Origin of the sequence: Bacillus sp. AY18-3 (genome assembly GCF_008042305.1) — a bacterium.
GTDB lineage: Bacteria > Bacillota > Bacilli > Bacillales > Bacillaceae_G > Bacillus_A > Bacillus_A wiedmannii.
In genome coordinates this window covers 172,770-288,112 of sequence record NZ_QKQR01000030.1, presented here as the reverse complement: position 1 = coordinate 288,112, position 115,343 = coordinate 172,770, and the positions used below count along the sequence as shown (strand labels likewise).

Genomic DNA, 115,343 nt, shown 5'->3' with positions numbered 1-115,343 from the left:
TTGTTTTAACGTTTGAAATACTGTATCTTCAATTGCTTTATGAAATGCTAAAGGCAGCGATCCAAGTTCAACGCCTAACTTATATATTATGCCAGAATTCAGCTCACCACGTTCGATTTTAAAGCCAATTGTTGCGTAAAATGGATTCGTTTTTTCACCCATTACTTCAACGCTATTACCTACGCCAATTGGCTTCTCAATACATACAACCCGCGTATTTGAGAAAGTCACCTGCAAATTATATTTCTCAAAAAGTGTTGTTTCAATTACTTCTTTTTGTACTTCCCCGAAAAGGCGAATATATAGTTCATTATGAATATCATCTTTCCACACTTTAATGAGCGGATCTTCTTCACATAGATCCATAAGTGCAGCGTATAGATCATGAATTCGTTCTTTTGGTACTGCTTCAATAGCAGCTTCCATTTGTGGTTCGGCAAAGTGAATGTCTTTTATATAATTCGTCCGTTCACCGATAATATCACCAATTTTAATATCATTCAGTCCCCACACTTTGCAAAATTCTCCGCTAGGAACGATAGAAGATTGAACAACATTCCCGTTATGAAATAGGCATATTTTCTTAATCTTTTCTTTATGCCCCAGAACGTCCCCGCGCTGTATATCAACATATTTTCTTACGTGTAAACGACCAGAAAAAACTCTTACATAAGCAATCTTTTCTCCAGAAGGTTCACGTTCAATTTTAAACACAACACCGGATAATGTTTCGTTTTCTGCCGACTTATTAGCTGGAAATAAGGTTGAAATATTTTCGAGCAGTTCAGTTACACCTATACCTGTCATGGCTGAACCGAAAAAGATTGGGTACACATTTGCTTGCTGTATTTGTTTTTCGAGTTCTTCTCTTAATAATACGCCCGGTACGATTTCATCATTTACATATGACGCAAGTAACGATTCATTATATGGTGCTAACAGTTCCATACAATCGTCATATGATTTGTATGCAATAATCCGGGCTTCTTTCGTTCCTTCGTTTTGGACAGAGTAGAAAGGGAATGCTTCATTTGAAAGAATCTCTTTTATTTGTTTCATAACTTTTTCAGTATTTGCGCCATTACGATCAATTTTATTTACGAATAATATTGTTGGTATGTTTAGTTTCTGCAATGTCCGCATTAAAATTTTTGTTTGTACTTGCACACCTTCAACGGCAGAAATAACTAAAATTGCACCGTCTAAAACGCGGAATGATCGCTCCACTTCAGCGATAAAATCAGCGTGTCCAGGTGTGTCAATGACATTTACTTTTACATCATCAATAAAGAAAGATACGACAGATGCTTTAATCGTAATTCCGCGTTGTCTCTCTAATTCCATTGAGTCAGTTTGCGTATTACCACTATCTACTCGGCCAATTTCTTTAATCACATTCGTTTCATAAAGAATACGCTCAGTCAAACTCGTCTTGCCAGCGTCTACGTGCGCGACAATCCCTATATTTATTGTTGTCATTTGTGAATATCCTCATTTCATTTTCCATTTTTAATTCCTCATTTCTATTTGTGTATTGCCGCATTACAATCACTCTCCAGTCATTTGAATTATTACTATTATAATGTAATTTACATTTTTTGTAATGATACAAAGCGCCTTAATTTGGAAAAATATAAATGAAAACAAAATGCTTGCATTTTAAATCGATATAGATTATATTAATTGACATATCAACTATTGATGTATCAAATATTTTTAAATTGGATATAAAGGAGGGGTAATTTGACAAGTTCATGCTCAAAAGAAGCAATTATTTTATATAAATTACACTTTCTAAATAAAGACGTAAGTTCGAAATTTGAAGGGTGTACGGGTATGAGTCAATCTAGACTAGAACTTATACTTCAGTTATATGAAGTAGGTGAAATTAGCCAAAAAGCACTTCAGCAAGAAGTGAATATTGATAATGCAGCGATTACGAGGCATTTAAAACAGTTGGAAGCAAACGGAATGATTACAAGGCGTAAAAATCCAGATGATAACAGAATTACGTTAGTTTCTCTAACTGAAGAGGGACGAAATAAAATTCAAGTGTATCAGGAGGAAAAAGAACGTTTTGCAGCATCTGCATTTAAAGGATTAAGTGAGGAAGAACGCGATAATCTTTTAAATATGTTAAATCACATTCAAGAAAACATAAAAGAACTATAAAAAGGGAGAATACAACTATGACTAAATCAGTAAAAACAAATGATTTTAACGAAATTTTAACAGGACGTCGTTCAATTCGTAAATACGACACGTCAGTGAAAATTAGCAAAGAAGAAATGACAGAAATTCTTACAGAAGCAACACTTGCACCATCATCTGTGAACATGCAACCATGGAGATTTTTAGTGATTGAAAGTGACGAAGCAAAAGCAACACTTGCACCACTTGCGAAATTTAATCAATCTCAAGTAGAAACGTCTTCAGCGATGATAGCTGTATTTGGTGATTTAAACAACTTTGATAACGCAGAAGAAATTTACGGTACAGCAGTAGAGCGCGGTTTAATGCCAGCAGAAGTAAAAGAAGATCAAATGAAGAAACTTTCAGGTTACTTCTCAATGGTTACACCAGAAGTAATGAAAGATACTGTACTTATTGACGGTGGTCTTGTAGCAATGCAATTTATGCTAGCAGCTCGTGCTCACGGTTATGACACTTGCCCAATTGGCGGATTTGAAAAAGACCAAATCGCAGAAGCTTTCGGATTAGATAAAGAACGTCACGTACCAGTTATGTTAATTTCAATCGGAAAAGCTGCTGATAGTGGTTACCAATCAGTACGTCTTCCAGTTGAAAAAGTTGCTGAGTGGAAGTAATTTTATAAATACAGAAATAAGTGAGATATGAGAGGGGAAACACCATGATTATTATTCACGCAATATTTCAAGTAGATCCAGCAAAACAACAATCATTTTTAGAAGGAATTCGTCCGCTGATTCATAGTTCAAGAGAAGAAAGTGGAAATATATCTTATGACTTATATAAAGATACAGAAAATGAAAATGTATATACGATGGTAGAAGTATGGAAAGATGAAGAGGCAGTTGCGAGTCATAATACGAGTGAACACTTTACATCTTTCGTTAGTAAAGCAGCACAGTTTTTAACTGCGCCACTTAATATAAAAGCTTATAATGGAGAGTTAGTGAAATAATAAGGTAGAAAAAGATGACTTTAGCGTATAGCTAAGGTCATCTTTTTTATTTTGATAGGAACATATTTACTTATATAGTAATGTGTTATAATTTGGAAATAAATAATTCTTAATTTTCAGAATAAATAAGGTTAGGAGATAAATATATGAATACATTAAAGAAAATTATTAACAATATTTCGAAGGTTATTATAGGAAAAGATGAATCGATTGAACTTGCAGCTATAGCTCTCATAGCAAGAGGCCATATTTTATTAGAGGATGTACCTGGGACGGGAAAAACAACATTAGCGAAAAGTTTGGCTAAAAGTGTAGACGCTAAATTTCAAAGAATTCAATTCACAGCGGATACTTTGCCTGGAGATGTTATTGGTCTCGAATATTTTGATGTGAAGGAATCGGAATTTAAAACGAGGTTAGGTCCTATTTTTGCAAATATAGTAGTAGTGGATGAAATAAATCGAGCTGTACCGAGAACGCAATCTTCGTTATTGGAAGTGATGGAAGAACGTACTGTTACGATTGCGAAACAGACACATTCATTACCAGAACCTTTTTTAGTAATTGCAACGCAAAATCCCCTTGAATCGGCCGGTACATTTCCTTTACCTGATGCTCAACTAGACCGTTTTTTACTAACTATACGTCAAGGCTATCCTACGAGAGAAGCAGAAAAGGAGATGATGAATCGTTTTCAAATGAATGATCCGTTAGAAACTTTACATTCAATTATTTCAACTGAAGAAATTATTACAGTGCAAAAACGTGCAAGAGAAGTGTTAGTAGGAAATGATGTGCAAGATTATCTTCTTGAAATCATTGAGGCAACGCGAAAGCATGAGCTAATTGAAATTGGTGTAAGCCCGCGGGGGACGTTGGCATTTATGAGAGCAATTCAAGCACGGGCAATATTAAATGAAAGAGATTATTGTACGCCAGATGATATTAAGACACTCGCAGCATCCATATGCGCTCATCGTTTAACGTTAACGATTGAAGGGGAGATGAAAACGACGAAAGCACAAATCATGAAAGAAATTCTTCATATGATTAGTGTGCCCGTGGAGAATGTACGATGAATCAACAACTTGTGTATACACCTTTAGCGGAGCCTTTCGTAATAGGAGTTATGTCAGTTGTAGCCGTTATTTTATGTGTATTTTCAAGTAATCTACTTATATTATCTCTCGTATTTTTGTATGTAATTTTAATAAGTGCGATGCATGTGTACATACGTAAAGTGTCTCGTGTTGAATGGGAATACAGTCAAGGGAATTCAAACATTTTTATAGGTGAAGCGAATATGTGCAAAATGAAAATTTCAAACAAGTCGTTATTCCCTATTTTCAATATCGTATTTCGATTTAAATGTGAAAATACGTTAACTTGGAATCATGATGAAATAAACAAAAATACGAATACAGGTTCAAATTATTATATGAATTTACATTTAAAAGGAAGAGAGTCAGTTTCATTTGATTTGCAAGCTGTAGCTGTAAAAAGAGGAATTGCGAAATGGGAAGAAGTTGAAATTGTCATTACGGATCCCTTTGGATTCATAACGAACCATATAACATATAAACAAGTTGAAACGCCGTCTTATTTAGTTTTACCAGCTGTTCCGAAAATGCAAGTTCCTGAATTACAAGAATGGTCACGAGGATTTCGAAAAGCGATGTCATCACCCTTATATGATGAAACGAAAGTAATGGGAGTGAAGTCGTATGAAAATGAAGATTTTCGTTCCATCCACTGGAGTGCGACAGCGAAAACAGGGACGATAACTGCGAAAAAGTACGAGCGAACACAATCAGATAAATATGCGATTTATCTCAACTTGCAAAATAAAAGCGGTATTTCTTTGCGAAAGGATACAGAGGAACTAATCGAATTAACAGCAGGCATATGTAAACAACTGCTCATGCAAAACTGTTCATTTGAAGTATGGATCAATAGCGTAAAAGATAATGGGTTATTGCATATAAAGAACGGTCATAACCGGAAACATTTGCAAAATGTATTAAAAGTACTTGCCGCAATATCGGACCAAGATACGCCTGTATCTTCTACTTATTTTTACACAGCAGGCTTTCGTCGTAAAGAATTGGATGCAGTTCCTTTAATTCTTGGTACTTCCCCAAGGAAATACAGCAGAACGAATAAATGGGTTGTAATTAAAGAATAAGAAGGGGTTTATGTCATGGCTAATAAAGAGCGACATATGAAAGTGAAGATTTGGAGTGTTAGAGTTTTCATGATACTTTTCTTTACGGTTAGTGCGATAACGTTATCACAAGGTGTTGTGCATGTACAAGACATAGTAAAAGGGCTTTTTTCTAGCAAGACGAAGACAATATCGGAAAGAAATTATGATTTTACTAGTTTAGACGAACAGTTTGATGAACCTGAAAGAATTATAGATGAAGAAACAGGAGTTGTAGATACAAGAACAAAAATAGATAGGGAAATTCCACTTTTTGTACGAAAAAATTCATGGACTGATGTGTTTTCTGTTCTTTCAAATTCATGGATTAGTGTCGTTTTTTATGTAATTATTGCAGTGGTCATTCTATATGCTTTTTATAAATTAATGAGGAAAAAGGTAACGAAATCAGAAATAGAACAGGATAAACAATCGATAACAAAGGAAAATACGGATAGAACCGAAAAGAACAAGAAAGTGATGCGTCAGTTTGAACAGTCGTTACCTAAAGATACGATAAGGAAAACGTTAGTTGAATGGGAAAGAACTTTACCATTTCACGAACAGAGAAGATCCTATGAAACGATGCAACAATGGTTAAAGAGAATTTGTAGAACGAGAGATATTATTCCGATATATGAGTCTGTTCGTTATGGTGAAAAGACGTATACGGAGTTAGATATAGAGAAGACTGTACGATGGATAGAGCGAGACGGGAAAGGGTGACGTTAATATAAGTAAATGGAATTAACTATAAATTAATTTTATTTACTTATATTTAATTATATGATAATGTATACTTACTTTTTTATATCGCTAACAATGGAAAAAGGTTGCCTTAGTAGAGTATTGCTCGTTGAATTTTTTGTGAGGTTATCTTCATTACATCAATATAGGATGAAAAAGAGATAAATAAATTACGGGTAGTATGTAAATAAAAATTATAATTTATTTTTAAATTTTTGTAAGGGTGTGAAAATAGAATGAAACCGGTATTGAAAAACATACTCCTTTCCTTTATTTTTTCTGCAGCAGGGATGTGTTGGTTTCTGTTTATGTTAGTTAGAGGAGGCGGAGACTGGTTATTGTATTGGGTAGGTGTATTAATGGCCTTTTTATCTTTATACACATTAATAGATTTATATTGTAAGTATACATACGATAAAACATTAAGTAAATTGTTTATCAAAGCAACAGTTACTACCTTTAGTTTTGCCGTATTAGGAATCACCTTTGGTATTGTACACGAGCTATTACAGCCATGGAGTCTCAGTTTAATGGTTTGGTATTGGTTGTTAGTGTTACTTTTATATGTAACGACCATAATATTATTAGTTTTTGTAGTATTTGTTAATCGTAAAAATCATAATATCCTTGGAAGATATAGAATACTTATACTGCTTAATCTATTTCTTACGTTAGCACCAGTGCTGTGGCCATTACTATTTACTATTATCGGAAATGGCATGAACGCTAGTGCAGGATGGTAAAAGTGAATGAACTAAAAAGTTGATATAGGGTTTTAAGTATGTAAGAGAACGTGTTTTCATACATTGAAAACACGTTCTTTTTTATTTTCATACATTGCTTTTTCCATTGGGTCATTAAATTTTGAACGTAAGTATTTCGTAAGGAATGGATAAGAAAAAAGAGAGGTTTATCATATAGGATGAAAGTATAGCTTGAATCAATACGATATGAATAGAGGAGAGAAAGCCTTATGAAAAAAAGTTATTCAATTAAGTTAGCGAGTTTGGCAGTTTTATTAGCGGGTACTACTTTATTCACACCAGGTTTTACTGTGAAAGCAGAATCTACTCAAAATATTTCTAATTCGTCAGAAGCACATGATCAAAAGAATCTGAATGGTTGGAAACGAGTCATGCAGGAAACAATCCAAATTGGAGCGCCAGGGGTATTAGCTAAGACGTATAATAACGGAAAAATTAGTAGTTATAATGCTGGCCTCGCGGATTTAAGTACAAAGAAATCGATGAAATCGGACTATCGCTTTCGGATTGGTAGTGTGACGAAAACTTTTACTGCTACGACTGTTCTTCAATTAGTAGGAGAAAATCGCGTGCAACTTGACGATTCTATTGAAAAGTGGCTACCTGGCCTCATTCAAGGAAATGGATATGATGGCAATCAAATTACGATACGTCAACTTTTGAACCATACGAGTGGTATAGCTGAATATTTAAAGTCAAAAGAAGCTGACATTATGAATTCGAAAAAAACGTATACACCAGAAGAAATAGTGAAAATAGGACTTGCTCTACCTCCAGATTTTTCGCCAGGTAAAGGTTGGTCGTATTCAAACACAGGATACGTAATACTAGGAATGCTTATTGAAAAAATAACTGGTAATAGTTATGCGGAAGAAATTGAAAAACGAATTATTGAACCTTTGGACTTGGCAAATACGTTTTTACCAGGTAATTCACCAGTCATCCCAGGAAAGAATCATGCTCGAGGGTATATGAAAATTGACGAAACAAGTGAATTGAAAGACATGACGTATTATAATCCGAGTTTAGCTAATTCAGCGGGAGATATGATTTCAGATGCAGACGATTTAAATAAGTTCTTTTCATCTTTGCTCGGTGGTAAGTTATTGAAAGAACGCGAGCTAAAAGAGATGCTTACTACAGTTCCAATAGAAGGAAAAGATCTTGGTGATGGATATGGCCTTGGGATATATGAGACGAAACTTCCAAACGGTGTTTCAGTTTGGGGTCACGGAGGAGCAATTCCTGGGTATATGACTTTTGCTGGTGGAGTAATTGGAGGCAAGCATACATTTGCTGTCAATGTTAACTCTTTAGGTCCGGTTGATATTCTTACACAGTTTAATAAAATGATGCAAATTGAATTTAAGAAATAATAGATGAAAAGAGTTCTACTATAGAGGTATATAAGGACTTGTATGCGATTTAATTATTATTAAAATATAGTCTTAAAAAACCCCGAATCATGAGCAATTTACTTCCCATGATTCGGGGTTTTTACGTGCTGTTACAAGAAAAGTAATGATGTATTTAAATTTTTTTATTTTACTATAAATCTATTATATTTATTTGATATTTCTTATTTATAGTGACTTTTACATTTTTAAAATATTGGAACATACAAAGGTAAGTAGTTCTAGATTTTGGAGTTAATAATAAGTAAATTCTGATTTTTGTTGAAAAATATTCGAATGTATTTCCTTAATTTACATAATAATGTACTTTTATCGTATGAATTAATATCTTAAAGCGTATTAATGTTGACGTATTTCCGAAGGATAAAACAAAACATTTTTGGAAGATGAAAAATAGAACACATATACAAGTCCTTTTTCAAAAGAAACAATATGTATGAATTAATAACAAATAGAATTAAGTATACAAAAATAGATAATTATGATTTGTGTCTAAATGATTGACTATTATGAAATTAATGATTAATATAGGTTTTATATTTTAATTCCATTTTTATTACAAAAATGTATTTTATTGCAATTTAAATTGTGTTTTAAAATATAATTGAATATATTGTGAAAAAGAATAGGGAGCGGGAACAGCAATAGAAAAGGCTATATTTTCAAATTGTGTAATGAAATCAAAGGGAGGATAAATATGTATAAACAAGTAGTAGAACTGCTAGAAGAAGCGGCTATATCGTATAAACAATATACACATGAACCAATATTAGATTATGAAACAGATAGAAAAATTAGAGAAAGGTTTAAATTAGAAGGTGTACCCAGTAAAAGTTTATTTTTAAAAGATAAATCAAATAACTATTACATATTTGTAACTGTTGAAGGAGAAAAATTAGATTCAAAACTTATGAAAGAGTTGGTTGGAAAAAGGATTTCTATTTGTTCAGCCGAGGAGTTAATAGAAAAAACTTCTTGTGTTCCAGGATGCGTATCTCCATTTGGCTATTCAGATGAAATCACACTTATTATAGATCGAAAAATTTATAACTATAATAAATTTTTATTATCTCCCGGTATACCTGAGATAACAATTGAAATACCTACAAAAAGTATAAATGAAATTTTAAATATTGTTGAGAATAATATTTTACTATATGAGAAAAAATCATAAATATATTAGGGGGGATTTTAATAATGCCAACTACAAAAATGTATTTATACGATCAAAAGAGAATAATTGAAGAACAAAATAAAGGGATTTTAGATGAGTGGAAAACTGTATCTTTCAATAATTTTCACGATAGCATTTTAGATCAATCTAAACCATTTCCGTGTTATTTTGCAGTGGATTCTGAGAAACATGGTTGGTCTAGATATATATTTTCTGAATCGGCTTATGATGAAAATGAATTGTTCAAACTAAGAGATGGAATTTATGAATATATTAAAACATATCAACAAATTGCAAAGAGAACTACTTTAGTAATATTTTTTAAACCATCTAATAAACAATTACTGGCTGAAGAATACAAAAAACAATTTTGGAATGTATTACAATTTTTAATGAGAAATGATCCGGAGCCATGGAATGCAGAAATACCAATAGATCCTTATAACGCTAAATGGGAATTTTGTTTTGGTGGTGAACCTATATTTGTCGTTTGTAGGGCTCCAATATATTCTGAGAGAAAAAGTAGATATACTGGAACCGGCCTTGAAATTACGTTACAACCTCGAGGTACTCTGGATGATATTACAGGTGATACAAAACAAGGGAAACAAGTGCGGAAAGTGATTAGAAAACGTTTGTTAGCATATGATGATATTCCAATGCATCCAGATATAGGGGATTACGGAATAAAAGAAACCTTTGAATGGAAACAATATATGTTACCAGAAACAAATGAAGAAAGTGTAATGAGATGTCCTATTACGGGGTTGAAGAAAAATGATTAGCATGATATTCAGTTATATATTATTAGGGATTTCATTGTCTGCACCAGTCGGTCCGATTAATGTTGCTCAAATAAATAAAGGAATAAAAAATGGTTTTTTGAGTGCATGGTTAGTAGGAGTCGGGGCAATGTCAGCAGATGTTGTAATGATGTTTTTAATTTACTTTGGTATTTCGACTTATTTAACAACTCCAGTTGCTCAACTTTGCATTTGGATTTTTGGTTTTGTAACGATGATTTATTTGGGCTATGAAAGTATGAAAGAAGCTACTAAACAAGTTCAATATATTTCATCAGGTGAAAAAGAACATCCTTTAAAATCTTTTCTATCGGGGTTTGCTATCGCAATTTCTAATCCATTAAATATTATTTTTTGGATAGGGATATATGGATCAGTTCTAACTAGTGCTATGAATACTATTGGAAAAGAACAAGCTTTATGGTATAGTGCAGCCATTTTTGCTGGGATTATGCTTTGGGATATATTTATGGCTACATCTATTCATTTTGGTAGAAGATTTATTAATCATACAGTAATGAAATGGATTTCTATAGTAGCAGGCATTGTTTTAATTCTGTTTGGAATATATTTTGGCTACGAGGCAGTAAAAGGAATTGCTCAACTATTATGAACTTTTTGACTATTAGAGAGAATAGTGATTTATTAGAAATTTATTTATCGCGAATCTTTTGGTTTTTGAATTTGTTAATCGATGGGTATAGGTTAATTCCATATAGTAAAAGACTTATAGAATCATTCTATAAGTCTTTTTATTGCGGTATAGAAAAATATATAGGTATATTCTCTTCTCACAAAGAGAAATAAAATTCTTAACAAGAGCGATAAAATAAATATATAAGCAGTAAAGCAAATTTCAATCAAAGTAGCTTGTTTGCATTTGAAAAATCTAGAATATTTTTAATTGCTATGAATGACTTTCACACTTTTTGCAGGCACCCCTGCAACGACGGTGTTTGCAGGTACATTTTTTGTAACAACTGAACCTGCAGCAACAATTGAATTGTTCCCAATTGTAACACCAGGAAGTATTGTTGCGCTAGAACCAATCCATACATTTTCACCAATTATAACAGGGGAAGCGTATGTCGTATTTCTTGTTTCTAAAGTTAGCCCGTGATTAAGTGTGGCAATTGTAACATTCATACCGATCATACAATTGTCTCCTATATGAATTCCGCCTCTATCTTGAAAAGAACATCCAGTGTTAAAAAATACGTTTTTTCCAATTGTAATATTTTTACCGAAGTCTGTATGAAACGGTGGAAAACACATAAAAGATGGATCAATGTTGTTACCTGTTAATTCACTAAATATTGCTACAATCTCTTCTTTAGAATGATAAGATGTATTTAATTTCATTGTTATCTTCTGGGCTTCATAGCTACATTGAACTAGTAGATCATGTAGTTCTTTATCCTCGCCTGAAATAGGCTTGCCGGCCTTACAAAAATTTATAAAATCTTTCATATTCATTGTTATACTCCCCTCTAAAACGCTAATCTTTTCAATACAATCATAAAATGATACGATTCTAATATCAAATACCTATATTAAATACATTAATATGCTTATTAGCTATATGTAAAAGGAGACTATCGTGGAAATTCGAGTGTTACGCTATTTTATTGCTGTAGCAAATGAAGAAAGTATTTCAGCAGCTGCAAAACAATTACATTTGTCACAGCCAACATTATCAAGGCAACTGAAAGATTTAGAAATGGAATTAGGAACAAATTTATTTATAAGAGGAAATAGGAAAATATCATTAACAGAAGAGGGGAAATACTTATTTAAAAAGGCGAAGGAGATTGTTGATTTAGCAGATAAAACGGAAGCGAACTTAAAAGATTCAAAAGAAATGATAAGCGGGGAAGTTTACATTGGTGCCGGTGAAACTGAAGCGATGCATCTTATTGCGAAAACATTAAAAGTATTAATAAAAGACTATCCAAATATTCGATTTCATTTGTACAGCGGAAATGCTGATGACATTAAGAGTAAATTAGATAGTGGATTATTAGATTTTGGTGTCGTTATAGAGCCAACTGATAAACAAAAATATGAATATGCACAATTGCCAGCTAAAGACACTTGGGGTGTATTAATGTGTAAAGATAGTCCTTTATCGGATAAACAAGTTATTAGCCCAGTGGATTTAATAGATAAACCATTATTCATTTCACGACAATCTACTGTTAGTAATGAATTAACAGGATGGTTTGGACAAAGTATAGATAATTTAAACATCGTCGCAACCTATAATTTGCTTTATAATGCAGCACTTATGGTTGAAGAAGGTATTGGATATGCATTATGTATAGATAAGATAATTAACACTTCAGGAAATAGTAAACTTTGCTTTAAACCATTACAACCTAAATTAGAAGCGAACTTAAATATTATTTGGAAAAAGAATCAAGTTTTTTCAAATGCAGCCCATGCCTTTATAAATCAGCTCCGAAATAGTATGAACTAATCATAATTTGAAATGCAAAGTAAAAAACGTGCCATCGTATTAAGGTGACACGTTTTTTACTTTACGAAATAGTCGTTATTCTTTCGAAGATTTCAGTAAAACAACTGCACAGAAATGTTTATGTTCAAAAGGAGAAGTAGTGAACAATAAAAACGATGTTTATTCTGAAAATTTTTATTTTTATGATTATTAAATATAATAGGGGTACGTATTTAGTGGACTTGTATGAAAAATAGTTTATTTAATTAATTATTTTTCATCTTAACTAATATAGCATTGGAGTTGAATACAGTGGAACAAAAGGATTTCAGGTGGAGTAACAAGCAATTAAGAGAACATGTTGAAATAATAGATGGCAAAAGAAGTCCGCACATTTTATTTAAGAATGCAACTTATTTAAATTCCTATATGCGCGAGTGGATGCAAGCAAATATTTGGATCTATGATGATCGCATTATTTATGTAGGAGAAAAACTGCCAGCGCAACTACATAAATGTGAAGTCATTGATTGTGATGGAAAGTATATAGTTCCAAGTTACATAGAACCGCATGCACATCCATATCAATTATATAATCCAGAAACGTTAGCAAATTATGCGATGCAGTTTGGGACGACGACTTTTATTAATGATAATTTAACTTTATTTTTCACATTACAACGTGAAGAAGCATTTCGTTTATTAGATGAATTTGAAAAGATTCCAGCAAGTATGTATTGGTGGTGTCGTTTCGATGGACAAACAGAATTGCAAAACGGGGAATCTTTATTTAATCGTGTAGAAATAATAGAGTGGCTTAAGCATAAAGCAGTTCTTCAAGGTGGCGAGCTAACAGCGTGGCCAAAGTTATTACATGGCGATGATGAAATGTTACATTGGGTGCAGGAAACGAAACGATTACATAAAAAAGTAGAAGGGCATTTTCCAGGAGCATCTGAAACGACTTTAGCGAAGTTAAAACTGTTAGGTACAGATTGTGATCATGAAGCGATGACAGGGCAGGAAGCTTTCACTCGTCTTATGCAAGGTTACACGGTTTCCCTAAGAAATTCTTCAATCCACCCAGATTTAGAAGTGTTACTGAAAGAATTGTTGGAACTAGGAGTAAAACAGTTTGATAGATTCATTCTTACTACAGACGGCTCACATCCTTCGTTTTATGAAAATGGAATGACAAACGTTATGATATCTACCGCGATAAAACAAGGGGTGCCAATAATAGATGCTTATCATATGGCAAGCTATAATATCGCTCGTTATTATAATATGGAACATGTACATGGTTCAATTGCGACAGGTAGAATTGCTAATATTAATATTTTAGAAAGTAAAGAAAAACCGGTTCCAATAAGCGTAATTGCAAAAGGGAAATGGGTGAAGCGTGACGGAATAAACAAAAATGAATCATTACAAATAGACTGGAGTAAATTCAAAGTAACTCCATTATTATTAAACTGGTCCATAGAAAAAGAGGATATGATTTTTTCTCATAAAATGGGTATACATTTATTGAATAACGTTATAACTAAACCATACACGAGTGAAATTGATTTAAACTGTGATGAACTTTCTCTAGATCATGATGAGTGTTTTCTTATGATGATTGCTCGTGACGGTACGTGGCGAGTGAATACAGTTGTGAAAGGTTTTGCGAAAGAACTAGGTGGTCTTGCTAGCTCTTATTCTGGTACCGGCGACATCATTCTTATTGGGAAGAATAAAGAAGATATGCTTACAGCTTTTCATAGAGTAAAAGAGCTTGGCGGGGGAATGGTAATAGCTGAAAAGAATGAAGTATTACACGAAATCGCATTACCATTGCTCGGGATTATGTCTAATTTAAAAATGAGTGAATTAATACAGGAAGAGAAACAGTTGGTGAAATTATTGCAAGAGCGTGGCTACAGGTATGACGATCCGGCATTTACCATTTTATTCTTTTCTGCGACGCACTTGCCTTTTATACGGGTAACGCCTATAGGACTATATGATGTGAAAAATAGTAAGGTAATGGCTTCACCGGTAAATTTAATAAAGCAATGTTAATATGAAAGGCTCTATAAAAGTCCAATTTATAGGGCCTTTCACATTGTTAGCATAAGAATATTGTAAGACTCAAATGATATAGTATATAAATCATTTGAGGTGATATGTAAATATGAAAAAAATATTTTACATTTTAAGCGTATTTATTTTGTGTGTATCGATACAACACGTTGTACATTCCCAATCAGATGCACCAAGGTTATCTTCTGATTGTCTTGAAAAAAGGAAAATTCGAGATGAGAAGTATGTGAAAAACATTATGAGGGACATTAAATCTACGTTTGATTTAAATATTGATGCACACAGTTTTTTGGAAGTAAGTAAAAGAGATCTGGAGGCTGCCCATTTGATGTATGGTGGAAAGGAAAATGATTCTTATTATAATTCGCTAACTAAAATTTATGATAGTGGTGGATTTAGCGAGCAGCCCAGCTTATTTGTGAGGGCGCAAGAAGCATTTTTACTTTATAAAGAAAAAGATAATATTAATGTAATGAAACGCCTTAAACTAGACGTTGAAAAAGGGGAATGGCTCGTTATAAAAACGAAAAAGAAGAAAGGGAAAAAAGTGAAATTCAAACCGTTACAATGTGAAAAAGATTATCTAAAAAAGAGAAATGAATAACAAAATACTTATTAATACTATTTTTATTCAACGATATTTTGCTGTTGATTTGAAATAGAAAAAGGTAAACGAACATATTAGCTTTATGGAATATGTTTGTTTACCTTTTTTGAGAGATTTAAAAATTGGGGATGTTGTTAGTTGAAAATTATTTACTGGTTAATGAACTTATAACATTCAATGAATTTGTTCTTCATAAACATTAGATTTTGTGTCAAATGATTTATACATTGCCGAACCACCTATGTATATTTTATTCTACAGTATTTATAAAAGAATGTTGGCTATTCATAAGAAATATGATTAATATGATTGGCACAGTTTTTGCTTGTACTAAATGTAACGAAGGGAGATTGTATGTAAGGAATCTGTACTCGTAATAGTATAAAACAAGCTACTATTGCATTATTGATCATAGTTGTATTTATAGCGGAACTGTAAATACATACAAATAAGTGTTTTTTGATTTTAAAATTCTGAATTTTCTTTTAAATCACTAGGGGGCAATGGTATGGTTAAATATTCGAAAATTTCTAAGTGGATTCTTGGTGTTGGACTAGTGACAATAACATGTAATGGTTTGCAAATTCAAGCAGAGACAAAAGAGAAAAATGTGAAGAATGTATTACAAATGGAGCCGGTAGGAATACAGAAATCTGTTGATGAATTGGCGCACCCTTCAAAAGTACAAGAAAATGCATCTTTTACAAAACGGTTAAAATTAGCGGATTTATCGCAGCGTCCACTAGCACCAACCGATAATATTAAACCGTTAGCTGAAGAAAAAAAGTATTCGATGGCTGAGTTAAATCAATTAAATAACAAACAATTAACTGATCTTCTTGTGACAATTAAATGGTATCAAATTCCGGAATTATTTCAGTTTAATAGTGATAGTCTTAAATTCTATCAAGATGATAACCGAATGCAAGCGATTATTAATAAACTAGCAGAACAAGGACAAGCTTATACGAAAGATGATTCAAAAGGGATTGAAACATTAGTAGAAGCTCTACGTGCAGCATTTTATTTAGGTTTTTACCATGATGAATTAAGCAAACTAAATGAGCGTAGCTACCATGATAAATGTTTACCAGCTTTAAAAACAATTGCAAAAAATCCAAATTTCAAACTTGGTACATCAGAACAAAATAAAGTAATTGCATCATATGGAAAATTAATTGGAAATGCATCAGCAGATGTTGAAACGGTTTTATATGCAGGTGAAATTTTTAAACAATATAACGATAATCTTGCAACTTTCATTGAAGACCGAACAAAAGGAGATGCTATATATGAGTTGATGAAGGGAATTGACTTTGATATTCAGACGGATATGTACACGACTGGAAAAGAGCCGAAAGATACGATGTGGTATCGAAATATCGATAACTTTATTAATGAAGTAAGTCGTTTCGCACTTATTGGTACTGTATCAGATAAAAATGGATGGTTAATAAATAACGGAATTTACTATGCTGGCCGATTGGGCAAGCTTCATAGCACGCCGACAAAAGGACAACAAGTTGTTACAGATGCAATGCGAATTTATCCATATTTAGGAGAGCAATACTTTGTTGCGGCAGAACAAATTACTACAAATTATGGAGGAATAGATGCGAACGGAAAAACTGTAAATTTAGATCAAATTCGAGAAGAGGGTAAAGAGAAATATTTACCGAAAACGTATACGTTTGACGATGGAGCAATTGTCTTTAAAGCTGGGGATAAAGTTAGCGAAGAGAAAATTAAACGTCTATACTGGGCGGCAAAAGAAGTGCGTTCTCAATTTTATCGTACAGTTGGTAGCGATAAACCACTTGAAAGTGGACATGCTGATGATGTGTTAACGATGGTTATTTATAATAGCCCAGATGAGTATCAATTTAATCGTCAACTGTACGGGTATGAAACGAATAATGGTGGGATTTATATTGAAGGGACAGGGACTTTCTTTACATATGAACGTACACCAGAGCAAAGTATTTATAGTTTGGAAGAATTGTTCCGCCATGAATTTACGCACTACTTACAAGGAAGGTACGAAGTTCAAGGATTATGGGGACAAGGAGAAATGTATCAAAATGAACGTTTAACATGGTTTGAAGAAGGGAATGCAGAGTTCTTTGCAGGTGCAACGCGATTAGATAGTGTAGTACCGCGAAAAAGTATAATTGGTGGGTTATCTAATGATCCTGCAAACCGTTATACAGCATCACAAACATTAAATGCGAAATATGGAACGTGGGATTTTTATAATTATTCGTTTGCACTGCAATCATATATGTATAATAAACGCCCAGAAATGTTCGATAAAGTACATGATTTAATTCGCGCAAATGATGTTTCAAGTTACGATGCATACCGTGTTACATTAAGCAAAGATAATAAGTTAAATGAAGAATATCAATCTTATATGCAAATGCTTATTGATAATCGCGATAAGTATACAATTCCACAAGTATCAGATGAGTATTTAACTCAGCATGATCCAAAATCGCTTTCGGACGTTACTTCAGATATTACGAATGAAGCGAAATTAAAAGATGTGAAAGTAACAAAGAATAAATCACAATTCTTTAATACATTTACACTACAGGGGACATATACAGGAAGTGCGGCTAAAGGAGAAGTTGAGGACTGGAAAGTGATGAATGAAGCAACAAATGATATGTTGAAACGCCTTTCAGGAAAAGAGTGGACTGGATATAAAACATTGACTGCTTATTTTGTAAATTACCGTGTAAATAATGCTGGACAATATGAATATGATGTTGTGTTTAGCGGAGTGAATACAGAAGAAGGTACGGCTGTAGAAAAAGAACCAAATAATTCATTTGAAACAGCAAATCCACTATCCTTGAATATTTTGTTAAAAGGAACCTTGAGCGATCAAGATCAGGGGGATAAATTTGTTATTGATGTAAAGGATCAAAAAGATTTACAGATTTCTGTTACGAACGAACAAAATCTTGGACTGAACTGGGTATTATATTCTGAATCAGATCTAAATAATTATGTAGCTTATGCAACAAAACGTGATGGAAACAAATTGCTTGGAAATTATAATGCAAAGCCAGGGAAATATTACTTAAGTGTATATAAGTATGGTGGTGGAACAGGGAATTATACGGTACAAGTAAAATAGTTTGTTTTGAAAGGCTACTTATTGCATTTTTTAGCTAAATAAAGTAGTTTAATGTTAAACATTAAACTACTTCAATATATCCCTGTTCTAATTATAGAACAGGGATATATTGGCTTTATATTTTTAAATTAAATAACTTCATTGGATTTTGACAAGAAAATAATTAATATAGATTTGAATTCTCATTCGTAAAGCATGTTTTAATCTTCTTAATGCTCTTTCATTTTTGTCTCAATGCTTGTTTTCAAATCAGTTGATACTTGATTGAAATACCCCAAAACTATCTTCCTAATATCATGGGATATAACTTTCAAATCACTAGCTAAGTTTTTAGCAAGATGTTCTTTTTCTATCGGTTTTAACTTCGCATAAAATTCACTAGGCTGCGTAAAGTCATCCTGTTTCGTAATAGAAGTTCTTTCAAGTTTACCTTCAACGTATCTTCCGTCACCGCTCGTTATTTGATTAGCAGGCGTCCAATTTTGCTGTTTGTTAATCGCCAATTTGCGAAATTCGGAACCAATTCTTCTTCTTTGAGAATCACTGTAAATGTTAGCACGCCCTTGCAGCATTTTATCATCTGATAGTTCTGCACCGTCTAGTAAATTAGAAGGGGAGAAGGCGACTTTTTCTACTTGCTCCATATAATTTTCAGGATTTTTATTTAATACCATTTTGCCTACTGGTATAAGAGGATACTTCTTTTCATCCCATACTTTTGTATCATCTAAAGGGTCATAAGAAAGATGTGCTTCATCTTTCGGATCCATGAGCTGGACATATAAACCGTATTCTACTGGTTTACCATTTGCAATTGCATCATATAAATCTTTCCCGCTATAATCAGAGTTTTCAGCAGCCAGTTTATTCGCTTCCTCACTAGTAATGTATTGTACACCTTCAAAGGGGTACCAATGATACTTTACATACTTTCGATTACCTTCTGCATTTCTCCATACATATGTATTAACACTATGTCCTGGGATGTGGCGAAGACTTTTGGCCGTACCAGCATCAGAATATAAATGAACAACGAAATGAATGGATTCAGGCGCTCTAGCGACAAAGCTCCAAAATCTATTAGGGTCTATTAAGTTATTTATAGGTGAAGGTAACAACGCTTGAATCGTTTCAGGGAAACGCATCGGATCACGAACGGAAAAGACAGGGATGTGATTACATAAAAGATCGAAAATGCCTTCTTCTGTATAAAACTTTGTAGAAAAACCGCGTACATTTCTAGAAGTGTCAGGTGTTCCTTTCGTACTAACGGCTAATGAAAATCGCACCATAACAGGAACTCTCGCATTAGAATTTTGTAAAAAACGTAGTTTAGTATGTTCAGACATTGGATAGATCGTTTGAAAATAACCGAACGCACCAAATCCTTTTACATGAACAGGTCTTTCTAAAATTTTTTCGTGAATAAATTCTTGTAGCGTCTCGTGAAGTACACTATCTTGCTTTAGAATAGGTCCACGTGAACCAACTGTTTGTGAGTGAAGTATAGCTTGTTCATTACGTTCTCTATTTTCATTAAAGTCATTCCCTAGTAAAGATTGCCCCTGTTTATCATAGTTTTCATCCATCTATATAGCCTCCAAATCTTTTTTGTCCATTGTTACTAAATATGATTTCATAGCCTTGATTATGTATGACACGCAAAGTCCAAAATGGTAACAGACCGCTAGATGAAAAAAATGCACATGTAGTGGACCTGTTGAAATAGAAGAAATTATGGAAAAATGAATATCGTGAAGAAAATTACTATTAAAATTTTAATCTGAAAAATGAATTTATACATGACTTTATAGAGAATGAACATAAATAAACAGGGAAAATAACTAGGAGGAATTTAAAATGTCGGATTGGTTTCAATTAGATAAAGAATATATGATGTCTACGTATTGTCGTACGAAGGTTGCGATAGAAAGAGGAGAAGGTTGCAAACTATATGATGTGGATGGTAAAGAATATGTAGATTTATTTTCTGGTGTCGGAGTGAATGTATTAGGATACAATCACCCGAAAATCGTGCAAATGACAATGGAACAAGTTACGAAATCGTTGCATCTTCCATTTCATTTTTTAAATCCAGTTGCGATTGAGTATGCAAAGAAATTAGTTGACTGCTCTTTAAAAAACGGAAAGGTCTTTTTTACAAACTCTGGTACGGAAGCGACAGAAACGACATTAAAATTAATTGATAAATATAGAGCTAATACGGGAGAGGAACGTGAAGGAATCGTAGTGCTGAAGAATAGTTTCCATGGGCGTACGTTAGGAGCACTTCATTTTACGAGACAAGAAAGTGTATATCAAAATTTTCCTAAAACATCGATTCCGGTATATGAAGTAGAGCGTGAGAATATAGAGCAATTAGAAGAAACAATCGTTAAAGAAAATCCAATTGCGATTATGCTAGAGCCTGTATTAGGAAGCGGGGGGATATACCCTTTATCAAGTGAATATTTACATGGTGTTCAAAACTTATGTGATAAATATAATGTTATTCTTATCGTTGATGAAGTTCAAAGTGGTATGGGGAGAACTGGTAAACTATTTGCTTATCAAAATTTCAATATTACTCCGGATATTATTCAAATTGGTAAGGGAGCAGGAGGCGGGATACCGCTTGGCGGAATTATTGTAGGTGAAAAGTTATGTGATGTATTTGCACCAGGAGATCACGGCACAACGTTTGCTCATTCTTCAATGGGAACCGCTTTAGGGTTAACGGTATTAAACACATTGATTGACGATGGTTTAATGCAAGAAGCGTATGAAACGTCACACTATCTAAATGATAAATTGCAAGAAATTCAGAAAGAAAATTCTTATTATATTCAGGAAGTACGCCATGCTGGTATGATGTTTGGAATTAGTTTGAATGATACGAATGAAAATGTAAAGAAATTACAGGTAGAGCTAATGGAGAAAGGGATGTTAGTTGATGTTACACAAGGGAATATCATCCGTTTACTTCCTCCATATATAATTAAAAAAGAAGAAATTGATGCATTTATTACTCAATTTATTTCTTGTATGGATAAAGTTGCTGCTGTAGTAAGTGCTTAAAAGTTAAAAGCTAAATTTTATATAAAGTGCACTCTAATTGTTAAAAATAGTTTTACAATTGGGGTGCATTTTTTATAGTTGAATTTTGTAAAATACAGTTGTTGGTAAATGATAACGAAAAAAATAGAAGGGATTTCATTATATTTGATACATGATTGAATGATATTTTACTGTTGAAGAAAAGAGAAAGTAAATATAAAGATAGTAGATAAAACGAGTGGTACTAACAACGAGTGATAGAACGTTTTGAAAATAATAGCATACGAATATATAAATAATAAGAATGAGGTGATATATTGGAAAATAATGATATTCAATTTACTTCTTTACAAATGAGAACGGATAAATATGGTTGGGCTAGTATTCAATATGCAAATAAAAAGCAAGCCATCTTATATACTCGAAACGGAGGAGTAGAATGGGATGTTGTTAATCCTCTAAATTCAATTGTATTATTTGCATATCCAATAAACGCTCGAAGCTCTTGGGCATATGGTTTAACAAAAACGAATGACGATCTATTGCCAGCTATATTTTATACAGTTAATAGAGGGGAAAGATGGAGTGAGTTTATTTTACCGGTTGAAGAAGATTGGGAGAAATCGACTGATGTTCAAGTGCAATTGCATGCTACGAATATGGATAGTATATGGATTGTATTATCTAGAAAGCTTGCATCAAATAAATTTGAACATAATTTATACTATTTGAAAACGAAAGGGAAAGCTTGGAAAGTAATAAAAAATATAAGTATTAGTGATAGTATTTCAGGGATAACATTTATAAACGATTTAGTCGGATTTATTTCATTACAAAAACATTATGAAACATCAACGGTATTTAAAACAATAAATGGTGGGGAAAGTTGGCAAGCTATAAAAGATATTCCAAGTCTTGAAGGGATTAATACTGGGACTGCTATGGCTTATAAAGCAATCTACAAAAATAACCTATTAGTAATACCAACTAAAATGAATGATGATAAATTTTTAATGAATTACTCATTTGATAAGGGGAATTCGTGGCATATTTCAAATAAAACAATAAATACTAGTAAAGTGGCTGTTTCTTTTTTTAGTTCCTATTATGGCTGGGTTATAAATAGTGAAAATGGAAGTGTATATCAAATAATAAAAAAAGGATCAAAATGGATAAAAGTATCAAGTAATCCATTGTTAAAAAATGTATTTTGTTTGCATTTTTTTAATCGGCGTAAAGGTTGGGCGTGTAATAAAAAAGAAATATTTACTACAACAGATCGCGGTATAACATGGAAAAAGGTAGTATATAAAATTAATAATATTGATAAATTTGTTTAATAGAGTCCTAAAGAAATTAGGACTTTTTTTGTTTTTAAATGGTGAGAGTTGTAACAAACAATGATAAGAGGAAGGAGGTAAGTGCAGAACTTATATTTTCAAAAATAGACGGTTGTTTTTACACAGTATAATTCACTTTTGAATATGTTAATAAAGTAGCAAATTCATAGGAAATGGTAATACTTAATATTTTATGTCACATGATGTGTAAAGGGGGCGTGTAATGAAATCGTTAACGGTTATTATTTTGTATAGTGAAAGAGCACAAATATTAGAAGAGTCAATTCAATCTATATGGAAGCTAAATCCTCTTGAAATTATAATTTTCGTTCCTAACGATAGAAGTAATTTGTATGAAATAGCAAAGAAACATAAATGCCATATTGTTTTGATGGATAAATATAGTACGTATTATGATGGGTATGAAGCTTCTGTAAAGGCAGCTAAAGGAGATGTATTGTTATTTGTAGATAGTAATTTTTTATTATCTTCAAATGAAATGAAGAATTTTATTGAGCCAGTTGTTACAAATCAGGCTGATGTAGTATTAAACAAAATAGATAAATTTATAGAAGTTGGTAAATGTCCAAATATGGATATTGTTTGGAGAAAAATGTTAAATGAAATTTTAAGTCGACCAGATTTAAAAAGCAATTCAATACTTTCATTACCATATGCACTTACGAAAGAAGTAGTGGTAAATATCGGCTTTGATTATATAAAAAATATCGTTCTAGCTCATATGAACATAGTTAATCAAGGCTGGCGGATTAACGATCAATATGCAATAAAAACGTTATCTAGAGATGAAACGTTAGAAGAGGAAGGTTATTTAGTTAAAAAAGAATTGTCAGAAAACGAAAGGGAGAAAGTGGGAAAATATTTAATCAGTATTTCTAAATGGATAGAGAAAAAGGGAAAAAGAGTAGGGTTTACTGATGCAGGAAAAAGAAGAGATATTATTCAAAAGTTAGGTGAATGCAAGCGATATCCTTCTTATCATCGAGGATGGGGTATGAATTCATCAATTTATGACGGGAAGCAACTTTCTGTCATTATACCAGTGCAAAATGAAGAAGAGACTATAGAACAAGTAATACTTGAGGCAAGAAAAATAGAACCGCTAGAAATAATTGTCGTTGTAAATGGTTCGACAGATCAAACGGCCAATATTGCTAAAAGACTTGGTGCTACTATTATTGAATATAATGAACGACTTGGTCATAATGTTGGACGTGCTATTGGAGCACTTGAAGCTACAGGAGATATCCTTTTATTTATTGATGGTGATTTTAGTGTTTCAGGAAGTAATTTGCATCACTTTACAAAAGCAGTTTCAGCGGGTGTAGACATAGCATTAAATGATTTGAATCCGATGTTACATCCTCCGTTTTATGTTGTAGACGTCGTAAAGTATATGCTTAATTTAGCATATAATCGTCCAGAATTAAGTAATGGCTCATTAGTAGCAATTCCACATGCTATGAGTAGATCATGTTTAGATGCAATAGGCTGGGAAAGTTTACTATGCCCTAGTCTTGCACAAGTAAAAGCTATATTACAAGGGTATAGAGTAGAATGTGTACATTACGTTGATGTTGTAAAACCGAATAGAATTCGTTTAATGGAGAATGTAAGTCATAATGGACATCCTCCAGCGGTATTAAGAATAATTGGTGATCACGTTGAAGCTCTCTCTTACTTAATAGAACACCTTGAAATAGATGGAAAGGGTGATTAAACTGTTAGACCAGTACAAAAAAATTAACATTTCATATGAAGAATTATGGCAAATGGATTTTCAAACTACAGAACCATTTATACTCAAGGTTGATTGGGGTAAAGTAACGTATGAATTTTTAATTCGTATTAAGCCGGGTGCTTCTAACACTATTGTTTTTGGATCCGGAGCAGGTGGATTTCAAGAACAGCCAATCGGTCCACCTATTTTTCATAGACATTCTTGGATGGAAGAGTTTGAAGATACTGTTATATATTATAATGATCCTACATTATATCTTGGAAAATTATCTTTAGGTTGGGGACAAGGGGAGTTAGATAGATTTTACTTACAAGATATAGCAAATATTTTAGAAATATTATTTACAAAGTTAAAAATTGATTCGAAAAATGTGTTGTTTTATGGCAGTTCCGGGGGAGGGTTTATGTCTTTAATTTTAGCTGGATTCGTTAAGGGCTCCACAGTTTTAATTAATAATCCTCAAACAAATTTATTAAAATGGATACCTGTACCAATAAATCTAGTTTTCGATTTGTCTTATCCAGGTTTATCAAGAGAAGAAGTTGAGGAGAAATTTGGCGAAAGAATTAATGTTGTGAAATTTTTTAATCACATTAAATATGTACCGAATATTTATTTTTTGCAAAATTTCGCGTGTGAATTTGATGTGCAAAATCATTTAATACCATTCATTTCTGAATTAGAACAACTGGATAAAGATACAGAAGTAAATCAAATTGTAATAGACTTATATTTCGATAAAAAAGCAGGGCATGCAGCGGTAGGTAAGAGTGAAACAATTGAATATATAAAAAAAGTAAAGCCTAATCAGACTGTAAAAAAAGAACAAAAAGAAGTGGCACTGTCAGTCGTTATAGTTTTAGGAGAAGAAAAATCGAAATTGAATCAAATTTTAAACAAAGTGCACCATATAAAACCATTAGAAATTATCATTGTAGCTGATGATAGAATGAGTGCGATACAATCCATACCTACATTTGTTGAGAGTAACGTTGTTGTTATTGAAGAGAAAAATAAATGGAAAGCACCAGTTTATGGGGCGAAAATCGCTAATGGAGATGTAATTTTATTTTTAAATGGAGAAGATGTTATTTTTTCGGTAGAATTAGAACGATTTATAGAACCACTACTAAAAAAGGAACAGGATGTAATCTTGAATAACATAGACTCTGTATGTTTTGAAAAGATGAGAGTAGAATGGCCAAGCATTGCTATGGTGTATAGAAAAATAGTAAACGATGTATTGGGGCGTATGGATTTAAAATATGATTCGATGTTATCTATGCCATATGCTATTACTAAAAAAGCAATTGAAGACATTGGATATGATATCTTGCAGAACCCTATTCTGTCCCAAGTAACTCTTATTGAGAAAGGGTGGCGACTACAATCCTCGTCAGCCATCACTAACACCTCCTTGAATAATATACCCGCAAACAAAACCTCTTTCTATAAAAATGAATTAACTAAATTAGAAGTATGTGAGATTAAAGAGAATGTAAAAGCTTTGGAAAGTTGGTTACAACGAAAAGATGATAGAGGTAACTATACAGATGGAGGAAGAAAAAGAGAAATTATAGAGCAGCTAAAAAAACAAAAGAATTATTCGCGTTTCCATAAAGGATGGGGTATGAATTCATCAATTTATAATGGAAAACAGTTATCAATTATTATACCGGCACAAAATGAAGAAGCGACGATTAAAGAAGTTATTCTTGAGGCAAGAAAAGTTGAACCGAAAGAAATAATTGTTGTCATTAATGGATCAACAGATCAGACAGAAGTAATCGCAAAACAATTAGGAGCAACAGTAATTGTTTATCAAGAAAGATTAGGGCATGATGTAGGACGGGCAATTGGTGCACAAGAAGCCACAGGGGATATACTTCTCTTTATTGATGCTGATTTTGCCATTCCAGCAAAAGACCTTCATCCATTAACGCAGGCTGTTGCGGATGGTGTTGATATGGTTTTAAATGATTTAAATTTAAATCTTAGATTTCCTCTATATATTGTAAGTTTATATAAATATATGTTGAATATTGCTTGTAACCGTAAAGATTTAGGAGTGGGATCTACAATTGCTGTTCCCCACGCTATTAGTCGAAAATGTTTAGAGGGAATTGGCTGGGATACTCTTCATACAGCGTGTGTTGCGCAAGTAAAGGCAATATTAGAAGGATATAAAGTTGAATGTGTCCATTTTGTAGATGTAATGAAACCAAATCGTATTCGTCCAAATGAGCACTTTGCAACAGTAGGACATCCACCAGCTGTATTGAGAATTACCGGTGATCATGTAGAAGGGCTTTCATATTTACTAAAGAATAGGGATTTTAAAGATTTATTTTAATTTGGAAGCTACTTTACTAATAAGCGTAGAATAGTAACGGATAGAGTATAAGTTGAGTATTCGAATGAAAACAAAATTTAAAAAAGTGACCATTTTGGTTCAGGTGTAAGTGAAAAGTAAAAACTTCTTAAAATACATGAAGAGGTTTTTACTTTTTTATTTTAACTTATTTTAAGTATATCAAGTGAAAAATAAATAAAGAAGTAACGATAAGTTCTATATAACTTAATATCAGATGCAAGTAAGGAGGGAATACCTTTTCTTACATCAATAAAAGGTGTTTTAATATGTATTTAGAAATTAAGGTCTATCCAAATGTTGGGGCAGAAATATCTCTAAGGTGCAATTATGAATTTTCATCTGATTTTAATGTAATACCATTTACCGCATGTATTTCTATTTCAGTAAAAGATGATCTGAATTTATTAATTAATTTATCTAGTTTAATAATAAATTAAACATATATAAAACTGATAAGAAAATAGCAGCTAATTTATAAAATTTAGTAGGAGAGTCGTGTCTAAATTCGATAAACTGCATATATTGTTAAGAGAAAGGAGGGAGAGTTATGGCATGTACTACGAATAATGTTTGTTTAGATGTGTGTCTTAAAATTACAATTACCCCTGGTAGTGGAATTGATGCAGAAGTGGATTGTGGGGGCACATGTGGGACAAGTCCTACAATTGTAATTAGTCCTAGTGGATCAATTGTTATTACTTTACCATTAGTTGCATGTTTCTCAATTGCACTAAAAGATGATTTAAGTGTTGAATCTTCATTAACAAGCCTCTCTTTTCAAACTTCTTAAGAAAATAAGAAATGAAAAGCCTGCCTTCTACTTTTCTTTTGAGCTGATGTAAAAATAAAAAAGATGGTTACAAACCATCTTTTTTATTCTGTCATATATTAAAAATGAGATAATATATTATTTAGTAGGCAGGATGTATAATTAAAAGTACTCTTTTTGTTCGATCAGGTAAGAAATTGCTTCTATATGATCACCAATGATTTGTTGTGTTGCTAATGAAAGGCAACCTTGCTCAGAGAAGTGTTTTTCAGGTCGAACACGATTCATTTTATCGACGTCGACAGAATGGACATTTTGCACATGAAAGCCTGCTAAAATTGTTTTAACTTGACTTAAGGTTGGTGAAAGAAGTGAATCAAACCCAATTGTATGAATGCATTTTCGACTAAAAGCATGAGGGACAGCAATTGTGGATCCCATACCTAAATCTTTTCGATTACATGCTAAGTTAATAGCATATTTACATGCGGTGACGATAGAATAGGGGAGACGATACATATAGTAGTAATCTAGTTTATTTAAAGCTAAGTCCGTGCCATTTTGAATAGATTGTACAAATGGTAATAAATCACAACTAGAAATTAAGAAATCTCCATCTATAAATAATAATATGTCACCTTTGGCAAAATAGGCACCAACAGCACGTCCCGTATCATTTCCAAGTGCTTCTTCGTAACTAATAACTGTTGCATCGCAATCCTTCGCCAATTCCTCTGTTTTATCTGTTGATCCATTAACAATAACGATAATTTCAAAAGGTTTTAATTTCTGCACCTCAAAAATGACAGATTCTATCGTTTTTTCTTCATTTTGAACAGGGATGATAACTGATAATTGTTTATCTCCATAAGTATTCGAATAAAACTCTTTACCTGTAATTATTTTTGGAGTGGATTTTTGTTCCCCGTTGTGAAGCCCTAAAATAATATCCCGCTTTCGATTATTATCGGTATAGTTTCCTCTTTGATCTCGCACTAGATTGATCCAATTTGCAATGGCTGCAAGATGATAATGAATGAGTTGAGTTGAAGGAAAAAAGGGAACTTGAGGGATAGAAATGTTTAATTGATCGCAAATCCGAAATTTATGTTCAATAATTTTCATTTGTGCCAATATTGGATTTGATAAACTATCTGAAGTAATTACCTCAAGTACTTCTTTTGTCATTGCATAGGGAGGAAATAATAAGGAGTTAACATTTAAATCTGGGCGATGAAAAAAATGATTCGTAACTTGCTGCCAAATCATTGCTATATTTGGCTGTTGTTTTTGATAGAAAAAATTATCTAAATTATTTAATACGACGTCAGCCGATTGTTTTAGTAATGGTTGAAGAAATTGTATAAGTGAGGAGGAGTGAATAATGTAATTTTCATCTAAAAATAAGAGGTACTCTCCCTTTGCTTTTTTTGCACCAATTACATAACAATTAGTAGATTCTATCGGCTCTTTTAGTGTAATAATTTCACAATTGTAAGATCGCGCAATATCAATAGAATCATCGACACTACTGATGATAGTAAGGATAATTTCAAAAGGTTGTAGTTGTTCACATGCTTTCAAAATTTTAGGTAAATTTTTTATTTTATGTTGTATGGGGATAATAATAGAAATTGAATTTTTACACATAAGCAGTCTCCTTTTTAATCAGAGGTAGTTGTTAATAAGATTAGATAAAAGAGGAGATATATTTTCTTCTTGTTATAAGCATAACAATCATTTAGTTTTATTAGACTCACAATTTTCTTTACTTGTATTAGAACCTTTATTTATTCCAGAAGCGAGTAAATTATTGAGAACGCTAAGGTCTAATTGCAGAGGGATGGAGTTTTCGGATGGAGTTTTCTCATTTTCTTTTTTTGTAGTTAATATAGTCTTTATATTTTTAATTTCTTTATATTGTTTTAAGGTAATGAAAAATCCAGAAATAATTAAGAGAAAAGAAACAGTAGTAAGTGAAAGTATTATTTCCAACATAAAATAGCCTCCTTTAAAACTATAATAATATTATAGTTGAATGTAATAAAACAGAATTCGAGCTAATGAGTTCACTTTTTAAATATATGCAAATCTTTAGTAAAAGTTACTGGTTTCTAGGTTATAGGAAGCAATTATAGAAACGTTATAAATATAAATAAATGAAAGGTTCATTTGTAGTGTAAAGGTATATATTATATAGCCTAAACTTCATTTTATAAAAAGTTAAATAGGGTTTAAATTTATACAAAAAGAGCATTTAATTGGACAAATAATTAATTATGTGAAATAATAATAACAGACAAGGAGACGTTGATTTTCCTTAAGTGCTTCGAATTAATTTTATTCAATAAGAGAAGGTGTGCTTAAAGAAGTTAAATTAAAAAAGGAGCTGATTTATTATATGCAACAAAATAATGATTTAAATTTTGAACCTCAAGACGTTAATATTGTCAATCCTAAACAAGCCAGGAAAGCAGTAGTTGCTACTGGTATAGGGAATGCAATGGAGTGGTTTGACTTCGGATTATACGCGTATTTAGCGGTTATCTTAAGTCAATTATTCTTCTCAGGTGTTGATAATAGTGGATTGCAACTTGTACTTACATTCGGTACATTTGCAGCAGCCTTTCTCGTTCGACCAATCGGAGGTGTATTCTTTGGTAGAATAGGAGATAAGTACGGCCGAAAAATCGTGTTAAGTACTACTATTATTTTAATGGCACTTTCTACATTATTCATCGCATTACTACCAACCTATGAACAAATTGGTGTATGGGCACCAATACTACTTTTAGTTGCGCGAATGATTCAAGGCTTCTCTACAGGCGGCGAATATTCAGGAGCAATGGTTTATATCGCAGAATCTTCTCCAGATAAAAAGCGTGGTATACTCGGTAGTGGTCTTGAAATTGGAACACTCTCAGGTTACATTGCTGCATCGGTAATTGTTACCATTTTGACGTTATTGTTAACAGATGAGCAAATGCTCAGCTGGGGCTGGCGTATTCCTTTCTTAATAGCTGCACCAATTGGTTTGGTCGGTTTATATTTACGCCGTCATTTAGATGAATCTCCCATCTTTGAAGAGATGGAAAAAGCACAAGAGGAATCTGAAGACAACGAACAATTTTCATTTATGGATATATTAAAATATCACAAAAAAGACTTCTTATTAAGCACAGTAATTGTCGCCTTCTTTAATATTACGAATTATATGATTCTTTCGTATATTCCTTCTTATCTAACTCAAGTACTTAAAGTCAAAGAAACAACTGGCTTATTAATTATTTCAATTACGATGGCACTTATGATTCCACTGGCATTATATTTCGGTAAATTAAGTGATAAAATTGGTAATAAACGCGTCGTGCAAATTGGTTTACTTGGTTTAACTGTATTTGCAATTCCAGCATTTATATTAATAGGTAACGGACATATTGCTGCTATATTTGCAGGTATTTTCATTTTAGGATTCTTCCTAAGTGTATATGAAGGAACGCTACCTTCATTATTACCATCACTATTTTTCACTGATGTACGTTATCGAGCACTTTCGATCTCATTTAATATTTCTGTATCAATATTCGGTGGAACAACACCGCTCGTATGTTCATACTTAGTTCATGCTACTGGTAACCCGCTTGCACCAGCATTTTATTTAGCAGGTGTAAGTATTATTGGATTAGTCGCATTTAGTGTATTATTCGTTACAACTTCAGGACGTGCGCTAAAAGGCTCATATCCTACAGTAGAAACGAAAAAAGAAGCACACCAAATCGCTAAAGAAGACCCTGAAGAAACACTTTGGTGGCATGAAGAGTCGTTAGAAATTGAAGCAGGGAAGAATGCTTCAATTTAACAAGTAACGTAGAAGTATAAAAAGACTCCTATGAAAAAATAGGAGTCTTTTTGTTGTGTTATTTCTTTCTTTTCTTCAAACGCTTCTGATATGCATAGAGTTTTTGAATCTCTTCCTTAAATTCATGTAACAGTACGGTGTTTTCCTCATTTGAATAACGCACTGTATTATAAGCATCTATAACAATATGACTCTCAATATTTACATCTTCTTCACTATTTATTCGTCCTAACCATGCTTCAACAGTTTCTCCTCGTTTTCTATTTAAAGGAGGAGTTAACTTACTTTCAAGTTTGAAAATTTCTTTTCGAATTTCGTTATGTGGCGGTTTGTTTTGTTTCAAACGTTTTTGGCTCATACCTTCTTTATCAGTAATGATAGTAGATTCGAAGGCAGGCATATTTGGTAAACTGAATTGTTTTCGTTTTTTTATTATTTTCCAAACGACGTAAATAGCAATGGTTGTACAGACTATTATTGTAATGCTATTTATAAGTGTTGGATCAAAAGCACGTTGTCCAAATTCATCTTTAATTTGAGGATCTTTTAAATTCCCTTTATTCGACCAAAAATCGTCAGTTTCTTTTGATTCAGCTGCCGAAAATAACGGATTAATGGCGTATCCAAATCCTAAAGCAACTACTTGTACGACATAAGAAAAAAGAAGCCGAATGTATGGGAAAATAGGAATAAGGAAAGCACTAATTATTCCTATCGTAATAAGAGAAGCGAAACGTAATAACTGTTGATTACGGTTTATCCCGGTTAACCAAAATGTAATCATAATGTGTAAAACTAAAAGTAATAGTTTCCACAAAGGTGGAAAGGGCGCATAAAATATGGCTGAAATACTAAACCATACAATACCACCTAATGACTTTTGAACTGGATATCCGGGTCCAACTACATGTACGATAAAGAAGAAAAGCGGTAACATAATTGTGCCAAACAGAGAGAAAGGGAGAAAGATAGAACAACCAATTATTTGAGTCATTAACAGTATGACAAAACCTGTTGTTTTTTTCTTCATTAGTTTATGGATAAGAAATACTCCAATATAGCCTGTTGCTAAAAATATAGCAATGCCGATGAGTTCATCTCTTTCCGTTAATAACGAAAGGAGGAGCAGCAGAATAAAGTCATTAACGTGATAAAGCCAAGTTTTCAAGCTTTTCCACCATCCCTTCGTTAGTAATGAGAAACGTAGGCTGAGAGAGAAGAGGGAGTTCATTTCTCTGTAAACCAATGTATATCATTGTAGACGATCGTTCTCTTTTTCTCGTTACATAATGAAGAAATCCTTGTTTCGGAAGTAAAGTACTATCATCTGAAATACGCGCTAATTCCTCTAAAGATATTCCGTAATGTGTTTGCCCGTCGTTTAATGGTAAGTGCAGAGGACCACCTTCAGCTAATACACTAATAAATAGTTCAAACGGTATTTGATGCTTCGTTGCGTATTGACAAATGTATGTTGCAAATGAAATAAGGTCTTCTATATTATCTTTCCAACCAAATCCGCGATCAGCAGCTAAAGAAAGACAAATCGTCCAACTATAATTTTTTACAGGTTCATATTGTTTCGCTTGTAATGCCTGCATTTTAGCGGATGCTTTCCAATGAATAGAACGGAAAGATTCGCGTTCATATCGTTTAACACCGATAATAGATGTTTCATCATTGTAAAAAGAAAAATTCGTTCGATAAGATCCGGTTAAAAGTTGCTGTAGTTCTTGTAAGCCTGCTACTTCTTTAGGAGAAGGGTACACAATAATTTCAGTCCGTAATTTATCAAAAATGGGCAAATGTACAGTTAAAAGATGAAAAGGATCTTTCAAGACACATTCGAACTGTTCAATTTGAAACACACCACGTTTCGTTGCGGTTAATGTTAAATCCCACTTTTGCGCCGAATGAGCAGGTTGTGAAAACGGGAAAGAGAATAGTGTTTTTGATATTTGTGCAATTCCTTGATCTTTTTGTGGTAGTAGGGACGGATTTAAATGGAAATAACAAATGCCGTTAACGAGTGGTATATTTGCTCCGTTTTTTAAATGAATAAAAAATTGCCCAGATTCATTAGGAAAAAGCCGAGTAGTTTGTTTCTCATTTATAACTTCAAATTTCTTCTCTATGTAAGCGACATATTTATAAATAAAAATCGCAAATAAATAGTAGAAGAAAAAGAAAAACATAATGATTCGTTGTGGCATAAAAAATGTGAATAGTATAGCACCTGGCACACTTAATTGAATAATATGAAGTTGGAAAAATAAAGGTACAGTTACAACACGCTGTCCATTCATGTTTGTTCAATCTCCACTGGTACGTCAACTTCTTTTAAAATCCTTTGTATAATTTCATTTTTTGTCGTGCGTAATGCCCCTTCCATTGATAAGACGATACGATGATTCCAAACAGAAGGAACTAAAAATTGTATATCTTCTGGCGTGCAATATTCTCTGTCGCGTAAAAAGGCTAGTGCTTGAACTGCGCGTACTAAAGCTAATGTGGCACGCGGGCTTACACCATTAGCGATGTAATCATGATTTCTTGTAGCATGAGCAAGTTTAATAATGTAATGTTCTAACGGTTCTGATACGAAAATTTCTTTTACTCGTTTCTGTGCTTCTAAAATATCATCTAAAGAAATAACAGATGTGATACTTTCTAGTGGTACATCGCTACGAAAACGTCGCATCATTTGTAGTTCATCTTCTGGAGATGGATAACCAATTGAAATTGTCATTAAAAAACGATCAAGCTGTGCATCTGGTAGAGGAAACGTTCCTTGTGATTCAATTGGATTTTGCGTCGCAATAACAAAGAACGGTTTCGGAAGAGGAGTAGATTGTTTTTCAAGCGTTACTTGTCGTTCTTCCATCGATTCTAATAAACTAGACTGTGTTCTAGGCATAGCGCGGTTAATTTCATCCGCAAGCAAAATATTGGTCATAACTGGTCCAAGTCTTAATTCGAATTCACTCGTTTTCGGATTGAAATATTCAATACCTGTTACATCACTCGGAAGTACATCAGGTGTAAATTGGACACGAGAAAAATTACCACCAATACTTTTAGAAAGTGTTTTCGCAAGTAACGTTTTCCCCGTACCAGGCACATCCTCAAGCAGTACATGTCCATCAGCAAGCAAAGAAACAAGTAATAAATCAACAACATTTTCTTTACCGACAAAAACTGATCCTATATTTTCTTTCAATTTATTTATCACATGTATCATTCCTTTCAAAATATAAACGGATATTTCTATATTTTAACAAATTATTCAGAAAATTGATATGATTTTTCAATTCAAAGAAATAAATATCCAGTTATTAAATTATACTTGCATATTTTGGAATGTAGTTATACAATATCGATATACGATATATCGTCAGTCGATATATCAAGAAGCGATGTATCGGAGGTGGTTATTATGAATGCGAAAGCGAAAAAATATATTCCGTTAACAGAGGCGACATATTACATATTGTTATCACTAGTGAAACCAATGCATGGTTACGGAATTATGCAAATGGTAGAAGAGATGACAAATGGAGAAGTAAAGCTCGGTCCAGGTACTTTATATGGGAATACGACAAAGTTACTAAAAGAGATGTTAATAGTTGAAGTTGCCTCTACAGATAGAAAGAAGTGTTACGAGTTAACACCACTGGGTAGAGAAGTGTTAGAGCTAGAGTATAACAGGTTGCAGAGATCTGTAAGGAATGGGAATAGTATTTTAGGGGAGTGAATGGAAGATGGAGACTAAAAGCGTATTTAAGTTTTTTACGGCATGGAATTTAGAAAAAGAAGAAGCTTTTTTACGAAAGATGCATCAGCAAGGTTGGGCATTACAAAAATACAATTTAATGTATCAGTTTAAGAAAACTGAGCCAAAAGATGTAATATATAAAGCTGATTTTAGATTGGTTTATAGAGATTCGAAAGAACAACAACAAGAGTACTTCGAAATATACGAAATGTCTGGTTGGAAACGCGTAACAAGTTTCACAAAATGGAATTATTTTTGTAAAGAAGTAGAAGAGGTAAATGAATTACCTGATATATACTCAGAAAAGGAGACGAGGGTACAAAAGCTAAATGAGTTATTGCTATTCCTTGTTATTATATCAGTAAGTATATTACCATCAATGTATAACCTATTTTTAAGCCCGATGGAATCAAGAGTGCCAATTTGGGCGAAAGTTATGACAGGTCTTACAGGTTGTATGTGGATGTACTTCTTTATAAGACTCACTTGGAAAATTAAGAAATTAAAAAGTGAAATATTATAATAAAAAGTAGAATTAAAAAGAAGTTGATTTTGTAGGGAGAAATATCGGGATCAACTTCTTTTGGTTTTTGTAGGGAGAAATATCGGGATTAACTTCTTTTGGTTTTATATAATTGCATTTTTGTTCGCTCTTTTTTATATAATAAAACTCTATATAAAGGTAAGGGATTAATAGTTGCAAAGATTAAACCGCAATATCCCGAAAATAATAAATGAAGAAAAAACGATTCATATTGAGGATCAAAAAATAAAAGATGACAAAGAAGGTGTGAGGTGTAATTTATAATAAGGAAGAAAAATGTTTTTTCATTAACATATGAAACAAAAAACCCCCTATAGAAAAGTGGTAGGGGGTAATAAAAATGTTTAAGAAAAAGACTGATTTTGCGCAGGTTTAATAAATTGTTCTGGGTTTTCAACAAGTCCGCATACAGCACATTGGACTCTATATGTTGGTCCTTGATAGGACATATGAAAAGCATTCATCGTTTCATTTGTGTATTCTTCTTCTACTTGACCAGTTTGTGGATTTAACTTGACTGGTTTTACTTGTTGCTCAAGAATATTAAAGCGAGTACGGTTCGTTTTACAGCTTGGACATAGCATTGGTTCCATATGTATACACCTCCATTTGTAGCATTTCTTAAACTCATTAATTTTATGCAAGAAAAAAACTTTCTCAATATAAATGGGTGTTCAAAGTATTCAAAATTCAGAAAAAATAAAATATAATAAGAGTACGAACTGGTTATGTCCAAACCAAATCTCCTGTTTTATGCCAATAAGCTGGGGGGCCGAGAAATCGGCCTCGTTTTTTTGTGCTCGTTGCTATAAGGAACAAGGTTTTTATGAGACATTTGTCGAAATTTTAGGGATGGATATAAAGGAGGATGTAAAATGAATTTAAAAATGAAGTACATCATTTTATATGTAGAAAAGTTTGAAGAATGTTTAAGATTTTATAAAGATATTTTACAGTTACCTATAAAAGCAGAGCATGGTACATATATTGAATTTAATACTGGTTCTACAATTTTAGCGATGAACACAAGGCAAGATGTGAAAGAATTAACAGGACTACCACTTACAGAAGGTGAGTTACAATCTTCTCATTTTGAATTGGGATTCGTTGTTGATCATGTACAAGAAACAATCGAACAATTTAGAGAGCAAGGTATTAAAATCTTAGTTGAGCCAATTGTGAAACCGTGGGGACAAACAATTGCATACATTGCCGATCCAGATGGGAATTATATTGAAATTTGCAGTTCATTAGAATAGAAGGAGAAAAAGAGATGGGGTTTCCGAAACTAGAAACAGAACGTTTACAATTAAGAGAACTAACACTGTTAGATGCAGAAATGATGTTCCGTTATTTTTCAAAAGAATCTGTTATACGTTATTTTGGAATGGATTCTTTCGAAAATATTGAGCAAGCGAAAACGACTATTCAAACGTTTAAAAATCGTTATGAAGAAGGAACTGTATTTCGCTGGGGAATTGAGAAAAAGGGTACGGGCCAATTAATCGGAACGTGCGGATTTCATTTAATAAACAAGCATCATAAGCGAGCTGAAATTGGTTATGAACTAGATGATACATATTGGGGACAAGGGTATGCAACGGAAGCGTTACAGGCGATTTTAACTTACGGGTTTGAAACGTTACAACTTATAAGAATTGCAGCTGTTGTATATGTAGAAAATAAAGCTTCTCAAAAATTATTAAGTAAAGCAGGGTTTCAAGAAGAAGGATTACTTCGAAAACATATGATTCAAAATGGAGTTGCTCATGATACAATTTTATACTCGTTATTAAAAGAAGAGTGGAAGAAGTAATGCGTACAAATGAGCTTATAAATGTTATGAAGAAGCATAAAGAAAATAGGTTCATTTTAGGTATTGATGGACTAAGTCGATCGGGTAAAACAACATTTGTAACAAACTTAAAAGAAAATATGAAACAAGAAAGTATTCCGTTCCATATTTTTCATATTGATGATCATATAGTAGAACGTAATAAAAGGTATCATACTGGCTATGAAGAATGGTATGAGTATTATTATTTACAATGGGATATTGAATGGCTTCGGCAGAAGTTTTTTCAGAAGTTACAAAATGACACAAAACTGAAATTACCGTTCTATAATAATGAGACAGACTCAAGCGAGATGAAAAAAGTACAGATCCCCATAGTAGGCGTAATTGTAATAGAAGGTGTTTTTCTACAGAGAAAAGAATGGAGAGATTTCTTTCATTATATGGTGTATTTAGATTGTCCAAGAGAGACACGGTTTCTACGTGAGAGTGAAGAAACGCAGAAAAACCTTTCAAAGTTTGAAAATAGGTATTGGAAAGCAGAGGATTATTATTTAGAAACGGAATTGCCGAAGGATCAGGCAGATTTAGTTATAGAATGATTTGAAGAAAACCTCAACTTTTTGCTTGAATAGTTGAGGTTTCTCTATGTAATAGCAAATTAATTATTTTAATTCTTGGGAAGGAGATTAGTATAACAATTTGAATTATATAGTTATAGATAAATCTATAGATGGAAAGATTTCAATAAAGCGAGTGATTACATGAGTATTTTTATTTTAGAAGATGATGTCATACAAGCGCAGCAAATGAAGCGGTTAGTTGAAGAGGTTTGTGAGGAGTATATGTTGCCTTTTGATTTTATAGAGGTAACTAGTAAAAGTGAAAACATCATTATTAACATTCCTAAGGCGAAGTATATCCCAATCTATTTTTTAGATATAGAGATAAAAAGAGAAGAACGTAAAGGGTTACAAGTGGCACAAGAGATACGAAAGTATGATACGCAAGGAATTATTGTGTTTGTAACGACGCATTCTGAATTTGCACCTATTTCATATCAATACATGGTATCAGCTTTAACTTTTATTGATAAAGGGTTGCCATACGAGGAGAGGCGTAACGTTTTTGAACAATGTTTACTCCAATATGAAGCGCGTAATAAGCATATTATTCCGTCCGATGACTTTATCGTTGAAAATAGTAATGCAACTGTGCGGGTTCCGTTTCATGAAGTTGAATATGTTATGACCGATGAACCGCACCGTTTAGCATTAGTGACGTTAGATCGAATTGTTTATTTTTATGGGACTTTAAAAGAAATTGAATTAGTAGATGAACGTTTATTTCGTTGTCATCAATCATATATCGTGAATACGAAGCAACTGTCTTCTTATGATGCGAAGCAAAAAATGATAGTTTTAAAAAGCGGGAAACGTATTCCAGTATCACGTCGTTTATTCAGTAAAGTACGCAACATCTTAAAGGGTGAGATGTAATGTATATTTATGATTTATTTGCAATACTGCTTACTAGTATAAGCCATACGTTTTTATACATTCAATTAATCCGGTACAATAGATTGTCATATAGAATGTTAATAGCTTTAAGTGCGATATTCATTATTTTACTTGCTATTGTCGTAACAGTAACGAGATATCCAGAATTGAATAGTACGATTGTGTTATTTTTAATAAGTTTAGGATTAATGCAAAATGAATTGAAATTTAAGCATAATGTATATTTTGCACTAGTGAGTATGGTGATTATAACGTTAGTGAAAATGTTGCTATTTGATTTAGGAATGAAAATCTTTATGTTAACAACATTCAATTTATATTTATGGACAGGTAGTATTATTCATCTTATCGTATCGACACTTACTTTTATCGGTATTTTAGTAGCTCGTAAAAGAATTCAAAAAATTGCTCAATATATAGTAGGTAGTCGGCTATACTATGTAACTTATATATTATTAATTGCCGGATTTATTATTGAACTAATTTTAACTCGGCCATCTTCTGCGTTTTTAGCAAAGTTAAATCAACAATACAGTGATGTAAGTTATATTTCAGCGATTATTGTATTTTTATTATTATTCATCATAGTACTTATAAGTTCACATTTATCGAGAGCAAAGTTACAAGAAGAGCATGAAAAACGTTTGGATAAAGAGTTATTAGATTATGTGGAGAAATTAGAGGATATGCATGATGAGCTTGCTAGTTTCCGTCACGATTATATGAATGTATTACTATCGTTAGAAGAGGGAATACGTACGAAAAATGTGAAAGAAATTGAGCAAGTGTACTATGACGTTATAGCACCTACGTTAAAAACAATAAATGATCATGAACTTGATATTGCGAAATTATCTCGTATACATATTCCTGAAGTGAGAAGTGTATTAAGGGCGAAAGTTGGCACTGCCCAGCAGCATCAAATAAAAGTAATGCTTGATATACCGGAGAGCATTGAAAGTGTTTCGATGACGATCATTTCATTTATTCGCATCATTTCAGTTTTGGTAGACAATGCAATTGAAGAAGCAGTACATAGTGAGGAAAAGATATTGCAAATCGCATTTTTTGAAATGGATTCACGACAATATTTTATCGTACGTAATAGTTCAAAGAGTGAAGCGATTGATTTGCAAAAAATTTATGAGAAAAACCATTCAAGTAAAGCAGGAGCGAGAGGATACGGGCTATTTTCGTTAAAACGGATTATGAATAAAACAAATTACGCGACGTTAGAAACAACTTATGTAAGTCCTTATTTCACGCAAACACTCATATTAAAAGAGATGAAATGACCATCTATGATGAAAATGAAACCGAATAGGAAAGAACTACATACTTTCTTCACTCGTTTTTATACACTTCAAGTAAGAGGTGAAGCGAGATGAATGGACTTATTTTTACAACAATGATTTGCTTTGGTTTACCGCTTGTAGCACTTTTATATGCTGTTTGGAAGAAACGCTATATTCCATATATGTTAGGTGTATTGGCTTTTGTTGTATCGCAAATATTTATCCGCATACCAATACTGAATTATGTAAATGGAATTAGCACAGATTTTCAAATGTTTTCAATAATGCAGCCTGTATTATTTGTACTTTTGCTTAGTTTATCAGCTGGAATTTTTGAAGAGATAGCTCGTTTTATCGCAATGCGTTATTTTATGAAGCAACGAGATTGGCAGTCTGGTTTTTTATTTGGAGCAGGGCATGGTGGTATTGAAGCGGTGTTGATAGTTGGTATCCCGGTAATATTCCTATTATTGTCACAAACAGTCATTCAAAATGGTGACAGTTATTATTTGGGCGGTATTGAGCGCATCTTCGCGATGGTATTGCATATTGGACTTTCCTTCATTATATTACAAGCTGTCGCCCAAAAGAAATTTCGTTATGTTTTCTATGCAATTCTCATCCATGGAACTGCAAATGCATTAGCTGGCATTATATCGCTATATGTACCAGGGAAAAGCGGGATCATTATGTCAGAAGTTTCAATAGCAATTTGTGCTTTACTCGTTTTTAGTTATAGTTTCACTTTAAAAAGAAAGGGTGTATGAAAATGAGAAGAATGTTACTTATTATTATAAGTGCTATCGCGGCGTTCGCGCTTGCAGCATGTACCGGTAATAAAGTAGATGAAAGTACATCAAAAAACTTTATTCTGAAGGCGGAAGAAATTGTATCATTATTAAATGAAGCAAAGTATAAAGAAGTACATGAAAAATTTGATAGTAAAATGAAATCAGCCTTATCAGAAGAGCAAATGAAAGAACTTACGCCTATAATTGAAAAAGCTGGTACATTCGAAAAAATTGAGAAAAAATCGATTGAAGAAAAAGATGGTTTATATACTGTTATTCTTGTAGCAAAGTATAGTAAAGAACAACGTACCTTTATCGTAACTTATAACGATAAAGAAGAAATAGCTGGGTTAGTAATTAGGTAGAAATGTAATGGCAGATAAAGTGGTTGTGTCCACTTTATCTGTTTTTTTTGTTTTAACCAAATTATGGGTATTCATGCTAATATAAACACATAGCTATAGAGAAAGGGTGGGTTAGTATGAAAACTGAAATAGTTCCTAAAAAGAAGTACAGTATAATAAGCTACATATCTTTACTCATCGGTGTTTTATGTTTTCTGTTCGTTTTTATTACACCGACAAGGATAGCCAATGTGGGTAATGTAGTGGGAGATTATATTACAGTTGCCCTCACAGTTGCAGGTATCATACTTTCTAGCATTACGATAACGAAACAAACAGAGAAGAAGGGGATTGCTATTATTTCAATAATACTGTCCTTATCATTATTTATATTTTGGATTATCACGATTATATTATTGTTTACTGGTCAAATTAGTTTTGCGCCGTAATATGTAATAAAAAGAGTCCTTCTCGTATGAAGGACTCTTTTTATTCGGTATCTTCCGGTTGATATTCTAAAATATCCCCTGGTTGGCATTCTAACGCTTTACAAATAGCATCTAAAGTTGTAATTCTAATTGCTTTTGCTTTTCCATTTTTTAATATAGAAAGGTTAGCCATTGTAATTCCAACCTTCTCTGAAAGTTCAGTTACACTCATTTTTCTTTTTGCTAACATTACATCAATATTAATTATTATTGCCATGTTATTCACCTCAGACCGTTAAATCATTTTCTGATTTTATATCTATCGCATCTTTTAAAAGTCTTTGGAGAACGGCAGCAAAGACTGCGATAACCATTGAAGAAAAGATAAGGATCATGCCAATTATTATAATACCTGGTGCATCATCTCTCTCTGCTACAAGATAGAAAAGCGGCATACCTACTACATATAATACACTAATTGTAATAGCACATTGTTTTATCTTTTTTAAAGCTCTAACAGATAATTTCGAGAAGGCGTTCCCCTTATCAATGTAGCTTACAAGTTTAAAGGCTTGATATAGAGCAAAATAAAAAGGTATCACCGTTGCATATAGATTGATTAAAACAAGATATTTTATATATGCAATATCCGGGTATAAGTCCGCTGCGTAATTCCCAATATTAGGAATTAAAAATATACACAAAGCAAAAACAGGAATACCGATAAGGATAATTGCTGTCTTTAAAAAGAGTGTTGATCCTTGGTTCATATAAAGCACCTCATTTTTAAATTATCATTTTAATTTAACATAAATTTTATCGTTTAACAATAAATTCTTATTTATTTCAATCGGATTTTTATTGAGAAACAAATTTTAGTGAAGAGAATGATAAGACGTTTTTATAAAAAAGGTGTGGTCTCTATTTATTTGAACATAAAAAGCTATGATATGTATCGTTCGTTGCTTTACTAATAAAAGAAAGTGAAGGTAATGATTGTTAGCTTCATGAAAATTGGGGACTAATAAAACATATATAGGTTGTGGAAATCTTTTTGTATATAAATGAATGTGAAACATACGGAGGAACAACAATGTCGAATTTGGGTTTATTGATGAAAAGGTTACTGTTAGTAGGAACAATCACACTAAGTATGTTATGTACGGAAAGCATGATGAATTATCATACGGTGGAAGCTAAGGTGAAACAAGTAGAACGGCAACCGAAAAATGTAATCATAATGGTTATGGACGGAACGAGTTCTTCAGCAACGACATTAGCTCGCTTGTATAAAGGGAAACCACTTGCACTAGATGAAATTGTAACAGGAGGAGTTCGTACCTATTCGGCGGAATCAGCTATAACAGACTCAGCCCCAGCAGCTACAGCTTTAGCGACGGGGAATAAATCGAATTCAGGATATGTAGGTATATTACCTTCTATTGTAAGTTCACCTGGCTTAAAATCAATCAAAGAAGAGGACAAGTTACGTCCAGTTGCCAATGTTTTAGAAGGTGCCAAACGCACTGGTCGCGCAACTGGAATAGTTGCTACAGCTGAAATTCAGCATGCTACTCCCGCTGGATTTTCTGCTCACCATATTAACCGTAAGCGTTTTGACGTAATTGCGGAGCAGCAAGTGTATCAAAATATAGATGTCGTATTAGGTGGGGGAAAAGAGGCACTGCTACCTATAAAAAGAAAAGATGGTGAAGATTTAGTAAAGGTGATTCAAAACAAAGGATACGACTTTGTTGAAACGAAAGATGCATTATTGAACTCTAAATCTAAGAAAATTTGGGGCTCTTTCTCACATAATGCTCTTGCGTTTGATATGGATCGCGAAGCAACAAATCCGGAGCAACCAACACTTTCTCAAATGACGGAAAAAGCAATTCAAACACTATCAAAAGATAAAGATGGTTTCTTTTTATTTGTAGAGGGAAGTAAGCCAGACTGGGCAGCTCATGTGAACGATCCAATAGGGATGATTAGTGATGTATTAGCATTTGATAACGCAGTTGCAGAAGCATTGGAATTTGCAAAAAAAGATGGTAATACGATGTTAATAGCTGTAACTGATCATGGTAACAGCGGTATTTCTATTGGGAATGCGAATACGACAAAAGGCTATAATATTACGCCGGTCTCTGCATACATTGGTCCATTAAAAAAATCGAAAATGACACTTGAAGGTGCTACAAATAAACTAAAATCTGATTTATCAAATGTAGAAGATGTAGCTAAATTATACGGTTTGGACAATTTAACTTATGATGAAAAAGAAAGAGTAAAAGCAGCAAAAAAGAAATCGGATGTAGGTCCAATACTTACTACATTATTGGCCAATCATGCGAACATAGGCTTCACAACAGGAGGCCATACAGGTGAGGATGTGTTTTTATATTCTTACGGTCCTCAAAAGCCAAAAGGTTTGATCCAAAACACAGACATTGCGAAGACGATGGCGAAAGCAATGGACTTTAACTTAGAAGAAGTAACAAACAAATTATTTGTAGAGAGTGAATTAGCCTTTAAACGAAAAGGTGCAACAGTAGCAATAGATAATACTGATGCAGAAAACCCGGTGCTCATAGTAAAACGTAATAATGTAAAAGCTCAATTATTTGTAAATAAAAATATAATTCGTATTAAGAATAAAGAATATGAATTAGGTAGTGTCGTTGTAGAAAGCAATGGCAAGTTCTATATACCAGAAGAAGCAATCCATTTATTCATAAAATATTCTCATTAAAAAAAAGCCAATTCCTTAGCTAGTACTTAGGAATTGGCTTTTTTGTGTAGATGAAATTTCATTCGAAAACAAGAGTAAAGAGAATCACAAATTCTAAAATGGACTTCTTGTAAATTTATTTATCATATGTTTTTCACCCTAAAAAATATTTCTCAACATTTTAGCCTTTTAAAAAGATTGAATATTCGTATTATAACGAATATTATGTTCCTATCGGCAAAAAAAACGATAATTTGCAGACACTGGGGAGGAAAAGCATTGAAAAAGAATAAGAAGTTAAAACCATTATCAGTTTTAGCAACAGCGGCAGTGTTAAGTAGTACGTTTGCTTTTGGAAGTCATGCAGCGTATGCTGATACGCCACCATCTCTACCAATTGATGAGCATTTAATACCAGATGAGCGTTTGGCAGAAGCGCTGAAACAAAGGGGAGTAATTGATCAATCTGCATCACAAGCTGAGACATCAAAGGCTGTCGAAAATTATGTTGAGAAAAAGAAAGGGGAAAACCCTGGGAAAGAAATCTTGACAGGAGATAGTCTTACGCAAGAGGCTTCTGATTTTATGAAAAAAGTAAAAGATACAAAAATGAAGGAAAATGAACAGGCGCAGCAACCTGAAGTAGGACCAGTGGCTGGACAAGATGCAGGATTGAATTCTAGAAAACTAAATGGAAAAGTACCTACTACACCAGCGAAGCAAGAAGAGTACAATGGAGCTGTTCGAAAAGATAAAGTGCTTGTTTTACTCGTAGAATTTAGCGATTTTAAGCATAATAATATTGATCAAGAACCGGGTTACATGTATTCTAAGGACTTTAATCGTGAACATTATCAAAAAATGTTATTTGGTGATGAGCAATTTACGTTATTTGATGGATCGAAGATTAACACTTTTAAACAATATTATGAAGAGCAATCTGGCGGAAGCTACACAGTTGATGGCACTGTAACCGAATGGCTTACTGTTCCAGGAAAAGCTTCAGATTATGGTGCGGATGCGGGAACTGGTCATGATAATAAAGGTCCTTTAGGGCCACGCGATTTTGTGAAAGAAGCATTAAAAGCAGCTGTAGCAAAAGGCATTAATTTAGCTGATTATGATCAATTTGATCAATACGATCAAGATGGTGATGGAAATAAAAACGAGCCAGATGGAATTATTGACCACCTAATGGTTGTACATGCGGGCGTAGGTCAAGAAGCTGGCGGTGGTAAATTGAAAGATGATGCGATTTGGTCCCATCGTTCAAAACTAGGATCAAAGCCATATGCGATTGATGGTACAAAATCTACTGTATCAAACTGGGGCGGAAAGATGGCTGCATATGATTATACAATCGAGCCTGAAGACGGTGCAGTTGGTGTGTTTGCGCATGAGTATGGTCATGATTTAGGCTTACCAGATGAATATGATACAAAGTATTCTGGACAAGGTGAACCTGTTGAATCATGGTCCCTTATGAGCGGCGGTAGCTGGGCTGGAAAAATTGCGGGAACAGAGCCAACAAGTTTCTCACCGCAAAATAAAGAGTTTTTCCAAAAGAATATGAAGGGGAACTGGGCGAATATCGTCGAAGTAGATTATGATAAACTTCGCACGGGAATTGGTACTGCAACATATTTAGATCAAAGTGTTACAAAATCAAAACGACCAGGAATTGTTCGTGTTAACTTGCCAGACAAAGATATAAAAAATATCGAATCAGCATTTGGTAAGAAGTTTTATTACAGCACAAAAGGAAATGACATTCATACAACACTTGAGACACCAGTATTTGACTTAACGACTGCAACGGATGCTAAATTTGATTATAAGGCATTTTATGAATTGGAAGCGAAGTATGATTTCCTTGACGTAAATGCGATTGCAGAAGATGGAACGAAGACACGTATTGATAGAATGGGCGAAAAAGATGTAAAAGGCGGCGTAGATACAACAGATGGTAAGTGGGTTGATAAATCATACGATTTAAGCCAATTTAAAGGAAAGAAAGTAAAACTGCAATTTGAGTATGTAACAGATATTGCAGTAGCTTATAAAGGATTTGCATTAGACAATGCAGCATTAACTATAGATGGAAAAGTTGTTTTCTCTGATGATGCAGAAGGCCAGCCAGCAATGACGCTAAAAGGATTTACTGTGTCTAACGGATTTGAACAGAAAAAACATAACTACTATATCGAGTGGCGAAATTACGCTGGGTCTGACACGGCGCTACAACATGCACGTGGTCCAGTATTTAATACAGGAATGGTTGTATGGTATGCGGATCAAAGCTTTACAGATAACTGGGTAGGCGTTCATCCAGGTGAAGGATTCCTTGGGGTAGTAGATTCTCATCCAGAGGCAATCGTAGGAACATTAAATGGACAACCAACTGTGAAGAGCAGTACGCGTTATCAAATTGCCGATGCGGCATTCTCATTTGATCAAACGCCAGCATGGAAAGTAAATTCGCCAACCCGCGGTATTTTTGATTATAAAGGATTGCCAGGCGTTGCGAAATTTGATGATTCTAAGCAATACATCAACAGTGTTATTCCAGATGCCGGACGTAAGTTGCCGAAACTTGGATTGAAGTTTGAAGTAGTAGGTCAAGCTGAAGACAAGTCTGCAGGTGCAGTTTGGATCCATCGCTAAAATAAAATGAAAAGGAGCTGCCATAAGTCGGTGAAACCTGACTTATGGCAGCTCTTTTCTTCTTGTGAGAAAAAACTGTTACATAAATACAAATCGAAAAAAATTACCATTTAAAAAAATGAAAAGATGTGCAGAAGTGAAAAAGTCCTCTGCTTTTATATATATTTATTGGAAAAAATAGATGTTTCTTTTATAATTGAAATGCTCCATCAGTCCGATTATATAAGTTTTTTTGACCGTAAGTAATTTGTAAGTAATGAGTAAGAAAAAAGAGATTTTTATATTATATAATATTTATTACAGCTACTTTTAACACCTGATACTAATAGTATGCTATAATGTGAATTAGCAACATAAAGGAAAGGAATTAGACCAATGACATTAGAAAATACTAAAAATTTAAAAAAACAAGTTGCTCCGTATGAAAAATCAACGATTAAAAAAAGTGTGTGGCAACTTATTAACACAATTGTGCCGTTCATTATTTTATGGTACCTTGCTTATAAAAGTTTGTCTGTTTCTTATTGGTTATCGTTAGTTCCATCTCTGTTAGCCGCTGGTTTTATGACACGGATTTTCATTATTTTTCATGATTGTACCCATTATTCATTCTTTAAAAGTCGACCTGCAAATAGAATCGTAGGGACATGTATGGGTGTGTTAACTTTATTCCCGTTTGATCAATGGGGACATGAGCATTCTATTCATCACGCTACAAGTGGTAATTTGGATAAGAGAGGTACAGGAGATATTTGGACGCTTACAGTGGATGAATATTTAGCTGCGCCATTTAGACTTCGTTTAGCATATCGCTTATATCGCAATCCATTCGTTATGTTTGGATTAGGTCCGATTTATGTTTTCTTATTTAAAAATAGATTTAACCGAAAAGGTGCTAGACAGAAAGAACGTATGAATACGTATTTGACGAATATTATAATCGTTGCTTTAATAGCTATACTTTGCTGGGCAATTGGGTGGCAATCGTTTCTGTTAGTGCATGGTACGATATTCTTAATAGCGGGTTCAGTAGGAATTTGGCTGTTTTACGTACAGCACACATTCGAAGATTCTTATTTTGAAGAGGATAAAGATTGGGAATATGTGAAGGCGGCAGTGGAAGGAAGTTCATTTTATAAACTTCCAAAAATCTTGCAATTCCTAACTGGTAATATTGGATTCCATCATGTTCACCATTTAAGTCCAAGAGTACCTAACTATAAACTAGAAGAGGCACACAATAATACGCTTCCGTTAAAAAATGTACCAACGATTACACTTGCTACAAGCTTACGATCACTCCGTTTTCGTCTTTGGGATGAGAAAAGTAACAATTTTGTTACCTTTAAAGAATTCAAAAAAATAATTAAAAACAATGTTTCTGTTCGAGTGAAATCTGAACTATAATTTCATCGTAAATAAAAAACTCTCCTTAATCATTTTCGATTTAAGGGGAGTTTTTATTTAATTATTATATGATCGATATTTAGGAGGAGGAATGCTTATGTGTAGGTATAAATATAAAGAGACAGTAATTATATTATGTAAACAAAATGAATCATTATAATTTTTTTATAGTGAAAGATATAGTACATATATATTGGAAAGCAGAAGGTGGATAATAGTAATTATAAGAACACATACAACGTAATAAAATAATTCTTTCAAAAGGAAGGGGACATGAAAGATGTTGAAATTACAAGGAAAATACAATGAAGCAAAAGTATTTACGAATAACGTTGATGAGACTGCAACTGGGCAGATTATTGATCTTTGTAACCAAGAATTCGTAAAGGATAGTCAAATTCGTATTATGCCAGATACACATGCAGGAGCAGGTTGCACGATTGGGACAACGATGACAATACAAGATAAAATTGTTCCTAATCTTGTAGGGGTAGACATTGGTTGTGGTATGGAAGTTGGTGTGATTGATAAGAAAAAAGAAGAAATTAATTTCGATTACTTAGACGAAACGATTCGTAAATTTGTTCCAAGTGGTTTTCGTATCCGAGATAAAGAACATCGATTCTCAAAAATGATTGATTTTGATGGTGTGAAGGCCCCATATACATTACAACGAGCTCAAAAAAGTATAGGTACTCTTGGAGGAGGAAATCATTTCATTGAATTAAATGAAGATGATAAAGGAAATGTATATATTGTCATTCATAGTGGTTCTCGTAATTTAGGTAAACAAATAGCAGAGTATTACCAGAACTTCGCGTATGAACAACTAATTCATGTTACATCAATGAAGGATGAGATTATTAAGAGATTAACTAAAGAGGGGAGAGAAAAAGAAATACAAGAGACTTTACGTGGAATTAAGAAGCCACAGATTCGTAAAGCACTAGCTTATTTAGAAGGAAAAGGATTCAAAGATTATATGAATGACATGAATATTGCCCAAAAGTATGCTGAGTTCAATCGTAAAGCAATGATTGATGAAATTGTCACTAAAATGGATTGGAAAGTAACTGATCAATTTACTACAATACATAACTATATTGACATGGAAAATATGATTCTACGAAAAGGTGCTATTTCAGCTCAGAAAGATGAACGAGTAATTATTCCAATTAACATGAGAGATGGTTCAATTATTGCATTTGGTAAAGGTAATCCAGACTGGAACTTTTCTGGTCCGCATGGGGCAGGACGTATCATGAGTCGTAAGAAGGCTAAAGAATTATTGAGTCTAGAGGACTTCCAAAATACGATGAAAGAGGTTTGGACTACATCGGTAGTAGAGAGCACAATTGATGAGGCACCAATGGTATACAAGCCAATGGATGAAATTATAGAAAATACAAAAGAAACAATAGATATAAAGCACATTATTAAGCCATTATATAATTTTAAAGCGAATTAGAAGGGATAAATAAGCAGCCAGAAAAAACTATTTTTCGTATCTTTTGTTCGAAAACAATCTAATCAAGGGAAGTAGTTCCATTTTATTGCGATGGGATAGAAGAAGTCGATTTCCTGTGGAGTTAAGGAATCGACTTTTTTATTTATTTTGTTGAATGAAAGCAACCGTTAGCTTAATAGCAAAGGATTATAACCGTCTATTTCTCCCAAAGCTCAATTAGACGACCTTCAGGATCTTTAATCCAAATAAACTTTCCGAACTCACTAATTTCTTCTTTCTTTTCAAGAGGTACACCAATATGTTCAAGATGCTGAATAGTCTCATTTAAATTATGTACTTCAAAATTTAACATCACTTGCTGTTCTATTGGAAAATAATTATCATTTTCGGTAAAGAAAGAAAAAATAGTCTCATTTCCTAATTGGGGTTTAATCACAGTCCCATTCCAATCTTCTATTTCAATTTTCAACACTTCACTGTACCATTTTTTTATAATATCAAGATTTTTAGTTCTCCAAAATATTCCCCCGAAACCTTTTATCATTGTAGATAACTCCTGTCTTTTTTTAAATTTTTAAGCAATATATATTCAATATATCAAAACAGTAAAGAAAATCAATAACGTATTAAAAGTGAAAAAATCCAATTACTAGTATTGTAGTATTTACCGCATTATGGAAATTGGTATCACTTTTCAAAGAACTTGCAATCCAAGTAAAGGTATATAGTAACACTGAATCGTATGAGGTAATGAATGAAAAGGGAATAGAACAAATGCCAATGATAAAAGACCGCATATGAAATGAAAGCCATGTGCGGTCTTTTATATATAAGTATAGTATTACATAGTCTCGCTAATTTTACTTTCACTATGAGTGTTAGTAGCAATTCTTTTCTTAACTTTAAAGTGATAGTAGGTATAGCAAAAAACGATAAACGGTACAGTGCAATAGATTCCAAGTCGTTGTTCTGGGATAAAAATAAGACTGATTAATATAATGCCATACAATCCAAAACCAAGAATTGGTACAAGTGGATAAAGTGGAGTTTTAAATTTTAAGTCTTCTAATTTTCCACCGTCTGCTAAATAATGTTTACGGAAAAAGAATTGAGAGACACAAATTGACATCCAAACAATGATTGTAATGACGCCAGAAATGGAAATTAACCATAAGTAAACTGTTTCAGCAGCTACAACGCTTGTTAAAAGAGAAAAAGCAGAAATAGAAATTGTCAAAATTAAAGCGTTTAAAGGTATTCCTCGTGAAGATAATTTTTTTAAAAAGGCCGGAGCCATTTCATTTTTTGATAATGACCAAAGCATGCGAGTTGCGGCGTACAGTCCAGAGTTTGCGACAGAAAGAACAGCAGTAAGAATAACAAAATTCATAATATCAGCTGCATATGGAATACCGATATTATCAAATACAGCAACGAATGGGCTCTTTGTTAATCCTGCTTCTTCCCAAGGAATTAAAGCAACAAGAACAAAGATTGCTAAGACGAAGAAAAACATCGTGCGCCATATAATATTTCTAATAGAACGAGGTAAAGTTTTTGCTGGATCTTCACTTTCACCTGCTGCGATTCCGACAAGTTCTGTACCTTGGAAGGAATAATTGACTGTAACCATTGTTAATAGAATAGCTGCAAGTCCATTTGGGAATAAACCGCCATGATTTACGAAATTTGATAATAACGGGGCTGGTTCGTCGCCTTTTAAGTCAATAAAACCGAACATAGCGGCACCGCCAAGGATAATAAAAGCTATAATGGCAGATACTTTTATACTTGAAAACCAAAATTCTGTTTCTGCATAACTACGAGCAGATAATGCGTTAATAGTGAAGATAGTAACGCCAAATATTAAACACCAAACCCAAACAGGAATATCAGGAAACCAGCGCTGCATTGTAATGCCGGCAGTTGTAAATTCAAGACCGGTCGTATTCGCCCAGCTTAACCAATACAACCATCCGATTGTAAAGCCAGTTGCAGGATTGATGAACTTAGTTGCATATTCCTGAAAAGAACCTGAAACAGGCATGGCTACAGCAAGTTCACCAAGACAAAGCATAACGAAATACATTAATAATCCACCAGCCATAAAGGCAAGTACGGATCCACCAGGTCCAGCTTGACTTATAATAAAACCAGATCCGTTAAATAATCCCGTTCCAATCACACCACCGAGTGCAATCATGAATAAGTGTCTACTTTTCATCGTACGTTTTAATTCATTGTTTGTATTACTTACTTGCGTCATTGTTTTCCTCACTTTCGTAGTTGATAGAATGAAGTTTGATGTTTTTCCGTATTGTGGAATGTATTCCGTGATGTGAAATCTTGTTATAATTTTCAGATAATTAAAAAGAAAAGTCAATATTTTTTTGTTCGCGCTTACAAATTGTTATCAGTGGCATATTTTTATTTTTAGAAAATTGAATAAATAGATTGATTTCATTTTAAATTTTTGTTAAATTGATAGGTAATTGAGCGAACTAGCATATTACAAGTCAAGCTGAGGTGAGTTATTATGGTGCAGTCCATTGATAGAGCGATAAGTATTATAAAGTTGTTAAATTCTACTAATGAAAAAGAGTATTGGGCAATTTCTGATATAGCGGACAGAACACATCTCCCAGTTAGTACAGTACATAGATTACTTAACTCTTTAATCGAGCATGGGTTAGTTACGCAAATTTCAGAAACGAAACAGTACAAAATTGGGCCAATGTGGATGGAAATAGGATTACGTCAATTGGAGAAGGTAGACTACAGATCAGTTGCAAGAGAAGTGATGAAGCGGTTAGCCTCTGAAGTGGAAGAGAGTGTTTATTTGAACATTCCAAATGGAACACATTCTATTATCATTGAAAGAATGGATAGCCCTTTAAAAATTCGAGTTATTGATAACTTAGGGGAACAAATTCCACTTTCAATTGGTGCTGCAAATAAAACGATGCTTGCCAATATGAAAACGAATGAAATGGAACATATTGTAGAACATTTACTTTCTTCATTACCAGAACAAAAGCACATTCTTTTAGATCAAATAAAGCAAATAAAAACTGAAGGATATGCGGTCAGTTATGGTGAAAAAACAGAAGGGACAGCTTCAGTAGCTGCACCTATTATCGGATTTAATCATAAAGTAGTAGGAGCATTAAGTGTTGGGTTAATTAGTCATCGCATAAATGATGATCGACTATCTTTTCTTATTAGTAAGGTAAAACAAGCAGCTCATGAAATATCAATAAAAATCGGCAGTACATCAGAACTATAATTTTGATAACTGTCGTCATTTTTTATTCATATACTGGAATTCATTTTCATAATGCGGAAAAATAGGGGGATTTATATGTCAAAGTGGCAATCAAAAGAACAATTGATTCAATTATTAAGCAGTCTTGTTGAAATTCCTAGTATTACAGGTACAGAAGCTGAAGTGATATTGCCAGACTTTGTTGTGGAACAATTATCTGATTTACAGTACTTCAAAGAAAACCCACATCATTTGCAAAAAAATCCGACGGGGGACGGACGATATTTTGTTACAGCCCTAGTGAAGAAAAGCGATAGTACAAAAAATACCGTAATTTTAGTTAGTCACTTTGATGTTGTAGATGTGCAAGATTACGGAGTTTGGAAAGAAGATGCATTTAATCCTAAAAAGTTAACATCTATGTTTTATTCTCATAAAGATGAATTACCAGGCCATGTACGTGAAGATATAGAACAAGGAGATTGGCTGTTTGGCAGAGGAACAATGGATATGAAATGCGGCCTCACATTACAAATGGCAATGATTGAGCAAGCCTGTGAAGGAAGATTTGACGGGAATGTTCTTTTATTAGCTGTTCCAGATGAAGAAGTAAACTCTGTAGGGATGAGGGCTGCTGTTCCAAGACTACTAGAGTTAGCAAGAGAACATAACTTGGATTATAAAACGGTATTAAATTCAGAGCCTATGTTTTCACGACATCCTGGTGACCAAAATAAGTATATTTATACTGGTTCTATTGGTAAAGTGTTACCTGGATTTCTTTGCTATGGTAAAGAAACACATGTGGGTGAACCATTTGCAGGCTTAAATGGGAGTTATATGGCTGGTTTATTAACGGCTGAATTAGAATTGAATACGGACCTTTGTGATGTTGTAGAAGGAGAAGCGAGTCCTCCCCCAACTAACTTACTTCAACGTGATTTAAAGGAGGATTATTCTGTACAAATTCCGCATCGTGCAGTCACATTATTCAATTTGTTTTTACTGGAAAAAACGATGACAGACGTCGTTTCAATGTTACATCAAAAAGTAACGAAAGTAGCAGAGAAAATAGAAGAATCATACGAGAAGCAAGCATATCGTTTTTCTAAATATAATCCGTTTATACCGCCTAATATGAAAGTAAATGTATTAACGTATGAAGAGCTTATCGCTTATGCAATTGAACAACATGGGCAAGAGAAAATAGATGATATTCAATCTAATATAATAAAAAATAGAGAAGATAAAGATGATCGTGCGGTAACAATTGATTTAGTAGATAAACTATCTATTTTATGTAAAGAAAAGGCGCCGATGATTGTACTTTTCTTTGCTCCACCATATTATCCAGCTGTAAGTTCACGCAACAATCCGTTAATTAAAGATGTAGTTGCAGAAATGGAAAAGTATGCTCACTACAATCATAACATTACATTTGAAAACCAAAACTATTTTGGGGGAATTTCAGATTTGAGCTATGTGGGCTTACAGAATCCACTAGATTCAATGAGTTCATTTGTAGACAATATGCCATTATGGGATAAAGGTTATTCGATTCCACTTCAGGATCTAGAAGAGTTTGACGTTCCGGTATTAAATATGGGGCCGGTAGGAAAAGATGCACATCAATGGACAGAACGTTTAGATGTAAATTACGCATTTGAAACGCTATTAGATATGTTACCGAAATGCATTGAAAAATTATTAGTTTCTAATAAAATTACACAATCATAGTAAAGAATAAGGAAGGGATAAAACTGAAATTTCAAAAGAAGATACAAATAAAATTATTGTAGTATAATCAAAAAAACGGACAAACTCAAGTATCTATGAGTTTGTCCGTTTATCATTTAGTGCAAGCGAGAGAGTATGTAATCCACCGTTTTCTAACTAAATTCAAAGCTAACGTGATCTCTTTTATAGTTTTACTTTTTCGTTTGCCCAGATAGTTCAACAGACTTTTGTGTACAGCGCTGCATTGCTGAAATAATTGCAGTTCGTAATCCTTTTTCCTCTAATGTTGCTACAGCTTCTATCGTTGTTCCGCCAGGAGAACAAACCATATCTTTCAATTCACCTGGATGTATGCCTGTTTCTAGTACCATTTTTGCAGAACCTAACACAGCTTGAGCAGCGAATTTATATGCTTGATTGCGTGGCATACCATCAAGTACAGCGGCGTCTGCCATCGCTTCTATAATCATATATACGTATGCTGGCGACGAACCACTTACAGATGTTACAACGTTCATTAATTTTTCGCTTACGATCTCTGTTTGACCAAAGCTATTGAAAATGTCTAGCACATCTTCTAAATCTTTTTCTGTCACCATTTCATTAGGGCATAATGCAGACATTCCTTCTCCAACAAGAGCAGGGGTGTTAGGCATTACTCTTACAACCTTTAATTTTTTAGCAAAAGCTTCTTCAGTACTTTTAATGCTTTTCCCGGCAGCGATCGTTACGATGATAACATCGTTTTTGATTACTTCTGTTATTTCGTTAATGATTGATGTGTATAGGTCTGGTTTAATTGATAAAATTAAAATATCAGCATTTTTAGCTACTTCATTGTTGTCAGTAGTTGTAGTTAGCCCATATTTTTCACTAGCATTTTTTAAATTCGTAGTGTTTAAATCCGAACAAATAATATTATTTGCAGACACTATCTTTTTGTGTAGCATCCCACCAATCATAGCCATTCCCATATTTCCGCAACCGATAAATCCAATTTGTTTATCCATAATAACTCAATCTTGCTCCTTTTATAATAAATTATATCATTTCGAAATTGCTATCTTAAAATAACAATAACATCTTTATGTAATATAAAGAAACATTCTAAAAGAATATATTCCTTTTTGCAACACCAAAAGATAAAAATCAATTATATTCGACATTATGTAAATATATACACTTTAATTTTAGGTTTTATGTTGATGAATATGAGTTAAACTTATATCGATTTGTATTTTCATTCAGTACGGTAATAATTTCATACAAGTAACTTACCGCTCTATTTATTTTTAAAAATACTTCTTGACACCAAATCAAATTATATCGCATAATATAAAAAATTAAACCGAAAATCGTTGAAGGGAAATAGTACATATGTCTTCTTGCGAAAGAGAGTGGAATTCACCGGCTGAAAGATTCCTCGTATAGAATATATCGAACCTATCCCTGAGTCTTAAATGAAAGTTTAGGCGTTCGCCTGCGTTATAGGCGCCAAGTGGATATCTATGTATATCAATTAAGGTGGTACCGCGGAACAATGACCGTTTCGTCCTTTTTATTTTATTAAGGGCGAAGCGGTCATTTTTATTTTGCTCTTAAATAGGCTAGGCGCAGCATTGAAAAGAATAGAATCGCTGCAAGCTATATGAATAGAAGTGTAATTTATAAAAAACTTTGATTTTAGACTTGGGGGATAAAAAAGTGAAAAAACATCGAATTGTTGTAAAGATTGGGAGTAGTTCCTTGGCAGATAGTCACGGAGGCATTTCTAAAGAACAACTTTCAGATCACGTTGCCGCATTGGCTCGATTGAAAGAGGAAGGGCATGAAGTTTTGTTAATTACATCTGGGGCTGTCGCTGCAGGTTTTTCGGCTCTAGGATATCCTACCAGACCTGTGACAATTAAAGGAAAACAGGCTGCTGCGGCTGTTGGACAAAGTTTGTTAATGCAGGCGTACACGGAGGAATTTCGTAAATATGGCATCGTTACAGCGCAACTATTGCTGACGAGAAGTGATTTTTCTAGAAAAGAACAATATAGTAATGCTTACGCTACTTTAGGAGAGTTACTAAACCGTTCTGCTCTACCAATCATTAATGAAAATGATTCCATCTCATTAGAGGAGCTAACGTTCGGTGATAATGATATGCTGTCAGCTTTAGTAAGCGGACTTGTTTCGGCAGATATGCTTATGATTTTTACGGATGTGAACGGTTTATATGACAAAAATCCACAGAAAAATGCGGATGCGAAAAAATATTATTTCCTTCCTGAAGTTACGGAAGAGATTGCTTCTCTTGCAGGAGATGCTGGGTCCAAACTTGGGACTGGCGGTATGAAATCAAAAATTGATGCTGCGAAGACAGCAATTTCTCTTGGCGTGAGTGTATTTATCGGAACAGGACGTGGACAAGAGAAGTTTGTAGATGTTTTGAAGGGCAAAGGTGATGGTACGTATGTCGGAAATGCCCCTCAAAAAGAGATGAAGATGAACAAGCAATGGATCGCGTTGCATTCGCTTGTTAGCGGGCAAATTGAAGTAGACGCTGGAGCAGCTACTGCTATCATTCAGCATGGTAAGAGTCTTCTTCCTGCTGGCGTTACAAATGTTTCAGGATTTTTCCAAGTTGGCGATGTCGTAGAAGTAATGACGCAACAAGGGCGCGTAATTGGAAAAGGACAATGCACATATAGCGCAGAGGAATTAAGAGAGATAAAAGGTATGCAAAGTCAACATATTCAAGCAAGAGGCGAAAGGCATAATTATGAAGTCATTCATAGAGATTATTGGGTGTCACTTTAAGAATAGTGATGTTAAAAAGGAGGAAATGAAGATGAATGAAGTGTTGGCAAAGGGAAAAAAAGCGAAAGCACTTGCTAGAGAACTTGTACTAAAATCTACAAGTCAAAAAAACGAAGCACTTGCTGCTATTGCTGAAAGGCTAATAGTAGAAACAGCTTATATTGTAGAGGAAAACAAACGTGATATCGAAGAAGGTAAGGCAAAAGGATTTTCTGATTCACTCCTTGATCGACTTATGCTAACTGAACAACGAATTGTTGATATGGCAGAGGGGATTAAGCAGTTAATCGAATTACGTGATCCAGTTGGAGAACGTGTAAGCGAATGGGAGCGACCAAATGGACTATCTATTCAGGAGATGCGTGTACCACTTGGTGTTGTTGGCATGATTTACGAGGCAAGGCCGAATGTAACAGTAGATGCTGCTACAATTTGTTTGAAAACAGGAAACGCAGTTATATTACGTGGTAGTTCTTCTGCTATTAATTCTAACAAAGCTATTGTTGAAGTTATTCACCGAGCGCTTAAACAAACAAGCTTGCCAGAAGAAAGTGTACAGCTTATAGAAGACACAACACGGGATAGCGCAAAGCAGTTGTTTACAATGAATGATTACCTAGACGTTCTTATTCCAAGAGGAGGCAAACAATTAATTGATACGGTAGTGAGAGAAGCGTCTGTTCCGGTACTTGAAACAGGTGCAGGAAATTGTCATATTTTCATTGATGAAATAGCGAATAAACAAATGGCAATTGATATTATTATTAATGCAAAAACGCAGCGTCCATCTGTATGTAATGCAATTGAAACGATTGTACTTCATGAGAAGTGGGCGCAGCAATTTGGTAGCGAGCTGTTTTCAACTTTGAAGGAAAAAGGTGTGGAGCTACGCGGTGATCAGAGAGCATTGGCTATTGATTCTTCAATTGTACTTGCTTCAGAAGAAGACTGGGAAACAGAATTTTTATCTCTCACACTGGCAGTGAAAGTAGTTTCTTCTATAGAAGAAGCGATTCATCACATAAATACGTATGGTTCTATGCATTCCGAAGCGATTATTTCAGAAAACGAGGAAAACGTCAATAAGTTCTTCACATCTGTTGATGCGGCTGCACTGTATCATAATGCATCCACTCGTTTTACTGATGGATCTGAATTCGGATTCGGCGCAGAAATTGGCATCAGTACACAAAAACTACACGTAAGGGGACCGATGGGACTTCCTGCATTAACTTCTACAAAATATGTGATTCGTGGAAATGGACAAATTCGAAAATAATAATAAAAGACACTCAATTCGATTGGGTGTCTTTTATTTTAAAGAATATTTACCATACAAATAGTCCAACAAGCATAGCGCTTAATAAGGAAACTGCCATCCCGCTAACGAGAAGCTTCCAAACATTTTTACCGATTATGGCTGATTTTTCTCCGCCAAATAATGAATTGTAAGTTCCGTAAATCATACCTACTGTACTAAAGTTAGCAAAAGAAGCTAGAAATGTAGTTGCAACTGCAACTGTATGTGGTTGTAAAGACTTTAGGTTCGATTTTAAATCCATCATTGCAACAAATTCATTCGTCGTTATTTTGATCCCCATTAATTCAGCTACATACATCGCATCACTGCCCGATAAACCGAGTAAAAAAGCAAAGGGGCTAAAGATAATGGAGAAGATTTTTTGAATTGTTAAACCTGTGACGAAAAAGCCTAAAATTCCATTTAAACATGCAGTTAATGCCACATAACCAATTACCATAGCTAAAATAACGATAACCATATTCATCCCGACTAACATACTGTTTGAAATAGTAGAAAAGAAATCTTTTTTTTCATCTTTTGAAGGTGTATATATGACATCTTCTTCTTTCGTAATTTCTACAGGATTTAAAACATTGGCTAAAATTAATGCGTTAATACAGTTTAAAGGGATTGCGCTGAAAATATATGTTGCTGGAACCATAGATAAATAAGCGCCAAGAATGGAGCCGCTAACGCTACTCATACTCATAATTCCAAAAGTTAATAAACGATTATCTTTTAAAACAGATAACTGATCACGAACAACCGCAAGTGCTTCGGTGTTTCCTAAAAACATCATTTGAATCGAAAAGAAGCTTTCTAACTTTGGTAAACGAGAAATCTTTGAAATAACTGCACCTACTTTATCAATAATCCAAGTTAAGATTCCGAAGTACGAAAGAATATCAAAGAAGGTGATAACGAAAATGATAGGAAGTAATGCGCTAAAGAAGAAATCAATTGTTTGATTTTCCATAGCGGAAGGAAAGGCAAACCGAATACCTTCATTCGCGCATGACAGTAGCCAACTGAAAAATGACGCAATTTTATTAATGATAATACTACCGAGCTTCGTACCTAACATAAACCACGTAATAAAGAGCTCTAATATGATTAGAATAACGATTGGTCTCCATTTTATATGTTTTTTATTAGGCGAACAGAGGAAAACGATTAAGATTACAATGAAAATCCCTAACATATTTAATATAAAATACATGTCAACAACTCCTTGAAAGTTATTATTTGTATATAAAAAAGCTCCTATTCTTCTTAATTTAGAATGAATGTATTTCAACTTAAATTTCATTAATTCTAAAAATATAGAAGGTATAATTCGATAAAAATAGAATTTAATATATAGTAAACAAGGAGGGGATAAAATGGAGGTCTATCACATAACGAGTAGAAAGAGGGAAACTTACCATGTTCAAGTGAAGTATTCGATACTTTTCGAATGCGCACTTGGCATTGCGGCAATTACTCATAAAAGGTTAATCGATACCCTTGAAAAGAGTCAAAATGAATGGGAAGAAATTAAGGAATCATTAACAGAAGAAATGAGAGAGCACTTACAGTTTGTAGAAGAACATAATACGTGGAAAGCGTTACTTCAGTTGTTGTATAAAGAGGATTTTCAGGACTTAGCGCAGTTTCATGCTAAAATCGATTCGCTTTCAGAAGTAGATTTGAAATATATATGCTTACCGTTTTTAGGCGAGAAGTATGAAAAGAAAAGACATTTAGCAGCAAGTGGAGACGTAACTGCAATATATGAACTAGAGGAGCTGACACAAGATCATCAGTTTTTCTCCACGTATATTCATTTTATATGTGATGTTCATGTACAAGTGCTGAAATCCCATTTAATCGCTGTTATGACAGGGTGGTATGAGAGTGTTATTCAGAAAGAGGAGGAGCAAATACTTTCTATATTACAAAGAGATTATGAAGCGAAAAATGAAATGAATAAAAAGATGAAACCAGAAGAGTTTGTCGAGTGGGCGACTGGCGGTGTGAACTATATGCCAGAACCAAGTGTTCATTATGTACTTCTTATCCCACAAATGACGTACAGACCGTGGAACATTGAGGCGGATATTGAAGATACGAAAGTATTTCATTACCCAGTCGCAAATGAAAGCATCCATCCTGAAGATCTATATGAACCGAATTATTTTTTAGTTCAAAAACATAAGGCACTTGGGGATGAAGCGAGGTTACGCATTGTAAAAATGTTGTTCGAACAAGAACGGACTTTGCAGGAAATTACAGAAAGACTGCAACTCGGTAAATCGACTGTACACCATCATTTGAAATTGTTACGTGCAGCGAAGTTAGTAGATATACATGACGGGAAATATGTATTGAGAAAGAAAGCAGTACAGTCGTTATCGAAAGAATTAGATGCGTTTTTAAATAGATAATATGCAACTAGAATGCACATAGAGGGAGGAATCTAGTAGAAAAGTTGGTGTGTGAAATTGAAAAATGTATTGAAAAACCGTTCGTTCTTTTATATGTGGATTGGCAGTGCAATTTCAGAGTTAGGCGGGGCTTTCGGAACGTTATGTAATTCGATTCTTGTTTACGAATTAACAGGATCAAAAACAGCATTAAGTAGTATGTGGCTACTATACTTTATCCCATCTCTTATACTACAACTAATAAGTGGCCCATTTATTGATAAATGGAGCCGGAAGTGGATTATGATTTTTTCGCAATGGATGCGGGCTTCGGTTTTCTTACTGCCGTTAGTCATGTTACTTACTAACAGTATAGAAGTATGGCATGTGTATGTCGTACAAATAATAATCGGGCTTATTACGCCGCTGTATACACCTGCAAGTCAAGCAATTACACCGAGTATTGTAAGTAAAGAACAGCTTCAAGACGCAAATGCGTATATTGATGGAATGGCTCGTCTTATGATGTTTCTTGCGCCCGTATTAGCCGGAGTAATCATTCATTTGATTGGAACAGAACTTACATTATCTTTCGTATGTATTTGTCTATTTGTTAGTGGTGCATTATTACTTAATATAAAAGAAAAGAGAACAAAACAATCTATTCGGAAAACGTGGTTAGAACAGTTTCTTCACGGTTTTACATATTTTTTCACAAAACCAGTTATCGTTTGGCTCGGTATTTTTCTTACTTTCGTGCAATTTGGAGTTGGGGTTACGCTAGTTACAAATCTTCCTTATATAAAAGACGAGCTGTCAGCCGGGTATGCGGAATTTGGTTATTTTATGGCCGGATTCCCATTTGGCTATGTAGTTGGATCTATACTAGTCGGAAAAGTAACATATAAAAGCCGGCGTATACTTATGCTTGGTGGATTGTTTATAGGAGGACTCACATATATTTCTCTAGCATTCAATCATAGTATAGTAATTGCAGTGTTCATTGAAGTTGTTGCAGGCATTTGCATTGCCTTTTTCAATGTTCATAACACGACAATAAGCCAACAAACAGTACCGAACAATATGATAGGACAAGTATTTTCAGTGCGTTTATTTTTCATACGATCTGCTATGCCGTTAGGTGTGTTATTAGGAGGCATACTAAGTGAAATCTGGGGAATAAGAGCACTATACTTTATTATCGGTGCGATTATATGTATTACTTCTTTAATAGGATTATTACTTCCGTATTTCAAATTTTTAGATGAGGCAGTTGAAGAGAAAACGGCATGATTCAAATAATTAAAACTTTTTAATTGAAAATAATTATCATAATCAACTATAATAGAAGAATAGTAGTATTCGTATTATAAAGAGGGAGTGGGATATATGTTTATTGAAACGAAAACATTTACAGTAAAAGAAGGTACATCAAATATAGTTGTAGAACGTTTCACTGGCGAAGGCATTATTGAAAAATTTGAAGGCTTCATCGACTTAAGCGTTCTTGTGAAAAAAGTAAGACGCGGCGACGAAGAAGTTGTCGTTATGATTCGCTGGGAATCTGAAGAAGCATGGAAAAACTGGGAAACGAGTGAAGAACATTTAGCAGGTCATAGAGCGAGTCGTGGTAAGTCAAAACCAGATCATATCATTAACGTGGATCACGCAGTATATTATGTGAAATCATCGAAAGCGGCTTATCAACAATCGTAATATATATGTAAAGGTAGAGGATATTTGTTTAGTAATAAACAAATATCCTCTTTTTTTGATGTATAGTAAAATATGGATGTGATATATGTTTTATTATTTCGTTATAAATGGAGGTAAATGAAGTGAAAAAATGTTTGGAGGTTACAAATGTTAGAAGCACAAACTAAACATGAACAACATAAAAAATTAGTGCAAACAATAGTAGCTGAAATCTTATCTATAAATAAGATAACTGGATGTATGCTTATCGGATCTGTCGCAAGAGGTGATGCATATCCTGATTCGGATTTAGACTTCTATGTTCTTTTAGAAGACGGACAAAATAAGAAATTTCATTCTGAAACGAGAGAAGAAATTTTAGTTGAATATAAGTATGCAGACGTTAATCAAATACTAGAAAACTTCAAAAACAATCCGATGGAATTATACTCATTTTTAGAAGGGGAAATTTTATTTGATAAAAGCGGCGAGTTGAAAAAGTTAAAGGAAATAGCTACATATGAATTTGAAAACTATCGTGTTTCTAGTGACAAAGTGAAAGGCATTTCTTATTGGTTGCATAGTTCGCTCATTAAAATTCAGTCTGCTTTAAAAGCAAATGATGAGTTAAAAGCTTCATACATAGTTCACACGTCAACTTGGACATTGATAGAAGGCATATGGGCCATTCATAACAAACCTACACCGCCAGCGGGATCTGTTTTAAGATATATTAAAGAGTTGCCGAATAAGCCCATTCATTTAGATTCATTACTTAATAAGCTATTTTTAGGAGATACGAAGGACCGTATTAAAGCAGCAATCAAGTTAATTGAGTGGGTGCTTCATAAATAATGTTGTCTAATATTTTCAATAAATCGATATATTGAGAAAATCATTGATATAAATTTCATATACCGAATAAGTAACAACTAAAAAGAGTGTAACCTAGTCAAATTCTCAACTAGATTACGCTCTTTTCAGTCCAACTGAATTTCAAATTCAAGCACAGCTTGATCTTTCCTAAACGGCATATTGAGTTCTTTGAATCGTAAGCTTATTCCAGACAAATTATCAGGAAGGGCAGGAGATATAACGAAATGATGACTAAAATGTCCATCAGTGCCGCCGCCACCTTCTGGCCAGCAGTCATATGTATCATCTATTGATAATTGGAAGAAACTATGAGGCTTATTTTCATTAAAAGCTTCATCAGTGGAATCCCAATCGCTATATAAATAAACTACACTAGCATTTGCATATTGCCGAATAAAAGTTACGGTATACATGATACCATTATGTTCATAAGATTTAAAAACAGGTATATGTTTTTTGAATGTAGTTGGTTCGACGCGAGGTTTAAATTCACCTTCGTCCATCATGGAAGAGAATAATGAATTTAGATAGTCTGGATAAAATCCGTATTGCTTTGCCCATTTATAAATGGCTTCATCATGTGGAAAACCTGGATCACCACCTGAAAGTTCTTTCCGTTCTTTTAATAGAGCACAAATTTTTTCATCGATAGTATATAATCTTTCATCGTAATAATCAGTAGGACGTTCAAATGTCATTCTTTGCATAATAATTCCTCATTTTCTTTATTTTAACAAAAAAGAAAGGGCAATACATTTTTAAATATAAATATTAAGTGTTAATTTAAAATCATTTATAAATCAAATATTGTAGACTTAAAATGAAGTTTGATAACAAGGTCTATTTAGCAGAGGAATTGCTTATGCATAAAATAATAATAATGTATGAATCAAGCAGGTTTCCCATATGGTAAAGTACGAAACTATTATAAGTAGTACAGTGAAATCAATAGGAGGTTACCGCTATGACAGCTGTTTTTAAAGATATGGCGTTCCAGTTAAAAACGGAACGACTCGATCTGAATATGTGGGAGGAATCTGATGTAGTCTGGCTGAGACAATTAATTGGTGAACGTGGTGTGGACATGCCAACCATTGAATCTGTTCGTATCTCTCTTATCGAAATGCGCAAGAAAGCAACTGAAAATGGTATTTCTCTTCTTACTATACGTAGGCGAGAAGAAGGGGATTTCATCGGATACTGTGGTTTAATCATCGGTCGTTCCACGCTTGAAGAGCCAGAGATTGCATATGAGTTGTTCCAAAGTGCTCATCGAAAAGGTTATGCGACAGAGGCAGCATCAGCAGTGCTTGAGGCTGCGATTGCTACGGGTCGCCATAGACTTTGGTCTACTGTAGGTGCTTGGAATACGGCGTCTTTCCGGGTATTAGAAAAGATAGGGTTTCATCGGCATCACAGTACGTGGGGGGAGCGCGGTGAGATTGTTTGGAACGTACGCGATCTGTAGAAATCTGACTAAATCCGGAACAAAAAAATGTAAAAGAAAACCTCTATGTTAGGTTACTTAGTAATCTAACATAGAGGTTTTTCTTTATAGTAAATATTAATTTTGTATATATTTAAGAGTAATAGTCTGTCGTTTATTTTAATTTTTTACATCGTCGAATAATTGGAGTGCCTCTTTCACATTCAATCCATTCTTCACAATGCCATGAATCGCTTGAATCATCGCAGCAGGATGTTCAGATTGCCATATGTTTCGGCCCATATCTACGCCGATTGCGCCTTCTTGCAGTGCATTGTACGTAATGTTTAATGCGTCTTCAATTGAATCGAGTTTTGGACCACCAGCGATTACAACTGGGGCAGGGCAAGTGCTGGTGATTTTTTCGAATCCTTCGCAGTAATACGTTTTAATAATGTCAGCACCCATTTCAACACATACGCGAGAAGCGAGTGCTAGAAAGCGTGCTTCACGTTTTTGTAATTCTTTCGCAACAGCGGTAATACCGAGTACTGGTAGACCGTAATCGTGAGCTTCTGAAACTACATTTGCGAGATTTGAAACAGTTTGTGTTTCATAGTCTGATCCGACGAAAACAGAAACACCGACGCCAATTGCGTTTTGTTTTACTGCTTCTTTTACTGGTGTAACAATTGTTTCATTCGCTAAATCTTTACCGACGACAGTAGCTCCACCTGAAACACGCATAACCATCGGTGTGCTGCAGTTTTCAGGAATACAGGAGCTAAGTACACCTCGAGTTAAAAAGAGGGAATCTGTGTAAGGAAGTAAGCTTTTAACTGTTTCAAGTGGCTGTTCTAGCCCGTGAATGGGTCCTAAAAAGTAGCCGTGATCTATCGCTAACATAACCGCTCTTCCATCAGGTAAAATTGTATTTAATCGATTTTTAAATCCCCAAGTCATTAGAAATCACTCCTTCGTTAATGTTGGATTTTCCGTTTGTACCGTATCTTTATTTGGTAAATGTGGTGACTTAATAAAAACTGCTTTAAAAGGTTTGTCAGAATGGTTAATAAGATAGTGTGATTCATGAGGGCGAACTTGCAATACATCGCCTTGTTTAATCGGAACTTTTTCGTTATTCACATAGAAATCAATTTCACCTTCTAATGCATAAAAGACTTCCTCGCACGTCGTATGGTAGTGATTTTGAAACTCTTGCCCAGGCTGAATGACAACAAGGCCAAGATCAATATTCGGACCTTGTATTAAATATTTCGGTCCGTTATCACCGAAGCGATAGGAGAAATCATTTTCATTCGCTTTTAACATACATTTCACTCCTTTATGTAATATGTTACAGTGCACCAGGCGCAATCCACATATGTGAGGTGAGCCCTTTATCAGCTAAAGCGAGTTGACTGTCATACACAGTTTTCCATGTTTCATAGAATTCTTTATATAGTTCATGATTTTCAGTAACTGGTTCAAATGTGTGCTCCCACTGTACAAACTGTTCGGCAGTTTCTTCCATAGATGAATATATGCCAGCACCAACTCCGGCAGCAATCGCAGTTCCTAAAGCAGCTGCTTCTTTCACAACAGGTACTTTTACAGGAATACCAAGGACGTCCGATAAAATTTGTGGCCATAGTTTTCCTTTAGCAGCACCGCCAACAAAAATGACTTCAGAAGGGAATGTCCCTGTGAGATTTTCTATTAATTTTAAGTTGCCAAGTGTAACGAAGGCAGCATTTTCTTCAATAGCACGGAACAGTTCCTTTTTTCCGCATTTGTTTGCATCTAAACTTAAATTTAAAAAAGAAGGTGCGGCATGACGCCAAGAAATGTAGTTCATAACATTTGAAAAGGTAGGAATAATGCCATGTGAACCAACAGGTACGTCTTTCGCTTGTTCTTCTAATAATGCATAAGCATCTACATCGAGTTTGTCAGCAAGTTTCTTTTCCTCATGGCAAAAAGCATCTCGAAACCAGCGCATAACAAGGCCTGGGAAAAAGGCAATCGTTTCATATTGCCAAAGGTTAGGTATAACGTGACAATTTACCCGAATGGAAGCATGTGGATCTGTTTTTGGTTCTGTAACATTGACTTCTTGTTGCCAAAAACTACCTCCGCATATTAACGTTTGATTAGGTTTCACGACTCCTGTTCCAAGTGAGGCCATTTGTGCATCTCCGCCCCCGGCGACGACAGGAATTCCTTCACATAATCCAGTTAATGCTGCACACTCTTTTGTGACGTTGCCAATTACTGTACCCGCTTCATTTACTGTTGTTGAAAATGGTAACGTTAAACCGCACTCGATAGCGACATCGTTATCCCATACTCTATTTTGCAGGTCAAAAATACCGGATGTACATCCATTTGATGGATCGATTTGCAGCACGCCGCTTAATTTATATAAAATCCAATCGTTTAACATCGTAAAAGAGTGAATAGCATTATAGACGTCTGGTTCGTGTTTTTTAATCCAAAGTAGGCGGGGTAAAGCACCTAATGAAAAAGTTTGACCAGATCTTGTATATAATTCTTCTTCAAGATGTGACCGAATTTCTTTTAGTTCACTAACTTCGGAGGATGCGCGCCCATCAACATTTGCACAAGCCCAAATTTCTTGCCCATCTTTATCATATAAAACAAAACCTTCTCGCATACTAGTAGCGCTAATAGCTTGAATAGAAGAGGGCGAGACATTACTTCTTTGTAAAACTTCTTTCGTGCATTGTTGTACAAGTTGCCAGTTTTCTATTACATCAAAATTCATAGAACCTGGGTAACGAGGATCCGTGTTATGAACCCATTCTTTTTGACTGACCGCAATTTGATTACCTAGTAAATCAAAAAGAACAGCTCGAATGCTTCCTGTACCAGCATCAAAAGCTAATAAATGAGACATTAACAATCACCATCCTTTCGTAATAAGGAGAGGGCCGTTTCCTCATCGGTAATTAATGTATGAATGAACTTTCCTTTTAAGGCACCATAAATTGCATCTATCTTTTCTATACCTCCAGCAACACCAACGACATGTTTCATTTTGCGCAGAATCGAGAGCGGCGTACCAATTAGTCGATTATGATGTGGGAGCTTTAATAAATCACCATTCGTATTATAAAACTGCCCTAAAATATCGCCAGCACCGTTTTGACTACGAATATATGTCATCTCACGTAGTGTTAATTTTTCTTCTTTTACAATAGTTGCATCTTGAGATATCCCGCCAATACCAACAACTGCCGTATGAGCAAGTGAAGCGACATGAAGCATATCTTTTACACTCGGTTCTGATAGAATACTTTGTGCCATTTCGGTTGTAGATGCTAGAAACGGCGTAGGGATAATGTGAAAATCGCCTTGCATGTAGTGAAAATAGTTTTGTTTTCTTGGGAGATAGTGATTTACTCCGCCTGTTAGCGTTACAATTGAAAGATTAATAGAAGTTTCAAAATGAATGTTTTCTAGCATTTTGCTAATCGTTTCACCCCAGCCAATGCCGAGTAAATCGCCTTGTTGGAGCTGAGTTTCTAAATACTGTGCAGCAGCTTTTCCGAGAGAAGCGTGATAATTGTTTATTGGAGTAGGGATAATAAAAGCATCTTTTAAATGGAATTTTTTCATTAGGTCACGCTCAATACTTAAACAGTGTAAACCAGTCCCTTTTACGTGAAATGTGACGATACCTTCACTGCGCGCCTTATCTAATAATCGGACAACTTTATTTCTTGAAATGTGAAGAAGTGAAGCAATTTCCTGTTGTGTTAATTGGTCTTTATAATAGTACCAAGCTACTTTAGTTAATAAATTCTCTTCAAAGTTCAGCTGTGTCATACGCGTCATCCCTTTCAACAATTGACCACTGCTTAAACATATGTGCCATATATTTTGTTTATTCCAGTTGAAACGATTAATTGTCTGATGAAAAAAGTGTTCTAGATATGAAAAAAGAAATATACAATGCTACAAAACAAGTAGAACAAATAATCATTTTCTCAAAAAATGTTCTGGATGAAGGCAGGTGACATCATGTGGAGAACGTACCTTTATTACATGTAAAGAAAATGAGTAAGGCGTTTTCAAATCAACTTGTGTTAAAAGAGGTGAACTTACAAGTAGAGCGTGGCGATATATACGCTTTAGTTGGAGGAAATGGTGCTGGAAAATCAACATTAATGAAAATATTAACGGGGTTATATTCGTATGATAGTGGAGAAATGTATGTAAAAGGAATGAGGAAACAGTTTGTAAATCCGGAAAAAGCACACCGAGAAGGGATTTACTTAATACCACAAGAACCACTCATTTTTCCGCATATGACCATTGAAGAAAATATATGTATCGGACTAAAAGGGAAGAAAAAGGAATTAAAAGTAAAGATTCAGCAATTGATTGACAGTTTAAGATGGGATATTGACCTTAAAGAATTAGGAGGATCACTATCCATTGCGCAGCAACAGTTAGTAGAAATCGTTAGAGGATTAATACGGGAAGCCGAGATTCTTATTTTAGATGAGCCAACATCGACATTAACAACTCACGAAATAAAGAGTCTTTTTGTGCTGATGAAAAGTTTACAAGAAAAAGGAATTGGAATGATATATATTACGCATCGCTTTCCAGAAATCTTTGAAATTGCCAACAAAGTAGCGATATTACGTGACGGAATGATCGTAAGCCAAGGTGATGTATGTGACTATACATATGACATGCTAATGGAGGGGTTATTGCCGAAAGGGTATAAACAAGAAGAGAAAAGAGAAATAGTGCAAGAGACAAAAGAAACGAAAAAAATATTAGAAGTAATGGATATAACGAGTCACGCATTCGAAAATATATCATTTACTGTACATGCTGGGGAGATTGTAGGAATTGCTGGCATTGTTGGATCAGGCAGAACGGAATTAGCAGAAACCATATTTGGATTGAAGTCTATAAAATCAGGTTCTATTTTATTAGAAGGAAAATCAATTGATTCATGCTCTTTGCATAAAAGACTTAGCGAGGGATTAGTTTATGTGCCAGAGGATAGAGCAAGAAATGGTATTTTCTCAATTGCATCGGTTAAAGAAAATATGACTGCAGCAAGTTTACATCAGAATAGTCGATTTTTCATTAACCAAGAAAAAGAAAGCGCTTTATTGAAGGCGTATATAGAACAGTTTCGAATTGTTGTACGAAGCATGGATGAAGTTCTAGCATCTTTATCGGGAGGTAATCAGCAAAAAGTCGTGCTTGCAAAATATCTTGCGTGTAATCCAAAAATTATAATTCTTGATGAACCGACTCGCGGAATTGATGCGAAAGCAAGGATTGAAGTATATGAGACGATAGAAAAAATGAAAAGAGAAGGACTCCCAATATTATTAATCTCTTCCGATGTTGAAGAAATCGTTCAATTAGTAAATCGTGTATATGTAATGCGAAATGGACAATTTGTTTCTCATTTAGAGAAACAAAATATGACTGTAGATGAAGTTACACGTCTTGCATACGGAGGTGTAACGGAATGAAACGTATGTATAAAATGCACGAAACATCTATCATACTATTATTACTCATTTACATTGCCATTGTCGGAATGATAAATCCAAGTTTCGTTCAGCTTAACTCGTTATCTTTAATGATGAAATCAAGCGTTATTTTAGTTGTGCTAGCAATTGGCCAATCGTTCGTCTTATTTACGAAAAATATAGACGTATCAGTCGGTTCAATTATGGGATTAAGCGCAGCTGTTTGCGGGATGGTGTTAACGGGTGGATATCATGCATTTTTGTCCATACTTGCTGCTATTTTACTTGGCGCTATTCTCGGTTTTATAAATGGGATTGGCGTTGCGAAGTTTCGGGTACCAGCTATTATTATGACATTAGGTATGTTAGGGATCATTAGAGGTGCGATGTTAATTTTCACAGGCGGAAAGTGGATTGAAGACGTACCAAACAATTTTAAGAAATTGTCATCGATCGTCATACTTGGTTTGCCGATAATTGTATGGGTTGTTCTTATTATTTTACTACTACTATACTTCTTTTTAAGGAAAGTGCCATTCGGAAGATACTTTTATGCGGTAGGTGATAATGAAGATGGCGCGAGACTCATTGGTATACCTGTTAATAAAGTGAAGATATATGCGTTTATTATATCTGGCATAAGCGCTGCGCTCGCTGGTTGCATATTTGTCATGAATATCGGATTCGTTCCAAATCAAACAGGCACCGGGATAGAACTACAGGTTATCGCAGCTGCTGTACTAGGGGGAATTCATTTAAAAGGAGGAACGGGTTCTATAGTTGGAGCTGCATTAGGAGCAGTATTTTTAGAGGCGATTAGTAGTTCACTTGTCTTTTTAAAAATACCTGCGTTTTGGAATAATGCTATTTCAGGGTTTTTATTATTAGTAATCGTTATATTAGATAGTGTTATGAAAAAGTGGAAGGCGGAAAGGAGGATGAATCTATGAAGTATTTGTACAGATGGGAAGGTGTTCTAATTGTATTACTTTTTATAGAATTCATTCTCTTTAGTTTTATAAGTAGTGATTTCTTAAATATTAGTAATCTCCTTTTTAGTACAAATGATTTTCTATTTATAGCAATCGCAGCGATACCAATGACTTTCGTTATTGTAACAGGAGGAATTGACGTTTCTGTAGGATCTATTATGGGGTTAACTTCGATTATAATTGGTGTACTTTGGATGAATGGAATACCTATTTTGCTAGCGGTCATATTAGCTCTTTTAATCAGCTGTTTAGCAGGAGCTTTAAACGGATTCATTATAAAAATGACAGACGTAGAGCCACTTGTCGTTACACTCGGAACAATGTTTTTATACGGCGGAATTGCACTCGTCATTTCAGGAGGGTCAGGTGCTTCTGGATATGAAGGGATAAGTGGTTTGCCTGACGCATTTGTACAACTGGCAAACGGTAGTTTTATAGGGATACCGAATTTATTATGGTTATTGATTATATTAACGATTTTATGCACGGTATTGTTTCACCGTACTATTTATGGGCGCCACGTCAAATTAACTGGTGCAAACGAAAATGCAGCAAAATACACTGGGATCAAAACGAAAAAAGTAGTCATCATCGCTTACATACTTTCCGGGTTAGGAGGTGGATTAGGAGGCGCTTTCTTAACTGCATATTTCGGCTCCGCACGTGCTGATATGGGAAGTGAAACGATTTTACCAATCATTACAGCAGTCGTATTAGGCGGGACACTTATTACAGGGGGAAAAGGAAGCATTATCGGTACTGTACTGGCGAGTATTTTTATAGGACTCATGCAGTATGGCTTGCAAATGACGGGTTTAACAAATGAACAATCTAACGTAGTTATTGGTATTATTCTTATTCTTTCAGTTATTATGAGACATTTCAAATTACATCAATTCACACCGTGGAAAAGAAAGAACTTGCATAAGGGGGAAATGTCATGAAGAGAAAACTGGGGATTGTATTCATTGTATGCATTTGTTTAATCGGTTTAATCGCTTGCTCTAGTCAAACGGCAGATAAGAAAAAGGCAGATGATGTGAAATTTGCATTCATCCCGAAATTAACTGGAGTTGGCTTCTTTACATCGGGTGGTGAAGGAGCAAAAGAGATGGGAGATAAGTTAGGCGTACATGTGAAATATGATGGACCGTCTGAAGCAAGTGTATCAGGGCAAGTGAAATATATAAACAACTTTATTAATCAAAACTATGATGCACTTATGGTCTCTTCTACGTCAGTAGATGGTTTATCACAATCATTACAACGAGCTAAGAAAAAAGGAATGACTGTTTTAACGTGGGATTCTGATGTGAATCCGAAAGACCGTTCATTTTATATAAGCCAAGGAACACCAGATCAACTTGCTAATTTATTAATTGAAATGACTTCCAAACAAATTGGGGATAAAGGAAAAGTAGCTTTCTTTTATTCTAGTCCAACGGTAACGGATCAAAACCAATGGGTAACGAAAGCGAAAGAAATTATTAAAAAGAAATATCCGAACTGGGAAATTGTAACGACGCAGTACGGCGAAAATAATGCGCAAAAATCGTTATCTGTAGGAGAGAACATTTTAAAAACATATCCAGATATTAATGCAGTCATTTGTCCGGATGCAACGGCACTACCAGCGATGGCACAAGCAGCTGAAAACTTAAAAATGGATAAAAAAGTAGTCGTAACTGGTTTTTCCACACCAAACGTTATGCGTGATTACGTAAAACGAGGAACAGTACAACAATTTGGATTATGGGATGTAAAACAACAAGGTGCACTCGCAACGTATGTAGCAAATGAAATAGTAGTAAAAGGGAAGAAGTTAAAAGTAGGGGATAGTTTCGAAGTAAAAGGAATCGGAAAAGTGAAAGTAGAGCCAAACTCCATCCAAGGTTATGATTATGAAGCAGAAGGAAATGGAATTATCGTATTGCCAGAGCGGGTTGTATTTACGAAAGAGAATATTGATAAATATAATTTTTAGTAACAAAAAAACGTCCGAATAAATCGGACGTTTTTTAATAACTTCTTTAATTATGAACCGTTTCTTTTTCATTTAATCCAAGCGTACGACCTGTAGAAGTGTGAAGGTCTTGGAACAATCTTGGATTTTCAGTTAGTGAAATGCCATAAGAAGGAATCATTTCTTTTATTTTTTCTTCCCATTCTACCATGCGGCTTGGGAAACATTTTTCTAATACTTCAAGCATGACGTGAACGGCAGTAGAGGCACCTGGTGAAGCACCTAGTAATGCAGCGATTGAGCCGTCAGCTGCACTAACAACTTCAGTACCGAATTGAAGTGTACCTTTACCGCCAGCATCAGTATCTTTAATTACTTGTACACGTTGCCCAGCAACTACAATATCCCAATCTTCACTTTTCGCGTTCGGAATGAATTCGCGTAATTCTTCCATACGTTTTTCGTGAGATAACATAACTTGCTGAATTAAGTATTTTGTTAATCCCATTTCTTTTACACCAGCAGCTAACATCGTTAAGACGTTATTTGGTTTTACAGAACCAATTAAGTCAAGGTTTGAGCCAGTTTTTAAGAACTTAGGAGAGAACCCTGCGAACGGTCCAAATAGTAAAGCTTTTTTATTGTCTATATATCTCGTATCAAGGTGAGGTACAGACATTGGCGGAGCGCCAACTTTAGCTTTACCATATACTTTCGCATGATGTTGCTCGACAACTTTTTGGTTTTTACATACCATAAATAGTCCACTTACAGGGAATCCACCAATATGTTTTGATTCAGGGATACCAGTCTTTTGTAGTAGAGGTAGACTACCGCCACCGCCGCCGATAAAGACGAATTTTGCAGTGTGATGCTCAATTTTACCACTATTCATATCGTGTACTTTTACTTCCCACAAACCATTCTTTGTGCGTTTAATATTTTCGACACTATGTTTGTAGTTTAGCTCGACATTTTTCGTTTGTAAGTAATCAAACAACATACGTGTTAATGCACCGAAGTTAACATCTGTTCCAGAATCAATCTTCGTTGCAGCCATTGGTTCGTTAGGTGTACGTCCTTCCATAATGAGTGGAAGCCATTTTTTTAATGTTTCAGGAGCATCGGAAAATTCCATACCTTGAAACAGTGGATTTTTTGAAAGCGCTTCAAAACGGTTTTTTAGAAACTCAACATTTTTTTCACCTTGTACTAAACTCATATGAGGTAGAGGCATAATGAAATCTTGTGGATTACGAATTAATTTACTTTTTACAAGATATGCCCAAAATTGTCTTGAAAGCTGGAATTGCTCATTCACTTTTACAGCCTTACTAATATCTATAGATCCGTCAGATTTTTCGGAAGTATAGTTCAGTTCGCATAGCGCAGAATGCCCTGTACCTGCATTATTCCATTCATTAGAGCTTTCTTCCCCGGCACTTGCGAGTTTTTCAAAAACTTTAATTTCCCATTCAGGTGCTAATTCTTTTAGTAATGAGCCTAACGTTGCACTCATAATTCCTGCACCAATTAAGATAACGTCTGTTTTTTGCTGCATGTTGCTCATGATAATCTCTCCATCCCCTATATTGGCAAAAAAGAGTAGGTGTTTTCTATGTCTAAGCCGTAAAAGAGAAACACCGCCTAGGCCCCACCTAGGTATTTACCTTTTTTGTCTCAATTGTATAACCATCTCATACTCTATTATAATAATTAATAGACTAAAATATCTAGTGTTATCTGATAATTTTAAACTATTTAACGTTTTATTCGCCAAAAATCTTATTTAACAAGCTCTTTTAAGGTGATAAATAGAAAAAAATTACAGTTTGAAATTATCCCGAAAAAGCTTACGCATACGAAAGTGGGTAGAATGGATACCTTTTTATGGAATTTCTGGTCTTTAAATAGTAAGATTATTCCGTGATATTAAAAAGGAGGGATACCGATGCGTACACAAGAGCAAATCGCAAACTTATTTCGAAATTTTTCAATAAAGGAATGTAAAGGGTCAAGTGAATTATATGAATACTTATCAATACAAATTGCTGAAGATGAGGAAGTACTTACACTATCTTCCTATGCTCAAGTAGGCCAACCAGTCCCAAACTTATTATTAGGTGCTGTACATTATTTATTACTATCAGGGAAAGAACATCATTTAAAAATGTATTACAGTAGCTTAGTTGAAAATGCTAATACGGATTTAAATCAAGCTTTTGATTATTTTAAAGATTTCTGTAAAACGTATCGAGAAGAAATCATTACTTTATTACAAACGAAACTCGTTCAAACGAATGAAGTAAGGCGATGTGCGTACTTATACCCAAGTTTTTGTTACATATTTAATAAAGTGAAAAAAACATTAGCGTTAATTGAAATTGGGACAAGTTCTGGATTACAACTGTTCTGGGATCAATATAGCTATTCGTATGGAACAGATGTAACATACGGAAATATAAACTCGAATGTGCATGTAACTTCTGAAATAAGAGGAGAGAATGTGCCTCATTTTCTAAAAGAAAGTCCATCTGTCGCAGAAAGAATAGGACTAGATTTACATGTAAATGATTTACATAGTAATGAAGATTATTTGTGGCTACGTGCACTCATTTGGCCAGAGCATAAAGAAAGACTTGAAATGTTTGACCAAGCAGCATCTTTAGTGAAAACTGAATCTGTTCAATTAATAGAAGGAGACGGTGTGGAGCTATTGCCATCTATCATCGAACAAATAAGTAAAGATGCTATAATCTGTATTTTCCATACACACGTCGCAAATCAAATACCTGAACAAGTAAAACGTAAGTTAGAAAAACAAATCCAAGAAATCGGTGCAAAACGTGATGTATTCCACCTATATAACAACATGTGGGACCGGGACCTTCATATTGATTATTATATTAACGGAAACGAATATCGTGAAACGGTTGGAGAAACCGAAGGGCATGGGAGATGGTTTAGCTGGAAAATTGGAGACCGAACTTTATGCTAAAGGAAACCTAACAATTATGGGTTTCGTCACCAATATTCGTAATAAAAACAGTTGACAGAAGGTAATCCGTCAACTGTTTTTTATTTTTATTAAACTTGCTTTATGTATCCAATTAAGTGTTAAACATGTCCCTGCTGCATGTTGCAAATAGCCCATGAAATAATCTTCTCTCAAAAGAAGCTAAAGAAAGTAGATTATAAAACTCTTGCTAGTGCCAAAAAAAGAAGCCACTGGTTAATGGGCTATATTACTAGTTTAATAATTTATAACTTCAAATGGAAAAACCAAGGGAAAGTAAATATTTAAAATGAATATATAATACATGCGAGAACGAGCGCAATTGGATAGGGGGCTTTCAAATGCATATGGACGAACGAATGAATTTGCAGGTAACTAGTCAGGCTCTTCAGGTAATGAATAACGGAATTGCTGTTATAAGTCATGATGGAATCATCACATATAGCAACAAACTATTCTGTAGCATGCTACAGAAAAAAGAAAATGAAATAATAGGTGAGCATATATCAACGATTATTCCTGATCGTAAAAAGTTAGTAGTGAATCAAAAGGATAGTTTGTACAGGTATGAATGTAGGAGTGGCAACCAAGTTTTAATTGTGAATGAATCCCGTGTATATCGGAATGAGACAGAATACGGATCAATTGCCATTCTGGAAAGTAAGGGGAAAAGTATACAGTCTTTGGAAAGCATCATAAGTCGATATGAAAGTGCCCTAAATTTACTGTCTGAATGCATTCTAGGGGTAAATGAACAAGGAATTGTCAATTTTTTAAGTGGTTCTTATGCACAATTTTTAGGGATTGATGATCCGAAGGAAGCGATTGGTAAGCATTGTACGGAGGTTGTTGAGAATACGAGGATGCATATTATCGTAAAGACGGGACAGATGGAAATTGGGCATATCCAGCGTATAAGTAATCGGAATATAATCGCAACGCGCATACCTATTATCAAGGAAGGCAAGATTATTGGAGCAATTGGTAAAATTATGTTTCATGATATCCAGCAGTTTAAAGCTTTGGGAGATCAAATTAGTGAAATGGAATCAAAGTTATCTTACTATCAAACTGAATTACAGCGGCTGCAAGAAAGGCGACTTTCCTTTCAAAGCATTATAGGAGAGAGTGCAAAAATGAAAGAAGTCAAAATGATGGCTTTAAAGGTTTCTAAAAGTCGGTCTACCGTTTTGATAAGAGGAGAAAGTGGTACAGGAAAAGAGCTCTTTGCACATGCGGTACATCGTGCAAGTCCGCGTGCTAGTGGCACATTTATTCGATTGAATTGTGCTGCGATTCCGAGGGATCTTTTGGAGGCTGAATTGTTTGGATACGAAGAAGGGGCTTTTACAGGAGCAAAAAAAGGCGGTAAGCCTGGGAAGATTGAGTTAGCTCATAAGGGAACATTGTTTTTAGATGAAATTGGTGATATGTCATTGGACATGCAGGTGAAGTTGCTTCGTGTATTGCAAGAGAAAGAGATTGAAAGAATTGGAGGTACAAAAATTCAAAAGATTGATGTCCGTTTCATTGCGGCTACACATCGAAATCTCCGTGAAATGGTGCAAAGTGGGGAGTTCAGGGAGGATTTATATTATAGGCTGAATGTGTTTGAAATTGATATCCCTCCGTTGCGAGAGAGAAAAGAAGATATGATACATATAACGGAATTTTTAATTAAGAAATTGAATGGTGAGCTAGGTAGTAACGTTATTTCATTGGATGAGAGAGTAAGAGATTTATTTATGGAGCATGATTGGCCAGGGAATATTAGGGAGCTAGAGAATGTATTAGAACGAGCGATGAATGTTATAGAAGGAATGATTATTCAAGTGCATCATCTTCCTGCCTATTTACGAAAAAAAGATTTGGAAGAAGAGTTAATCCATGAAATATTTACGATGGGCCATGAGAACCATGAGATGAGTTATTTACTGAAGGCGGAAGTGGAATCCGCTGAAAAACGTGCGATTACGAGAGCTTTGGAAAAAACAGTTGGAAATGTAAAAGAGGCAGCTGAGCTTTTAGGAATTCATCGGGCCAGCTTATATCGAAAAATAGAGAAATACGAAATATCGTGAAGGAAAGTAAAGGGCAAATAGGCCCTTTTTTTGTTTGTAGTAATAAACACTGTCTCTTTTTTGCGACATTTTCTTATAGATGCGACATGGTTGCTAATGTTTGTAGCGCAAATGCGACATATGAGGTTAGAAAAGTAAGGGAGATTACGAAGGAATAAGGGAATAGGTAATGAGTCGATTTTTGGCATGTTTCTTGCTATATAAATAAAAAAAGATTTTAGTAGGAAGGGGATGGAATTAAATGCTAGAAAATCATAGCTTACCGCATTTTATTATGCAAAGTATCGAAAAAACACCAAGTAAAGTATATTTACAATTTGAAGAACAAAGGGTTACATATGAGGAACTTTATCATCGAATTACAAGAGCTATAGCGGGGTTTTGTGAGCTCGGTATTCAAAAAGGAGACAAAGTTTGTATTATGCTTCATAACACTCCTGAATATCTGGATGTATGGTTTGCTTTATCTTTTATGGGAGCAATTGCGGTGCCTCTGAATGTGCATTTAAAAGGAGAAGGCTTGCAGTATATTATATCTCACTCTGATTGTAAGTTAATTATCGTTGATAAGGAATTTGTTCCTCAAATTGCCTCTTGTTTGTCATTTATACATAGGGACATTCAAATTGTTGCTTACGGAAAAAATGAAAACGTAGTCATTGCAGGTGATGGCAAAGAGTGGTTAGTAATCGAATTGAAAGATGTACTAAATACAAATAATCATCACCTTCCAACTGCATTTGTTTCCTCCACTTCTATTAACAGTATCCTCTATACCTCTGGGACGACTGGTTTACCTAAAGGGGTTATGTTAAGTCATTCTGCTTATGTAAATTCTGCGCAGTCATTTGCCAACTATATGGTTGGCGCAAGTTCAAAAGATGTCTTATTTACAGCGCTTCCGTTATTTCATATAAACGCCCAGGCCCATACAGTACTTGGATCCATTTCTTCCAATGCTACGATTGCTCTAGGTAAGCGGTTTAGTGCTTCTAGATTTTGGTATGAAATTCGCAGTCATGGCGCAACCATTTTTAATTCTTTAGGATCTATGATTCCTATTCTCTGTAAGCAGCCGGAAAAGGAAGATGATAATGAAAATTTAGTAAGGGTGACAGCTTGTGCTGCTACGCCTAAGGAATTTTGGAAGCCGTTTGAGGAGAGGTTTGGCGTTCGGATTGTAGAAGGTTACGGATTAACGGAAACAACGGGTTTTTGTGTAACGAATCCATTGTATGCCAATAAGCCACCTTCTATAGGAAAACCATATTCTTACGTAGAGACGAAGATTGTTAATGAGGATGGAAATGAAGCACGGACTGGTGAAATTGGAGAGATTTTTATTCGTTCCTTACAGAGACAAGCATTCATGGAAGGTTATTATAAAATGTTTGATAAAACAGAGGAGGCAATGAAGGAGGGATGGTTCCATACAGGAGATCGAGGTTATCTAGATGAGGAGGGTTACTTATATTTTTGTGATCGAATTAAACAGTGTATCCGAAGACGTGGTGAAAATATCTCCTCTTGGGAAATCGAAAAAGTTGTGAATAATCACCCGAAAGTACTTGAATCGGCGGCCATCGGTGTCCCATCAGAAGTGGGAGAGGAGGATGTTAAATTATATGTGATTGTAAAGAAAGATGAAACGATGTCCCATGAAGAGATTATAGATTGGTGTCAAGAACGTATGGCTTATTTTATGGTACCTCGATATGTTCAGTTCAGTGAAACCTTCCCAAAAACAGCGACGGAACGGATCCAAAAGTTCAAGCTGAAGGAGGAAGGGATTGGTAGCGCTTGGGATCGCGAACAGGCCAGTTATGTAATTAAAAGAACGAGTTGATGTGCTGATTTTACTTTATTACATATTAGAAAGAAGGGATTGAATTGGAAAATAAGCGGGTTGTTACATGGTCCAAAGAAAATGGAGTCGCAACGATTATCATTGATAATCCTCCTGTGAATGTACTGAGCAGTGTTGTGATAGATCAACTGACGGTAGTGGTCGGTGAAATAGAACAGGATGATGAAGTAATTGTTGTACTTCTAACTGGAGCTGGAGAAAAGGTTTTCGTTGCAGGAGGAGACATTAAGTCGTTTCCGGAATGGATTGGAAAAGGGAGTGAATATGCAGAGGGAAAATCAATGTGGCTTCAGAATCCGTTAAATAAAATAGAAAGATTGCCCAAGCCTGTAATTGCTGCTATTAACGGATTAGCGCTTGGGGGCGGGTGTGAATTAGCTTTATCATGTGATTTACGGATTATAGAAGAACACGCCCAAATCGGGCTTCCAGAAGTGAAGTTAGGTTTGTTTCCAGGTGCAGGAGGAACGCAACGTTTACCGCGATTAATTGGAACTGCAAGTGCGAAAGAAATGATGTTTACTGGTGAACCACTCACTGCCGAAGTAGCTTGGCGAGTTGGTTTGGTGAATCATGTTGTTCCGCGTGGCGAATCGCTGAATAAGGCGAAGGAACTAGCTGTGAAGATGGCTCGGTTTTCTCTTCCTGCTTTATCCTTGATGAAGCAATCTATCAATAAGGGATTATCTGCTTCTCTTGAGGAAGGATTAAAAATAGAAGCTGAGAATTTCGGACATGTGTTTCAAACAAGTGATGTAAGAGAGGGAGTGGAGGCCTTTATAGAAAAGAGGGCACCAATCTTTCATCATAAATAAAAAGCTATAACTATAATATGCAAAAAAGTAATGCCTGCCTCCGGCAGGCATTACCAAAATATATACAAACAGAAAAGTATACAAAGTTAAAAAATCCATATTATTGAGGGGGATTGGAGTTATGGATTTATTGATTGTATTGTTAGCGCTTGGCTTGCTTATTTTTGTTGCTTACCGAGGATTCTCAGTCATTTTATTCGCTCCGTTATGTGCGTTGCTCGCTGTGTTTTTAACAGAACCGGCAAATGTTTTACCATTCTTTTCTAATGTTTTTATGGCGAAGATGGTCGGATTTATAAAATTATATTTTCCTGTCTTTTTGCTTGGAGCGATATTTGGTAAAGTGGTAGAAATCACTGGAATAGCAGAAAAAATCGCGAAAATTATTATCCGTTTTATAGGCGTGAAAAGAGCAATTCTTTCCATCGTATTAATGGGAGCGATTCTTACATACAGTGGTGTCAGTTTATTTGTCGCAGTATTTGCGATTTATCCATTTGCGGCGCAATTATTTCGTGAGGCGGATATTCCGAAACGTCTCATTCCTGCAACAATCGCATTCAGCGCATTTACGTTTTCGATGGATTCACTTCCTGGATCGCCTCAAATTCAAAATGTTATTCCAACTACGTTCTTTAAAACAGATATTTATGCCGCTCCTACATTAGGAATTATAGGAGCACTGTTTATCTTCATATGTGGTATGTTGTATTTGGAAAGATGTAGGAAGAAGGCTGCTGCTAAGGGGGAGGGGTACTTCGGAAAAGGCGATGCTACTTCTGAGATGGCTGCTACAACTAGCGCGCAATTGGTGCAAAATCCGATTGCTTCGGGCGATGTAATTCCAATTAGTTACTGGATAGCATTTCTTCCGCTTGTACTGGTTGGAGTGATGAATAAAGTCTTTACAGCATTCATTCCTGTTTGGTATACAAAGGGATTTGATTTTGCATCCATAGGTTTGAAGGAGTACGGAACAATTGATATGGGACAAGTTGTGGGGATTTGGTCAGTGGAAATGGCACTTCTTATCGGAATATTATCTGCTATATTATTAAACTTCCAAGCGGTAAAAGATCATTTTCAATCAATTACAAGCGTTGGTGTGAGTGGTTCAATCTTAGCAGCTATGAACACTGCAGCCGAGTATGGATTTGGTGCCGTTATAGCAGCTTTACCTGGATTTGTCATGATTCAAAACTATTTAACGGGGACTTTCTCAAATCCATTAATTAGCGGAGCGGTCATGACGAATATATTATGCGGGCTGACGGGATCAGGATCGGGTGGAATGAGTATTACATTAGGTTTAATGGCTGAAAAATATATTGAAGCGGCAGCGAACTTTGATATTCCGTTAGATGTGCTGCATCGTGTAATTGCAATGGCGGCAGGAGGGATGGATACTTTACCTCATAACGGAGCAGTTATAACTTTACTTGCGGTTACAGGATTAACGCACCGGGAAGCTTATAAAGAGATATTTGGTATTACGATAATTAAGACCCTTGCCGTATTCTTCGTTGTTGGAGTGTATATGATGTTTTCTATTGTATAATAGGTAACTTGATCGTCAGTTAAAAAGAATGTATCTATCAATTAATTATGAATAATAGTAATCAGAAAAAGCCATCATTCCATGAAATCATGGCTAAGAGAAAAAGGCAATACTACTAGTAGTATTGCCTTTTATTTAGTTAAATATATATACTCAAAATCTCCCTAGGCAATCCATCAATCTCACAAACTTTTTCAGAGGTAAAACCGACGTTTATTAAAATTTTGCGAGAGGGGATATTATTTGGATCAATAATTGCTTTTAGTACCTTTATATCTGTCTGCTTCGCTATATTCATTAGTTCCTTTGCAATCCTACTACTATACCTTTTTCCCCAGTGCTCTGGCAAAAGCATATAACCAATTTCAGCCTCTTTAACATTATCCTCGTTTACCGTAACATGTCCAAGATTGATATACTCATTTGTAATAGAATCATATACTTTATAAGAGCCGAATAGTTGATGATTTTCATTGCGCTTTACCAGCCTTGTAAAGTCATTTTTCGCTTCATCTAACGGAATAGCGCGTTCGGTAATTTGCGCCATTACTTCTTTATTGAATACGAGTTGGAAATATAAATTAAAATCTGTTTCTTCAAATTTAGCTTTTGTATAATATTCCTTCAAACTAATTTTCATTTGTTCTTCAGAAAAAAGATAAATTAAATCGTAATTTCAATTTGATTACCTTCAGGATCGCTTATCACACTTTCGTAATAGCCATCTCCAGTGCAACGTGGTCCATTTAATAAAGGATAACCATCATTTTTCAATGTTGTAGTTAATTCATTTACACGTTCTTCACTACCGACAGAGAAAGCCATATGAGCATAGCCAGTTATGTTGGGGTTAGGCTCTTTTTCTATACCTTTTTTACGCATAATTTCAAGTCTTGCACCAGATTCGAACGTAATAAAATAAGATTCAAATTGTTTTGCTTTATTATGATATAAAGAGTTCGCTTTACCATTAAAGTACTTTGTATAAAAAGAACGCATTAATTCTAAATCATTTACCCATATTGCAATATGTTCTATTTTCATAGTTTTCACCAATCCTTACTTAACTAATTTGGCTTTCACTTTATAAAAATTGTTTTTGCATTGCAAGAATTTTGATTGGGTGTTAAAGGTGTTATTAATTTTTGGTTATTTGTGAGCATACAATATGTAATTAAGTAAAGGAGAAGCATAGTAATTAAAGAAAAAGGTGAATGAAGCATATGAATCCATTTGAGCAAATGATGTACGTTGGTGTCATTATGTCTATTGTACTATCTGTAATGATTTTAGGATCTTTATATTATAATCCTCGTCTTTCGTTAACTGAATATCCGAAAGATATTCAAAAGGTAGTTTTTCCAAAATCGATTCATGAAAAAAAGCAAACAATCTACTTTAATATTGCATATAATGCTATTCTTTTCGGTACGCCTGTCGTTTCTACATATATACTACATAAACATGAAAAATTATTATATGTTGATGCCTATTTACATACTTTTGGTATTTTAATGATTTTCAATTTAGTAGATTTGTTTATAATTGATTGGCTAATCTTTTGCTGGATTACCCCAAGATTTGTTGTTATTCCTAGTACAGAAGGCATGAAGGGATATAAAGATTATAAGTTTCATTTAAGAGGGGCTATAGTCGGCACAAAATTTTTAGCAATCGTAAGTTTGTTTTTGGCAGGAATTGTGACAACTATTTAGTATGAAGAGTTTATAGAAGATAGTGAGATTTATCCCGCGTTAACGGACAGTAAAACTCCCACCTCAAAATTCAGTTGGAGCAAAGAAGTTAGGTGGGAGATCAACTGTCCGTAAACGTCCGATTGGTTCAACTAATAATCATTGGGGGATGAACAAAACCCCCAATGATTAAAGTTTCACTTTATAATATATAGAATTAAAAATGAGAATTTGATAGTATTGGAGTAAGGAGTTTTAATAGCAGTATATTAAGTTGTATTAATATACTGTTACAAATGCTTTCCTAATTTTATGGAAGTATTTGATAGAATTCAAAAAAATAATGGAGGCTAATATGAAAAAAATAATTGGCGCAGCAACAGCAACTGTTTTTGGATTGGGAGCATTTACTACAACTGCTACCGCAGAAACAATCGTAACAGCAGATGTACTCAACGTACGTGAAAAACCGACTACTGAATCAAAAGTTGTCAAAAAAGTAAAAGAAGGAGAAAAGTTAAAGGTTATACATACGGAAGAAGGATGGTCCAAAATTGATTTAAATGGTAAAGAAGTGTTTGTAAGTGCGGAGTTTACAAAAGATGTGTATTATGTAACAGCGAATTTGTTAAATGTCCGTTCTGATGCAAGTACAGAATCAGAAATACTTGGCAGACTAAAAACAAATGATGTAATTGAATCAACGCATCAAGTAAAAGACGGTTGGTTACAATTTGAGTATAAAGGAAAAACAGCTTATGTTAATGTTTCTTTCCTATCAAGTACAGCACCAGTTGAAAAAACAGCTAAAGAGAAAACGAAGCAAGTAGCGAAAGTACACAAAACAGCTAAAGCTAAGGATGAAGTTAAAGCACAAAAGATAGCAAAGCCTAAGGAAGAAGCGAAAGTACAAAAAGTAACAAAGCCTAAAGAAGAAGTGAAAGTACAAGAAGTAGTAAAGCCTAAGGAAGAAGTGAAAGTACAAGAAGTAGTAAAGCCTAAGGAAGAAGTGAAAATACAAGAAGTAGTAAAGCCTAAGGAAGAGGAGTAGTAAAGCCAAAAGAAGAAGCGAAAGTACAAGAAGTAGTAAAGCCAAAAGAAGAAGTGAAAGTACAAGAAGTAGTAAAGCCAAAAGAAGAAGTGAAAGTATAGTAAAGCCTAAGGAAGAAACGAAAGTACAAGAAATAGTAAAGCCTAAAGAAGACGTGAAAGCCCAAGAAGAAGCAAAAGCTAAGGAAGAGGCCGAAGCAAGGGAAATAGCAAAGGCTAAAGAAGAAGAGAAAGCAAGAGAAATAGCAAAGGCTAAAGAAGAAGAGAAAGCAAGGGAAATAGCAAAGGCTAAAGAAGAAGAGAAAGCAAAGGAAATAGCAAAAGCAAAAGAAGAAGAGAAAGCAAGAGAAATAGCAAAGGCTAAGGAAGAAGCAAAAGCAAGAGAAGAGTCTAAGAATAACATACAGTCTGCTAAACGTGAATTAACGGTAGTTGCGACAGCATATACTGCTGATCCAAGTGAAAATGGTACATATGGTGGACGTGTTTTAACTGCGATGGGGCATGATTTAACGGCTAATCCGAATATGAGAATTATCGCAGTAGATCCGAAAGTAATCCCATTAGGATCTAAAGTATGGGTAGAAGGTTATGGCGAAGCAATTGCTGGTGATACTGGAAGTGCTATTAAAGGAAATCGTATTGATGTTTTAATGGGCTCAAAAAGTAAAGCTATGAATTGGGGAAGACAAACTGTTAAAGTTAAAATTCTTTAATAAATAAAGTTATCTAGATAGAAGTCAGTTCTCTTTATTGAGACTGGCTTTTATTTTTGTATCGCAACATCAGTAAGAATCGCATCAAATATATCTTTTTGCGTGAAGGTATCTGTAAAAATAGTTTCTCTAGCAACTTCAATTGTATCGTGCGGATTATACCATTTTTGTAGGGAATCCTCACCAAATTCATGCCGTTTTTCCCTTGTGTTATGTCGTCGAATAGTTTCTTTTAATGATAAATCAAAGTAATATGTGTAGGCGTTTCCTTCAAAAAAATGTATTAATTCTTTCAGCATTTCACCGTATCTTCGACTGTTTAAAATACCTTCTAAAATAACAAACTCACATTTTCCTTTTCCGTACTTCGTAATTTCAAATAGTAGATCATGAGATAAGTTCCCCATCGTATCATGTACGCTAAGCATATCTCTACGTACAACATCCTGCGATACTAAAAGTGTACCTTGTCCGAAATGTTCTTGTAGTTGCTTTGCGATTGTTGTTTTACCACTTGCGGAGTTTCCTCTAAGAATGATTAATGTTGATTTAAGGATAGGATTAGACATAATGAATTCCCCCAGCATGAATGATTATATAGAAAATTTTAACAAATAAACCATGGGAAGTGTATAATTAATAGGATGGAAATAAAAAGGTGGGAGCTAGATGGAACATGAATTAAATAAGGAGAAGCCGATTTGGAAACGGACATGGTTTCGCTATCTAGGGGCATTTATAATTGTTCAATTGTTGTTTATTATTTGTGAGGTTACTGGATGGGCACCAAATTTTAAGCCAAGTGGAGAGTTTTTAAATAGAATTTTACATTCTGAATTTTTTACGGAATGGTTCACTCCATATGAAATTCCTCATTTTAATGTGTTTACAGCATTTTTTGCGATTACATTGTTACCATACGCACTAATAGGTGCAATGAATGATGTCACAACAAGAAAAAATATAAATAATTAAAAAGAGGTATTATATGCTATTTCAAAAAGATAATATATCGATTAGATACGTAATAGAAGAGGATGCACCAATCATTTCAAAATGGTTAACAGACCCAGAAGTCTTGCGGTATTACGAAGGACGCGATAATCCGCAATCTGTAGAAATGGTACTGAATCATTTTATACATAATCCAAATAGTCATGAAAAAAGATGTTTAATAGCGTTTGATGCTGTTCCAATTGGTTACATACAAATGTACCCAATTGATTCTGAGTGGAAAACATTATATGGCTATGAAGAATCACAAAATGTATGGGGAATGGATCAATTTATCGGAGAGCCGACTTATTGGGGAAAAGGAATTGGAACGAAACTCGTTCAGGCAGCAATTACATATATTATGGAGAACACGAGAGCAGAAGCAATCGCAATGGATCCGAAAGTAAATAATGAACGTGCGATAAAATGTTATGAAAAATGCGGCTTTAAAAAAGTGAAGATATTAAAGGAACATGAGCTGTATGAGGGGAAATTAGAAGATTGTTGGATGATAGAATACAAACAAAGGGAGCTGCGCGAAATGAAAAAAGCTTTATTAGTAATTGATGTGCAAGCAGGTATGTATACAGCGGGAATGCCAGTACATAACGGGGAAAAGTTTTTAGAAATATTGCAAGAGCTTATTGGGGAATGTCGTTCAAATGATATTCCAGTTATTTATGTACAACATAACGGACCAAAAGATCATCCGTTAGAAAAAGGTACAGAGGGCTGGAAAGTGCATGAGGCGATTGCTCCGCAAAAAGGGGATCGTATCGTTGAAAAGACGACGCCAGATTCTTTCCATAAGACAAACTTAAACGAAGTATTACAAGAAAAAGGCATTGAACACGTTATTATTTCAGGAATGCAAACAGAGTACTGTGTGGATACGACAACGCGAAGAGCGTTTAGTGAAGGTTATAAAGTAACGTTAGTGAGTGATGCACATAGTACGTTTCATACAGACGTGTTACGTGCGGAAGACATTGTAAAGCATCATAATGTAGTGTTTGGAGCGTTTGCTAATGTTGTTGCGTTAAAAGATTTGAAAGTGACTGCCTCTAAATAAGAGGCAGTTTTTTATTATAAGATATATTAAAAAAATTGTTCGTATAATTTCACATACCATAATGAAAATACACAAAAGGAACACCACATAATTAAAAAGGGCGCTCCTGCATCAAAATGTTATTTCTTCTTATCTTTATCCAATACATTCTGTTCTTCAGCAAATTCCGTACCATATGCAAAGCGGCGATTAATATGAATGTTATCGTTGTTGTGCCTTGTGTGTGAGTTAGAAAAGCGATGAACGATTACTTCAGATAATGTAAAGACAGTAGCGGAAAGGAAACTCCCCCATGCAATTTGCATGTAATTGTCTAATAAAATATTACCGAAAATCCATACGCTTAAATACGTTAGTAAGAAATCCGACATAATGGCACCGGTATTGCCTATTCGGTTTAATATGATTTTATCGACGAACATATAGGAAACGATTGTAACAAAGAGACTAAATGAAATAATTTGGACGAACGTTGCAGGGAAAAATAAAGCGAGTCCAATACTAAATGCGATAATGCACGATATAAATTTGATAAGTACTACAGTAAAACCATTCAATATTTACACCTCCGATTTATACATAGTTTTACAATAAATTTAGGAGTTCATACATTGTAACGAATATATTTACATAAAACTTTTTCATGTTCGTTTTTTGTCTAAATATTAAAAAAACAAAGAAAAAATGTTATAGTAAAATGAGAGTATATGACATTTTTAGGTAAGGGGGAATCCATGATGTGGATTACTTCAGAAGTAGAAATTCCAGAGGAGTTAATTGATCATCTTGAACAAGGAAAGTTAGTACTATTTGTTGGAGCGGGAGTTTCTATGAAAGGGAAATCAAACTTACCGAATTTTGATGATCTAGTTGATGAGATTGCGAAAACGTTATATGTAGAAACGCGTGAAATAACAGAACCTCATGATTATTATCTTGGTAAAATTGCGAAAACAAAAGATATACATCAAGTTGCAAGAGATTTAGTTCATATTGAAAAATCAAAGCCGAATCCGCTTCATTATGCGATTCCGAGGTTGTTTCCTTTAGATACGGAAGTCCGCATTGTCACGACAAATTTTGATCGGCATTTTACAACTGCGATGAAAGAAATGAATAGAGAATTAAACGTATATTACGCACCTGCGTTACCTACAGGTAGAGCGTTTAAAGGACTCGCTTACATACATGGCAATATAGAACAAGAGAAAGAAGCTTTAATTTTAACAGATGGTGATTTTGGAAGGGCTTACTTGACCGAAGGCTGGGCAAGAAGGTTTTTAGTTGATTTATTCTCGAATTATACTGTTTTATTCGTTGGATATAGCCATAATGACCCAGTAATGAAATATTTGGCTACTGGTTTACCGCCAAGTACAAGGCGTTATGCATTTGTTGCACAAGGGGAAAATACGTACCATTGGGAGCATTTAGGAATACGGCCGATTGTATACCCGAATAAAGGTAATAATCATCAATCTCTTGTTAAAGCAGTGAAGCGATGGGCAGAATTAATGGGAGATAATTATATTACAAAACGAATGCGAATTCGTGACATAGTAACAGTTCCACCGTCAGTAGAGCAGGAACAATTATCATACATAAAACAATCCATAAAAAAAATTGAAACAGTCCGCTACTTTGTTGAATTTGCTCATGATTATGAATGGGTGAAATGGCTTGAAGCAGAAGGGAAATTACAAAATTTATTTTTAGTTACATCAAACGATAATGAGGTAGATGAATTACTTGCAGAATGGTTGGTGGAACAATTTCTTTTTAGTCATCAAAAAGAATTATTTCAATTAATTTTTAAAAATCATTCTAAAATATCTCCGTTATTATGGAGAACAATTTGTAGCTACTTAAACGAAACGAAAATTAAAATGGACCCGTTGTTGTTTGCAAGATGGACATTTCTTTTATTAGAAACAGCTGAAAAAGATAGTAAATCTATTGAAAAAATTTCTTGCTTACTGCAAAAATGTTCTTTTCCTGAGCATAAAGAAATTGCTTTATTATTACTAACGTTTATTTTGGACGGAAAACTGAAATTGAAGCGGGAAAGAAAATGGGGAAATGATACGCAAGAATCAATAGAACTTGAGGAATCGAGTCGTTTACCAGTGTCTACATTTTCTTATGTGGAGCAAATTTGGAATGAGAAGATGAAACCTCATATTTCCTATTACGCCGTACCAATTATGATGATGGGAATAGAGAAGATGCGAATGTTATCACTACGACAAACGGCACTGAAAAAAAAGGATAAGGAAAATGTTGAAAAAGAGTTTCAGCAAAATGATCTTGCATTTTTAATTCAAATTGTAAAAGAGTGTTTAGCTTATTTGTGTGAAAATAATGAAAAAAAAGCAAATTATTATATTACAGAAATGATAGAAGCAAACAGCATGCTTCAGAACCGAATTGCAATTGATGCGATGAATAAAAATATATTCGTTAGCGCCGATGCCAAAATGAAATGGTTGTTACAGGAAGGACTTCTTTTAGATGTCACGTATAAACACGAAGTTTTTCAACTTATAAAAAATCATTTCGCACACTCTTTAGAAAAAACAAAGGAAGAGGTTATTCAAATTGTATTGAAGGACCTTGCAGAGGAGAGAGCATTTGATGCTTGTTTAGTTTTAGATTTATTATTCACTTGTGATTCGAATAGTCCATCTACAGCAAAAGGTTATGAGTTAATGAAGCAAAAACATCCTCACTTTCATTCTGATCGATATAGTGTACAAAAGAAAGAGACGGCAGATCAAAGTATTACTTGTAATGTAACTGCTGATGGATTATTGCAGTTGAAAGATGATGAAATTATGAAGCAAGTTCGTCAATTTTCTCAAGATGGTGTTTTTGAACAACGCCATTTTTTAGAGATGTTATCGAAAGCATGTAAGTTGAATACAGAATGGAGTATTTCATTTGCCTATCAATTAGTTGGTATGCAAGAAATAAGTAATGAAGTATGGTTTGTTTGTATTAGAGAGTGGCGAAATAACCGAGGATTGACAAATGAACAAATCCAAAAAGTAATTCCGCTATTACAGAAATTTGTTAGAAATACTGCTTTTCATTGGTTAATTAGTAGCTTTCTATATGAAATTAGTAATCGATTAGAAGAGTTAGAGGAAAATAGTATACGTAATTTGAAACTTTTTGCTTTTTCGGTATTCCCTCAAGTAATGAAAAGTGATACAGATTTTAAGCTTGGAAAACAAGACTTTTACAATGAATCGATTCAACATCCTGTTGGAAAAATGACAGCTGTATTATTAAAACTGTTATCATATGATCATTTATACGATCGTAATGTATATGAATATTTATTTTTATTTGAAGAACAAGTAAGAGTTAGTAAAGTACGGACAAATTTTATGTTAGCTCGTTTAGTAGCAGATGTTACATTTCTTTATCATATTGAGAAGCAATGGTGCCGAAAATATTTGTTGCCATGCTTAGATTTAAAGAAAGAAAATGAGATTACGAAATATGCATGGGCAGGCTTATGTTACACGCAAATCAATTTACCTTTATTTACAGAAATGAAACGATTTATTAAGTATGCAGTAGAACATTTGGAAGTATTACATCCGCATACGAGGGAAGCTTTCTTGAAATGGCTCAGTTTTGTATTTATTAAATGTGTACTGTATTGGGAGCAAAAAACAGATTGGTTATACCCGTTACTTATACAAGAAAATGAAGAAAATAAAATTAAATTTATGCAGTTTTTATGCTATTACGTCAAAACGTTAAGTGCAAAAGAACAACAAAAATTTTGGACATCTTGGCTCAGTGTATTTTTGCGAGAGCGACCGAAAATGGGTGAAATCACAGCTAGAGAATATGTAATGCTTTTGCGTATTATTTTATTTATGGATGAAATAGTAGAAAGAGGATTATCTATAATAAAAACATTTTCAGGTTTGGTTGGAAAAGGGAATCAAACGGAGTTAAAACAGTTGTTTAATGAAATACTTGAAAAGACAGAGAGTATAAAAATGTATAAAGAATTGTATGCAAATGTATTTTTCACTTTACTACAAACGCTTCAAGAAGCCGATTTACTTGAAACTGAAATCATTCAAATAAAAGAAATATTAATCCAGTATGGAGTAGAAAAATATGTATTAAATGCAATAGATAATGAGATAATTCGCATCGGAATTGTTATGGAGAATTTACAAGAAGAAATGTAGGGCGGAAGTGGAATTTTAAAAAAAATATAAAAAGTTGTTGACAGTGTTTTGAAAAGCGTTCTATAATACGAATCATACTTATTCAATTTCAAAAACATTTGAATAAACAAAGTGCAATGAAGAGATCACAGTAGTGGTTAGTCTTACTGTAACAGAGAGCTGGTGGTTGGTGTGAACCAGTACAGGGATAATCATGAATTACAGTCTTGGAGCATCTTTTTCGTAGTAAAGATAGTATTGTCTTTATGAAGAAAAAGCGGTCAATTGATCGTTAACAGTGAAGAGAGGTAGACGGAAAGTTAGTCTACAACTAGGGTGGTACCGCGATAAATATCGTCCCTACTGATTTATTCAGTAGGGACTTTTTGTATTTTAGTGGTCTAACTTGAAAATTAAATATATATGCGTTGAAAGGAAAAGCAGTAGTTGTTGTTTCCCTGTAACAGAGAGCTGGTGGTTGGTGCGAACCAGTACAAAAACAAGAGCGAATTACAGTCCTAGAGCATCTTTTTCGTAGTAAAGATAGTATTGTCTTTATGAAGGGAAAGACGGTCAGATGATCGTTAACAATGAAGAGAGGTAGACGAAATAAGTCTACAACTAGGGTGGTACCGCGATAAATATCGTCCCTACTGATTGAATCAGTAGGGATTTTTTGTACAAAAAAGTGGGTTTTGATTGAGTTGATAGTGTCCTTATAGTAAGTATTCGTTTAAAATAAGAAGAGGTATCGATTCCACTTAAATTTTGTATAATTTATCAGTTCAGAAAATAGAGAATTTTCCATTCTCTTACTATACTTTTAAAACATTAGAGGAGGATTTCCAAATGGCAAATCATGAATTAGATCAATTACGTAAACAGGTAGATGAAATTAACTTACAACTATTACACCTTTTAAACAAACGTGGTGAAATCGTTCAAAAAATTGGGGAGCAAAAGCAAGTACAAGGTACGAAACGTTTTGATCCAGTACGTGAGCGTGAAGTACTTGATATGATCGCAGAGCATAACGAAGGACCATTCGAAACGTCAACAGTTCAACACATTTTCAAAACAATCTTCAAAGCTAGCTTAGAATTACAAGAAGATGATAACCGTAAAGCATTACTAGTATCACGTAAAAAGAAACAAGAAAATACAATCGTTAATGTAAAAGGTGAATTGATTGGAAACGGAACACAAACGTTCATCATGGGACCTTGTGCGGTAGAAAGCTTAGAGCAAGTTCGCCAAGTAGGGCAAGCGATGAAAGACCAAGGTCTAAAATTAATGCGCGGTGGTGCTTTCAAACCAAGAACATCTCCATACGATTTCCAAGGTTTAGGAGTAGAAGGATTACAAATTTTACGCCAAGTAGCAGATGAGTTCGACTTAGCGATCATTAGTGAAATCTTAAATCCGAACGATGTTGAAATGGCGCTAGACTACGTTGATGTAATTCAAGTCGGTGCACGTAACATGCAAAACTTCGATTTATTACGAGCTGTAGGTAAAGTTAACAAGCCAGTATTATTAAAACGTGGATTAGCAGCAACAATTGATGAGTTCATTAACGCAGCTGAGTACATCATTGCACAAGGTAACGACCAAATTATTCTATGTGAGCGTGGTATCCGCACATACGAAAGAGCGACACGTAACACATTAGACATTTCAGCAGTACCGATTTTAAAGAAAGAAACACATTTACCAGTAATCGTTGACGTAACGCATTCAACTGGACGCAGAGATTTATTATTACCAACAGCGAAAGCAGCACTTGCAATTGGTGCAGATGCAGTAATGGCTGAAGTACACCCAGACCCAGCGGTTGCATTATCAGATTCTGCACAACAAATGGATATTCCAGAATTCCATAGATTCATGGATGAGTTAAAAGGTTTCAAAAATAAATTATCTTAATTCCATATCATATATGCGCTGAAGAGGAAACAGTAGTGCTTATCTCACTGTTAAAGAGAGCTGATGGTCGGTGTGAATCAGTACAAAGATAAGCATGAATTACAGCCTTGGAGCATCTTTTCCGCCAACTTTTGGAGGGAAAGACGGTCAAACGATCGTTACAGAAGAAGAGAGGTAGACGATAGTTGTCTACAACTAGGGTGGTACCGCGATAAACATCGTCCCTACTGAGCGCTCAGTAGGGACTTTTTTGTACAAAAAATAGTAAAGGGGCAAGAGAAATGAGATACATTACAGCTGGAGAATCACATGGACCGCAGTTAACAGTTATTTTAGAAGGTGTACCAGCAGGTTTAACATTAACATCGGAACATATTAATAAAGAATTACTAAGAAGACAAAAAGGGCACGGACGCGGAAGACGCATGCAAATAGAAACTGATACAGTTGAAATTGTAAGTGGTGTTCGTCATGGGATGACACTTGGCTCACCAATAACGTTAATCGTTAAAAATGATGATTTCAAACATTGGACGAAAGTAATGGGTGCAGAGCCAATTTCGGAAAAAGAAAGTAAAGATATGAAACGTACAATTACAAAACCACGTCCAGGACATGCAGATTTAAACGGTGCAATTAAATATGGACATCGTGATATAAGAAACGTATTAGAGCGCTCATCTGCAAGAGAAACGACAGTTCGTGTAGCTGCGGGTGCAGTTGCGAAACAAATTTTGAAAGAATTAGGCGTAGAAATTGCAGGGCATGTTCTTGAAATTGGTGGGGTACAAGCGAAACGAATTTCAAACTTACCAATAGAAGAAATTCAAACGATTACTGAAAATTCACCAGTTCGATGTTTAGATAAAGAAGTAGAACAAGAGATGATGGATGCGATAGATAACGCTAAAAGTAGTGGGGATTCAATCGGCGGTATTGTTGAAGTCATTGCAGAAGGTATGCCAATTGGTGTTGGTAGTTACGTTCATTACGATCGTAAATTAGATGCAAAACTTGCTGGTGCAATTATGAGTATTAATGCATTTAAAGGTGCTGAAATTGGCGTTGGTTTTGAAGCAGCAAGACAGCCAGGAAGTAAAGTACACGATGAAATATTATGGGATGAAGAAAATGGATACACGAGAAAAACGAATAATGCCGGCGGTTTAGAAGGCGGTATGACAACAGGAATGCCAATTGTCGTAAGAGGTGTTATGAAGCCAATACCTACATTATACAAACCGTTAGCAAGCGTTGATATTGATACGAAAGAAGCATTCCAAGCGAGTATTGAAAGATCTGATAGTTGTGCAGTACCAGCAGCAGGTGTAGTAGCTGAATCTGTTATAGCATGGGAACTTGCACATGCACTAGTCGAACAATTCGGAAAAGATCGTATGGATTTAATTCAGCAAAACATTACGCAACATAATAAATACGCAAAAGAATTTTAATAAAAAGGTGGTTTTAACATGCAAGTAAAAGATCAACTATCATCATTACAACCATATAAACCAGGTAAATCACCTGAACAAATGAAAGAAGTGTACGGAGATCATTCATTTGTGAAATTAGCATCAAATGAAAATCCATTCGGCTGCTCACCACGTGTTTTAGATGATTTGCAAAAATCGTGGTTGGAACATGCTTTATATCCTGACGGAGGTGCTATAGCGCTTCGTCAAACAATTGCAAATAAGTTACATGTTCAAATGGAACAAATACTTTGCGGTAGTGGTTTAGATGAAGTCATTCAAATAATAAGCCGTGCAGTACTTAGAGCAGGAGATAACATCGTAACGGCTGGTGCAACATTCCCGCAGTACCGTCATCATGCAATTATTGAAGGTTGTGAAGTGAAAGAAATCCCTTTAAATAACGGTGTATACGATTTAGACGAAATTTCGTCAGCAATAAATAATAATACGAAAATCGTATGGATTTGTAATCCGAACAACCCGACAGGCACATATGTGAATGATCGAAAATTGACTCAATTTATTGAAGGTATTAGTGAAAATACGTTAATTGTCATTGATGAAGCGTACTATGAATACGTAACAGCAAAGGATTTCCCAGAGACATTACCGCTTTTAGAAAAACATAAAAACATTCTTGTACTTAGAACATTTTCTAAAGCGTACGGATTAGCTTCTTTCCGCGTTGGATATGCAATTGGACAGGAAGAGCTAATCGAGAAATTAAATGTCGTACGTTTGCCATTTAACGTATCTTCATTAGCGCAAAAAGCAGCGACGATTGCTTTTGGTGATGACGAGTTTATTGAGGAAATAGTTCGTGTGAATATAGAGGGATTACAACAATACGAAAGCTGTTGTAAGGAAAATGAAATTCCGTTTTATCCATCGCAAACAAATTTCATCTTCTTGCCAGTTGAGAATGCTGGGGAGATTTATGAAGCTTGTGCACACGCAGGATTTATTATTCGTCCGTTCCCAAATGGTGTCCGTATTACAGTCGGAACAAGGGAGCAAAATGAAGGAGTGATTTCAGTGTTAAAACAACACTTTGAAAATAAAAAAAGAAAGTCTCGAGATGAGGAAAATGCGTAAAAAGGTAGTTTTAATTGGAACTGGTTTAATCGGAGGCTCTCTCGCATTAGCAATTAAGAAAGAGCACGATGTAACGATAACAGGTTATGATATATTTCAAGAACAAGTAGAGCGTGCAAAAGAATTACATGTAGTAGATGAAGTAGCAGTAGATTTACAGCATGCATGTGAAGAGGCGCATTTAATTGTGTTTGCTTCTCCAGTTGAAGAAACGAAGAAGTTATTACACAAATTAGCGTCATTTCATTTACGAGAAGATGTTATTGTAACAGATGTTGGTAGTACAAAAGGGACGATCATGAATGAAGCGGAAGCTTTATTTTCAAAGGAAGTTTCTTTTATTGGTGGACATCCGATGGCAGGTTCTCATAAAACGGGAGTTGAAAGTGCAAAAGCACATTTATTTGAAAATGCATTTTATATTTTAACGCCGATGAATCATGTGCCAAATGAACATGTGGAAGAACTAAAGCGTTGGTTACAAGGAACAGGGTCTCATTTTCTCGTTCTAAATACGGAGGAACATGATTATGTAACAGGGATCGTTAGTCATTTTCCGCATCTTATCGCAGCTGGATTAGTAAAGCAAGTGGAGAAACATGCAGGAGATAATCCGCTCATTCATCAATTAGCTGCCGGAGGGTTTAAAGACATTACACGTATCGCATCTAGTAGCCCAAAAATGTGGAGTGATATTGTTAAGCAAAATCGCGAGCATTTAATGGTATTATTAAAAGAGTGGATCTCTGAAATGGAAGATTTATATGATACAGTTTCTACCGGAGATGCAGGCGAGATTCAAAACTATTTTGCAGACGCGAAAGAATACCGTGACTCTTTACCAGTACGAAAGAGAGGGGCAATTCCTGCCTATCACGACTTATACGTCGATGTTTTAGATAAAGTAGGGGCATTGGCTCATATTACGAGTATTTTGGCACGTGAAGAAATTAGTATTACGAACTTGCAAATATTAGAAGCACGTGAAGGGTTGCTTGGGGTATTACGTATTAGCTTCCAAAGAGAAGAAGATCGTATGAAAGCAAAGCTAGCGCTTAGAGAAGAAAAATACCAAACTTATGAAACAATTTAAATGAGAAGGTGAAAACATGAAGGAAAGAACAATAGAACCTGTTAATAACGGATTAAATGGTATTATTACAATTCCAGGAGATAAATCCATTTCACACCGCGCTGTCATGTTCGGCGCGATTGCAGAAGGAAAAACAACAATTAAAGGTTTCTTGCCCGGTGCAGACTGTTTAAGTACAATTTCTTGCTTTAAAGAAATGGGAGTAGAAATCGTGCAAAATGGTGATGAAGTCACTGTAGTTGGTAAAGGATTAGAAGGCTTACAAGAACCGAAAGCTGTATTAGATGTTGGTAATTCTGGTACAACAATACGTTTAATGTCAGGAATTTTGGCAAATACACCATTTTTCTCTTGCGTACAAGGTGATGCATCTATCGCAAAAAGACCGATGAAACGTGTTACAAATCCATTAAAACAAATGGGTGCAAACATTGATGGCCGCGAAGAAGGGACGTTTACACCGTTAACAATACGTGGTGGAGATTTAAAAGCAATTGAATACACTTCACCTGTAGCAAGTGCGCAAGTAAAGTCAGCTATTTTACTTGCAGGTCTTCGTGCAGAAGGTGTAACAGCTGTTACAGAACCACATATTTCACGTGATCATACGGAAAGAATGCTTGAAGCATTTGGTGTTAACGTAACTCGCGAGGGAAAAACAGTGAAACTTGCAGGTGGACAGAAGTTAACAGCGACAGACGTTCAAGTACCAGGTGACGTATCATCAGCAGCATTTTTCTTAGTAGCAGGTGCAATTATTCCAAATAGTAAACTAGTATTACAAAATGTAGGAATGAACCCAACTCGTACAGGTATTATTGATGTTTTAGAGAAAATGGGTGCTACTTTTACTGTAGAGCCAATTAACGAAGGAGCATCAGAACCAGCTGCAAATATTACAATTGAAACATCTTCATTAAAAGGAATCGAAATTGGCGGAGATATTATCCCAAGATTAATCGATGAAATTCCTGTTATCGCCTTAGCGGCAACGCAAGCAGAAGGAATTACAGTTATTAAAGACGCACACGAATTAAAAGTAAAAGAAACGAACCGTATTGATACAGTTGTTGCGGAGTTAACGAAACTAGGAGCTCGCATAGAAGCAACTGATGACGGGATGATTATTTACGGAAAATCAGCACTAAAAGGCAATACAGTAAATAGTTACGGTGATCACCGCATCGGAATGATGCTTGCAATTGCCGGCTGTCTAGCAGAAGGAAAAACAACAATTGAAGACGCAGAAGCAGTAGGCGTATCATATCCTACATTCTTCGAAGAACTTCAAAAGTTAGCCAAATAAAGTAATAAAAAGCAGATACGGGATGTATCTGCTTTTTATATTGGATTCGTGTCGTTAAGTCCATATAATTTCATTCACCGCACTGGAATATTGAGAATTATGGTACAATTCAAACAAGGAATGGAGGAGAAATATATGAACGTTATACGATTAAAAGAAGATAGCTTTAGAGAAGCATTACGCTTATCGGAATACGCTTTTCAATATAAAGTTGATGAGGAACGATTGCAACAACAACTTACAAGGATGAAAGAAAGTCATGAAATATACGGTATTATGGAAGGGAAAGATGTAGCAGCAAAACTGCATCTTATTCCGTTTCATATATACATAGGCAAAGAAAAATTTAAAATGGGAGGCGTTGCAGGGGTAGCGACGTATCCAGAGTATAGAAGAAGCGGGTTTGTAAAAGAATTGCTTCAACACTCACTTCAAACGATGAAAAATGACGGATATACAGTATCAATGCTACATCCATTTGCTGTTTCATTTTACCGTAAATACGGCTGGGAACTTTGTGCGAATCTCTTTGTATGTCATATGACAAAGAGTGATTTAGTTATGAAAAAACAAGTAAATGGTACTGTAAAACGTTTCAATAAAGAAAATCACCCAGAAGAGGTCGAAAAGATTTATGAAACATTTGCAGAACGTTTTTCCGGTATGCTAGTTCGCGATGAAAAATGGTGGTTACAAGCTGTTTATGATGATTTAACATTAGCGATTTATTACGATAAAAATAAAACGGCAGCTGGCTACATGCTATATAAAATAGAAAACTATAAAATGACAGTAGAAGAATTTGTTCCACTGCATAATGAAGCGCGAAATGGTCTGTGGAACTTTATTTGTCAGCATGATTCTATGATTAAAGAATTTGAAATGACAGTAAGTGAAAATGAACCGTTATTATATACACTAAAAGAGCCACGCGTGAAAGCAGAAATAAAGCCATATTTTATGGGCAGAATTGTAGATGTGGAGCAGTTCTTAAAACAATATGAGTTAAATTGGAACAATGCACAGCAAGAAGTGATTTTACATATTATAGATTCATTTGCACCGTGGAATAACGTTACAGTGAGGCTTGCAAATCATGAAATAACAATTATAGAAGAAGAAATAAAGGATAAAGGGATTAGGCTAGATATAAATGCATTATCTACTATAATGTTTGGATACAAACGTCCGTTAGAACTTAATGAACTAGAATTAATTAGAGGAAGTGAAGAGGAAATACGAGCGTTTGAGAATATAGTTCCGGTACGTAAAGCATTTATTTATGATTTCTTTTAAAAAATAGGGCTGTCCAAAATCAAATTTTGGGACAGCTTTCTCTTTGGTTGTCGGTTTTTGTCGGTAAGTCGATATATTTTGAAAAACGCTGATATAATTGGAGATGCGCCGATATATCCTGAGAATCGCTGATATAATTAGATTTGCGCTGATATATTCTAATAATCGTTGATATAATTTTTTCACTAAAACGCAACCATACTTTGTCACGCACTTGACTTTTATTCCCTGTAATTTATAATTAAAAACGGAATGAATTTTCATTCCTGGAAATAGAGGTGGAAAAAATGGCTAAAAACAAACAAGAGGATATTTTTGATGCTGCGATGCAACTTTTCGCAGAGCGTGGTTACGATGGTACGACAATTCCAATGATCGCTGAAAAGGCAAAAGTCGGTGCGGGTACTATTTATCGCTATTTTGAAAATAAAGAGGCACTTGTTAACTCATTATTTTCAAAAAGTATGTTAGAGCTTTCTGAAATGATAAAAACGGATTTTCCTGTTGAAGCAAATATTCGTGAACAGTTTAGTCATACGTACAACCGTTTATTTGAATTTGCGAGAAACAATGTGGATGCTTTTTTATTTACAAATTCTCACTGTGATAGTTATTTTCTTGATGAACAGAGTAAGAAAATATTTGATGATTTTATAGGCTTCTTTATGAAGATTATTGAAGATGGAATCGCAAAAGGTTTTCTTCGTCCGTTGCCTCCAGTTGCTTTAATTATTATTGTATATCAACCGCTAGAAAAACTAACGAAGGTAATTGCAACGGGGCAATTAGAATACTCAAAAGAATTAGTAAAAGAATTGGAAGAAAGTTCTTGGAACGCTATTAGAATCATTTGATTCTATAGCTTATAAGTATAGGAATGAACATTCATTCCGGAAAAGGTAGTTTAATAGAATTTAAAAAATAATGTAATAGAATGATGGGAATGAACGTTCATTCCGAAAAAAGTATATTTAAAAGGATAGGAATGAATATTCATTCCTATTAAATTTTCAAAACGGGAGATGATTAAAATGAGTAAGCTGAAAAATTGGAGAAGTTTATCTTTTCTATTATGGATAGTTATTACTATTACAATGATCGTAACGATGCCTAATATGGATAAATTAGTGAAAGAAAAAGGGCACATTACGATTCCTAATATAGAACAAAGTAGTATTGCTGACAAGATGATAAAAGAGATGGATAAAGACGGGACTGAAAAGTATGAAATTATAGCTGTTTTTAATAGTGGAAGTAAAACAGCTTTAACAACTGAGCAAAAAGAGGAGATAATAAAAACAATCAATGCTTTACAAAATGAAAAAGTGAAATTAGGAATTAAGGAAGTTGTTTCACATTTAGATAATAAAGATTTGGAAAAACAATTGATATCTAAAGACAATACGACCATTTTAACGCAAATCTCTGTAGATAAAAAAAATGGTGAAATATCAAAAGTTGCAAATGGGCTTCATAAAAAAGTGCAAACGAAAGGGGTAAAAACGTACTTAACAGGAAGTGATTTAATAGCGGGTGATTTTCTTACTTCCTCTCAAGAGGGAGTGAAGAAGACAGAAGTTATTTCTATCATTTTCATTCTAGTTGTATTAATCATTGTATTTCGTTCACCAATTGTTCCAATTGTATCTCTTCTTACAGTGGGTGTATCATATTTAGTTTCAATGGGGATTATTGCACATCTAGTAGATCAATTTAATTTTCCGTTTTCTAACTTTACACAAGTGTTTGTAGTTGTTGTCCTGTTTGGAGTTGGAACAGACTATAACATTTTATTATATACAAGATTTAAAGAAGAATTAAGTAAACAAGAAAATGCATTTTTGGCTACGAAAGAAACGTTTAAATCAGCAGGGAAAACCGTTTTATATAGCGGGATAGCAGTACTAATCGGTTTTGCATCTCTTGCTTTAGCAAGTTTTAAATTATATCAATCTACTTCAGCAGTAGCAATTGGTGTCGCAGTATTATTACTCGTATTAACTACGTTAAATCCATTTTTCATGGTGCTTTTAGGAAAAGGAATGTTTTATCCAGTTAAAACATTTAAAGGTCATGAGGATAGTCGATTATGGGGATTTCTTGCGAAAAACTCAGTAGCAAGACCATTTGTCGCTTTAATCATTGTATTTGTGATATCGATTCCTTTCGTAATGAAATACTCTAACACACTAAATTACAATGATTTATTTGAAGTAGATAATAAATATGAATCGAAAATGGGGATTAACGTAATAGAAGAGCATTTTCCACCAGGTTTTTCTTCACCAAGTACGTTAGTCATTCAATCAGATAACAAGTTAGATGAGGCGAGTTCGCTTCAAACTTTAGACGAACTAACTGATAAGATTTTGAAAGTGAAAGGTGTTTCAGAAGTATATTCACCGACGCGTCCAACCGGTGAAAGGATAAAAGAACTATATATAAATAAACAAGCGGGAGAACTAAATACAGGATTAGGAGATGCCAATGGTGGTATAAAGGAAATTAATGATGGATTAACTACTGCGAAAGATAAAATGGGTAGTAAAGATTCAAATAGTCTTGCAAACGTTCAAAAATTAATTGATGGAACAACGGAAGCGAAAAATGGTGTAACAGCATTAGGAACAGCTTTAGATCAACTTTCAAATGGCATAAATGACGGAGCACAAGGTGCGCAGCAAATTGAGAGTGGGTTAACTTCAGTAAATGAAAATATTAGTGTATTATCTAATGCAACTTCACAACTTCATGCTGGTTATTCGCAGTTAGAAAAAGGTTTAAGTTCCTACGATCAATACTTCGGAAGTATTTCTCAAGCGATTGATGGTGCGAAAAAAGGCTATGAACAAATTGAAATGTTAATGACGAATTTCATTCAAACGAAACCAGAATTAGCAAATGATCCGAACATACTGAAAACGATAGGGGTCGCTAAAGAGGCTCAAAAGCAATTAGGTGAGCTTTCAAATGAATTAAATAAATTAGCAACGCAACATAAAGCGGCCATGGGTTCATTTAAAGAAGCGAATCAAGCGTTATCGAAAGTGGATAACGGCTTAAAAGGCATGAGCGATGGAGTTACTAAGTTACAAAAAGGAGCAGCTGATCTTAAAAATGGATTAAATGAAGGTGCTACAGGTTCAAAACAAATTGCGAACAAGTCATCTGAGTTACAAACCGGATTAACAAAAATAAACGACGGGCAAGGTCAGCTATTAACCGGGCTGAAAGACTTGCAAGAACAGATGGGGCAATTACAATCAGGATTATCTAAAAGTACAGAAGGGCTTGAAAAGGTAAGTAACGGCCTAGGAGATGCTCAAAAATATTTAGGAGAACTAAATGAATCAAAAAGCTCTGAGAAATTTTATATCCCAAAAGAAATTTTAGAGGGAGAAGATTTCCAAAAAGCATTGAATACGTACATGCCACATGATAGAAAGACTGCTAAAATGACAATCATTTTAGACGTAAATCCGTATTCAAAAGAAGCGATGCCAATCATTGAAGAAATTAATAAAACGATAGACGGTACGTTAAATGGTACAGAATTAAAATCGGTGAAAAAAGCAATCGGCGGCACAACAGCTAGAAACGTTGATTTAAAAGAAGTAACAGGCCAAGATTTCATACGTACAGCTACAATTATGTTAATTGGAATTGCGATTGTATTAATCGTTATTACACGGTCATTTTTAAATACAATCTTTATTATTGGATCTTTAATATTAGCTTATTTTGCATCACTTGGCATAAGTGAACAAATTAGTACACACGTATTAAACGTAGAGTCATTAAGCTGGAATGTGCCATTCTTTAGTTTTATTATGATTGTCGCTTTAGGTGTGGATTATAGTATTTTTGTAATGATGCGATACAATGAGTTAGAAGGGGATCCCGCAACGAAAATTGTAAATGCATCTCGTCACATAGGAGGAGTTGTATTATCAGCGGCACTTATTTTAGGCGGAACATTTGCTGCATTAATCCCTTCAGGTGTATTGACGCTTATACAAGTAGCATCTGTTGTTGGTGTTGCACTGTTACTACTAGCTATCATTGTGATGCCAATATTACTACCTGCTTTAATAGGATTAACGAGTAAAATGAAGAATTATACGAAGAAATTAAGTAAAAGAAAATAAGAAGAATCCCCTTTTAAAAGGGGATTCTTCTTATTTAATAAACTTTTCCATCACGTCTTTATATTTTGCAAACTTTTCATCTTTCATTTCGCCATTTATTTGTATAGGAAGTGAGCGATAAACATTATGCTCCAATTATAAATATTTTGTTCAAAATAACTCCTCTTTAAATTGTGAAATTTGCTTCTATATAATATTGTTTCGTTAAAAAACAAACATTTTATTCAAGGTAGAAAAGGGATGAATAGCAATCAACCGTTGCTATTCATCCATCTTCTACTATATAATAGCTATAGTCTACAATAATTGAGTCGTAATATGCGATTTTTTAAGACAATCGGTGAGAAAACGCTGAAATAAGCGGTATTAGTAGGAGGACACAAATGATTACAGTAAGTAACGTTAGTTTGCGTTTCGCGGATCGCAAATTATTTGAAGATGTTAACATAAAATTCACGCCAGGTAACTGCTACGGTTTAATCGGAGCAAACGGTGCGGGTAAATCAACATTTCTAAAGATTTTATCTGGAGAAATCGAACAATCAACAGGTGATATACATATTACGCCAGGTGAGCGTCTAGCAGTATTAAAACAGAACCACTTCGAATATGAAGAGTTCCCAGTATTAGAAACAGTAATTATGGGTCACACGCAACTTTATAAAGTAATGCAAGAGAAAAATGCCATTTACATGAAAGAAGACTTTAGTGATGAAGATGGTATGCGTGCTGCTGAACTTGAAGGTGAGTTCGCTGAGCTTAACGGTTGGGAAGCAGAATCAGAAGCTGCAATCCTTCTTAAAGGTTTAGGTATTGGTGAAGATGTTCATGATAAGAAATTGTCAGAATTAACTGGGGCAGAGAAAGTAAAAGTATTACTTGCTCAAGCATTATTCGGTAAACCTGACATTCTATTACTAGATGAGCCTACCAACCACTTGGACTTAAAAGCGATTCAATGGTTAGAAAACTTCTTAATGAACTTTGAAAATACAGTAATCGTTGTATCCCATGACCGTCACTTCTTAAATAAAGTTTGTACGCACATGGCTGATCTTGATTTCGGTAAAATTCAACTTTATGTTGGTAACTATGACTTCTGGTATGAGTCAAGCCAATTAGCTTTAAAATTAACACAAGATGCTAATAAGAAAAAAGAAGAGAAAGTAAAAGAGTTACAAAACTTCATTGCACGCTTTAGCTCAAACGCATCTAAAGCGAAACAAGCAACTTCTCGTAAAAAATTATTAGATAAAATTACATTAGATGATATTAGACCATCATCACGTCGTTACCCATTTGTTGGCTTTACACCTGAGCGTGAAATAGGAAATGACTTATTAACTGTTGAAGGTCTTTCTAAAACAATTGATGGTGAAAAAGTGTTAGATAATGTGTACTTCACTTTAAATAAAGGTGATAAAGTTGCATTTATCGGTCGTAACGATATTGCGATGACAACATTATTTAAAATCCTTATGGGTGAAATGGAGCCAGATAGCGGTTCATTCAAATGGGGCGTTACAACATCTCAATCTTACTTCCCAAGAGATAACTCTAAATACTTTGAGAACAGTGACTCCAACTTAGTTGATTGGTTACGCCAATTCTCTCCACAAGATGAGTCAGAAAGCTTCTTACGTGGTTTCTTAGGCCGTATGTTATTCTCAGGTGAAGAAGTTAAGAAGAAAGTTTCTGTATTATCTGGAGGCGAAAAAGTTCGTTGTATGCTATCTAAAATGATGTTAAGTGGTGCGAACGTAATCACACTTGACGATCCAACGAACCACTTAGACCTTGAGTCTATCACTGCATTAAACAACGGTTTAATCGCATTTAAAGGTACAATGTTATTCACATCTCATGACCATCAGTTCGTACAAACAATTGCAAACCGCATTATCGAAGTAACGCCAAACGGTGTAATCGATAAAGAGGCTACTTACGATGAGTTCTTAGAAAATGAAGAACTTCAAAAACAAGTAGAAGCAATGTACAAAGGTCAATAATAAATGATGAAAAACTTCGCTCTCTTTATGAGAGCGAGGTTTTTTTATAATCTTTTATTTTATGAATTGTGAATAATTATACAGAAATAACTTTAGAGAAGAAAAGACCTTTTGATGTTATATATAGAAAGGTCTGTATCAAGAATAAACTTGAAATATATGAAGGAATTTAATATACACCGAAAAAACAAATACTATCTATTGTGAATTTCATTATATTACATTAATGTTCCAGAACTGGAGACATATTTATTTGCGAAGCAGTAAAGAAAGGTTTATAGTATGTGGAGTCATAATTAGTGGATGAGACTTGGGAGAAAACAGAAAATGTTACAAATTTATTTTATTAAATAGAAACCAAGGTCAAAATGTCTAGAAAGAAATAGTTGAATAAATACTAGCTTCAAATTATAATTACTAATATTCTTCAATTAGTTAAACAAACAAAATCTATTTGAAGATAAAAAATTGAATAGAGACAGACTTATAAAAAAATAAGCCTTGGATGATCAAAAGAGGTGGAGAGATGAAACAATTACTATTAAAGAGTAAGCGAGTGTTAAGCAATCACTTTGGATTTTTCGTGTTTGCCATTATTTTATTCTGGTTAAAAACATACGCAGCATATGTGACAGAATTTAATTTAGGGATATCCAACACAATCCAAAAGTTTTTACTGTTTTTCAACCCGTTAAGCTCAGCGGTTTTATTTTTAGGGCTCGCATTATTCGCAAAGGGGAAACGTGCTTACATTTGGTTAATTGTTATTAATTTGTTAATGTCTATACTGTTATACGCAAACGTAGTATATTATCGCTTTTTCAGTGACTTTATTACGTTCCCGACATTAACACAAACGAATAACTTTGGAGATTTAGGTGGTAGTATTTTTGCATTGCTACACGCATATGATCCACTATATTTCTTAGATACAATCATTTTAATCGTTTTAGTTGCAACAAAATTTGCAAATCCAAAACCAATTCGTGTTGCGAAACATAAAGTATCACTAGTATTTGTAGCAGGTATTTTATTATTCAGCATTAATTTAGGTCTTGCAGAATCCGATCGTCCTGAATTATTAACAAGAACATTTGACCGCAATTACATTGTGAAATATTTAGGGGCATACAACTATACGATTTATGATGGCATTCAAAGTGCGAAAGCATCAACAGAACGAGCGTTAGCTGATGGAGATAATATGACAGAGGTTAGAAATTATCTTGCATCAACATATGCAAGTCCTAATCCTGAGTACTTCGGTAAAGGAAAAGGAATGAACGTAATTTATATTCATTTAGAGTCATTCCAAAACTTTTTAATTGATTATAAATTAAACGGGCAAGAAGTTACACCGTTCTTAAATTCATTTACAAAAGATGCGAATACGCTATACTTTGATAACTTCTTCCATCAAACAGGACAAGGTAAAACATCTGATGCTGAGTTCATGCTAGAAAACTCAATGTATGGGTTACCACAAGGATCTGTTTTTACAAATAAAGCTCATAACACGTATCAATCAGCACCAGCTATTTTAGGTCAACAAGGATACACATCAGCTGTATTCCATGGTAATTACAAAACGTTCTGGAACCGTGATGATATTTATAAATCATTTGGTTTCAATAAATTTTTTGATGCGTCATACTATGATATGAATGAAAAAGATGTAGTAAACTATGGATTAAAAGATAAACCGTTCTTTAACGAATCAATTCCGTTATTACAAACATTGAAACAACCGTTCTATACGAAGTTCATTACGTTATCGAACCATTTCCCTTATCCAATTGATAAAGCGGAAGCAACAATTGAACCAGCGACTACAGGTGATTCATCAGTAGATACGTACTTCCAAACAGCACGTTATTTAGATGAGTCTGTAAAAGGATTTTTGGATTACTTGAAACAATCTGGTTTATACGATAACTCAATTATCGTTATGTACGGTGATCATTACGGTATTTCAGATAACCATGGCGCAGCAATGTCTCAAGTAATGGGTAAAGAAATGAACTCATTTGAAAATGCACAACTGCAACGTGTGCCATTAATCATTCGTGTTCCAGGAATGAAGGGCGGCGTACAACATCAATACGGCGGAGAAATTGATGTTCTGCCGACACTATTACACTTACTAGGTACAGATACGAAAAATTATGTCCAGTTCGGATCAGATTTATTATCACCAGAGCATAAACAAGTCGTTCCATTCCGTAACGGTAACTACGTAAGTCCAACAGTGACTGCACTAAACGGCAAATACTATGATACAGCGACTGGTAACGCTGTTGAATTAACAGACGAAATAAAACAAAATGAACAAATGGTTCAAAAATCACTAAAATACTCTGACCAAGTCGTAAACGGAGACTTATTACGATTCTACACACCGGAAGGTTTTACACCAGTAGATCGTTCGAAGTACAACTATAACCATCGTGATAAAAATAAAACGAAGGTAAAGACGACTGAAGACGGGGAAACGAAATAAATATTAAAGAGCGCTACTCATTTGAGTAGCGCTTTTGTTTGTACATATAACGTTGTCATTATATAGAATTATCTTTCGTTTTTTGTTTCATCTTTCCAAAGAATACTACACCGGCAATGATAATAATGATAAATGCCCATTTTATGAAAGGATTACTTTCGAAAAATCCAGCGAACCATTTCTCATCTACAATCATTTTCGCAGCAGTATAAGCTAAAACAGCTGCTCCAATCGTAATGATGACAGGGAATCTATCGACCCATTTTAAAATTAAGGTACTGCCCCATACTACTACTGGAATAGATACTAATAGTCCAATGATTACTAAAGAAAAATTACCATGCGCAGCTCCTGCAACAGCGAGAACATTATCAATTCCCATTAATGCATCAGCTATAATAATGGTTTTAATAGCAGACCAAAATCCTTCTTCTGCCTTAATATCATGATCTTTACCTTCAGCAATTAATTTGTAAGCGATCCATATAAGGAGTACACCACCAATTAGAAGTAGCCCTGGTATTTTTAATAACCAAACGACAACTAAAGTAGCGAGGGCTCTAATCGCGATTGCCCCGATAGTTCCCCAAATAATAACTTTCTTTTGCTGATCTTTCGGTAATCGCCTTGCTGCTAACCCAATTACAATGGCATTATCACCGGCTAACACTAAATCAATTACAATGATGGCAAGTAAGGCAGACAAATATTCGGTTGAAAGAAAATCCATATACACATCACTCCTTAAGAGTAATATGTGCTAAAGTGTTGATAATATAAAAAATAGGATTGAATTTGTATACTCAATCCATAATTTCTTACTGTATTTTGATATATATGTTTTAATTCCGTATAAGTCGCTTTTGCAATTTTTTTTGCTTGTCGTTTCTTTTTCTTAATTTTCGATTCATCTTTTTGATACGATTTTCTTTTCTATTATCCCAGTTATCACTTCTGATTTCATTAATAGATTTATCTTCCTTAGCACGAAAACGTCTGACTTTTTTTACAAAGGAAAGGGGGATTTTGCCGATAACACCTTGTTTTTCTAATGAGGCCTCTTTACCTTTATACCAATCAGGATGAGATAATAAATAGTCGAAGTCGAATATTAATCTGTACTCTTCATCCATAAAAGTAAACCAGTCTTTTAATGTTCGTTTATTTGTTTGATGAAAATACATAGAGCTAGCAGTCATGGCACAACACCAGTAACTAATATCACTCCATAGTACCCATTCATTCGGCACATCAAGTGTTAAAATTACCATTTTTGAATTTTCTCTACCCCAGGCTTTAGTATTTCGATCTGGATAATTATTTGCTTCCCAGACCCAAATAGGATAGTTACCTTCGTAGTGGGGTGATCTTTTTTTAGCTACACGTACCATCCAATCGTATGAGTATATAAAATCGGGATCGATGTTTTCTTTACTTCCTTCTAAATAACCAAGTTTTTTAAATTGTTTCCATGCTGCTTCAGTTTGAACTGTATATACTATCATGTGACACCTACTCATTTAAACTAGCCTATAGTATAACATGACATGTTTTTAAGTTAAATTAATGTGATTCTTAATTTCTATTCATATAAGGGAAGGAGGGAGTTGAATTGAATATACGAGAAGTAATACCCAATGCGATAAAAAAAGACTCAATAACCTACTAGAGGAAATCAAGTCTTTTTCATTACATACGATTATCGTGCCAGAAGTTTAATGGGAAGTGTTCGTTCTCACTATAACTTTCTAATTCATATCCTTTTTCTTTCAGCCCCTTAATAATTCCAGGTACTGCTTTAACGGATTGTGGATGAATGTCGTGCATAAGAATAACTTCTGTCGGTTTGTTAGCACCATTTAGAACGTTTTCGACAATTTTAGCTGATGCAGCGTCAACAGGCATTTTGTTATATTTCCAGTCTAAAGAATCAATTGTCCAATCCCAAACTTTCAAGCCATTTTCTACAACTTTGTTACGAAGAGCTTCGTTTAATCCTGGCATTGAACCGTAAGATGGACGAGTTAATACTGGTGATTTACCTAGAACGCCAGCGATTAAGCCTTGGTCTTCCTTCATTTCATCTACGTAATGACCTTCTGTGTAAAGTTTCTTGTAGTTATGAGTCATACTGTGCATCCCAACGTAGTGGCCTTCAGCATCTTCACGTTTTACAAGATCAGGGAATGCTTTTACGTTTGAACCAATTAGGAAAAATGTTGCTTTTGCATTTTCTCTCTTTAACATATCTAAAAGCTCAGCTGTGAATTTTCCAGGACCATCATCAAATGTTAAATAAGCTACTTTTCTAACTTGCCCATTATATTGTTTTGGAGCTTCTTTCGGTGCAAGAGATGATTGAATTTCACTTACAAGTTGAACAGATTTTGCTTCATCCTCTGTACTTGCTAGAGCAATATGTGCTGATCCTAAAGCTGCTTCGTATGTAAATAATACCCCCGCGCAAATCAACATAGCCCTTTTTACTAAAGTTGTCATTCGAATTCCATTGTGCATAATTTTCCTTCTCTCTATAAAAGTTCTACTCTACTATATTAGCAATTATAGGGAGGTAATTGCAAAAAAACTTTTTTACAAATGCAAAAAAGTTTGTTCAAAAATATGCAAGATTTTGTATCAATTGCAGTCTTGAAAAAACAGGGTGATTTTAATGTTTATTATGAAAATTTTCAAGAATCAAATTTGGTTCTTCTAATAATGATGTAGGTGGTTTTTAGGGGAATCGATATCAAAATGAAAGGGGACTAATCATACTTTCGTAGCATTTCATTTTCATTCCAATTATTGATTCGAATATTTTTGTTTTCTATTAAAATATTGGTATAGAAAAAATTAAATTTTAGTCTGGGGAACATTTGATATTATCGGAAGAACTATTTATTTCATCTCAATATTTACATAACTACTTTTATATGAATTTAATACTAAAGTCCTACTATTTATAAACTAATAGGTCTTTCAACTTAGGTAGTTCTCACACTAATGAGGGATATGAAAGGAAATATATGTAACTTATAATAATTACTATAAAGCTTTGGAAAATGAAAAGGAGGAGATTTGCATGAAAAATTGGGTTCAATTTAGAATGGCAAGACCAACAGATAAATTTGAAGAAGTTATAAGTTTTTATGAGACGGGGTTAGGATTAAAGCGTATAGGAGAATTTCACAATCATGAAGGATATGATGGAGTTATGTTTGGATTACCGGATGCCGAGTATCATTTGGAGTTTACAACGCATGTTAATGGAAGTCCATGTCCGGCACCGACAAAAGATAATTTACTAGTTTTTTATATGCCTAATAAAAATGAAATTGAAAAAATAGTGAATCGATTAAGTAATATGGGCTATCATGAGGTAGAACCAGAAAATCCGTATTGGATAGAGAAAGGGACCACAATAGAGGATCCAGATGGTTGGAGAATTGTACTTATGAACGCATTTGAATAAAGAAGCTCTTTTTGTATGAAATAGCACGTTTTTATAATGAAACTGGTATGAAAATAGGGACGTCTGCGGCAGCGAATTTATTAGCTGCTAAACAAATTGGAAAAGAAAAAGGTGCGAATTTTAATGTAGTTACAGTTTTTCCGGACGCAGTGTCTATAGAAGAGTGGTCAGATGTAAAGAGCTTACAACAAATATAGAGAAAATCGAATAAATAAAAGTTCTTTCATATTCTATTTCTTATACTTTGGAAAATTGATGAAATGAAAACCTGTATATGTAAAATGTACAGGTTTTTCGTGGTTGTGTTAGTTATCTGTAGAAACTTTAAAATTTCACATATCGTATTTAAAGAAATAAATATAGGAAAACCAAAAAGTAATGTAGAATATATCGTACATACATATATGAAGTCAACATAAAAGATAAAGAGGTGGGCATATGTTACTTGAAGAAGTAATGCAGCAACTAGAGAAATATGGAACAGAACAAAATCGTAAAACGTATAAAAACCACGGAGCGAAAGAGCCACTATTCGGAGTTAGTTTTGCCAATTTAAAATTGTTAAAAAAGAAGATAAAAAAAGATCATGATTTAGCAATTTCATTATGGAAAACAAAAAATATGGATGCAATGACTTTAGCAACAATGATTTTAGAACCAAAGCAAGTTACGACAGAACAGCTAAACAAATGGGTACAGGAAGTTGATTATTATTGTTTAATGGACGTTTTGATGACGGCTATTTGTACGTCGCCAATCGCGATAGAAAGAATGGAAGAATGGACAAAGTCTGATGATGAATGGATTGGAAGAGCAGGATGGTCTCTATTAGCAAATATAGCGATTAAAAATAAAACGTTACATGATGAATTCTTCACTCCGTATCTAGAAGAGATTAAAGCAAATATACATAATGAAAAAAATAGAAAAAAAGAAGCGATGAATAGTGCTTTAATCGCGATAGGAATTCGTAATGAAGACTTTGAGAGAAAAGCGATTGAAATTGCACGTGAAATTGGGAAAGTACAAGTTGATTACGGGGCAACGTCATGCAAAACACCAGACGCAGAACCGTATATACAAAAGGCGAGAGAAAGAGCTGAAAAAAAGAAAGTGAAATAAGAAAAGGGGAACGGTTATGAAACCAATGGAAGCAGCACAAAGCATAATTACATCACAATTTCCGAATTGTGATGTAGCTTTACTGGGAGGAAGCGTTGTAAGAGGAGAAGCGACAAAAACATCTGATCTTGACATTGTTATAGTTGATCAAAATTTACCGTCTTGTTTTAGAGAATCTTTCTATAGTAATGGATGGCCTGTTGAAGTGTTTGTACATAATTTTGAAACGTGTAAAACCTTTTTTAAAATGGATTGTGACCGAGGGAGACCTTCGTTACCACAATTAGTTTCAGAGGGTATTGTATTAAAAGGAGAAAATGAAATTGTTGAGAAATTAAAA

At 34.4% G+C, this 115,343-nt stretch carries 98 protein-coding genes, 3 pseudogenes and 4 other annotated features (2 of these 105 cut by a window edge); of the genes and pseudogenes, 73 read left to right on the top strand and 28 right to left on the bottom strand.

The genetic code is table 11. From position 1 onward, the window contains the following. A protein-coding gene (locus DM800_RS24110) for an elongation factor G (RefSeq protein ID WP_147787762.1) crosses the window boundary here: on the bottom strand, positions 1-1,479 show its 5' portion. Its footprint begins 465 nt before the window's first position; only the first 1,479 of its 1,944 coding nucleotides appear in the window; the start codon lies at positions 1,477-1,479; its stop codon lies beyond the left edge, outside the window. A gap of 264 nt (positions 1,480-1,743) precedes the next feature. On the opposite strand from DM800_RS24110, the gene DM800_RS24100 reads away from it, so the two are divergent. The 11 genes from DM800_RS24100 (at position 1,744) to DM800_RS24050 (ending at position 10,885) form a co-directional block, all read left to right on the top strand. Beyond that, a complete protein-coding gene (locus DM800_RS24100; RefSeq protein ID WP_087984603.1) occupies positions 1,744-2,172 on the top strand; it encodes a MarR family winged helix-turn-helix transcriptional regulator in 429 nt (142 codons plus the stop codon). 17 nt (positions 2,173-2,189) lie between these two features. Then, positions 2,190-2,828, top strand: coding sequence for a nitroreductase family protein (locus tag DM800_RS24095; protein WP_147787761.1), 639 nt, complete (start codon positions 2,190-2,192; stop codon positions 2,826-2,828). A 44-nt stretch (positions 2,829-2,872) separates the two neighbouring features. Next, complete coding sequence (locus DM800_RS24090) at positions 2,873-3,166, top strand: putative quinol monooxygenase (protein WP_147787760.1); 294 nt, start codon at positions 2,873-2,875, stop codon at positions 3,164-3,166. A 146-nt stretch (positions 3,167-3,312) separates the two neighbouring features. Next, positions 3,313-4,245 (top strand): AAA family ATPase, encoded by a 933-nt coding sequence (locus DM800_RS24085; protein ID WP_098133134.1) that lies wholly within the window; start codon positions 3,313-3,315, stop codon positions 4,243-4,245. Next, entirely contained in the window at positions 4,242-5,351 is a 1,110-nt protein-coding gene (locus DM800_RS24080; RefSeq protein WP_147787759.1) for a DUF58 domain-containing protein, read from the top strand. Before DM800_RS24085 ends, DM800_RS24080 begins: the two co-directional genes overlap by 4 nt. A gap of 15 nt (positions 5,352-5,366) precedes the next feature. Then, entirely contained in the window at positions 5,367-6,095 is a 729-nt protein-coding gene (locus DM800_RS24075) for a hypothetical protein (protein ID WP_098133132.1), read from the top strand. A gap of 257 nt (positions 6,096-6,352) precedes the next feature. Then, positions 6,353-6,859 (top strand): DUF3902 family protein, encoded by a 507-nt coding sequence (locus tag DM800_RS24070; RefSeq protein WP_088609188.1) that lies wholly within the window; start codon positions 6,353-6,355, stop codon positions 6,857-6,859. A 230-nt stretch (positions 6,860-7,089) separates the two neighbouring features. After that, positions 7,090-8,256 carry a serine hydrolase domain-containing protein gene (locus DM800_RS24065; RefSeq protein WP_147787758.1) on the top strand — a complete coding sequence of 389 codons (1,167 nt, stop codon included), beginning with the start codon at positions 7,090-7,092 and terminating at the stop codon, positions 8,254-8,256. Positions 8,257-8,992: 736 nt separating this feature from the next. Next, entirely contained in the window at positions 8,993-9,469 is a 477-nt protein-coding gene (locus tag DM800_RS24060) for a YbaK/EbsC family protein (protein WP_087984608.1), read from the top strand. A gap of 23 nt (positions 9,470-9,492) precedes the next feature. After that, complete coding sequence (locus tag DM800_RS24055) at positions 9,493-10,254, top strand: YqcI/YcgG family protein (protein ID WP_088063835.1); 762 nt, start codon at positions 9,493-9,495, stop codon at positions 10,252-10,254. Further along, positions 10,247-10,885, top strand: a complete 639-nt coding sequence (locus DM800_RS24050; RefSeq protein WP_147787757.1) for a LysE family translocator — start codon at positions 10,247-10,249, stop codon at positions 10,883-10,885. Before DM800_RS24055 ends, DM800_RS24050 begins: the two co-directional genes overlap by 8 nt. Before the next feature lie 287 nt (positions 10,886-11,172). Here the strand turns inward: DM800_RS24050 and DM800_RS24045 are convergent, their stop codons facing one another. After that, a complete protein-coding gene (locus DM800_RS24045) occupies positions 11,173-11,748 on the bottom strand; it encodes a sugar O-acetyltransferase (protein ID WP_147787756.1) in 576 nt (191 codons plus the stop codon). A 124-nt stretch (positions 11,749-11,872) separates the two neighbouring features. Here DM800_RS24045 and DM800_RS24040 point away from each other — a divergent pair, with 124 nt between their 5' ends. From DM800_RS24040 to colA, 4 genes are all read left to right on the top strand, one after another. After that, complete coding sequence (locus DM800_RS24040) at positions 11,873-12,751, top strand: LysR family transcriptional regulator (RefSeq protein WP_088063832.1); 879 nt, start codon at positions 11,873-11,875, stop codon at positions 12,749-12,751. A gap of 291 nt (positions 12,752-13,042) precedes the next feature. Further along, positions 13,043-14,797 carry an adenine deaminase C-terminal domain-containing protein gene (locus tag DM800_RS24035; RefSeq protein WP_147787755.1) on the top strand — a complete coding sequence of 585 codons (1,755 nt, stop codon included), beginning with the start codon at positions 13,043-13,045 and terminating at the stop codon, positions 14,795-14,797. A 112-nt stretch (positions 14,798-14,909) separates the two neighbouring features. Then, positions 14,910-15,422 (top strand): hypothetical protein, encoded by a 513-nt coding sequence (locus tag DM800_RS24030; RefSeq protein ID WP_147787754.1) that lies wholly within the window; start codon positions 14,910-14,912, stop codon positions 15,420-15,422. A gap of 511 nt (positions 15,423-15,933) precedes the next feature. Beyond that, positions 15,934-18,570, top strand: a complete 2,637-nt coding sequence (gene colA / locus DM800_RS24025) for a collagenase ColA (RefSeq protein WP_147787753.1) — start codon at positions 15,934-15,936, stop codon at positions 18,568-18,570. 209 nt (positions 18,571-18,779) lie between these two features. On the opposite strand, the gene DM800_RS24020 is transcribed toward colA, so the two are convergent. Next, entirely contained in the window at positions 18,780-20,159 is a 1,380-nt protein-coding gene (locus tag DM800_RS24020; protein ID WP_147787752.1) for a catalase, read from the bottom strand. Positions 20,160-20,430: 271 nt separating this feature from the next. Between DM800_RS24020 and DM800_RS24015 the strand changes: the two genes are divergently transcribed. From DM800_RS24015 to DM800_RS23995, 5 genes are all read left to right on the top strand, one after another. Then, positions 20,431-21,648 (top strand): aspartate aminotransferase family protein, encoded by a 1,218-nt coding sequence (locus DM800_RS24015; protein WP_088063827.1) that lies wholly within the window; start codon positions 20,431-20,433, stop codon positions 21,646-21,648. A gap of 296 nt (positions 21,649-21,944) precedes the next feature. Beyond that, positions 21,945-22,967, top strand: a complete 1,023-nt coding sequence (locus DM800_RS24010; RefSeq protein ID WP_147787751.1) for a hypothetical protein — start codon at positions 21,945-21,947, stop codon at positions 22,965-22,967. 223 nt (positions 22,968-23,190) lie between these two features. Beyond that, positions 23,191-24,708 carry a glycosyltransferase family 2 protein gene (locus DM800_RS24005; protein ID WP_147787750.1) on the top strand — a complete coding sequence of 506 codons (1,518 nt, stop codon included), beginning with the start codon at positions 23,191-23,193 and terminating at the stop codon, positions 24,706-24,708. A 52-nt stretch (positions 24,709-24,760) separates the two neighbouring features. Next, the gene (locus DM800_RS24000) at positions 24,761-27,082 is read left to right on the top strand and encodes a bifunctional glycosyltransferase/dipeptidyl aminopeptidase/acylaminoacyl peptidase (RefSeq protein WP_137015277.1); all 2,322 of its coding nucleotides are present in this window, start codon (positions 24,761-24,763) and stop codon (positions 27,080-27,082) included. A 568-nt stretch (positions 27,083-27,650) separates the two neighbouring features. Then, entirely contained in the window at positions 27,651-27,893 is a 243-nt protein-coding gene (locus DM800_RS23995) for a hypothetical protein (RefSeq protein WP_000752473.1), read from the top strand. Positions 27,894-28,034: 141 nt separating this feature from the next. On the opposite strand, the gene DM800_RS23990 is transcribed toward DM800_RS23995, so the two are convergent. Next, complete coding sequence (locus DM800_RS23990; protein ID WP_098133127.1) at positions 28,035-29,522, bottom strand: glycosyltransferase; 1,488 nt, start codon at positions 29,520-29,522, stop codon at positions 28,035-28,037. 87 nt (positions 29,523-29,609) lie between these two features. Then, positions 29,610-29,870, bottom strand: coding sequence for a hypothetical protein (locus DM800_RS23985; RefSeq protein ID WP_087984622.1), 261 nt, complete (start codon positions 29,868-29,870; stop codon positions 29,610-29,612). A 403-nt stretch (positions 29,871-30,273) separates the two neighbouring features. Between DM800_RS23985 and DM800_RS23980 the strand changes: the two genes are divergently transcribed. Then, positions 30,274-31,731, top strand: a complete 1,458-nt coding sequence (locus tag DM800_RS23980) for an MFS transporter (protein ID WP_088063937.1) — start codon at positions 30,274-30,276, stop codon at positions 31,729-31,731. Positions 31,732-31,789: 58 nt separating this feature from the next. Here the strand turns inward: DM800_RS23980 and DM800_RS23975 are convergent, their stop codons facing one another. From DM800_RS23975 to DM800_RS23965, 3 genes are read right to left on the bottom strand one after another with little or no spacing between them, the layout of a single operon-like run. Further along, positions 31,790-32,899: a DUF4018 domain-containing protein gene (locus tag DM800_RS23975; protein ID WP_147787749.1), complete on the bottom strand. Its 1,110-nt coding sequence runs from the start codon at positions 32,897-32,899 to the stop codon at positions 31,790-31,792. Beyond that, the gene (locus DM800_RS23970) at positions 32,874-34,037 is read right to left on the bottom strand and encodes a DUF58 domain-containing protein (protein ID WP_147787748.1); all 1,164 of its coding nucleotides are present in this window, start codon (positions 34,035-34,037) and stop codon (positions 32,874-32,876) included. Before DM800_RS23970 ends, DM800_RS23975 begins: the two co-directional genes overlap by 26 nt. Beyond that, positions 34,034-34,963, bottom strand: coding sequence for an AAA family ATPase (locus DM800_RS23965; protein WP_147787747.1), 930 nt, complete (start codon positions 34,961-34,963; stop codon positions 34,034-34,036). Before DM800_RS23965 ends, DM800_RS23970 begins: the two co-directional genes overlap by 4 nt. Positions 34,964-35,167: 204 nt before the next feature. On the opposite strand from DM800_RS23965, the gene DM800_RS23960 reads away from it, so the two are divergent. Further along, on the top strand, positions 35,168-35,485 hold the full coding sequence (locus tag DM800_RS23960) for a PadR family transcriptional regulator (protein ID WP_131934331.1): 318 nt from the start codon (positions 35,168-35,170) through the stop codon (positions 35,483-35,485). 7 nt (positions 35,486-35,492) lie between these two features. Then, on the top strand, positions 35,493-36,029 hold the full coding sequence (locus DM800_RS23955; protein WP_088609179.1) for a DUF2812 domain-containing protein: 537 nt from the start codon (positions 35,493-35,495) through the stop codon (positions 36,027-36,029). 365 nt (positions 36,030-36,394) lie between these two features. On the opposite strand, the gene DM800_RS23950 is transcribed toward DM800_RS23955, so the two are convergent. After that, positions 36,395-36,643, bottom strand: a complete 249-nt coding sequence (locus DM800_RS23950) for a hypothetical protein (RefSeq protein ID WP_048547666.1) — start codon at positions 36,641-36,643, stop codon at positions 36,395-36,397. 282 nt (positions 36,644-36,925) lie between these two features. Here DM800_RS23950 and DM800_RS23945 point away from each other — a divergent pair, with 282 nt between their 5' ends. From DM800_RS23945 to DM800_RS23910, 8 genes are all read left to right on the top strand, one after another. Continuing rightward, positions 36,926-37,309, top strand: coding sequence for a VOC family protein (locus DM800_RS23945; protein ID WP_001049855.1), 384 nt, complete (start codon positions 36,926-36,928; stop codon positions 37,307-37,309). 14 nt (positions 37,310-37,323) lie between these two features. Beyond that, positions 37,324-37,866 (top strand): GNAT family N-acetyltransferase, encoded by a 543-nt coding sequence (locus DM800_RS23940; RefSeq protein ID WP_088063816.1) that lies wholly within the window; start codon positions 37,324-37,326, stop codon positions 37,864-37,866. Further along, a complete protein-coding gene (locus DM800_RS23935; protein WP_147787746.1) occupies positions 37,866-38,447 on the top strand; it encodes a kinase in 582 nt (193 codons plus the stop codon). The genes DM800_RS23940 and DM800_RS23935 overlap by 1 nt, the downstream gene beginning before the upstream one ends. A 162-nt stretch (positions 38,448-38,609) precedes the next feature. Further along, positions 38,610-39,344, top strand: a complete 735-nt coding sequence (locus DM800_RS23930; protein WP_147787745.1) for a LytR/AlgR family response regulator transcription factor — start codon at positions 38,610-38,612, stop codon at positions 39,342-39,344. After that, positions 39,344-40,660, top strand: a complete 1,317-nt coding sequence (locus DM800_RS23925; RefSeq protein ID WP_147787744.1) for a GHKL domain-containing protein — start codon at positions 39,344-39,346, stop codon at positions 40,658-40,660. Before DM800_RS23930 ends, DM800_RS23925 begins: the two co-directional genes overlap by 1 nt. An 89-nt stretch (positions 40,661-40,749) precedes the next feature. Next, positions 40,750-41,427: a YhfC family glutamic-type intramembrane protease gene (locus DM800_RS23920; RefSeq protein WP_147787743.1), complete on the top strand. Its 678-nt coding sequence runs from the start codon at positions 40,750-40,752 to the stop codon at positions 41,425-41,427. A gap of 2 nt (positions 41,428-41,429) precedes the next feature. Beyond that, positions 41,430-41,816 carry a DUF3887 domain-containing protein gene (locus tag DM800_RS23915; protein ID WP_098858109.1) on the top strand — a complete coding sequence of 129 codons (387 nt, stop codon included), beginning with the start codon at positions 41,430-41,432 and terminating at the stop codon, positions 41,814-41,816. 116 nt (positions 41,817-41,932) lie between these two features. After that, complete coding sequence (locus tag DM800_RS23910; RefSeq protein ID WP_098858110.1) at positions 41,933-42,244, top strand: hypothetical protein; 312 nt, start codon at positions 41,933-41,935, stop codon at positions 42,242-42,244. A 40-nt stretch (positions 42,245-42,284) separates the two neighbouring features. Here DM800_RS23910 and DM800_RS23905 read toward each other — a convergent pair whose 3' ends face one another. Further along, positions 42,285-42,500 carry a helix-turn-helix domain-containing protein gene (locus DM800_RS23905; protein ID WP_000974615.1) on the bottom strand — a complete coding sequence of 72 codons (216 nt, stop codon included), beginning with the start codon at positions 42,498-42,500 and terminating at the stop codon, positions 42,285-42,287. Positions 42,501-42,510: 10 nt separating this feature from the next. Continuing rightward, the gene (locus DM800_RS23900) at positions 42,511-42,993 is read right to left on the bottom strand and encodes a DUF2975 domain-containing protein (RefSeq protein WP_147787742.1); all 483 of its coding nucleotides are present in this window, start codon (positions 42,991-42,993) and stop codon (positions 42,511-42,513) included. Between the two features lie 323 nt (positions 42,994-43,316). Between DM800_RS23900 and DM800_RS23895 the strand changes: the two genes are divergently transcribed. The 4 genes from DM800_RS23895 (at position 43,317) to DM800_RS23880 (ending at position 50,496) form a co-directional block, all read left to right on the top strand. Further along, positions 43,317-44,978, top strand: a complete 1,662-nt coding sequence (locus DM800_RS23895) for an alkaline phosphatase (protein WP_147787741.1) — start codon at positions 43,317-43,319, stop codon at positions 44,976-44,978. A 258-nt stretch (positions 44,979-45,236) separates the two neighbouring features. Further along, the gene (locus DM800_RS23890; protein ID WP_179955710.1) at positions 45,237-47,621 is read left to right on the top strand and encodes an immune inhibitor A domain-containing protein; all 2,385 of its coding nucleotides are present in this window, start codon (positions 45,237-45,239) and stop codon (positions 47,619-47,621) included. Positions 47,622-47,996: 375 nt separating this feature from the next. Beyond that, on the top strand, positions 47,997-49,028 hold the full coding sequence (gene desA, locus DM800_RS23885; RefSeq protein ID WP_142343688.1) for a Delta(5) desaturase DesA: 1,032 nt from the start codon (positions 47,997-47,999) through the stop codon (positions 49,026-49,028). A 280-nt stretch (positions 49,029-49,308) separates the two neighbouring features. Continuing rightward, positions 49,309-50,496: an RtcB family protein gene (locus DM800_RS23880; RefSeq protein ID WP_147787740.1), complete on the top strand. Its 1,188-nt coding sequence runs from the start codon at positions 49,309-49,311 to the stop codon at positions 50,494-50,496. A gap of 196 nt (positions 50,497-50,692) precedes the next feature. Here the strand turns inward: DM800_RS23880 and DM800_RS23875 are convergent, their stop codons facing one another. Both DM800_RS23875 and DM800_RS23870 read right to left on the bottom strand, forming a co-directional pair. Further along, a complete protein-coding gene (locus DM800_RS23875; RefSeq protein WP_147787739.1) occupies positions 50,693-51,040 on the bottom strand; it encodes a VOC family protein in 348 nt (115 codons plus the stop codon). A 297-nt stretch (positions 51,041-51,337) separates the two neighbouring features. Then, a complete protein-coding gene (locus DM800_RS23870; RefSeq protein ID WP_088063805.1) occupies positions 51,338-52,762 on the bottom strand; it encodes an amino acid permease in 1,425 nt (474 codons plus the stop codon). Positions 52,763-53,032: 270 nt separating this feature from the next. Between DM800_RS23870 and DM800_RS23860 the strand changes: the two genes are divergently transcribed. Then, complete coding sequence (locus DM800_RS23860) at positions 53,033-53,782, top strand: IclR family transcriptional regulator (protein ID WP_000250770.1); 750 nt, start codon at positions 53,033-53,035, stop codon at positions 53,780-53,782. Between the two features lie 51 nt (positions 53,783-53,833). Then, on the top strand, positions 53,834-55,498 hold the full coding sequence (locus DM800_RS23855) for a M20/M25/M40 family metallo-hydrolase (protein WP_147787738.1): 1,665 nt from the start codon (positions 53,834-53,836) through the stop codon (positions 55,496-55,498). Between the two features lie 191 nt (positions 55,499-55,689). Here DM800_RS23855 and proC read toward each other — a convergent pair whose 3' ends face one another. Beyond that, on the bottom strand, positions 55,690-56,508 hold the full coding sequence (proC, locus tag DM800_RS23850; RefSeq protein ID WP_106101973.1) for a pyrroline-5-carboxylate reductase: 819 nt from the start codon (positions 56,506-56,508) through the stop codon (positions 55,690-55,692). A gap of 339 nt (positions 56,509-56,847) precedes the next feature. Next, positions 56,848-57,058: a binding site (T-box leader), on the top strand. 144 nt (positions 57,059-57,202) lie between these two features. Here proC and proB point away from each other — a divergent pair. After that, positions 57,203-58,306: a glutamate 5-kinase gene (gene proB / locus DM800_RS23845; RefSeq protein ID WP_060487185.1), complete on the top strand. Its 1,104-nt coding sequence runs from the start codon at positions 57,203-57,205 to the stop codon at positions 58,304-58,306. 31 nt (positions 58,307-58,337) lie between these two features. Next, positions 58,338-59,585, top strand: coding sequence for a glutamate-5-semialdehyde dehydrogenase (locus tag DM800_RS23840; protein ID WP_147787737.1), 1,248 nt, complete (start codon positions 58,338-58,340; stop codon positions 59,583-59,585). A gap of 49 nt (positions 59,586-59,634) precedes the next feature. Here DM800_RS23840 and DM800_RS23835 read toward each other — a convergent pair whose 3' ends face one another. Continuing rightward, a complete protein-coding gene (locus tag DM800_RS23835; RefSeq protein ID WP_088609167.1) occupies positions 59,635-60,828 on the bottom strand; it encodes a nucleoside transporter C-terminal domain-containing protein in 1,194 nt (397 codons plus the stop codon). A 163-nt stretch (positions 60,829-60,991) separates the two neighbouring features. Between DM800_RS23835 and DM800_RS23830 the strand changes: the two genes are divergently transcribed. The 4 genes from DM800_RS23830 (at position 60,992) to DM800_RS23815 (ending at position 64,564) form a co-directional block, all read left to right on the top strand. Next, positions 60,992-62,035 (top strand): ArsR/SmtB family transcription factor, encoded by a 1,044-nt coding sequence (locus tag DM800_RS23830; protein WP_147787736.1) that lies wholly within the window; start codon positions 60,992-60,994, stop codon positions 62,033-62,035. Between the two features lie 57 nt (positions 62,036-62,092). After that, positions 62,093-63,307: an MFS transporter gene (locus DM800_RS23825; protein ID WP_142291765.1), complete on the top strand. Its 1,215-nt coding sequence runs from the start codon at positions 62,093-62,095 to the stop codon at positions 63,305-63,307. A 96-nt stretch (positions 63,308-63,403) separates the two neighbouring features. Continuing rightward, positions 63,404-63,730: a heme-degrading monooxygenase HmoA gene (gene hmoA, locus DM800_RS23820; protein ID WP_147787735.1), complete on the top strand. Its 327-nt coding sequence runs from the start codon at positions 63,404-63,406 to the stop codon at positions 63,728-63,730. Between the two features lie 147 nt (positions 63,731-63,877). Further along, positions 63,878-64,564, top strand: coding sequence for a nucleotidyltransferase domain-containing protein (locus tag DM800_RS23815; protein ID WP_147787734.1), 687 nt, complete (start codon positions 63,878-63,880; stop codon positions 64,562-64,564). A gap of 125 nt (positions 64,565-64,689) precedes the next feature. Here DM800_RS23815 and DM800_RS23810 read toward each other — a convergent pair whose 3' ends face one another. Continuing rightward, a complete protein-coding gene (locus DM800_RS23810; RefSeq protein ID WP_147787733.1) occupies positions 64,690-65,292 on the bottom strand; it encodes a hypothetical protein in 603 nt (200 codons plus the stop codon). 257 nt (positions 65,293-65,549) lie between these two features. Between DM800_RS23810 and DM800_RS23805 the strand changes: the two genes are divergently transcribed. Further along, on the top strand, positions 65,550-66,053 hold the full coding sequence (locus DM800_RS23805) for a GNAT family N-acetyltransferase (RefSeq protein WP_147787732.1): 504 nt from the start codon (positions 65,550-65,552) through the stop codon (positions 66,051-66,053). Between the two features lie 138 nt (positions 66,054-66,191). On the opposite strand, the gene lsrF is transcribed toward DM800_RS23805, so the two are convergent. The 4 genes from lsrF to DM800_RS23785 are packed head-to-tail and all read right to left on the bottom strand — an operon-like array spanning position 66,192 to position 69,863. Next, positions 66,192-66,974 carry a 3-hydroxy-5-phosphonooxypentane-2,4-dione thiolase gene (lsrF, locus tag DM800_RS23800; RefSeq protein WP_147787731.1) on the bottom strand — a complete coding sequence of 261 codons (783 nt, stop codon included), beginning with the start codon at positions 66,972-66,974 and terminating at the stop codon, positions 66,192-66,194. A 6-nt stretch (positions 66,975-66,980) separates the two neighbouring features. Beyond that, positions 66,981-67,343: a cupin domain-containing protein gene (locus DM800_RS23795; RefSeq protein WP_046959771.1), complete on the bottom strand. Its 363-nt coding sequence runs from the start codon at positions 67,341-67,343 to the stop codon at positions 66,981-66,983. Positions 67,344-67,368: 25 nt separating this feature from the next. Further along, the gene (gene lsrK, locus DM800_RS23790; RefSeq protein WP_147787730.1) at positions 67,369-68,931 is read right to left on the bottom strand and encodes an autoinducer-2 kinase; all 1,563 of its coding nucleotides are present in this window, start codon (positions 68,929-68,931) and stop codon (positions 67,369-67,371) included. Further along, positions 68,931-69,863: a sugar-binding transcriptional regulator gene (locus tag DM800_RS23785; protein ID WP_147787729.1), complete on the bottom strand. Its 933-nt coding sequence runs from the start codon at positions 69,861-69,863 to the stop codon at positions 68,931-68,933. Before DM800_RS23785 ends, lsrK begins: the two co-directional genes overlap by 1 nt. Positions 69,864-70,060: 197 nt before the next feature. On the opposite strand from DM800_RS23785, the gene DM800_RS23780 reads away from it, so the two are divergent. Genes DM800_RS23780 through lsrB form a run of 4 tightly spaced genes read left to right on the top strand, consistent with a single transcriptional unit; the run spans position 70,061 to position 74,518 of the window. Continuing rightward, on the top strand, positions 70,061-71,542 hold the full coding sequence (locus DM800_RS23780; protein WP_147787728.1) for a sugar ABC transporter ATP-binding protein: 1,482 nt from the start codon (positions 70,061-70,063) through the stop codon (positions 71,540-71,542). Beyond that, on the top strand, positions 71,539-72,492 hold the full coding sequence (locus DM800_RS23775; RefSeq protein WP_147787727.1) for an ABC transporter permease subunit: 954 nt from the start codon (positions 71,539-71,541) through the stop codon (positions 72,490-72,492). Before DM800_RS23780 ends, DM800_RS23775 begins: the two co-directional genes overlap by 4 nt. After that, a complete protein-coding gene (locus DM800_RS23770) occupies positions 72,489-73,478 on the top strand; it encodes an ABC transporter permease (protein WP_147787726.1) in 990 nt (329 codons plus the stop codon). Before DM800_RS23775 ends, DM800_RS23770 begins: the two co-directional genes overlap by 4 nt. Beyond that, on the top strand, positions 73,475-74,518 hold the full coding sequence (lsrB, locus tag DM800_RS23765; RefSeq protein WP_098068323.1) for an autoinducer 2 ABC transporter substrate-binding protein LsrB: 1,044 nt from the start codon (positions 73,475-73,477) through the stop codon (positions 74,516-74,518). The genes DM800_RS23770 and lsrB overlap by 4 nt, the downstream gene beginning before the upstream one ends. A gap of 46 nt (positions 74,519-74,564) precedes the next feature. On the opposite strand, the gene DM800_RS23760 is transcribed toward lsrB, so the two are convergent. Further along, the gene (locus DM800_RS23760) at positions 74,565-76,067 is read right to left on the bottom strand and encodes a malate:quinone oxidoreductase (RefSeq protein WP_000069156.1); all 1,503 of its coding nucleotides are present in this window, start codon (positions 76,065-76,067) and stop codon (positions 74,565-74,567) included. Between the two features lie 381 nt (positions 76,068-76,448). On the opposite strand from DM800_RS23760, the gene DM800_RS23755 reads away from it, so the two are divergent. The 5 genes from DM800_RS23755 (at position 76,449) to DM800_RS23735 (ending at position 83,834) form a co-directional block, all read left to right on the top strand. Further along, positions 76,449-77,495 (top strand): DUF2332 domain-containing protein, encoded by a 1,047-nt coding sequence (locus DM800_RS23755; protein WP_147787725.1) that lies wholly within the window; start codon positions 76,449-76,451, stop codon positions 77,493-77,495. A gap of 359 nt (positions 77,496-77,854) precedes the next feature. After that, positions 77,855-79,594, top strand: a complete 1,740-nt coding sequence (locus DM800_RS23750) for a sigma 54-interacting transcriptional regulator (protein ID WP_147787724.1) — start codon at positions 77,855-77,857, stop codon at positions 79,592-79,594. Positions 79,595-79,835: 241 nt separating this feature from the next. Then, positions 79,836-81,440 (top strand): ATP-dependent acyl-CoA ligase, encoded by a 1,605-nt coding sequence (locus DM800_RS23745; protein WP_147787723.1) that lies wholly within the window; start codon positions 79,836-79,838, stop codon positions 81,438-81,440. A gap of 44 nt (positions 81,441-81,484) precedes the next feature. Continuing rightward, positions 81,485-82,276, top strand: a complete 792-nt coding sequence (locus DM800_RS23740) for an enoyl-CoA hydratase (RefSeq protein WP_147787722.1) — start codon at positions 81,485-81,487, stop codon at positions 82,274-82,276. 121 nt (positions 82,277-82,397) lie between these two features. Further along, entirely contained in the window at positions 82,398-83,834 is a 1,437-nt protein-coding gene (locus DM800_RS23735) for a GntP family permease (RefSeq protein WP_088063786.1), read from the top strand. 139 nt (positions 83,835-83,973) lie between these two features. Here the strand turns inward: DM800_RS23735 and DM800_RS23730 are convergent, their stop codons facing one another. Next, a complete protein-coding gene (locus DM800_RS23730; RefSeq protein WP_370512876.1) occupies positions 83,974-84,474 on the bottom strand; it encodes a GNAT family N-acetyltransferase in 501 nt (166 codons plus the stop codon). A gap of 23 nt (positions 84,475-84,497) precedes the next feature. Next, a complete protein-coding gene (locus DM800_RS23725) occupies positions 84,498-84,878 on the bottom strand; it encodes a VOC family protein (RefSeq protein ID WP_147787721.1) in 381 nt (126 codons plus the stop codon). A gap of 179 nt (positions 84,879-85,057) precedes the next feature. Between DM800_RS23725 and DM800_RS23720 the strand changes: the two genes are divergently transcribed. Together DM800_RS23720 and entB are read left to right on the top strand one after the other, a co-directional pair. Further along, positions 85,058-85,549 carry a nitroreductase gene (locus DM800_RS23720; protein ID WP_075307578.1) on the top strand — a complete coding sequence of 164 codons (492 nt, stop codon included), beginning with the start codon at positions 85,058-85,060 and terminating at the stop codon, positions 85,547-85,549. 334 nt (positions 85,550-85,883) lie between these two features. After that, positions 85,884-87,294: pseudogene (gene entB / locus DM800_RS23715) on the top strand (cell wall-binding protein EntB). 50 nt (positions 87,295-87,344) lie between these two features. Here entB and DM800_RS23710 read toward each other — a convergent pair. Next, a complete protein-coding gene (locus tag DM800_RS23710) occupies positions 87,345-87,863 on the bottom strand; it encodes a kinase (RefSeq protein WP_147787720.1) in 519 nt (172 codons plus the stop codon). 100 nt (positions 87,864-87,963) lie between these two features. Here DM800_RS23710 and DM800_RS23705 point away from each other — a divergent pair, with 100 nt between their 5' ends. The 3 genes and pseudogenes from DM800_RS23705 (at position 87,964) to DM800_RS29740 (ending at position 89,362) form a co-directional block, all read left to right on the top strand. Then, a complete protein-coding gene (locus DM800_RS23705) occupies positions 87,964-88,269 on the top strand; it encodes a YfzA family protein (RefSeq protein WP_147787719.1) in 306 nt (101 codons plus the stop codon). 13 nt (positions 88,270-88,282) lie between these two features. Further along, a pseudogene (locus DM800_RS29745) lies at positions 88,283-88,816 on the top strand (GNAT family N-acetyltransferase); the annotation flags it as partial. A gap of 15 nt (positions 88,817-88,831) precedes the next feature. Beyond that, positions 88,832-89,362, top strand: coding sequence for a cysteine hydrolase family protein (locus DM800_RS29740; protein WP_033662720.1), 531 nt, complete (start codon positions 88,832-88,834; stop codon positions 89,360-89,362). A gap of 119 nt (positions 89,363-89,481) precedes the next feature. Here DM800_RS29740 and DM800_RS23695 read toward each other — a convergent pair whose 3' ends face one another. Beyond that, positions 89,482-89,919 carry a YndM family protein gene (locus tag DM800_RS23695; protein ID WP_001013096.1) on the bottom strand — a complete coding sequence of 146 codons (438 nt, stop codon included), beginning with the start codon at positions 89,917-89,919 and terminating at the stop codon, positions 89,482-89,484. Positions 89,920-90,099: 180 nt separating this feature from the next. Between DM800_RS23695 and DM800_RS23690 the strand changes: the two genes are divergently transcribed. The 11 genes from DM800_RS23690 (at position 90,100) to ltaS (ending at position 110,409) form a co-directional block, all read left to right on the top strand. Next, positions 90,100-93,579 carry a DUF4020 domain-containing protein gene (locus DM800_RS23690; RefSeq protein WP_255447039.1) on the top strand — a complete coding sequence of 1,160 codons (3,480 nt, stop codon included), beginning with the start codon at positions 90,100-90,102 and terminating at the stop codon, positions 93,577-93,579. Positions 93,580-93,686: 107 nt separating this feature from the next. After that, positions 93,687-93,923: a binding site (T-box leader), on the top strand. 54 nt (positions 93,924-93,977) lie between these two features. Beyond that, positions 93,978-94,213: a binding site (T-box leader), on the top strand. A gap of 194 nt (positions 94,214-94,407) precedes the next feature. After that, positions 94,408-95,484 carry a bifunctional 3-deoxy-7-phosphoheptulonate synthase/chorismate mutase gene (locus DM800_RS23685; RefSeq protein ID WP_001273578.1) on the top strand — a complete coding sequence of 359 codons (1,077 nt, stop codon included), beginning with the start codon at positions 94,408-94,410 and terminating at the stop codon, positions 95,482-95,484. A 9-nt stretch (positions 95,485-95,493) separates the two neighbouring features. Beyond that, positions 95,494-95,713: a binding site (T-box leader), on the top strand. A 52-nt stretch (positions 95,714-95,765) separates the two neighbouring features. Further along, positions 95,766-96,938 carry a chorismate synthase gene (aroC, locus tag DM800_RS23680; protein WP_061673330.1) on the top strand — a complete coding sequence of 391 codons (1,173 nt, stop codon included), beginning with the start codon at positions 95,766-95,768 and terminating at the stop codon, positions 96,936-96,938. Positions 96,939-96,956: 18 nt separating this feature from the next. Further along, complete coding sequence (hisC, locus tag DM800_RS23675; protein WP_147787716.1) at positions 96,957-98,057, top strand: histidinol-phosphate transaminase; 1,101 nt, start codon at positions 96,957-96,959, stop codon at positions 98,055-98,057. Next, positions 98,050-99,150 (top strand): prephenate dehydrogenase, encoded by a 1,101-nt coding sequence (tyrA, locus tag DM800_RS23670; RefSeq protein ID WP_001228146.1) that lies wholly within the window; start codon positions 98,050-98,052, stop codon positions 99,148-99,150. Before hisC ends, tyrA begins: the two co-directional genes overlap by 8 nt. Positions 99,151-99,166: 16 nt before the next feature. Further along, the gene (gene aroA, locus DM800_RS23665) at positions 99,167-100,456 is read left to right on the top strand and encodes a 3-phosphoshikimate 1-carboxyvinyltransferase (RefSeq protein ID WP_000664597.1); all 1,290 of its coding nucleotides are present in this window, start codon (positions 99,167-99,169) and stop codon (positions 100,454-100,456) included. Positions 100,457-100,591: 135 nt separating this feature from the next. Further along, a complete protein-coding gene (locus tag DM800_RS23660) occupies positions 100,592-101,752 on the top strand; it encodes a GNAT family N-acetyltransferase (RefSeq protein WP_147787715.1) in 1,161 nt (386 codons plus the stop codon). Positions 101,753-102,039: 287 nt separating this feature from the next. Continuing rightward, complete coding sequence (locus DM800_RS23655) at positions 102,040-102,606, top strand: TetR/AcrR family transcriptional regulator (RefSeq protein ID WP_147787714.1); 567 nt, start codon at positions 102,040-102,042, stop codon at positions 102,604-102,606. Positions 102,607-102,783: 177 nt separating this feature from the next. Next, a complete protein-coding gene (locus DM800_RS23650) occupies positions 102,784-105,900 on the top strand; it encodes an MMPL family transporter (RefSeq protein ID WP_147787713.1) in 3,117 nt (1,038 codons plus the stop codon). 383 nt (positions 105,901-106,283) lie between these two features. Then, positions 106,284-107,909, top strand: coding sequence for an ABC-F family ATP-binding cassette domain-containing protein (locus DM800_RS23645; protein WP_000633870.1), 1,626 nt, complete (start codon positions 106,284-106,286; stop codon positions 107,907-107,909). A 526-nt stretch (positions 107,910-108,435) separates the two neighbouring features. Then, positions 108,436-110,409: a lipoteichoic acid synthase gene (gene ltaS, locus DM800_RS23635; protein WP_060487155.1), complete on the top strand. Its 1,974-nt coding sequence runs from the start codon at positions 108,436-108,438 to the stop codon at positions 110,407-110,409. A gap of 58 nt (positions 110,410-110,467) precedes the next feature. On the opposite strand, the gene DM800_RS23630 is transcribed toward ltaS, so the two are convergent. From DM800_RS23630 to DM800_RS23620, 3 genes are all read right to left on the bottom strand, one after another. Next, positions 110,468-111,139, bottom strand: coding sequence for a TerC family protein (locus tag DM800_RS23630; RefSeq protein ID WP_088082048.1), 672 nt, complete (start codon positions 111,137-111,139; stop codon positions 110,468-110,470). A 112-nt stretch (positions 111,140-111,251) separates the two neighbouring features. Next, positions 111,252-111,914 carry a DUF3841 domain-containing protein gene (locus tag DM800_RS23625; protein ID WP_147787712.1) on the bottom strand — a complete coding sequence of 221 codons (663 nt, stop codon included), beginning with the start codon at positions 111,912-111,914 and terminating at the stop codon, positions 111,252-111,254. A gap of 184 nt (positions 111,915-112,098) precedes the next feature. Next, a complete protein-coding gene (locus DM800_RS23620) occupies positions 112,099-112,926 on the bottom strand; it encodes a peptidoglycan-N-acetylglucosamine deacetylase (protein WP_147787711.1) in 828 nt (275 codons plus the stop codon). Between the two features lie 565 nt (positions 112,927-113,491). On the opposite strand from DM800_RS23620, the gene DM800_RS23615 reads away from it, so the two are divergent. The 4 genes and pseudogenes from DM800_RS23615 to DM800_RS23600 form a co-directional block, all read left to right on the top strand. Next, a complete protein-coding gene (locus DM800_RS23615; protein ID WP_087983772.1) occupies positions 113,492-113,881 on the top strand; it encodes a VOC family protein in 390 nt (129 codons plus the stop codon). Between the two features lie 11 nt (positions 113,882-113,892). Next, positions 113,893-114,078: pseudogene (locus tag DM800_RS23610) on the top strand (cysteine synthase family protein); the annotation flags it as partial. Positions 114,079-114,319: 241 nt separating this feature from the next. After that, positions 114,320-115,003, top strand: coding sequence for a DNA alkylation repair protein (locus DM800_RS23605; RefSeq protein WP_147787710.1), 684 nt, complete (start codon positions 114,320-114,322; stop codon positions 115,001-115,003). Between the two features lie 16 nt (positions 115,004-115,019). Next, on the top strand, positions 115,020-115,343 hold the start of the coding sequence (locus DM800_RS23600) for a nucleotidyltransferase domain-containing protein (protein WP_147787709.1). It continues 378 nt past the right edge of the window; 324 of the gene's 702 nt are visible here — the first part of the coding sequence; it begins with the start codon at positions 115,020-115,022; its stop codon lies off the right edge, out of view.

What these genes read in the sequence shown, in the direction of transcription:
- DM800_RS23615 (WP_087983772.1), top strand. Translation starts at nt 113,492, where the DNA reads ATGAAAAATTGGGTTCAATTTAGAATGGCAAGACCAACAGATAAATTT.
- DM800_RS24015 (WP_088063827.1), top strand. Translation starts at nt 20,431, where the DNA reads ATGTCGGATTGGTTTCAATTAGATAAAGAATATATGATGTCTACGTAT.
- DM800_RS23755 (WP_147787725.1), top strand. Translation starts at nt 76,449, where the DNA reads ATGCGTACACAAGAGCAAATCGCAAACTTATTTCGAAATTTTTCAATA.
- DM800_RS23935 (WP_147787746.1), top strand. Translation starts at nt 37,866, where the DNA reads ATGCGTACAAATGAGCTTATAAATGTTATGAAGAAGCATAAAGAAAAT.
- DM800_RS23655 (WP_147787714.1), top strand. Translation starts at nt 102,040, where the DNA reads ATGGCTAAAAACAAACAAGAGGATATTTTTGATGCTGCGATGCAACTT.
- DM800_RS23905 (WP_000974615.1), bottom strand. Translation starts at nt 42,500, where the DNA reads ATGGCAATAATAATTAATATTGATGTAATGTTAGCAAAAAGAAAAATG.
- DM800_RS24075 (WP_098133132.1), top strand. Translation starts at nt 5,367, where the DNA reads ATGGCTAATAAAGAGCGACATATGAAAGTGAAGATTTGGAGTGTTAGA.
- DM800_RS24060 (WP_087984608.1), top strand. Translation starts at nt 8,993, where the DNA reads ATGTATAAACAAGTAGTAGAACTGCTAGAAGAAGCGGCTATATCGTAT.
- DM800_RS23915 (WP_098858109.1), top strand. Translation starts at nt 41,430, where the DNA reads ATGAGAAGAATGTTACTTATTATTATAAGTGCTATCGCGGCGTTCGCG.
- DM800_RS23920 (WP_147787743.1), top strand. Translation starts at nt 40,750, where the DNA reads ATGAATGGACTTATTTTTACAACAATGATTTGCTTTGGTTTACCGCTT.
- lsrK (WP_147787730.1), bottom strand. Translation starts at nt 68,931, where the DNA reads ATGTCTCATTTATTAGCTTTTGATGCTGGTACAGGAAGCATTCGAGCT.
- DM800_RS23730 (WP_370512876.1), bottom strand. Translation starts at nt 84,474, where the DNA reads ATGAAAATTAGTTTGAAGGAATATTATACAAAAGCTAAATTTGAAGAA.
- DM800_RS23690 (WP_255447039.1), top strand. Translation starts at nt 90,100, where the DNA reads ATGTGGATTACTTCAGAAGTAGAAATTCCAGAGGAGTTAATTGATCAT.
- DM800_RS23650 (WP_147787713.1), top strand. Translation starts at nt 102,784, where the DNA reads ATGAGTAAGCTGAAAAATTGGAGAAGTTTATCTTTTCTATTATGGATA.
- DM800_RS23720 (WP_075307578.1), top strand. Translation starts at nt 85,058, where the DNA reads ATGAATCCATTTGAGCAAATGATGTACGTTGGTGTCATTATGTCTATT.
- DM800_RS23625 (WP_147787712.1), bottom strand. Translation starts at nt 111,914, where the DNA reads ATGATAGTATATACAGTTCAAACTGAAGCAGCATGGAAACAATTTAAA.
- DM800_RS23830 (WP_147787736.1), top strand. Translation starts at nt 60,992, where the DNA reads ATGGAGGTCTATCACATAACGAGTAGAAAGAGGGAAACTTACCATGTT.
- DM800_RS24065 (WP_147787758.1), top strand. Translation starts at nt 7,090, where the DNA reads ATGAAAAAAAGTTATTCAATTAAGTTAGCGAGTTTGGCAGTTTTATTA.
- DM800_RS23980 (WP_088063937.1), top strand. Translation starts at nt 30,274, where the DNA reads ATGCAACAAAATAATGATTTAAATTTTGAACCTCAAGACGTTAATATT.
- DM800_RS23870 (WP_088063805.1), bottom strand. Translation starts at nt 52,762, where the DNA reads ATGACGCAAGTAAGTAATACAAACAATGAATTAAAACGTACGATGAAA.
- DM800_RS23750 (WP_147787724.1), top strand. Translation starts at nt 77,855, where the DNA reads ATGCATATGGACGAACGAATGAATTTGCAGGTAACTAGTCAGGCTCTT.
- DM800_RS23795 (WP_046959771.1), bottom strand. Translation starts at nt 67,343, where the DNA reads ATGTTAAAAGCGAATGAAAATGATTTCTCCTATCGCTTCGGTGATAAC.
- DM800_RS24080 (WP_147787759.1), top strand. Translation starts at nt 4,242, where the DNA reads ATGAATCAACAACTTGTGTATACACCTTTAGCGGAGCCTTTCGTAATA.
- DM800_RS23735 (WP_088063786.1), top strand. Translation starts at nt 82,398, where the DNA reads ATGGATTTATTGATTGTATTGTTAGCGCTTGGCTTGCTTATTTTTGTT.
- DM800_RS23900 (WP_147787742.1), bottom strand. Translation starts at nt 42,993, where the DNA reads ATGAACCAAGGATCAACACTCTTTTTAAAGACAGCAATTATCCTTATC.
- DM800_RS24070 (WP_088609188.1), top strand. Translation starts at nt 6,353, where the DNA reads ATGAAACCGGTATTGAAAAACATACTCCTTTCCTTTATTTTTTCTGCA.
- DM800_RS23815 (WP_147787734.1), top strand. Translation starts at nt 63,878, where the DNA reads ATGTTAGAAGCACAAACTAAACATGAACAACATAAAAAATTAGTGCAA.
- DM800_RS23990 (WP_098133127.1), bottom strand. Translation starts at nt 29,522, where the DNA reads ATGTGTAAAAATTCAATTTCTATTATTATCCCCATACAACATAAAATA.
- aroC (WP_061673330.1), top strand. Translation starts at nt 95,766, where the DNA reads ATGAGATACATTACAGCTGGAGAATCACATGGACCGCAGTTAACAGTT.
- hmoA (WP_147787735.1), top strand. Translation starts at nt 63,404, where the DNA reads ATGTTTATTGAAACGAAAACATTTACAGTAAAAGAAGGTACATCAAAT.
- DM800_RS23950 (WP_048547666.1), bottom strand. Translation starts at nt 36,643, where the DNA reads ATGGAACCAATGCTATGTCCAAGCTGTAAAACGAACCGTACTCGCTTT.
- DM800_RS23855 (WP_147787738.1), top strand. Translation starts at nt 53,834, where the DNA reads ATGCGGAAAAATAGGGGGATTTATATGTCAAAGTGGCAATCAAAAGAA.
- DM800_RS23985 (WP_087984622.1), bottom strand. Translation starts at nt 29,870, where the DNA reads ATGTTGGAAATAATACTTTCACTTACTACTGTTTCTTTTCTCTTAATT.
- hisC (WP_147787716.1), top strand. Translation starts at nt 96,957, where the DNA reads ATGCAAGTAAAAGATCAACTATCATCATTACAACCATATAAACCAGGT.
- DM800_RS23620 (WP_147787711.1), bottom strand. Translation starts at nt 112,926, where the DNA reads ATGCACAATGGAATTCGAATGACAACTTTAGTAAAAAGGGCTATGTTG.
- DM800_RS23745 (WP_147787723.1), top strand. Translation starts at nt 79,836, where the DNA reads ATGCTAGAAAATCATAGCTTACCGCATTTTATTATGCAAAGTATCGAA.
- DM800_RS23810 (WP_147787733.1), bottom strand. Translation starts at nt 65,292, where the DNA reads ATGCAAAGAATGACATTTGAACGTCCTACTGATTATTACGATGAAAGA.
- lsrB (WP_098068323.1), top strand. Translation starts at nt 73,475, where the DNA reads ATGAAGAGAAAACTGGGGATTGTATTCATTGTATGCATTTGTTTAATC.
- DM800_RS23775 (WP_147787727.1), top strand. Translation starts at nt 71,539, where the DNA reads ATGAAACGTATGTATAAAATGCACGAAACATCTATCATACTATTATTA.
- DM800_RS24085 (WP_098133134.1), top strand. Translation starts at nt 3,313, where the DNA reads ATGAATACATTAAAGAAAATTATTAACAATATTTCGAAGGTTATTATA.
- DM800_RS24090 (WP_147787760.1), top strand. Translation starts at nt 2,873, where the DNA reads ATGATTATTATTCACGCAATATTTCAAGTAGATCCAGCAAAACAACAA.
- DM800_RS23860 (WP_000250770.1), top strand. Translation starts at nt 53,033, where the DNA reads ATGGTGCAGTCCATTGATAGAGCGATAAGTATTATAAAGTTGTTAAAT.
- DM800_RS23770 (WP_147787726.1), top strand. Translation starts at nt 72,489, where the DNA reads ATGAAGTATTTGTACAGATGGGAAGGTGTTCTAATTGTATTACTTTTT.
- DM800_RS23880 (WP_147787740.1), top strand. Translation starts at nt 49,309, where the DNA reads ATGTTGAAATTACAAGGAAAATACAATGAAGCAAAAGTATTTACGAAT.
- DM800_RS23605 (WP_147787710.1), top strand. Translation starts at nt 114,320, where the DNA reads ATGTTACTTGAAGAAGTAATGCAGCAACTAGAGAAATATGGAACAGAA.
- aroA (WP_000664597.1), top strand. Translation starts at nt 99,167, where the DNA reads ATGAAGGAAAGAACAATAGAACCTGTTAATAACGGATTAAATGGTATT.
- ltaS (WP_060487155.1), top strand. Translation starts at nt 108,436, where the DNA reads ATGAAACAATTACTATTAAAGAGTAAGCGAGTGTTAAGCAATCACTTT.
- DM800_RS24000 (WP_137015277.1), top strand. Translation starts at nt 24,761, where the DNA reads ATGGATTTTCAAACTACAGAACCATTTATACTCAAGGTTGATTGGGGT.
- DM800_RS24020 (WP_147787752.1), bottom strand. Translation starts at nt 20,159, where the DNA reads ATGGATGAAAACTATGATAAACAGGGGCAATCTTTACTAGGGAATGAC.
- DM800_RS23955 (WP_088609179.1), top strand. Translation starts at nt 35,493, where the DNA reads ATGGAGACTAAAAGCGTATTTAAGTTTTTTACGGCATGGAATTTAGAA.
- DM800_RS23645 (WP_000633870.1), top strand. Translation starts at nt 106,284, where the DNA reads ATGATTACAGTAAGTAACGTTAGTTTGCGTTTCGCGGATCGCAAATTA.
- DM800_RS23660 (WP_147787715.1), top strand. Translation starts at nt 100,592, where the DNA reads ATGAACGTTATACGATTAAAAGAAGATAGCTTTAGAGAAGCATTACGC.
- DM800_RS23785 (WP_147787729.1), bottom strand. Translation starts at nt 69,863, where the DNA reads ATGACACAGCTGAACTTTGAAGAGAATTTATTAACTAAAGTAGCTTGG.
- DM800_RS23725 (WP_147787721.1), bottom strand. Translation starts at nt 84,878, where the DNA reads ATGAAAATAGAACATATTGCAATATGGGTAAATGATTTAGAATTAATG.
- DM800_RS23875 (WP_147787739.1), bottom strand. Translation starts at nt 51,040, where the DNA reads ATGATAAAAGGTTTCGGGGGAATATTTTGGAGAACTAAAAATCTTGAT.
- DM800_RS23805 (WP_147787732.1), top strand. Translation starts at nt 65,550, where the DNA reads ATGACAGCTGTTTTTAAAGATATGGCGTTCCAGTTAAAAACGGAACGA.
- colA (WP_147787753.1), top strand. Translation starts at nt 15,934, where the DNA reads ATGGTTAAATATTCGAAAATTTCTAAGTGGATTCTTGGTGTTGGACTA.
- DM800_RS24005 (WP_147787750.1), top strand. Translation starts at nt 23,191, where the DNA reads ATGAAATCGTTAACGGTTATTATTTTGTATAGTGAAAGAGCACAAATA.
- DM800_RS23710 (WP_147787720.1), bottom strand. Translation starts at nt 87,863, where the DNA reads ATGTCTAATCCTATCCTTAAATCAACATTAATCATTCTTAGAGGAAAC.
- DM800_RS24045 (WP_147787756.1), bottom strand. Translation starts at nt 11,748, where the DNA reads ATGAATATGAAAGATTTTATAAATTTTTGTAAGGCCGGCAAGCCTATT.
- DM800_RS23970 (WP_147787748.1), bottom strand. Translation starts at nt 34,037, where the DNA reads ATGAATGGACAGCGTGTTGTAACTGTACCTTTATTTTTCCAACTTCAT.
- DM800_RS23630 (WP_088082048.1), bottom strand. Translation starts at nt 111,139, where the DNA reads ATGGATTTTCTTTCAACCGAATATTTGTCTGCCTTACTTGCCATCATT.
- DM800_RS23685 (WP_001273578.1), top strand. Translation starts at nt 94,408, where the DNA reads ATGGCAAATCATGAATTAGATCAATTACGTAAACAGGTAGATGAAATT.
- lsrF (WP_147787731.1), bottom strand. Translation starts at nt 66,974, where the DNA reads ATGACTTGGGGATTTAAAAATCGATTAAATACAATTTTACCTGATGGA.
- DM800_RS23940 (WP_088063816.1), top strand. Translation starts at nt 37,324, where the DNA reads ATGGGGTTTCCGAAACTAGAAACAGAACGTTTACAATTAAGAGAACTA.
- desA (WP_142343688.1), top strand. Translation starts at nt 47,997, where the DNA reads ATGACATTAGAAAATACTAAAAATTTAAAAAAACAAGTTGCTCCGTAT.
- DM800_RS23840 (WP_147787737.1), top strand. Translation starts at nt 58,338, where the DNA reads ATGAATGAAGTGTTGGCAAAGGGAAAAAAAGCGAAAGCACTTGCTAGA.
- proC (WP_106101973.1), bottom strand. Translation starts at nt 56,508, where the DNA reads ATGGATAAACAAATTGGATTTATCGGTTGCGGAAATATGGGAATGGCT.
- tyrA (WP_001228146.1), top strand. Translation starts at nt 98,050, where the DNA reads ATGCGTAAAAAGGTAGTTTTAATTGGAACTGGTTTAATCGGAGGCTCT.
- DM800_RS24050 (WP_147787757.1), top strand. Translation starts at nt 10,247, where the DNA reads ATGATTAGCATGATATTCAGTTATATATTATTAGGGATTTCATTGTCT.
- DM800_RS23945 (WP_001049855.1), top strand. Translation starts at nt 36,926, where the DNA reads ATGAATTTAAAAATGAAGTACATCATTTTATATGTAGAAAAGTTTGAA.
- DM800_RS24095 (WP_147787761.1), top strand. Translation starts at nt 2,190, where the DNA reads ATGACTAAATCAGTAAAAACAAATGATTTTAACGAAATTTTAACAGGA.
- DM800_RS23930 (WP_147787745.1), top strand. Translation starts at nt 38,610, where the DNA reads ATGAGTATTTTTATTTTAGAAGATGATGTCATACAAGCGCAGCAAATG.
- DM800_RS23960 (WP_131934331.1), top strand. Translation starts at nt 35,168, where the DNA reads ATGAATGCGAAAGCGAAAAAATATATTCCGTTAACAGAGGCGACATAT.
- DM800_RS23895 (WP_147787741.1), top strand. Translation starts at nt 43,317, where the DNA reads ATGTCGAATTTGGGTTTATTGATGAAAAGGTTACTGTTAGTAGGAACA.
- DM800_RS23705 (WP_147787719.1), top strand. Translation starts at nt 87,964, where the DNA reads ATGGAACATGAATTAAATAAGGAGAAGCCGATTTGGAAACGGACATGG.
- DM800_RS23910 (WP_098858110.1), top strand. Translation starts at nt 41,933, where the DNA reads ATGAAAACTGAAATAGTTCCTAAAAAGAAGTACAGTATAATAAGCTAC.
- DM800_RS29740 (WP_033662720.1), top strand. Translation starts at nt 88,832, where the DNA reads ATGAAAAAAGCTTTATTAGTAATTGATGTGCAAGCAGGTATGTATACA.
- DM800_RS23925 (WP_147787744.1), top strand. Translation starts at nt 39,344, where the DNA reads ATGTATATTTATGATTTATTTGCAATACTGCTTACTAGTATAAGCCAT.
- DM800_RS24055 (WP_088063835.1), top strand. Translation starts at nt 9,493, where the DNA reads ATGCCAACTACAAAAATGTATTTATACGATCAAAAGAGAATAATTGAA.
- DM800_RS24030 (WP_147787754.1), top strand. Translation starts at nt 14,910, where the DNA reads ATGAAAAAAATATTTTACATTTTAAGCGTATTTATTTTGTGTGTATCG.
- DM800_RS23995 (WP_000752473.1), top strand. Translation starts at nt 27,651, where the DNA reads ATGGCATGTACTACGAATAATGTTTGTTTAGATGTGTGTCTTAAAATT.
- DM800_RS23835 (WP_088609167.1), bottom strand. Translation starts at nt 60,828, where the DNA reads ATGTATTTTATATTAAATATGTTAGGGATTTTCATTGTAATCTTAATC.
- DM800_RS23760 (WP_000069156.1), bottom strand. Translation starts at nt 76,067, where the DNA reads ATGAGCAACATGCAGCAAAAAACAGACGTTATCTTAATTGGTGCAGGA.